This is a genomic window from Gracilimonas tropica DSM 19535, assembly GCF_000375425.1.
Lineage (GTDB): Bacteria > Bacteroidota > Rhodothermia > Balneolales > Balneolaceae > Gracilimonas > Gracilimonas tropica.
In genome coordinates this window covers 1-115,343 of the sequence record NZ_AQXG01000010.1, presented here as the reverse complement: position 1 = coordinate 115,343, position 115,343 = coordinate 1, and the positions used below count along the sequence as shown (strand labels likewise).

93 protein-coding genes, 2 tRNA genes and 2 pseudogenes are annotated in these 115,343 nt (G+C 44.2%); 41 read left to right on the top strand and 56 right to left on the bottom strand.

Annotated elements, in window-relative coordinates; genetic code table 11:
* Positions 1-111: 111 nt before the first annotated feature.
* From B151_RS0114005 to B151_RS0113995, 3 genes are all read right to left on the bottom strand, one after another.
* Complete coding sequence (locus B151_RS0114005; RefSeq protein ID WP_020404280.1) at positions 112-624, bottom strand: SixA phosphatase family protein; 513 nt, start codon at positions 622-624, stop codon at positions 112-114.
* Positions 621-1,541, bottom strand: a complete 921-nt coding sequence (locus B151_RS0114000) for a YihY/virulence factor BrkB family protein (protein WP_020404279.1) — start codon at positions 1,539-1,541, stop codon at positions 621-623. The genes B151_RS0114005 and B151_RS0114000 overlap by 4 nt, the downstream gene beginning before the upstream one ends.
* A gap of 76 nt (positions 1,542-1,617) precedes the next feature.
* On the bottom strand, positions 1,618-2,916 hold the full coding sequence (locus B151_RS0113995; RefSeq protein ID WP_020404278.1) for an MATE family efflux transporter: 1,299 nt from the start codon (positions 2,914-2,916) through the stop codon (positions 1,618-1,620).
* Between the two features lie 174 nt (positions 2,917-3,090).
* Between B151_RS0113995 and B151_RS0113985 the strand changes: the two genes are divergently transcribed.
* The 5 genes and pseudogenes from B151_RS0113985 (at position 3,091) to B151_RS0113965 (ending at position 6,938) form a co-directional block, all read left to right on the top strand.
* Positions 3,091-3,561 carry a hypothetical protein gene (locus B151_RS0113985; protein WP_020404276.1) on the top strand — a complete coding sequence of 157 codons (471 nt, stop codon included), beginning with the start codon at positions 3,091-3,093 and terminating at the stop codon, positions 3,559-3,561.
* A complete protein-coding gene (locus B151_RS0113980; RefSeq protein ID WP_020404275.1) occupies positions 3,561-4,421 on the top strand; it encodes a hypothetical protein in 861 nt (286 codons plus the stop codon). The genes B151_RS0113985 and B151_RS0113980 overlap by 1 nt, the downstream gene beginning before the upstream one ends.
* A gap of 87 nt (positions 4,422-4,508) precedes the next feature.
* Positions 4,509-5,072 (top strand): annotated as a pseudogene (gene rsmD, locus B151_RS0113975) (16S rRNA (guanine(966)-N(2))-methyltransferase RsmD); the annotation flags it as partial.
* 10 nt (positions 5,073-5,082) lie between these two features.
* The gene (gene coaD, locus B151_RS0113970) at positions 5,083-5,583 is read left to right on the top strand and encodes a pantetheine-phosphate adenylyltransferase (protein ID WP_020404273.1); all 501 of its coding nucleotides are present in this window, start codon (positions 5,083-5,085) and stop codon (positions 5,581-5,583) included.
* A 161-nt stretch (positions 5,584-5,744) separates the two neighbouring features.
* Positions 5,745-6,938: a pyridoxal phosphate-dependent aminotransferase gene (locus B151_RS0113965; protein ID WP_020404272.1), complete on the top strand. Its 1,194-nt coding sequence runs from the start codon at positions 5,745-5,747 to the stop codon at positions 6,936-6,938.
* A 246-nt stretch (positions 6,939-7,184) separates the two neighbouring features.
* On the opposite strand, the gene B151_RS0113955 is transcribed toward B151_RS0113965, so the two are convergent.
* Positions 7,185-7,258 (bottom strand) — tRNA-Arg (locus tag B151_RS0113955).
* 64 nt (positions 7,259-7,322) lie between these two features.
* Positions 7,323-8,525 carry a murein transglycosylase domain-containing protein gene (locus B151_RS19690; protein ID WP_020404270.1) on the bottom strand — a complete coding sequence of 401 codons (1,203 nt, stop codon included), beginning with the start codon at positions 8,523-8,525 and terminating at the stop codon, positions 7,323-7,325.
* A gap of 194 nt (positions 8,526-8,719) precedes the next feature.
* Here B151_RS19690 and B151_RS0113945 point away from each other — a divergent pair, with 194 nt between their 5' ends.
* Positions 8,720-11,317: a zinc-dependent metalloprotease gene (locus B151_RS0113945; protein WP_020404269.1), complete on the top strand. Its 2,598-nt coding sequence runs from the start codon at positions 8,720-8,722 to the stop codon at positions 11,315-11,317.
* 168 nt (positions 11,318-11,485) lie between these two features.
* Here the strand turns inward: B151_RS0113945 and B151_RS0113940 are convergent.
* Both B151_RS0113940 and B151_RS19685 read right to left on the bottom strand, forming a co-directional pair.
* Positions 11,486-11,561 (bottom strand) — tRNA-Lys (locus B151_RS0113940).
* A gap of 58 nt (positions 11,562-11,619) precedes the next feature.
* Positions 11,620-12,123, bottom strand: a complete 504-nt coding sequence (locus tag B151_RS19685) for a peroxiredoxin family protein (protein WP_157471025.1) — start codon at positions 12,121-12,123, stop codon at positions 11,620-11,622.
* Between the two features lie 59 nt (positions 12,124-12,182).
* Here B151_RS19685 and B151_RS0113930 point away from each other — a divergent pair, with 59 nt between their 5' ends.
* From B151_RS0113930 to B151_RS0113905, 6 genes are all read left to right on the top strand, one after another.
* The gene (locus B151_RS0113930) at positions 12,183-12,581 is read left to right on the top strand and encodes an HIT family protein (protein WP_020404267.1); all 399 of its coding nucleotides are present in this window, start codon (positions 12,183-12,185) and stop codon (positions 12,579-12,581) included.
* On the top strand, positions 12,578-13,009 hold the full coding sequence (locus B151_RS0113925) for a type II 3-dehydroquinate dehydratase (RefSeq protein ID WP_020404266.1): 432 nt from the start codon (positions 12,578-12,580) through the stop codon (positions 13,007-13,009). Before B151_RS0113930 ends, B151_RS0113925 begins: the two co-directional genes overlap by 4 nt.
* A 2-nt stretch (positions 13,010-13,011) precedes the next feature.
* Complete coding sequence (locus tag B151_RS0113920) at positions 13,012-14,493, top strand: lipopolysaccharide biosynthesis protein (protein ID WP_020404265.1); 1,482 nt, start codon at positions 13,012-13,014, stop codon at positions 14,491-14,493.
* Positions 14,494-14,658: 165 nt separating this feature from the next.
* Positions 14,659-15,474 carry an NYN domain-containing protein gene (locus B151_RS0113915; protein ID WP_020404264.1) on the top strand — a complete coding sequence of 272 codons (816 nt, stop codon included), beginning with the start codon at positions 14,659-14,661 and terminating at the stop codon, positions 15,472-15,474.
* 70 nt (positions 15,475-15,544) lie between these two features.
* Positions 15,545-16,111, top strand: coding sequence for an AraC family transcriptional regulator (locus B151_RS0113910; RefSeq protein ID WP_020404263.1), 567 nt, complete (start codon positions 15,545-15,547; stop codon positions 16,109-16,111).
* Positions 16,112-16,194: 83 nt separating this feature from the next.
* The gene (locus B151_RS0113905; RefSeq protein ID WP_020404262.1) at positions 16,195-18,144 is read left to right on the top strand and encodes a heavy metal translocating P-type ATPase; all 1,950 of its coding nucleotides are present in this window, start codon (positions 16,195-16,197) and stop codon (positions 18,142-18,144) included.
* Here the strand turns inward: B151_RS0113905 and B151_RS0113900 are convergent, their stop codons facing one another.
* The 6 genes from B151_RS0113900 to dinB all read right to left on the bottom strand — a co-directional run bounded on the left by B151_RS0113900 (position 18,145) and on the right by dinB (position 22,705).
* On the bottom strand, positions 18,145-18,597 hold the full coding sequence (locus tag B151_RS0113900; protein WP_020404261.1) for a methyltransferase family protein: 453 nt from the start codon (positions 18,595-18,597) through the stop codon (positions 18,145-18,147).
* Entirely contained in the window at positions 18,597-19,169 is a 573-nt protein-coding gene (locus tag B151_RS0113895) for an AraC family transcriptional regulator (protein ID WP_020404260.1), read from the bottom strand. The genes B151_RS0113900 and B151_RS0113895 overlap by 1 nt, the downstream gene beginning before the upstream one ends.
* Before the next feature lie 85 nt (positions 19,170-19,254).
* Entirely contained in the window at positions 19,255-19,851 is a 597-nt protein-coding gene (ruvA, locus tag B151_RS0113890; protein WP_020404259.1) for a Holliday junction branch migration protein RuvA, read from the bottom strand.
* 188 nt (positions 19,852-20,039) lie between these two features.
* Positions 20,040-20,615: a crossover junction endodeoxyribonuclease RuvC gene (ruvC, locus tag B151_RS0113885; protein ID WP_020404258.1), complete on the bottom strand. Its 576-nt coding sequence runs from the start codon at positions 20,613-20,615 to the stop codon at positions 20,040-20,042.
* Between the two features lie 15 nt (positions 20,616-20,630).
* Entirely contained in the window at positions 20,631-21,464 is an 834-nt protein-coding gene (locus B151_RS0113880; protein ID WP_020404257.1) for an enoyl-ACP reductase FabI, read from the bottom strand.
* Positions 21,465-21,619: 155 nt separating this feature from the next.
* Positions 21,620-22,705, bottom strand: coding sequence for a DNA polymerase IV (gene dinB, locus B151_RS0113875; protein WP_026166680.1), 1,086 nt, complete (start codon positions 22,703-22,705; stop codon positions 21,620-21,622).
* Between the two features lie 117 nt (positions 22,706-22,822).
* On the opposite strand from dinB, the gene B151_RS0113870 reads away from it, so the two are divergent.
* Positions 22,823-23,614, top strand: coding sequence for a hypothetical protein (locus B151_RS0113870; protein ID WP_020404255.1), 792 nt, complete (start codon positions 22,823-22,825; stop codon positions 23,612-23,614).
* A 38-nt stretch (positions 23,615-23,652) separates the two neighbouring features.
* Here B151_RS0113870 and B151_RS0113865 read toward each other — a convergent pair whose 3' ends face one another.
* The gene (locus B151_RS0113865) at positions 23,653-25,182 is read right to left on the bottom strand and encodes a SulP family inorganic anion transporter (RefSeq protein ID WP_020404254.1); all 1,530 of its coding nucleotides are present in this window, start codon (positions 25,180-25,182) and stop codon (positions 23,653-23,655) included.
* Positions 25,183-25,521: 339 nt separating this feature from the next.
* Positions 25,522-27,129 carry a peptide chain release factor 3 gene (locus tag B151_RS0113860; protein ID WP_020404253.1) on the bottom strand — a complete coding sequence of 536 codons (1,608 nt, stop codon included), beginning with the start codon at positions 27,127-27,129 and terminating at the stop codon, positions 25,522-25,524.
* Positions 27,130-27,379: 250 nt separating this feature from the next.
* On the opposite strand from B151_RS0113860, the gene B151_RS0113855 reads away from it, so the two are divergent.
* Complete coding sequence (locus tag B151_RS0113855; RefSeq protein WP_020404252.1) at positions 27,380-27,916, top strand: REP-associated tyrosine transposase; 537 nt, start codon at positions 27,380-27,382, stop codon at positions 27,914-27,916.
* A gap of 250 nt (positions 27,917-28,166) precedes the next feature.
* On the opposite strand, the gene B151_RS0113850 is transcribed toward B151_RS0113855, so the two are convergent.
* A complete protein-coding gene (locus B151_RS0113850) occupies positions 28,167-28,931 on the bottom strand; it encodes a hypothetical protein (protein WP_020404251.1) in 765 nt (254 codons plus the stop codon).
* A 105-nt stretch (positions 28,932-29,036) separates the two neighbouring features.
* Entirely contained in the window at positions 29,037-30,899 is a 1,863-nt protein-coding gene (locus B151_RS0113845; RefSeq protein WP_020404250.1) for a glycoside hydrolase family 13 protein, read from the bottom strand.
* A 460-nt stretch (positions 30,900-31,359) separates the two neighbouring features.
* On the opposite strand from B151_RS0113845, the gene B151_RS0113840 reads away from it, so the two are divergent.
* Positions 31,360-32,136, top strand: coding sequence for a DUF432 domain-containing protein (locus B151_RS0113840; protein ID WP_020404249.1), 777 nt, complete (start codon positions 31,360-31,362; stop codon positions 32,134-32,136).
* A 15-nt stretch (positions 32,137-32,151) separates the two neighbouring features.
* Positions 32,152-33,075 carry a mechanosensitive ion channel family protein gene (locus B151_RS0113835; RefSeq protein WP_020404248.1) on the top strand — a complete coding sequence of 308 codons (924 nt, stop codon included), beginning with the start codon at positions 32,152-32,154 and terminating at the stop codon, positions 33,073-33,075.
* Positions 33,076-33,269: 194 nt separating this feature from the next.
* Here the strand turns inward: B151_RS0113835 and B151_RS0113830 are convergent, their stop codons facing one another.
* The 3 genes from B151_RS0113830 to B151_RS0113820 are packed head-to-tail and all read right to left on the bottom strand — an operon-like array spanning position 33,270 to position 36,267.
* Positions 33,270-34,550, bottom strand: a complete 1,281-nt coding sequence (locus B151_RS0113830) for an amidohydrolase (RefSeq protein WP_020404247.1) — start codon at positions 34,548-34,550, stop codon at positions 33,270-33,272.
* A gap of 49 nt (positions 34,551-34,599) precedes the next feature.
* On the bottom strand, positions 34,600-35,247 hold the full coding sequence (locus B151_RS0113825; RefSeq protein ID WP_020404246.1) for an NAD(P)H-binding protein: 648 nt from the start codon (positions 35,245-35,247) through the stop codon (positions 34,600-34,602).
* A gap of 3 nt (positions 35,248-35,250) precedes the next feature.
* Positions 35,251-36,267 carry an RluA family pseudouridine synthase gene (locus B151_RS0113820; protein ID WP_020404245.1) on the bottom strand — a complete coding sequence of 339 codons (1,017 nt, stop codon included), beginning with the start codon at positions 36,265-36,267 and terminating at the stop codon, positions 35,251-35,253.
* Between the two features lie 479 nt (positions 36,268-36,746).
* Here B151_RS0113820 and tnpA point away from each other — a divergent pair.
* Both tnpA and recN read left to right on the top strand, forming a co-directional pair.
* Positions 36,747-37,196, top strand: a pseudogene (gene tnpA, locus B151_RS18855) (IS200/IS605 family transposase); the annotation flags it as partial.
* 338 nt (positions 37,197-37,534) lie between these two features.
* A complete protein-coding gene (gene recN / locus B151_RS0113810) occupies positions 37,535-39,241 on the top strand; it encodes a DNA repair protein RecN (protein WP_020404243.1) in 1,707 nt (568 codons plus the stop codon).
* A gap of 88 nt (positions 39,242-39,329) precedes the next feature.
* Here the strand turns inward: recN and B151_RS0113805 are convergent, their stop codons facing one another.
* Positions 39,330-41,108 carry a hypothetical protein gene (locus B151_RS0113805; RefSeq protein WP_020404242.1) on the bottom strand — a complete coding sequence of 593 codons (1,779 nt, stop codon included), beginning with the start codon at positions 41,106-41,108 and terminating at the stop codon, positions 39,330-39,332.
* A 279-nt stretch (positions 41,109-41,387) separates the two neighbouring features.
* Positions 41,388-44,234 carry an FAD-binding and (Fe-S)-binding domain-containing protein gene (locus tag B151_RS0113795; protein ID WP_245550418.1) on the bottom strand — a complete coding sequence of 949 codons (2,847 nt, stop codon included), beginning with the start codon at positions 44,232-44,234 and terminating at the stop codon, positions 41,388-41,390.
* A 201-nt stretch (positions 44,235-44,435) separates the two neighbouring features.
* On the opposite strand from B151_RS0113795, the gene B151_RS0113790 reads away from it, so the two are divergent.
* On the top strand, positions 44,436-44,774 hold the full coding sequence (locus B151_RS0113790; RefSeq protein ID WP_020404239.1) for an energy transducer TonB: 339 nt from the start codon (positions 44,436-44,438) through the stop codon (positions 44,772-44,774).
* A 10-nt stretch (positions 44,775-44,784) separates the two neighbouring features.
* Here the strand turns inward: B151_RS0113790 and recQ are convergent, their stop codons facing one another.
* The 5 genes from recQ to carA form a co-directional block, all read right to left on the bottom strand.
* On the bottom strand, positions 44,785-46,974 hold the full coding sequence (gene recQ, locus B151_RS0113785; RefSeq protein ID WP_020404238.1) for a DNA helicase RecQ: 2,190 nt from the start codon (positions 46,972-46,974) through the stop codon (positions 44,785-44,787).
* A 176-nt stretch (positions 46,975-47,150) separates the two neighbouring features.
* A complete protein-coding gene (locus B151_RS0113780) occupies positions 47,151-48,065 on the bottom strand; it encodes a hypothetical protein (RefSeq protein ID WP_020404237.1) in 915 nt (304 codons plus the stop codon).
* 48 nt (positions 48,066-48,113) lie between these two features.
* Complete coding sequence (locus B151_RS0113775; RefSeq protein WP_020404236.1) at positions 48,114-48,599, bottom strand: hypothetical protein; 486 nt, start codon at positions 48,597-48,599, stop codon at positions 48,114-48,116.
* Between the two features lie 232 nt (positions 48,600-48,831).
* Positions 48,832-51,660 (bottom strand): carbamoyl-phosphate synthase large subunit, encoded by a 2,829-nt coding sequence (gene carB / locus B151_RS0113770; protein WP_020404235.1) that lies wholly within the window; start codon positions 51,658-51,660, stop codon positions 48,832-48,834.
* Positions 51,661-51,890: 230 nt separating this feature from the next.
* Positions 51,891-52,988 carry a glutamine-hydrolyzing carbamoyl-phosphate synthase small subunit gene (carA, locus tag B151_RS0113765; RefSeq protein WP_020404234.1) on the bottom strand — a complete coding sequence of 366 codons (1,098 nt, stop codon included), beginning with the start codon at positions 52,986-52,988 and terminating at the stop codon, positions 51,891-51,893.
* Positions 52,989-53,532: 544 nt separating this feature from the next.
* Here carA and B151_RS0113760 point away from each other — a divergent pair.
* Complete coding sequence (locus B151_RS0113760) at positions 53,533-55,029, top strand: hypothetical protein (RefSeq protein ID WP_026166678.1); 1,497 nt, start codon at positions 53,533-53,535, stop codon at positions 55,027-55,029.
* Between the two features lie 141 nt (positions 55,030-55,170).
* Positions 55,171-55,560 carry a GxxExxY protein gene (locus tag B151_RS0113755; RefSeq protein WP_020404231.1) on the top strand — a complete coding sequence of 130 codons (390 nt, stop codon included), beginning with the start codon at positions 55,171-55,173 and terminating at the stop codon, positions 55,558-55,560.
* 79 nt (positions 55,561-55,639) lie between these two features.
* Here the strand turns inward: B151_RS0113755 and B151_RS0113750 are convergent, their stop codons facing one another.
* Positions 55,640-55,987 carry a hypothetical protein gene (locus B151_RS0113750; protein WP_020404230.1) on the bottom strand — a complete coding sequence of 116 codons (348 nt, stop codon included), beginning with the start codon at positions 55,985-55,987 and terminating at the stop codon, positions 55,640-55,642.
* A 133-nt stretch (positions 55,988-56,120) separates the two neighbouring features.
* Between B151_RS0113750 and B151_RS0113745 the strand changes: the two genes are divergently transcribed.
* The 4 genes from B151_RS0113745 to B151_RS0113730 all read left to right on the top strand — a co-directional run bounded on the left by B151_RS0113745 (position 56,121) and on the right by B151_RS0113730 (position 63,774).
* Positions 56,121-57,335, top strand: coding sequence for a serine hydrolase domain-containing protein (locus tag B151_RS0113745; RefSeq protein ID WP_020404229.1), 1,215 nt, complete (start codon positions 56,121-56,123; stop codon positions 57,333-57,335).
* Positions 57,336-57,395: 60 nt separating this feature from the next.
* Positions 57,396-58,463 (top strand): CNNM domain-containing protein, encoded by a 1,068-nt coding sequence (locus B151_RS0113740; protein WP_020404228.1) that lies wholly within the window; start codon positions 57,396-57,398, stop codon positions 58,461-58,463.
* 90 nt (positions 58,464-58,553) lie between these two features.
* A complete protein-coding gene (locus B151_RS0113735) occupies positions 58,554-61,802 on the top strand; it encodes a S41 family peptidase (RefSeq protein WP_020404227.1) in 3,249 nt (1,082 codons plus the stop codon).
* Positions 61,803-62,217: 415 nt separating this feature from the next.
* Positions 62,218-63,774 carry an NAD(P)/FAD-dependent oxidoreductase gene (locus tag B151_RS0113730; protein WP_020404226.1) on the top strand — a complete coding sequence of 519 codons (1,557 nt, stop codon included), beginning with the start codon at positions 62,218-62,220 and terminating at the stop codon, positions 63,772-63,774.
* Between the two features lie 312 nt (positions 63,775-64,086).
* Here the strand turns inward: B151_RS0113730 and B151_RS0113725 are convergent, their stop codons facing one another.
* Both B151_RS0113725 and B151_RS0113720 read right to left on the bottom strand, forming a co-directional pair.
* Positions 64,087-66,306 carry a DUF5916 domain-containing protein gene (locus tag B151_RS0113725; protein WP_020404225.1) on the bottom strand — a complete coding sequence of 740 codons (2,220 nt, stop codon included), beginning with the start codon at positions 66,304-66,306 and terminating at the stop codon, positions 64,087-64,089.
* A 153-nt stretch (positions 66,307-66,459) separates the two neighbouring features.
* Positions 66,460-68,688: a carbohydrate binding family 9 domain-containing protein gene (locus tag B151_RS0113720; protein WP_020404224.1), complete on the bottom strand. Its 2,229-nt coding sequence runs from the start codon at positions 68,686-68,688 to the stop codon at positions 66,460-66,462.
* Positions 68,689-69,029: 341 nt separating this feature from the next.
* Here B151_RS0113720 and B151_RS0113715 point away from each other — a divergent pair, with 341 nt between their 5' ends.
* Positions 69,030-70,541 (top strand): hypothetical protein, encoded by a 1,512-nt coding sequence (locus tag B151_RS0113715; protein ID WP_157471023.1) that lies wholly within the window; start codon positions 69,030-69,032, stop codon positions 70,539-70,541.
* Positions 70,542-70,563: 22 nt separating this feature from the next.
* Here the strand turns inward: B151_RS0113715 and B151_RS0113710 are convergent, their stop codons facing one another.
* From B151_RS0113710 to nadC, 7 genes are all read right to left on the bottom strand, one after another.
* Positions 70,564-71,718, bottom strand: coding sequence for an NAD(P)-dependent malic enzyme (locus B151_RS0113710; protein WP_020404222.1), 1,155 nt, complete (start codon positions 71,716-71,718; stop codon positions 70,564-70,566).
* 110 nt (positions 71,719-71,828) lie between these two features.
* Positions 71,829-73,709 (bottom strand): M1 family metallopeptidase, encoded by a 1,881-nt coding sequence (locus B151_RS0113705; RefSeq protein ID WP_020404221.1) that lies wholly within the window; start codon positions 73,707-73,709, stop codon positions 71,829-71,831.
* Between the two features lie 53 nt (positions 73,710-73,762).
* Positions 73,763-74,140, bottom strand: coding sequence for a GxxExxY protein (locus B151_RS0113700; protein WP_020404220.1), 378 nt, complete (start codon positions 74,138-74,140; stop codon positions 73,763-73,765).
* 115 nt (positions 74,141-74,255) lie between these two features.
* Positions 74,256-74,858: a recombination mediator RecR gene (gene recR / locus B151_RS0113695; protein WP_020404219.1), complete on the bottom strand. Its 603-nt coding sequence runs from the start codon at positions 74,856-74,858 to the stop codon at positions 74,256-74,258.
* An 80-nt stretch (positions 74,859-74,938) separates the two neighbouring features.
* Positions 74,939-75,286 carry a YbaB/EbfC family nucleoid-associated protein gene (locus B151_RS0113690; protein ID WP_020404218.1) on the bottom strand — a complete coding sequence of 116 codons (348 nt, stop codon included), beginning with the start codon at positions 75,284-75,286 and terminating at the stop codon, positions 74,939-74,941.
* A 94-nt stretch (positions 75,287-75,380) separates the two neighbouring features.
* Positions 75,381-77,225, bottom strand: coding sequence for a DNA polymerase III subunit gamma/tau (gene dnaX / locus B151_RS0113685; RefSeq protein ID WP_020404217.1), 1,845 nt, complete (start codon positions 77,223-77,225; stop codon positions 75,381-75,383).
* An 81-nt stretch (positions 77,226-77,306) separates the two neighbouring features.
* On the bottom strand, positions 77,307-78,137 hold the full coding sequence (gene nadC / locus B151_RS0113680) for a carboxylating nicotinate-nucleotide diphosphorylase (protein ID WP_020404216.1): 831 nt from the start codon (positions 78,135-78,137) through the stop codon (positions 77,307-77,309).
* Positions 78,138-78,406: 269 nt separating this feature from the next.
* Here nadC and B151_RS0113675 point away from each other — a divergent pair, with 269 nt between their 5' ends.
* The 3 genes from B151_RS0113675 to argS all read left to right on the top strand — a co-directional run bounded on the left by B151_RS0113675 (position 78,407) and on the right by argS (position 82,011).
* On the top strand, positions 78,407-79,567 hold the full coding sequence (locus B151_RS0113675) for an IscS subfamily cysteine desulfurase (protein WP_020404215.1): 1,161 nt from the start codon (positions 78,407-78,409) through the stop codon (positions 79,565-79,567).
* A gap of 2 nt (positions 79,568-79,569) precedes the next feature.
* A complete protein-coding gene (locus tag B151_RS0113670) occupies positions 79,570-80,136 on the top strand; it encodes a DsbA family protein (RefSeq protein ID WP_020404214.1) in 567 nt (188 codons plus the stop codon).
* Between the two features lie 246 nt (positions 80,137-80,382).
* The gene (gene argS, locus B151_RS0113665) at positions 80,383-82,011 is read left to right on the top strand and encodes an arginine--tRNA ligase (RefSeq protein WP_020404213.1); all 1,629 of its coding nucleotides are present in this window, start codon (positions 80,383-80,385) and stop codon (positions 82,009-82,011) included.
* Between the two features lie 31 nt (positions 82,012-82,042).
* Here argS and B151_RS0113660 read toward each other — a convergent pair whose 3' ends face one another.
* The 3 genes from B151_RS0113660 to dnaN form a co-directional block, all read right to left on the bottom strand.
* The gene (locus tag B151_RS0113660) at positions 82,043-82,849 is read right to left on the bottom strand and encodes a class I SAM-dependent methyltransferase (RefSeq protein WP_020404212.1); all 807 of its coding nucleotides are present in this window, start codon (positions 82,847-82,849) and stop codon (positions 82,043-82,045) included.
* Positions 82,850-83,025: 176 nt separating this feature from the next.
* On the bottom strand, positions 83,026-83,814 hold the full coding sequence (locus tag B151_RS0113655) for an SAM hydrolase/SAM-dependent halogenase family protein (RefSeq protein WP_020404211.1): 789 nt from the start codon (positions 83,812-83,814) through the stop codon (positions 83,026-83,028).
* The gene (dnaN, locus tag B151_RS0113650) at positions 83,814-84,929 is read right to left on the bottom strand and encodes a DNA polymerase III subunit beta (RefSeq protein WP_020404210.1); all 1,116 of its coding nucleotides are present in this window, start codon (positions 84,927-84,929) and stop codon (positions 83,814-83,816) included. The genes B151_RS0113655 and dnaN overlap by 1 nt, the downstream gene beginning before the upstream one ends.
* A gap of 184 nt (positions 84,930-85,113) precedes the next feature.
* On the opposite strand from dnaN, the gene B151_RS0113645 reads away from it, so the two are divergent.
* From B151_RS0113645 to B151_RS0113615, 7 genes are all read left to right on the top strand, one after another.
* Positions 85,114-86,187: a PorV/PorQ family protein gene (locus B151_RS0113645; protein ID WP_020404209.1), complete on the top strand. Its 1,074-nt coding sequence runs from the start codon at positions 85,114-85,116 to the stop codon at positions 86,185-86,187.
* A 99-nt stretch (positions 86,188-86,286) separates the two neighbouring features.
* Entirely contained in the window at positions 86,287-87,192 is a 906-nt protein-coding gene (gene miaA, locus B151_RS0113640; RefSeq protein WP_020404208.1) for a tRNA (adenosine(37)-N6)-dimethylallyltransferase MiaA, read from the top strand.
* Positions 87,193-87,335: 143 nt separating this feature from the next.
* Positions 87,336-87,581 carry a phosphoribosylformylglycinamidine synthase subunit PurS gene (gene purS / locus B151_RS0113635; protein WP_020404207.1) on the top strand — a complete coding sequence of 82 codons (246 nt, stop codon included), beginning with the start codon at positions 87,336-87,338 and terminating at the stop codon, positions 87,579-87,581.
* A 3-nt stretch (positions 87,582-87,584) separates the two neighbouring features.
* Complete coding sequence (locus B151_RS0113630) at positions 87,585-87,914, top strand: ATP-dependent Clp protease adaptor ClpS (protein WP_020404206.1); 330 nt, start codon at positions 87,585-87,587, stop codon at positions 87,912-87,914.
* A 4-nt stretch (positions 87,915-87,918) separates the two neighbouring features.
* Positions 87,919-88,617 carry a phosphoribosylformylglycinamidine synthase subunit PurQ gene (gene purQ / locus B151_RS0113625; RefSeq protein WP_020404205.1) on the top strand — a complete coding sequence of 233 codons (699 nt, stop codon included), beginning with the start codon at positions 87,919-87,921 and terminating at the stop codon, positions 88,615-88,617.
* 7 nt (positions 88,618-88,624) lie between these two features.
* Entirely contained in the window at positions 88,625-89,383 is a 759-nt protein-coding gene (gene lptB, locus B151_RS0113620; RefSeq protein WP_020404204.1) for an LPS export ABC transporter ATP-binding protein, read from the top strand.
* Between the two features lie 8 nt (positions 89,384-89,391).
* Positions 89,392-89,712 carry a rhodanese-like domain-containing protein gene (locus B151_RS0113615; RefSeq protein WP_020404203.1) on the top strand — a complete coding sequence of 107 codons (321 nt, stop codon included), beginning with the start codon at positions 89,392-89,394 and terminating at the stop codon, positions 89,710-89,712.
* A 76-nt stretch (positions 89,713-89,788) separates the two neighbouring features.
* Here B151_RS0113615 and rho read toward each other — a convergent pair whose 3' ends face one another.
* From rho to glgB, 8 genes are all read right to left on the bottom strand, one after another.
* Positions 89,789-90,994 (bottom strand): transcription termination factor Rho, encoded by a 1,206-nt coding sequence (gene rho, locus B151_RS0113610; protein WP_020404202.1) that lies wholly within the window; start codon positions 90,992-90,994, stop codon positions 89,789-89,791.
* Positions 90,995-91,164: 170 nt separating this feature from the next.
* Positions 91,165-92,496: a tetratricopeptide repeat protein gene (locus B151_RS0113605; RefSeq protein ID WP_071594709.1), complete on the bottom strand. Its 1,332-nt coding sequence runs from the start codon at positions 92,494-92,496 to the stop codon at positions 91,165-91,167.
* A 75-nt stretch (positions 92,497-92,571) separates the two neighbouring features.
* Positions 92,572-93,873, bottom strand: coding sequence for a hypothetical protein (locus tag B151_RS0113600; protein WP_020404200.1), 1,302 nt, complete (start codon positions 93,871-93,873; stop codon positions 92,572-92,574).
* 5 nt (positions 93,874-93,878) lie between these two features.
* A complete protein-coding gene (locus B151_RS0113595; protein ID WP_020404199.1) occupies positions 93,879-95,090 on the bottom strand; it encodes a hypothetical protein in 1,212 nt (403 codons plus the stop codon).
* A 30-nt stretch (positions 95,091-95,120) separates the two neighbouring features.
* A complete protein-coding gene (locus B151_RS0113590; protein WP_020404198.1) occupies positions 95,121-95,924 on the bottom strand; it encodes a glycogen/starch synthase in 804 nt (267 codons plus the stop codon).
* Positions 95,925-95,946: 22 nt separating this feature from the next.
* Entirely contained in the window at positions 95,947-96,771 is an 825-nt protein-coding gene (locus B151_RS0113585) for a phosphosulfolactate synthase (protein ID WP_020404197.1), read from the bottom strand.
* A gap of 79 nt (positions 96,772-96,850) precedes the next feature.
* Positions 96,851-98,347 carry a 4-alpha-glucanotransferase gene (malQ, locus tag B151_RS0113580; protein WP_026166675.1) on the bottom strand — a complete coding sequence of 499 codons (1,497 nt, stop codon included), beginning with the start codon at positions 98,345-98,347 and terminating at the stop codon, positions 96,851-96,853.
* Between the two features lie 7 nt (positions 98,348-98,354).
* Positions 98,355-100,556, bottom strand: a complete 2,202-nt coding sequence (gene glgB / locus B151_RS0113575) for a 1,4-alpha-glucan branching protein GlgB (RefSeq protein WP_020404195.1) — start codon at positions 100,554-100,556, stop codon at positions 98,355-98,357.
* Positions 100,557-100,638: 82 nt separating this feature from the next.
* Here glgB and B151_RS0113570 point away from each other — a divergent pair, with 82 nt between their 5' ends.
* Positions 100,639-101,886: an FtsX-like permease family protein gene (locus B151_RS0113570; protein WP_020404194.1), complete on the top strand. Its 1,248-nt coding sequence runs from the start codon at positions 100,639-100,641 to the stop codon at positions 101,884-101,886.
* 74 nt (positions 101,887-101,960) lie between these two features.
* Complete coding sequence (locus B151_RS0113565; RefSeq protein WP_020404193.1) at positions 101,961-102,881, top strand: DUF58 domain-containing protein; 921 nt, start codon at positions 101,961-101,963, stop codon at positions 102,879-102,881.
* Positions 102,882-102,910: 29 nt separating this feature from the next.
* Here B151_RS0113565 and B151_RS0113560 read toward each other — a convergent pair whose 3' ends face one another.
* From B151_RS0113560 to B151_RS0113535, 6 genes are all read right to left on the bottom strand, one after another.
* Complete coding sequence (locus B151_RS0113560) at positions 102,911-104,185, bottom strand: serine hydrolase domain-containing protein (protein ID WP_169332220.1); 1,275 nt, start codon at positions 104,183-104,185, stop codon at positions 102,911-102,913.
* Positions 104,186-104,323: 138 nt separating this feature from the next.
* On the bottom strand, positions 104,324-106,186 hold the full coding sequence (locus tag B151_RS0113555; RefSeq protein ID WP_020404191.1) for a S9 family peptidase: 1,863 nt from the start codon (positions 106,184-106,186) through the stop codon (positions 104,324-104,326).
* A 5-nt stretch (positions 106,187-106,191) separates the two neighbouring features.
* Positions 106,192-107,316 (bottom strand): peroxiredoxin family protein, encoded by a 1,125-nt coding sequence (locus B151_RS18850; protein WP_020404190.1) that lies wholly within the window; start codon positions 107,314-107,316, stop codon positions 106,192-106,194.
* A 91-nt stretch (positions 107,317-107,407) separates the two neighbouring features.
* The gene (locus B151_RS0113545; RefSeq protein ID WP_169332219.1) at positions 107,408-108,670 is read right to left on the bottom strand and encodes a pepsin/retropepsin-like aspartic protease family protein; all 1,263 of its coding nucleotides are present in this window, start codon (positions 108,668-108,670) and stop codon (positions 107,408-107,410) included.
* Positions 108,671-108,704: 34 nt separating this feature from the next.
* A complete protein-coding gene (locus B151_RS0113540) occupies positions 108,705-109,814 on the bottom strand; it encodes a TlpA family protein disulfide reductase (protein WP_020404188.1) in 1,110 nt (369 codons plus the stop codon).
* Complete coding sequence (locus B151_RS0113535; RefSeq protein WP_020404187.1) at positions 109,814-110,632, bottom strand: hypothetical protein; 819 nt, start codon at positions 110,630-110,632, stop codon at positions 109,814-109,816. The genes B151_RS0113540 and B151_RS0113535 overlap by 1 nt, the downstream gene beginning before the upstream one ends.
* Positions 110,633-110,849: 217 nt before the next feature.
* On the opposite strand from B151_RS0113535, the gene B151_RS19680 reads away from it, so the two are divergent.
* Positions 110,850-112,091: a sensor histidine kinase gene (locus B151_RS19680; protein ID WP_020404186.1), complete on the top strand. Its 1,242-nt coding sequence runs from the start codon at positions 110,850-110,852 to the stop codon at positions 112,089-112,091.
* Positions 112,088-112,792 (top strand): LytR/AlgR family response regulator transcription factor, encoded by a 705-nt coding sequence (locus B151_RS0113525; protein WP_020404185.1) that lies wholly within the window; start codon positions 112,088-112,090, stop codon positions 112,790-112,792. The genes B151_RS19680 and B151_RS0113525 overlap by 4 nt, the downstream gene beginning before the upstream one ends.
* A gap of 106 nt (positions 112,793-112,898) precedes the next feature.
* Here the strand turns inward: B151_RS0113525 and B151_RS0113520 are convergent, their stop codons facing one another.
* Positions 112,899-113,963 carry an AI-2E family transporter gene (locus tag B151_RS0113520; protein ID WP_020404184.1) on the bottom strand — a complete coding sequence of 355 codons (1,065 nt, stop codon included), beginning with the start codon at positions 113,961-113,963 and terminating at the stop codon, positions 112,899-112,901.
* A gap of 428 nt (positions 113,964-114,391) precedes the next feature.
* Complete coding sequence (locus B151_RS0113515) at positions 114,392-114,631, bottom strand: helix-turn-helix domain-containing protein (RefSeq protein WP_020404183.1); 240 nt, start codon at positions 114,629-114,631, stop codon at positions 114,392-114,394.
* Positions 114,632-114,751: 120 nt separating this feature from the next.
* On the opposite strand from B151_RS0113515, the gene B151_RS18840 reads away from it, so the two are divergent.
* Positions 114,752-115,343 (top strand): BspA family leucine-rich repeat surface protein (locus tag B151_RS18840; protein ID WP_020404182.1); only part of this gene is annotated, 592 nt, incomplete at its 3' end.

Sequence of the window (115,343 nt, the reverse complement as noted above, 5' to 3'; positions counted from 1 at the left end):
TTGGGTTGAATTTATTTGCTGGGTGAATATAACAAATCATGCACCAAATGTGCGATTGCCAGGAGCAAGTTTTAAGGCACATGGTTCAAGAAAACTATTTGCAGCTTGTCACTAAATAATCTCTTTCAGCACTTTGGGGATCATCATCCATTTTATCTGACACGTGCCCGGAGCGATATCGTCCCATTTTTCAGCAAAACTTTCGAGGCAAACCAACGCGGCCGTTGGCATCCGAACGGAGGTCTTATGCTCTGATCCCGCCAATATCCCTGCCGTGTTTTCGATCAGCGGATTGTGCCCGACCAACAGTATTCGCTCCAGGTTTTTATCAGCCGACTGTATGGCCGCAATGTAATCTCGCATATTGCCAAAGTAGAGTTCTTCATTCCATCGAATGAGATTCGGATCTACTTCGGCAGCCGCCATGCTTAAACGGGTAGTCTCCTGTGCGCGTTTGGCAGGAGATGAAATAACTTCCCCCGGCTTATAACCAATATCCCGGATGAATTTGCCCATCATCGGCGCGTCTTCTTTGCCGCGGCCGTTCAGCGGGCGATCAAAATCCTTTAGAGACCCATCTTCCCAACTCGACTTAGCATGACGCATCAATAATATTTGTTTCATTCTTTTGAACTCCTCTTTTGTTCCGGTATTTCAACCAGTTTTAATTTTTGCGTGTATTTTCCGGCCTTGATCTCTCCGGGCCACATTTCCGCCAGGGTCTTCACCAATTCTATGCCAAAAAAGATAATAATACTGGAATAGTACACCCACAACATCAAAATGATAACGGACGATGAAGCACCGGTAAGTTGATTTAAGGAGCTGTTACCGATGATCATTCCTACCCCGAATTTGCCGATCACCAATAAAATAGTTGTGAGAGCCGTACCCGTCACCAGCGCTTTGCGCCTGATCTTTACATCCGGCAAAAAATAGAACATGGTGAGTACCGCCAGAAAAATAAGCAGAAGTGTTAGCAAATTATTTCCAATCCCGATCAAAAGCAGCTCTGCGGATTCATAATTGGAAAGAAACAGATGAGACAGTCCGGCAAGAATTGAGTCGAGAAATAAAGAGACCATCAAAGCAAGGCCAAGCAGCAATATCATTCCAAAGCCCGCTAACCGGTCCATTAACATCTTCAGATAGTTGTATTCTTGCCGTGGTTTAACGCTAAAGATCCGGTTGAAAGCATTCCGGAATTGCACAAATACCGTGGTGGCAGAGATGATCAAAAACCCAACACTGATCACTAAAAATAAAACATTTTGAGTATCTGCCTGTATGGTTTCGATAAGCAACATAACGGCCTGAGTACTTTCTGAGCCGATGGTATTGGTCAAAAACCGGGCAACTTCGCTTAGAACACTTTCGCTTGCTACAAATAAACCGCTCACATATACCGCGATCATAACAATGGGAGCCAGCGAAAAGAGGGTATAAAAGGATACGGCCGCACTGTAAAGAAAGCCATTATCCTCAGTAAAGTTATTGAGAGTTGTTAATACAACCTTAAAAACACGTTTTAGATAGGGCATACTATCCCGTTGAATTGATTGCTGAAAAAACTACTTAGATAAAACAAGAAAATAACTGCCTTCATTTGCTCTCACTTCAGCCTTTGCCAAAGATGCGAGATGGCGCATAAATAGATAGTACAACTCCTCTGGCCACCATGAAAGCTGTCATGGCCATCCAAAGCGCATGGATACCGGCATAGGGTGCACTCAAATAATACACCGGAATGAAAACCAGGACCGTAGCAATAAGCATGGAATTCCGCATGGCTCCCGTTGCCGTCGCCCCGATGTACACTCCATCCCAAATAAAACAGACACTGTTGACAAAAGGAGCTGCGATCAACCATATCACTACTGTCATAGCCATGGCTATCACATTTTGTTTGTCTGTAAAAAGGGAAAGGATCTCGGCATCAAACACTGCATAGGTAATGGTTCCCAAGAGCCCGAGTCCAAGTCCCCATACCATATTAGCAGCTACGGCTTTTTTCAGGCTTCCCTCGTCGCCGGCTCCTTTAAATTTCCCAACCAGGCTTTCCGCAGCATAGGCAAATCCGTCGGTTCCGTAAGAACTGATGTACCACATTTGCAGCAGAATGGTATTTGCGGCTAATACTACATTTCCCATCTCTGCAGATTTAGCTGTAAAAAAGGCGTAAGAAAAGATCAGGCAGAGCGTCCGTATGACAATATCCCGGTTCACAGAAAAGAATTTCTTGAGTTCTTCAGCTTCAATAAGCTCGCTCCAATTGATGTTCCATTGCTCACCGCCATATTTATAGCGGTAAAGCAGAAAGGCCAGCCCAAGTGCTAAAAAGCTGGCGATCAAACTTCCGGCGGCAATACCATCTACGGTCATTCCAAACCGAATCACAAATAACAGGTTCAACCCGATGTTTAAAAGATTAAGGAAAATGGTCACGATCATAGGGTAGGTTGAATTTTGCATCCCGAGGAACCATCCGTTTATACCGAACAAACACAGAGTAGCCGGAGCCGCAAAAATGCGAATATGATAGTAGATCCTTGTGTACTGCTCTACTTCCGGGGTAGCATTTACCAGGTACAAAGAAACCTCGATCAAAGGAACCTGAATCAACAGTATAACTACACTGCTTGCAAAGGCTACGGTGAGTACTCTTGCCAAAAGAACCCGGGTTTGCCGTTCATTTTGTGCACCATATGCCTGCGCTACCAATCCTGTTGTGCCCATGCGCAAGAACCCAAATCCCCAAAAAATAAAATCAAAAATGATGCTGCCTACTGCTATAGCCCCGAGGTAATAAACATGATCGAGCCGGCCCACCACAGCGGTATCTACTACCCCAAGCAGCGGTACCGATAAATTGCTAATGATGTTTGGGATCGCAAGACGAAGGATTTGCCGGTTCAAAAAAAGAAATATTTCGGGTTAAAAAGGTCGGCTGAAAATACAACCTGTAAAAGTTTTATGAATTCATATTTTTCAACAGCCTGTAAAGTTGCATATCTATGGGTGTGCGTGTATTTTCTTTTTCCGAATTTTATGGGATTCAAAATCTTAAATAATTAACTCACTGCTTTTTTCATGGACATTGAAACGCGTAATAAAATTTTGACCATCGTTTTAGGAATCATCATCATTGGCCTTGCTTACTGGCTTTATGATTCTCTGATCACCCCGTACCAGGAAGTTAAGGAACGGGAAGCCATGACCGAGAAGGTTCGCCAGCGCCTTGTTGATACCAAAGATGCACTGATTCAGTATGAAACCAGAAATGAGACTTTCCCTCCCACCGACGGCGGATTAGATACTCTTATCAGTTTTTTGAAATCCGACTCCCTGATGATCGCGATGGGCGATTCTCTGTTCGGAGGCACCATGGATGTGTATAATCCGGATTCCCTTATTTATTCTCCGCGTACCGGAAATCGTTTTGAGTACACGCTCAATGACACCCTGCGCCCTCAGATCTATTTACTCAAGGATCCTGATTCTGATGATGCCGTCGGAAGCCTTGAGCGCACAACGATGCGTAATGCTCCAAACTGGAATTAATGGGTGACGCTTCTGCTAACTTAGGTGTTTGTTTTTTCTCGGATCGGCTTTTCTATTCTATTAACGATCCGGAACAAGACAAACACCTTTTTCGTATTGGCTCTTTCGACTTCAACTTTGATGTGATTGATGCCATTACCCGTCAGCATGAAGACCACTTCCCTCACGTCCTATCCACTTTTGAGCGGTTCAGAACCCGCCATAATATTAAGTCGGTACGGGCGCTTACCCATCCATCCCACGAATGCTGGACGGTTTTCCCAAAAGTAGTTTACGATAACGCTGACGAGCGCGAAGACCATCTTGCCATTCTAATGAAAGGAGTGGAGCGCGAATATATTGAGCCTACCTGGCACGCCCTCCATAATAATGAGTATAAATTCCTTTGCGTGCGCCGGCGTAACCTTATGTCCGGTTTCGATGAACTTACCACCCAGGTGGCTACCACAGATTTCAGCAGTGACTTTGAAATGGCTCAGAAATGGTCTGCTTTTGCCAGGCCCGGCGGCTCCTTTATGATGATCGGATGTCACGAGAATGTGATCTCTGTTACTTCTTTTTTGTTAGGCAAATTCAGGGCTGCCACGTATATCACATTCGACCAGCCCGAAGACCTTCCTTACCATTGGCTGCAACAGGCAAAAAACTCCGGCTGGATGAAAGGCCTGCATGAAACGATCTACTTATTCGGGCACCAAACCCATGAGATCGAAAATGCATTGCAGGGTTTTTGGGATGATTCAGCAGAGATCACCAGGCTCAATTCACTCGAAAACATCGGTGTTCATGCAGAAGAAGAAACCTACGGATTTGACCTTGCTGCGGCTTTTCCTGCCATTCTGCTTAGTCTGGATTTTTAATGATCCTGAAATTCAAAATGCTCAATTTTAAATGTTAAATTAAGCCCAATCTCATTTAACATTTGAAACTTAAAATCAGAGTATTCCGCTATGCGGATCATTACAGGAAAACTTAAAGGCAGGCATTTCACCATTCCCAAAGGATTGGATGTACGTCCAACTACCGATCGCACCAAAGAAAGCATCTTTAATCTGATCGAAGCACGGGTGTTTATGGAAGGCACCATCATTCTGGATCTGTTTGCAGGTTCTGGAAGTCTGGGTTTTGAAGCTATCTCCCGCGGAGCCAAACATGTAACTGCGGTAGAGGTAGATCCCCAAAATGCGAAACAAATTGAGAAAACCGCCCAAGAATTCGGCATCGAAAAACAAATGCGTGTAGTTTGTGCTGATGTGATGAAATTTTTGGATGGAATGGCCACACCCAATCATTTTATATTCTGTGATCCGCCCTATGATTACCCGTTCATGGAGGAGATCATTGATAAAATACTTACCGAAAACTGGCTGACTGAGGAAGGCTGGTTTTTCCTGGAGCACGACAAGTACAAAGATTTTTCGGATCACCCAAATTGCACATTTACCAAAGCCTACGGGCGCACTATCGTAAGCATCTTCCAGAAAAACCCGGAAGAATCAGAGCTCAAATAAATCATTTCCTATGAAAACCATTGCCCTTTACCCCGGTTCTTTTGACCCAATCACCAATGGCCATCTCGATATTTTGGAACGAGCTACACGGTTATTCAATACGGTGATCGTGACCGTAGCCGTAAATAATAAAAAGGATGCTGTGTTTACCGGAGAGGAACGGGTTGAATTGATCAAGGAGTGTATCCATGACAAAGAGTGGGCAAAACAAGTGGAAGTAAATCAGTTTACCGGTTTACTGGTTGATCACGCTCAAAAGATGAAAGCCGACACCCTGGTCCGCGGCGTTCGACAGATCTCTGACTTTGAATACGAATTTCGGATGGCTCTTACCAACAAACGACTGGCCCCGGAGGTAGACACTATTTTCCTGATGCCGGATGAAGAATTCACTTTTATATCCGCCTCTATCGTAAAAGAAGTTGCCTATTGGGGAGGCGACCTGAGTTCTTTTGTGCCTTCAAATGTAGCCAAAGCCCTTAAAGATAAGTTTCAGGATAAAACCGAATAGTATTCTAAACCTGTGTACCATTTTCATCTTGCAGAGTTTCGGGATTAGCCCTGCCCAGTTGAAAGCAAACTCTTAAATAATTATCGGCTACCTTTCTTACAACAAGGCTTTTATATTCCAACTCGCTTACACACTCACTCTCACTTTTTATTTGAAGATTTATGATCTCACAACGCGCTCAAAACCTGCAACCATCAGCAACGCTTAAAGTAACCGGACGAGCCAAAGAGCTTAAAAGGCAAGGGAAGTCCATTGTCTCATTAAGTGCCGGTGAGCCCGATTTTAAAACACCAAAACATATTTGTGATGCGGCCATCAAAGCCATTCAGGATGGATTTCACGGATACACTATGAATCCCGGAACTCCGGAATTACGCGAAGCCATTTGTGCGAAACTCAAACGCGACAACAATCTTGATTTTGACCCTTCGCAAATCATTTGCTCGAATGGTGCCAAGCAATCGGTAGGGTTTTCCATTTTAGCTTTGGTTGACCCGGGTGATGAAGTCATTATTCCCGCTCCCTATTGGGTTTCTTATCCGGAGATGGTGCGTCTGGCGGAAGGAAAATCCGTGACTGTTCGAACTTCCTTTGAGAATAATTTCAAACTGACTGCCGAACAGCTCGAAAAGGCCATCACTCCAAAAACCAAAGCGTTGATCCTTTGCTCGCCATCCAACCCAACCGGTGCACAATATTCTGCAGAGGAGTTGGAAGGACTTGCTGAGGTACTCCGAAAGCATCCGGAAGTGTATGTGATTTCTGATGAGATTTATGAATACATCGTTTTTGAAGAAGAGCATGTAGGCATTCTGAATGTGGCACCAGACCTGAAAGATCGTGTGGTGTTGATCAACGGGTTCTCCAAAGGCTTTGCCATGACCGGCTGGAGATTAGGCTATCTGGCGGCTTCCAATGAAATTGTGAGTGCGGTTTCCAAGATCCAGAGTCAGGAGACATCAGCTCCTTCTTCAATCTCGCAAAAAGCAGGAGAAGCAGCCTATAAAGGCAGCTTGGATGAAGTGAAGGCCATGCGCGAACAATTCAAAAAACGCCGCGATTATTTAGTACAAACCCTAAATTCTATTGAAGGCGTAAGTTGCTTTACACCCGGGGGTGCCTTTTACGTATTCCCGGACATTTCGCACTATCTTGGCAGCAAAAAGCCGGACGGTTCAGCCATTGAATCTTCTACAGATCTGTGTTTATACCTGTTGGATGAATTCGGATTGGCCCTCGTTCCCGGAGATGCTTTCGGAGAACCGAATGGCGTTCGCCTAAGTTATGCCGCATCGATGGACGATCTTGAAGAAGCAATGAACCGATTTAAGAAAGGGCTTGGGAGTTTGAGTTAACATTCACACTCTCGATCCCATTTTGGGAAACCCGCTCACTGACATCGCGCCAACTTGAATTGGGTTTGGACCGTTGCTTTATGAACCCATTCTTTAAAGTACCGGAGACAGGGAAAAATTTTTTTTTTGATAGCAAAACCCATTTCTAAAAAAGGAAACTGATTGAGCATCTCATTTTGTTTCCAAAAAACTAAAAAAGCGACTCAAAGAGCTTTATTTAATGCTCTATAAGTCGCTTTTAATAAGTACGCACGGGAGGATTCGAACCCCCGACCTTCTGATCCGTAGTCAGACGCTCTATCCAGCTGAGCTACGTGCGCAGAAAATTTGAGAGCATCAAAGATAAGAAGAACCTGACAGCAGGGCAATTATTTCTGCAACAAATTATTCCTCGCTACTTTCTTCCCCACCCGACAGCCACTGCTGATATTGAGCTCTTCGCTCAGTTACTTTTTTGAGATAATCTTTGGTTTCATCCCAGGGGAGGTTTGCCATTAGGTGATCGTAATTTTCCTGCGGACTCATCCCGTTGATCTCATCACGTGCACTGTTAAAGTTGGTGGAATTGATGTAAGCGCGGGCTACATTTCCGGCTCCGGTGTTGTAAGCACAGATCACTAAATACTCATGTACCGTCTTATCATCAACGCCTCTCAAATACCGGTTCATCAGAATATCAAGATAGGTGGCCCCAAAGAGAACGTTTTGATCGGGCTGAAAAAGGAAATCAGCGGAAGGGATCGCATCTTTCCCGTTTAAAATGCGATACACATCCCGGCCGGCTGTTCGTGGAACGATCTGCATCAACCCAAGCGCATTGGCATGAGACTTTGCCATTGGATTAAAGAACGACTCGGTGTGGATAATGGCAAGTACCAGCGTAGGATCCAGTTCATATTGTTTGGAGTAGGTTTGTACCTCTTCCCTGAACTTTTCGGCCCGGGTTCTTAAATGATCCGGAACCAGTTCTAAATTCAATACGGCCACTTTGCGTACTTTTCCATCTTCTCCCCGAACATCTTTTATTTCAATATTATCGGATAGCTCTTTCGCATATTCCTGAGTATCCAGGTCTTCAGGGATGTCGATCTGATCTGTTAACACCGGCTCGGGAAGCACGTTTTCTTGCTCGTCTGCTTCTTCGTCCGGCATCTCCGTTTCTGATCCCCGGCTGGATATCAGTGCTAAAACTGCCTCTTCAATTTCTTTCTTTAGGCTTTCATCATTTGCCTCTTCATCGGCCAGAACTTCGACGGTTCCTTTTCCCTGCTCAAAATCAACATCCCATCTTACCTTTCCTCCCTTTTTATATTCTACCCAATTCTTTTTGGTTCGTTCTTTAAAATCTCCCCATTGACGTTCCATCTCGTCCCGAAACTGCTGATATTCCATTTCATGCTGAAATACAAAGGCTTCATACTCGGCTTCGCTCGCAAATAATGCAGAATCCTGTACAGCTTGAAATTGACTTAACTGCTCTTCTCTTTGCTGCCTGTATTCTTCCCAGCTAAGGTCCTGTGCTATCAGATCAAACTGACAAAAAATGATGATGAATAGGAACGCAAATAGAATATTATTCGAAGCCATTGTACCCTGATCGTTTTTATTAATCTTATGTAAGCATCTATTCTCGCTTAAAGTAACATGTAATATGCAAAACCAAAACCATCACATGGTACCTCATCTTGTTTTTATGATGTGAAACTTTGTTTTAGCTGTTGCTTATACAGCAAATATTGCCTAATTCTTTCATACCAAACTTAAATTAATCGACTGTTATTATGAAGAAACTATTCCTGTTTCTCGGCATTGTATTGCTTGTTCCTTCATTGGGTTTTTCTCAAAAAGGAAATAAAGATGCTGATGAAAAAGATAAATTCACTGAACTGACTGAAAATGCAGAATACATCGAGGGGTACTTCGATTTCTACAGAACCGATGATGCACTCTACATGGCCTTAACCAAAGAGCAGCTCAATAACGATTTTATTATGAATATTGAGATCTCCCGGGGTATTGGGTCTTCTTTTATCTTTGGAGGGTTGATGCTTAACCGCAAAGCCCTGCTTCTTTCACTCGAAGAAAGGGAAGGAAAGATCTTCCTGGTACAAAAACCTTATCAATATACGGCTAAAGAAGGCACACCCGAAGCCAAAGCCGTTGAGCTGACTTTTGGAAATTCTGTTTTGGAGACAGCCGGAATTGAAGCCACCAATAAAGACAGTGTTATGCTAATCGATGTTTATGATTGGTTTGTTTCTGATTTTTCCGGGATCGGCCAGTCGGTAGAGGCTGCCGTTTCAGAACGACCGGGACAACCGGGAAGAGCTTCTTTTGACAAATCCAGAAGTTATCTGAACCTTGTTAAGTCTTATCCGGAGAACAGCAATATCGAAGCCAGCCTTACCTTTAAAAATGGAGGAAATTCGGCTCCGCGTACAGTAGCCGACAATCGCTACATTCCCGTTTCTATTTTTTACAGTATGACGGCCTTACCTGAAATTCCCATGGAGCCAAGAATGGCCGATGACCGTGCCGGTTATTTCCTTACTGTTCACAAAGATTTTACGGTTGAAGACGAGACCTTCTTCAAACGATATGCTAACCGCTGGAGATTAGAATGTGCCGGAGAACCCGGAGCAGATGGATTATGCGATCCTGTACAACCAATTACCTATTATATCGACCATACCGTACCTGTTGAATACCGACAAGCTATGATGGAAGGTGTTGAAGCCTGGTCAGATGCTTTTGAAGCAGCAGGTTTCAGGAATGCCGTGCAAGCCGAAATGTTGCCGGAAGGAGCTGAAGCGGGAGATATTCGCTATCCAACACTGCGCTGGAATGTATCAGACCAAGCCGGTTATGGTGCTATTGGTCCTTCTGTAGTAGATCCAAGAACCGGAGAAATTCTGGACGCGGATATTCTTTTCGAAGCGAACATGATCTTAGGCACCAAAGATGATTACCGAGAACTCGTGGAACCCCGTGCAGCCCTGGATCAGATCTTTGATGTATCACAGGAAGAACTAAACCATTTGAGTTTAGGCGGAGAATCAGCTGATTTCTATACCGAGCTGAACATGCAGATGCAACTTGCAAAAGGCATCATGATGGCCAGGGGTAAAATGGCTCCCGGCAGTCCGGTTCCCGATGATTTTGTGAATGAGTTTTTCCGTTGGGTAACCATGCATGAAGTAGGACATACGCTCGGCCTTCGTCACAATTTCCGTTCTTCTGTGGACACACCCCTGGATAAACTTTATGACAAAGAATGGGGTAAAGAACGTGGTGTTTTCAGTTCTGCCATGGAATATCCAACCGTCAATATTTCCCCCGAAGGTATGGAAGATGACGGGTATTACTATAACCCCGGTGTTGGTTCCTACGACCGCTGGGTAATCAGCTACGGCTATACCCCGGATGCTGAAAAAGCCAAAGAGATTGCACGACAAGCGGCGCAACCGGGACACGCCTATGGAACCGATGGTGACGCCCGTGGTTCAGCAGCTGTAGACCCACATGTAAATGTATTCGACCTTGGGGAAGATCCGCTGGGATGGGGGAAGAACCGTGCGATGCTTATAAAAAAATTGATCCCGGAACTGCCGGAAGTAGCCCTGGCAGATAACGTTCCTTATTACGAAGCCACTGATCTTTTCAATACGTACTTTTTCCAATACACCCGTGCTTTAGCGCCTGCCGTGAAATATATCGGTGGTCAATATCAGTACCGTGACCACGTGGGAGATCCCAACGGCCGGATGCCTTTTGTAGCTATTGAAAAAGAGGAGCAGGAAGAAGCCCTGAATATGATCATTGACTATGCTTTTGATGAAGATGCCTTTGAACTCCCAAGAGAAGTTTATCAGCAGTTTGGAGCAAACCGATGGAGCCACTGGGGGAATTCAATGACCTACCGCGGAAGAATCGACTACCCGCTGCATGATTACCTGATCGGAATTCAGTCTTCTCTTTTGAGTCAGCTTATGGATGGCACCAGGCTTGCTCGCATTCGTGATACAGAGGTGAAATTTGGCCAGGAGAACACCGTCACCATCCCGGAACTCATGAGTTCACTGACCAATGCGATCTGGAATGAAGTATGGACGGCTCCGGGAACCAATATCACCAGCAACCGTCGCGATCTCCAGCGTGCTTATTTAGATGAAATGATCGGGATCGTGACCGATGCTCCGAATGATATGCCGGCCGACGCCCGCTCCGTAGCACGGGCTCAGCTTTCAGAAATCAATCAACGTATCTCAAGAAGATTGACGCCTCCCTATAACTTTGATGCATACACTGAAGCACATCTTAGGGAAGTTCAAACACGCATCGAAAAAGCATTGGATGCAGGCCTTAGTTTAGAGAACTGATTCACACAATCCACGGATAATAAAAAAGCCGTTTCTATATGTTTAGAAACGGCTTTTTTTATGAAATACCATTAAGAAAAACAGACTCCCTAATAAAAAACCCCATCCGAGATCAATCGTATGGGGCTGGTCAAGAGAGAGTCATTATGAAAACTTATCAATAAAAACTGGTGAATCGGGAGGGGCTCGAACCCTCGACCCACGGCTTAAAAGGCCGTTGCTCTACCAACTGAGCTACCGATTCTTAAGAGATTCCAAAGATAAGGCATTTATCAATTAGAGTGCAAAGAAAAAATCAAAAATCAGTCAATTTTTTCCGCCTTCTTCAGAATCTCAACAAATGCGAGCTCAATCGGCTTCTGTGGTTTTTCTTCGATACGTCCTAATTCGGAATCGCCGTTTAAAACCACGACGCTGGGAATATATTTTATATTAAACTTTTTTAAAAATTTCCCGGGAAATTTTTTTTGAGCGTCCACTCCAATGTATTCAACTTCAATATTTTCAGGAGCGGCGGTTCTCATTAATTTCATAAAACCGGGTATATATTTCTTCGAATCACGGCACCAGGTTCCAAAAAAAATAATCACATTAACCGGTTCTTTCCAGTTTTTGACATATTCTACCGCAGAAGAATCCGGACGGTAACGATCAACATAAATCTCAAAGATCCGATCTACACTAAAAATTTCACTTTCTGAAACGGGCCCCACCAGTTCCGAAGATTGAGCCCCGGCCTCCCTTATTCCATAAATACAAATCAGGCCAATGATGAGCAAGAATCTCGATATGCTTGCAGAGTTCATAAGGATTTCTGTTTTTTGGATAGTATCTTCAATCAAATTACCATCTTTTATCTTCAACTATGGCAAGCATTTTTACTAAGATCATCAACCGCGAAATCCCAAGTTTTACGGTTGCAGAGGATGATAAACATTATGCATTTCTTGACATCAATCCGGCTGCACGGGGGCATACACTCTGCATCCCAAAAAAGGAAGTCGATTACCTGTTTGATCTTTCTGCGGAGGAACTGAGCGAACTCACCCAATTTTCCCAGAAAGTAGCCAAAGGCTTAGACCTTGCACTTGAGCCGATCCGCACGGGAGTGATCGTAGAAGGTATGGAAGTTCCGCATGCTCACATTCATTTGATCCCCATTTACACCCCCACCCAAAACTTCAGCCTGGGAAAGAAAATCAGTATGGATGAAGGAGAAATGGCCGAACTAGCAGAAACAATTAGCAAGGAGATCCGCTTATGAAGATCCTTATCATCAATGGCCCTAACCTTAACTTGTTGGGCAAACGCAATCCGGGGATGTATGGAACCGGCAGCCTGCAAGACCTGGAGAATTTTCTGCGGGATGAATTTCCCGAACATGAACTTTCCTTTTATCAGAGTAATGTGGAAGGTGAGCTCATTAATAAAGTACAGGAGGCAATGGAAGATGGCACCGAAGGACTCGTTATCAATCCCGGCGGATATTCACACACCTCAGTAGCGCTGCGCGATGGACTGGAACCTCTGGAAATCCCCAAAGTTGAAGTGCATATTTCAAACATTCACGGCCGGGAAGATTTCCGGGAGAAATCGGTAACAGGCGGAGTCATGAACGGCATCATCACCGGTTTTGGAAAATACAGTTACGCTCTCGGCATTCGCGCCCTTGAACAATTAGCCAGCCACTAAGTTTGACCAAACTCAAAGAACTTTTTTCGGATACCCTTATCTATGGCATCAGCAGCGTGCTGGCGCGTTTTATAGGCTACCTTTTGGTTCCGCTCCATACCGCTGTTTTTGCTGAAGGTCAGTACGGTGTGATCACACTCATATTTGCCGCCATTGCTTTATTCAATGTCGTATTTCAAATGGGCATGGAATCGGCGTACATCCGGTATGGAAAAGACCGGGATAAGGCGCAGTCTTTTTTTACCACCATTCAACTTTTTCTGCTCATTAGTTCGGGCTTGCTGGTATTAGCGGTCTGGCTGGCACAGCCTGCTATTGCACCCATATTGGGCCTTCAGGTAGGAGACTCCATCCTTTGGATGATGCTCGGCATTCTCTTTTTTGATACCCTCGCTATTGTACCTTTCGCTGAACTGCGACTGGAGCGTAAATCCATTTCTTTTGCCGTCATCAAAACCGGAAATGTGGTTGTTAATCTTGGGCTGAATTTCTACCTGATCCTTGGCCTCAATTATGGTATCGAGGGGGTTTTCATCAGTAACCTTATCGCTTCCACACTTACAGCGTTAGCTACCACTTTATACACCCTTCCTTTGCTAAAAGGCAGCTGGAACACAGATTTTCTAAAAAAGGCCCTGATATTCGGACTACCCTTCATTCCCGCCGGCTTTGGGCATGCCATCAACGAATTGATAGACCGTTTCTTTCTAAAGTCTATGGATCCTGCCACGGTTCAACAACTATACGGACCGGATTACACCTCTGATGACATCGTAGGTATTTACGGAGCCTGCTACAAACTGGCGGTATTCATGCTCTTGATCGTGCAGATGTTTCGCATGGCCTGGCAACCTTTCTTTATGCGTCAATCCGAAGAAAGATCCGCGCCCAAAACGTTCTCACAAACATTCAGTTTTTTCAATCTCGCAGCTGCAGGTATCTTTTTGTCCGTTGCCCTTTTTACCGAACAGATCGTATCCATTAAGATCCCGATCCTGAATTTTTACCTGGTTGATGCAAAATTCTGGGAAGGACTCAACATTGTCCCGGTGCTGCTCATGGCTTACTGGTTCCAGGGCTGGTATATAAACTTTTCGGCAGGGATCTTCATCAGCGAGACCACCAAACGGCTTCCCCAGATCACCCTTTTTGGCGCTGGCATTACCATCATAGCTAACCTTACGCTTATTCCTTTTTTCGGAATGATGGGGTCGGCCACAGCCACTCTTATCAGCTATGGCGCCATGGCCATGCTCATCTATTATTATTCTACTAACGCATTTCGTGTACCTTACAAGCTTGTATCCGGCTTTGGGGTGATGTTGACCGCCACCGCAACTTTTTATCTCAAACCATATATTATGGGCTATGGGTATAATGAATGGTTGGTTTCAGGAACCTTGCTAATACTTGGCATGCTTATCATCCTTGGGATCACCTACCGCTCTGTAAAATCTATTCCCGATACCGCCTCCGCCTCCTGATTTTCAAGTTATAGCATCAGTTCTTTTCAGGCTTTTTATTTTAATATTAAATAAATTGATTCTATGCTATTTTTTTGTGTTAATTCATTGCTAGAGATGAAGTTATGAAAAAACGACATCCCACTTCGATACTATTATTAATACTTACTATGCAGGAATATCATTATGAATACTCAAGAACGAGTTGGAATATTTGTTGATGCAGTCAATGTAACCATGAATGGAGGCTATGGCCTTCGCTATGATGTTTTGCGGATGTTTGCGTGCAGGGGAGGAGGAATCGCATCCAGGCTGAATGTTTACCTTTGTTATGATGAAGAACGGCTCAAGGAAGACGCCGAATATCGCCATAAGACCCAACGATTTTGTGAAGTACTCAGGGATTTTGAATACAAAGTGATCGAAAAACCGATCCAAACCTATACCAATCACGAAACCGGGGAAACCATCTCGAAGTCGACCATAGATATGGATATGGCGGTAGACCTGCTTACCCAATCCGAAAAGCTCGACAAGATCGTCCTTCTTTCCAGCAGCGGAAGTTATGTAAGTGTGGTCAATGCACTTCAGGACAAGGGATGCCGGGTGGAACTGGTTGGCTTCGACAATGTATCTACCGCTCTTAAAAAAGCCGTGGATTCCTCCATTTCCGGATATCTGATTCCCGGCCTTTTACCGATCGATTCTCCATACAGCTGGGGAGAGACCGGATCGCGCGTTCGCGGAGTGTGCTACGATTTTACACAAGATGAAGGCTATGGTTTTCTCCGGTTCCTTACGCGGAAGGAAGACTGCTTGTGGATCACAGATTCCCGGGACAAGAAGTCTCCCTACAAAACGGTATTTGCACATATCTCTCAATTCGAAGATGACTTTGATACCGGCTACCTTCCCAGCCGCGATCTCATTTTTGAGTTTGATGTTACCGAAAATGACAAGGGATTAATAGCCGAAAATATTGTTTTGGTTAGTGCACCTTAGGATTACCCATATCTTCAAGGGGCATTCCTTCTTTCTTTGAATGCATCCATTCCCTTGGTATTTTTGAGGCATGAATGAACAGCATTTTCATATCAAGAATATGGTATGCAGCCATTGCGCCATCGTTTTAGAGGAGAAACTTGAGGAAGCGGGTTTTGAGGTACGCAATCTCGAGCTCGGCAAACTCACCCTTCAGGAACCGGTTGACCCTGAAAAGTATAAGCACCTTGAACAGGTTGTCCGCACCAATGGTTTTGATATCATCAACGACAAGGGAAGCCGGCTTGTAGAACAGGTCAAACACCTCATTATACAACTCATTCGCACCGACAAGGTGCTGGAGGGCAATCTTTCCGATCACCTTTCAAAACAAATCAACAGAGATTATCAGTACTTGTCGCGGCTGTTCTCGAACGTGGAAGGCAAATCCATTGAACGGTATTATATCCTGCAAAAGATAGAACGCGCCAAAGAGCTGATCGTTTATGGGGAACAAAACCTGACGGAGATCGCCTATGAGCTGGGCTACAGCAGCCAGCAACACTTCTCCCGTCAGTTCAAAAAAGAAACCGGGTTATCTCCTTCCCATTTTAAGGACGTAAAGGAAAACAAGCGCATCTACATCGATAAGCTATAACACAATCGTACAAAAGAATTACACAATTCTGCAATTCAGGCAATATTGGCTTCATTATTTTTGGGTGAATTCGAAAAGACCCTATGCTCTCATTCATCAAAAAATATAAAGAAGTCGCACTCAGTTCGGCTTTCCTGATCGCTGCATTATTGTTTCAGCATGTGTTCCACTTTACCGGCCATCAATATTTCTATCTCTCATTGTATGGGATTTCTTACCTGTTCGTTGGCGGACCGGTTTGGGTTAAAGCCATAGATTCCATCAAAAAGGGGACTGTTTTCAGTGAATTTCTATTAATGGGCATTGCCACGGTAGGTGCGTTTATACTTGGCGAATATGCGGAAGGAGTTGCGGTCATGCTTTTTTATATGATCGGTGAATATGCCCAGGGAAATGCCGTACAGAGAGCACGTCACTCTATTCAAACTCTCATAAACCAGCAGCCGGATACCGCCGTTGTTGAACAAGGCCATGAAGTAAAAGAAGTAGACGCAGCACGTGTTGAGACGGGAGCCATCATCCAGGTGAAACCCGGACAAAAGGTTCCGCTGGATGGCATATTATTATCTCCCAACGCCTCATTGAATACGGCCGCATTAACCGGAGAATCCAAAGCCAGGAGCTACAAGGAAGGAGATGAGGTTTGGGCCGGATCCATTAATGAGGTCGTTCCCATAAGAATAAAAGTGACGTCAACATTCAAGGATACAAAACTGGCAAACATCCTGAATATGGTTCAGGAAGCCACTCAGCGAAAGGCGCCGGTCCAGCGATTTATGACCCGGTTTGCAAAAGTCTATACCCCCATCGTGGTTTGGCTGGCTATTGGTGTCACGTTCCTTCCTTACTTCTTCACTGATCCCTATGTATTTCATGATTGGTTTTATAAAGCCCTTATCTTTTTGGTGATCTCCTGTCCTTGCGGGTTGGTCATCTCAATTCCACTGGGGTATTTTGGTGGAATTGGAGCGGCCTCTGCGAATGGCATTTTATTGAAAGGCTCTGACTATCTGGATCAGCTCCGCAAGATGAATGTACTATATCTCGACAAGACCGGCACGCTCACTGAAGGTGCCTTTGAGGTTCAGAGTGTCACTGTTTATAATGGACTCAGCCAAGAGGAAGTCGTTTCTTATGCCGCATCGCTGGAACAGCATTCTACCCATCCCATCGGCAAAGCCATTCTCTCCTTCAAAAATGGTCAAGCGTTTTACGAGGTGAAAGATCAGGTCGAGATCTCCGGAAAAGGAGTGAAGGGTTCGGTTCAACAAAAACGGGTATTAGTAGGCAATGTACAGCTACTGAACGATCATGGAGTAAGTTTATCCACAGGCGACTTTACGAAACCGAACACCTACGTTCACATCGCAGTGGAAGATCAACATGCAGGTACGATCACGATTTCAGATTCCCTGAAGGAAGACAGTGAACAGACCATCCGGGCTTTAAAAGAAAATGGGGTGAAAAGAATCGTCATGCTTTCCGGAGACAATCAACAAGTGGCCTCCTATGTGGCTGATCAATTGGGCATTGATGAAGCATATGGCAACTTACTTCCCGAAGATAAATACCGGTTTGTGGAACAGTCGCTGGGTAATGGGAATACCGTTGGGTTCGCGGGCGATGGAGTGAACGACGCACCGGTTATTACGCTGGCCGATGTGGGTATAGCCATGGGCGGGGTGGGTTCCGATGCTACCATCGAAACGGCGGATGTAGTCATTCAAAATGATCAACCTTCAAAAATCTTGACCGGAATCGATATCAGCCGCTACACACAGAAGATCGTCTGGCAGAACATCGGGTTTGCTTTGGGCATCAAAATATTAGTCATGGTGCTTGCTACTGCAGGATTGGCTACCATGTGGGAGGCCATTTTTGCGGATGTGGGCGTGGCACTCATCGCGATTGCAAATGCCATTCGCATTCAATACAAATTCTCGGAAGGCCTCACTTTTCGGAGTATGTTCAGCGGATCCCAAACTGATTCTCAGAATAATGTGCCGGCGGCGTGTTGTGATACTTGCTGTTGATCAGATCCACCGTCTCGTACAATTCATATAGCGGATAAAATTCTGACCAAATTTTTCCTCCATTACCTCTTCCTCCGGCTTGATCTGGAACACATTCATGTACCATACAAAGACCGGCAAAAGCAGCATTGAGCTTACATTTCCCAGTCGGATGGCTACAGCCACCAAGCCAATCAACAATCCCAAATACATCGGGTTTCGGGAGATTTGATAAATCCCGGAAGTAACCAACTCGCTCGTATTTTCGGGTTTGTGAGGATTTACCGTAGTTGATCTTCGCCGGAACTCAAACACTCCAAGAAGCCCTATGATCACCCCAACTCCAAATACAATATATGCAACCATTTGTTGATAGGGAGAAGCTATTATCTCGAAGGAAAAGAGCTGATCAGTGACACGCATGATCAGTACAAAAACAATGAAGAGCAGCGCCGGTGGAACTTTTAGCTTCATCAGATCTTATCCAATGACTTGCGCTCGGGATCTTGTAATTTCTGATACTCACTCATGCTCATCCCAGTTATTTGCTTGAACTGTCGGGAAAGATGCTGAAGGTTCTTATATCCCAACTGGTACGCGATCTCACTGAAGCTCAGGTTTCCATATTCCACTAATTCCTTAGCTTTTTCGATCTTCAGGCGAATAAAATATTTTTCGATCGTGATCTCTTCTTTTCTTGAAAAAACCCTCGATATGGTTGCATAACTTTTGGCAAGCTTTTTTGCCAGGTGATCAGATAAGGAAATATCATCCGTTTCTAAATCTCCCGAATCGATCCATTCGATCAATGTGGTCTTTACCTTTTCGGCTAAAATAGATTCCTCATCTTTGATCAGCCCAAAATTAAAGCGTTCCAGTTCCTTTTCGATCTCGTGAATCGTGGGTTTACCGCCATTTCGGGTTACTTCGGCTTTGCCCAACTGCACGTGATTTACTTCCAGTCCCAAAGCAGTCAGGGCCGTTTCGATCACCATTTCACAGCGGTCACAAACCATATTTTTGATATGCAGCGTAAGTTTTTCCATAGCACTAATTTAACACAACTAAAAGAAACTGCATTCATAACAAATCTGCATTATACAATTCCGCCGAATGTTTACCGAATTCCCTTTACTTATTTAAACTAGCCAGCGCTTTTTTGATAATGACCGAAGCATCTTCACCATCCGTTTCTCTCAAAGCTTTCATTACGGCTTGCTCCGATTCTTTTTTCTTGAATCCGAGTGCTTCGAGCGCAGAAATAGCTTCTCCGGTGATGCTTGATTCTGAAGAGCTCGTCGGCGTTACGCCGGCTGAGGCTGCATATTCCGCCAGCTTATCTTTTAGCTCCACGATAATGCGCTGCGCCGTTTTCTTACCAATTCCGGGTACTTTGGAGAGCGTCGCTTCTTCTCCATTGGTAATGGCTCCGATAAGCTGATTGGCAGGAAGTCCGGATAAAATAGTAAGTCCTAATTTTGGCCCCACACCTTTTACCGTGATGAGCTTTTCGAAGAGCGCTTTTTCATCGGTCGAAAAGAATCCGAATAATCGCTGGTCGCTGTCGGTGATGTGATGATAAATGAGCAGCTTCACTTCCGAGCCGGCACTTTCCAGTTGCTCTTGCGTGATGGAGGAGATTTCCACCGAATAGCCCACGCCGCTAACATCTAAAACGACTTCACCTTCTCGTTTCTCTTCGATATATCCTTTTAAAAATGCGATCATTTTTTAACCATCTTGTTCGTTGTTGAGCAATTAGATTCCCGCTTTCGCAGGAATGACCGGGTGAAATTTTTGCACTATTATGCGGAAATAAAACCCTCGTTCCGCTGCTCTGCTTCGGAATGCATAATTGAGGCTCTGCCTCAAACTTTTAACCGAATCAAACTTGTTCAAGCGACCGCTTGGACAAACTACATTCCCTTCACACGATCCGGATTATCGGCCACAAAACTGGCCCAGTCTCCTTTGGCGTTATTCTGGTGGGTTTTCTTTTTGGTTGACCCGGGAATTCCTTTGCCTTTCATCAAATGACACCAGGCTACAGCCAAGGCATCGGTAGCATCATTCGAGAGTTTTTCATCCGGCAGTTTCACCATTTTATTCAGCATAAAAGCCACCTGCTCTTTGCTGGCATTTCCGTTTCCGGTGATGGATTTCTTCACCACTTTTGGGAAATATTCCACCGCCTGAAGTCCGTTGTTGGTAATGGCCAGCATAGCAGCGGCCTGAGCACGACCCAACTTCAACATAGCCATGGGATCAACCCCATAAACCGGCGTTTCAACTGCACACGCTGTGGGTTTATTGGAACGAATGACGCCTGAGATTTTCTCAAAAATCACCTGTAATCGCTCGGCATGATCATCTATATCGGCCATACGGATTACATCACACCGCAAGGCGATCAGCTTTCCATTTTCTTCCGTCAGCAGGGCATAGCCTGTATTTCGGGAACCGGGATCAATGCCGAGGATAACATCAGGCATAGTGCAAATTTGAGATTAGTCTTCGTCAGAATACAGTTTGGCAAGGTCGTCGATCATTTCCTCAGAAATTCCTGCCGTTACAAATCCGCCGTCGTGGTAGAGATTCTGCATGGTGACTTTACGAGTCAGATCAGAGAATAATGTCACGCAGTAATCTGCACATTCATCCGCAGATGGATTTCCCATTGGAGCAATTTTGTCGGCAAAAGTGTACATGCCATCAAAACCTTTGATTCCGGTTCCAGCCGAAGTTTTAGTTGGGGCCTGAGAAACCGTATTCACCCGAATGCCTCGTTTTGCCAGGCGACTTCCGTAATTTCGGGCGATGCTTTCCAGCAGTGCTTTGGCATCATTCATATCCGAATATTTGGAGAAAATCCGTTGTGCCCCGATATAGGAAAGCGCCACCACGCTACCGCCATCATTCAGCATATCCATTTCATCGGCATGGTGAAGAACCCGATGCAATGAGATCGCTGAGATATCGAGTGTTTGTTGTAACCAATTATAATTCAGGTCGGTGTATTCTTTTTTCTTGCGAACATTTGGAGACATTCCCACTGCGTGTAAAATAAAATCAACGCCGCCACCCAGGTGTTCTTTGGTTTGATTCATCAAGTCCTGGATCTCATCGTCTTTGGTTACATCACAGGGGATGATAGGGGCGCCTGTTTCTTCTCCTAATGCATCCAGGGCTCCCAGACGAAGGGCAACCGGGGCGTTTGTTAATACAAAATCTGCGCCTTCCCGTTTACAAGCCAGAGCAATTCGCCAGGCGATACTTCGCTCATCCAAAGCACCAAAAATAATTCCTTTTTTTCCTTTTAATAATCCGTAACCGTCACTCATTTTTTGTCAGTTTCTTATTGTTGAATGGTACGCGGGGAAATTCACGATAATCTCGGTAAAATGATAGTGCAGAAAGTGCGATGGTGTTTAAGCGTTTCGGAGTTACAGTGATAGATTTCAACGCTGTAACTCCGAAACACATTAGTACCTATGTACTAAAAAGAAAATTCGAGCTGCTCCCAAACAGTTTCCTCATTTAGGTTTAGATTGGATAGCGTGATTCCCAACAAACGCACCGGCCGGCTTCCCACTTCGGTTTCCTCCAGTAACTTCCGAACTACATCCGTGATATCCCGATAGCGGTTGGTGTGATGCGGAAGCGAATAACTTCGGGTTATGGTATCAAAATCATCATAACGTACTTTCAGGGTGATGGTCTTTCCGGCTGCATTGATCTTCTTCATGCCTTCAGCTATCGTCTGCGCTAATTCATCCAGAAAATTATGGATCCACTCCAGGCTGTCGATGTCTTCCGAAAAAGTGCGCTCTTTGCCATATGATTTCCGCACCCGATGCGGCTTCACCTCCCGATGGTCAATACCCCGAACAATCCGATAATAAAACCGTCCCGATTTCCCGAAGGCTTTCACCAGGTCAATTTCCGTCCACTCTTTAAGGTCTGCCCCGGATTTAATTCCCACGGCATGCATTTTTTTCTGCGTTGCTTTTCCTACTCCAAAGAAGTCCTCGATGGGCAGTTCTTCCAAAAAAGCCTCTGCTTTTTCCGGGGTGATGAGTGTGAGTCCATTGGGTTTGTTTACATCTGAAGCCACTTTTGCCAGGAATTTATTGTGAGCAACTCCTGCTGAAGCCGTCAATTTAGTAACCTCGTAGATCTTCTCTTTGATCTCTTTTGCTATGAGCGTAGCAGATGGAAGTCCTTTGTGATTTTCAGTGACATCCAAAAAAGCTTCATCCAGAGAAAGTGGTTCCACCAGATCGGTGTATTCAAAAAAGATCTCCCGTATTTGCTGTGAGGCTTTTTTATAGGCATCAAAACGGGCTTTCACGAAAATTCCATGTGGACAAAGACGTACTGCTTTTGAGGCCGGCATAGCTGAATGCACTCCAAACTTTCTGGCTTCATAACTGGCTGTAGCCACCACTCCCCGTCCACTTGGGGAACCGCCCACAATTACCGGCTTTCCTCGCAATTCGGGATGATCCCGCTGCTCAACGGCGGCATAAAAAGCATCCATATCTACATGGATGATTTTGCGTATGGGGAAAGCTGAATTCATAACATAAATTACACATATCTAACCATATTAGAAAGAATTTCTCTATCTCATTTATGGAACAATAAGTCGCTGAAAGGCATTTAATTACAATGAATAATCAAAAAAAGAATACGTTCAATGAAGTCCTTGATACGCTTATATATTCTCCCCACACTTTTACTGTTTACGTTAAGTTTTACCGGTTGTCTTGACAACACCGGGCCCGACCCCGATGAGGATGACCCTATAACTTATCCTCACACCCAAAACCCGGGGTTATCAGCAAATGATTTTTTATCGGATGAATCCTTTACCAAGCTCGAAGTTGAAATTGATTACATGCCGGGTGTTGCTCCTGATGAAGATGCCCTCACCAATCTCAAATCTTTTTTGGAACTGCGGCTCAACAAAACTTCTGTTTCTTTGATGGAGCCAACGCAAATACCTTCATCGGATCAATCCACATACACCGCCAATGAGATCAGAGAGCTGGAAGGTCAGTACCGGGATCATTTTACCCAAGAAGATGACAGTACTCTCCGGGCTTATATGATCATCGTGGATGGTTCTTATGAGGATGGCAGTGTATTGGGAATTGCTTATTACAACACCTCTGCTGCCTTTTTCGGGGGCACTTATGAGCAGGTGAGCGGACCGGCATTAAACCAACCGTCCAGGTCGCTGACAGAATCCGTTTCTTTTCGGCATGAATTTGGACACCTTTTTGGGTTGGTGAATATCTCCGGATCGGGTACGGATATGCAGACCGACCACCAGGATGACGAACACGGAAACCACTGCACCAACGACAACTGCCTGATGTATTACGCCATGGAAAACTCCGGATTATTTGACCAGTTTCTTGGTGAAGAGATCCCTTCTTTGGATGAAAATTGTGTAGCCGACCTTCAGGCCAACGGTGGAAAGTAAAAGAAGGAAGAGGCTCACACCAAGCCTCTTAAATAGGCTTAAACTCTATCCAAAGCCACTTTGTAACTTGGATCTTCCATTACGTTTACATCGATAATGGCATCCGCATTTTGAAGAAGATGCCGGCAATCTTTGCTTAGATGTTTTAGGTGAACCGTTTTTCCTACTTTGCTGTAGCGCTCGGTGATCTTGTTCAAGGCTTCAATAGCCGACATATCCACCACGCGACTTTCTTTAAAATCGATGATGATCTCATTGGGATCATTCATCACATCAAACTTGGAATTGAATACGGTGATGGAACCAAAGAAAAGCGGCCCGTAGATTTCGTAGTGTTTGATTCCGTCCTCATCAATGTGTTTGCGGGCACGGATTCTCTTGGCGTTATCCCAGGCAAAAACCAGTGCGGCAATAATCACCCCAACCAAAACCGCCAGTGCCAGGTTATGAAGTACGGCTGTAACTAAAGTCACCGTTACCATCACAAAAATATCGGAAACCGGCATTTTGTTGAAGGTTTTCAAGCTGGCCCATTCAAAAGTTCCGATTGCCACCATAATCATCAAACCGGTGAGTGCGGCCATAGGCAGCAGTTCCACCAAACCGGAACCAAACATGATAAATACCAGCAACATCACCGCTGCTACAATTCCGGAAATTCGAGTTCGTGCTCCTGATGAAACGTTGATCAAACTCTGCCCGATCATAGCGCAACCGCCCATTCCGGAAAAAAATCCTGAAAAGATATTCGCTGTTCCCTGTGCAATGGCTTCCTGATTTCCATTTCCACGGGTTTCGGTAATTTCATCAATAATATTCAGAGTAAGCAAACTTTCGATCAACCCAACTCCGGCTATGATTGCGGAATAGGGGAGAATCACCATAAAAGCTTCCCAGGTAAATGGAATTTGAGGAATGTGAAACGGAGGAAATCCGCCCTGAATGGAAGCAATATCACCCACGGTTTTGGTTTCAATTCCAAAGACTACCACTACCGCAAAGATGGTTAAAATTGCGACCAGGGAAGCGGGGATTTTCTTGCTGAATTTGGGAAGTCCCCAAATAATGGCCATGGTTAAAACCACCAATCCAAGCAACACATAGAGCGATTGGCCAGTCATCCATTCACCGGATGGCGTTTTAAACTGATCGAGCTGCGACATAAATATGATGACGGCCAAACCGTTCACAAATCCAAAAATTACGGGATGAGGAACGAGGCGCATCAGCTTTCCAAGCTTCAGCATTCCGGCACCCACCTGAATCAATCCTGCTAATACAACGGCCGCAAAAATGTATTCCGGTCCGTGTGAAATGGCCAATGATACCAAAACCACGGCTACCGCTCCTGTTGCCCCGGAAATCATGCCCGGGCGCCCGCCAATAACAGACGTTACCAAACCCATCATAAAAGCAGCGTACAAACCCGTAAGAGGAGAAAGTCCGGCAATCATGGCAAATGCCACAGCTTCCGGGATAAGCGCCATGGATACGGTTAAACCTGCTAAAACTTCTGTTTTGTAATCAATTTTATCATTAAGACCAAAGAGGTCTAAGTACTTCTTCATGGAATGTAGTCGTCGTAAGTTGTTGAATTATTTTCAAAGGATTCTGTGTTTTAGATGAGCCGAATGGAGAAAAGGTAATCAGAACCGCTTGTATTATACCCTCTAAAATTAAGCAACTTAACAGCCGGTTTGTATAGGTCAGATGAATTTTTTGTGTTATGAAATCATGAACTTAGTTGCATCTCTGCAAATTAAAATTGGAAGCGGTTTTCCAAAGAAATAGTCGAGAAGATATTTTTCCCGCGTTTGTGATTTGATATAAGAAGGCCTCTCAATCTGGGAAAAAGGAGAGGTTTTAAAATTTTTTCTTAAAAATTTTTACTGATTTCTGTGCGAAAATTAACCTTGCTTAAACTTAAACAGGTTCTCCGCTCCCACTTTCTCTTCGGCCTGACTCAACGCATATTGCGAATCAAACAACACGATGGGGTTCTCTTCCATGTCTTTGGTCACGTGGGTTGAATAGCTCGCTTCAAGCTTCTCGATCACATCATCTCGCCCGTTTGGAAGCCACCGCGCACAGAAATAGGAAACCGGCGTTTTGATGAGCTCTACACCATATTCTGCCAACATGCGATGCTCTACAACTTCAAACTGAAGTACACCTACGGTTCCCAGCAACAACTCATTTCCGACGCCATTGGGCACTTCAAATACGTGAACCACCCCTTCCTCAGAAAGCTGCTTCAGTCCTTCACGTAACTGTTTTCGTTTGAAAGGATCTTTGGTCGCCACTTTCTGAAAATGCTCGGGCGTAAACAATGGAATCACATCGAACTTCACTTCATTGGATTCATAGATCGTACTGCCAATACGGAATGAACCGGGATTGAAGATCGAAACGATATCGCCGGGATAGGCTTCTTCCATAAGTTGCCTGTCGTCGCCCATCAGCGTATGCGGGGTCGACATTTTAACTTTCTTGTTGATACCTGCGACCGTCACCTGTTGGCCACGTTCAAACTTCCCGGAAGCAACACGAATAAAGGCCGCACAATCCCGGTGATCAGGATTCATGTTGGCCTGCATTTTAAAGATGAAACCGGAAAAACCGTCATTCAGGTCACGAACAACTCCATCAGGCGTTTTGTACTGCTGCGGATGGGGAGCCAGCTGATGGAAGTAATTCAGGAATACATCCAATCCAAAGTTATGCAGGGCTGAACCGAAGAAAACCGGAGTTACTTTTCCGGTGGCGTAGGCTTCGCGATCCATGCTTTCGTACATATCGTCAATAAGCATTACCTCTTCTTCAAAGGCTTCTTTTTCAACATCCGACATGGAGGATTTTGCCAGTGCATCCTCCAGATCCAATATTTCCGTGACCGCTTTTTTTGCACCATGCTCTGTTTTTTGATACATGTGCACTTTCTTCTCGATCACATCGTAGATGCCCTGAAATTTTTGCCCATAGCCCATCGGCCAACTTGCCGGCACGGCTTCAATCCCCAGCTTATTCTCGATATTACTGAGCACTTCCAGCGGCTCCATACCGGGGCGGTCACATTTATTCACAAAAGTGATCACCGGCACTTCACGCAGCTTACAAACTTCAAACAACTTCTCGGTTTGCTCCTCAACGCCTTTGGCAACGTCAATCACCATCAAACCACTGTCTGCGGCAACCAGCGTACGAAGCGTATCTTCAGAAAAGTCTTTGTGGCCGGGTGTATCCAACAGGTTGTATTTGATATCGTCTTTCTCAAAACGAAGTACGGAGGAAGTCACCGAAATCCCACGCTCCTGCTCTATCGACATCCAGTCGGAAGCAGCGTGGCGACTTGCTTTTCGGGCACGGATGGAACCGGCCTCGTGCAGGGCTCCACCATACAGCAACAGCTTTTCGGTGAGGGTAGTTTTCCCGGCATCGGGGTGTGATATGATGGCGAAGGTGCGTCGTTTTTTCGCCTCTTTTGTAATTTGGGATTCGGCAGTGGCCGTGCTCATAATGTCTCGTTCAGCTTGATTCAAGCCTTAAAGATACGGCCTTTTCGGTGAAGTTTGTAGTATAGTGATATAGGGATTTGGTGATATAGTGAAACAAACAAACTCTCCCTTGAGCCCTGTACCTGAGGCTCTTTGTCGACAGGAGCTCAAGCTCGTTCCCAACCACCCGGTTGGGAATGCATTGATGGACCACCTGGTCCAAAAAAGTTTGTAAGGAATACGCATCTCATCGCTCTTACTAAGTAAAAACATGGGAAGAAGCCGCTACAAATTTCACGAATCATACTATCCATATTTCATCACAAGTACGATTCTTGAAGAATTACCAATACTTTGTAAACCTCAGGTTGCACAAATCCTGTTGGATCAATTCGTTTTTATGCAACAAAACAAAAACGTGATCCTCTATTCATATGTAATTATGCCCAATCATTTTCATGCTATTGTAAAGAGTGATGATCTTTCTAACAGTCTCAGGCTTACTAAGTCTTATGCAGCACGGAGAATCCTTACTTATCTAAAAGACAATGGACATTCTCGCTGGCTAACGAAATTGAAATTCAATAAGCGCAATCACAAAGTGGGCAGAACGTATCAAGTTTGGGAGGAAGGGCTACATCCAAAACAACTCATTTCTAATAAAATGGTGGCTCAAAAAATGGAATACGTTCATTTCAATCCAGTTAAGAGTGGGTTTGTCGACAAGCCTGAAGATTGGAGGTATTCTTCAGCCCGTGATTACTCAGGGATGGATGGGCTGATACCGGTTACCTTATTTGAAGGATAATATTTCAGTGTTATTTCTGCATTGGGACCGGGTGGTCCCGACTTGCGTTCCCCACCGGGTGGTTGGGAACGAGGTTAAGAGCGATAAAGTGGTCAGGATTCAAAAAGGTTATTTGCAATACTTTCACCCTCGTTCCGCTGCTCCGCTCCGGAATACCCTATTGAGGCTCCACCTCATCCTAAAGCCTCGTGCCTGAGACTCTGCGTCGAGCACTAATTTACGCTCGCTTCCAAACTGCTTGGCAAGGATCCTATTCGAAATATTCTTTAGTATTGAGAATGAATGTTTTTCCGAATATTCGGCGGCCGGGTTGTACTTCAACATAGCCATAATAAAATGGATAGAGGGAATCGGGATTGAAGGAATAATCATTCTCATATTCACGCTCTGTTTCTAATGAAATATCCATAAGTATTAGTGAATCTAAATCCCGGACTGGATAGAGTGCCCACTGAGTTTGAACATTTCCTGCTGTATATTCCGGCGAGAAATCTGCTGTGAATCTCAACGCTTTATTTTCCATATCTACTTCGGTAACACGAATACTATCAATCCTTCTCGTAGAAGAATAAGTAGCCCGCTGCCTAAGCGGACTTCCTGGATCGGTTCCCACTTCAATGTTAAAAGTCATGGGAATGACTTCGGTTCTTTTTTTATGGTCTCTTATCAGTTCGGCTGAACCAATGATTGTTGCTGAAAATGTTCCTGTTTTTTGTCCTATAATGAACACATTGTTTTCCTGACGATGAAGCTCGACCTCCCTTGAATCAGCAATAAAGCTATTTAATTGAGGATCGTCGAAATACTCGTTGCAATCAGATTCATAATCCCAATATTCATTAATGTTTAAAAACAAGGTATCCCCCAATGCAACATATTGATCAGGAATATGACTTGTAGTATAAGATCCCTCTCTTCTGGGATAATCAATAAAGCCACAATCGAATCCCGGATCAAAAATACAACCTGATATTATGAATGACAGTGCTATTACTAAAGTGATTATCTTTGACATAGACCCCTCTCTTTTTGTGATAAGTTAAATAGAGAAGTCGAACTTAATAATCAAGTTGGCTTTTCAACTCGATCCAACCCGGTGGTTGGGAACGAGGGCTTTGGATTACTTCAACTCCCAAACCCCGGCCGTTTTTTCTGCCACTTCAAAGTCGTCTGATACGGAAACTTGATTCCCGGAAATCACATCAACCCCAGCTTCAAAATCATCCAGAATTTCAGCAAAACGGTCTCTATTTAGGGTAATGGATTCTTCACCGGCGTTCATCACTACCATCACGGTTTGTTCTTCGTGGATGCGGAAATAGACATAAACATTGTTTTCGGGGACGAAATGCACCAGCTTTCCTTCATGAATGGCCACCGCATCTTTTCGCCATTCCGTAAGTTTAGTGATCCAATTCAGGATCTCATTTTCTTTGTCAGTGCGCCCTTCTTCGGTGAACACGCTTCTTTCGTCATCGAGCCAGCCACCGGGCATAGTTTGTCGCCAGCCTTCGTCATCGCCGCCACGGTTTTCGTGGGCCATCATCAGTTCGGTACCGTAATAGACCTGGGGAATTCCGCGGGTGGTCATCAGAAATGCATAGGCCATTTTAAAGTAGTCTTCGTCCTTGCCGACCGTTTCAAAAATGCGTCCCATATCGTGGTTATCCAGAAAAATGACATTCAGCATAGGATCGGCATACACAAAATCCTGTGAGAGAACGTAGTATAATTTACTGAGTCCGTTGAGCCAGCCAAAATCTTCGGTAAACGCTTGTCTTGCGGCATTGGCGATCTGGAAATCGGTAACACTCGGTAAATGGGAATCATAGCCATCTTCCACGCCGGGCTCATCATATTGCCAATAGGCTTCGGCCGGAACGGTATTCACCCACGATTCTCCCACAATATTGAAATTGGGATAGGCCTCAAGCACTTCCTTCGCCCATCGTGCCATATAATCCTGATCGGGATACACGTAGGTGTCCATGCGAATGCCATCAATACCGGAATACTCGATCCACCAAATGGTATTTTGGATGAGGTAATCGGCCAGCAGTTCATTTTTCTGATTCAGATCGGGCATTTGGGGCACGAACCAGCCGTTCATGAGTTTGTCAGAATCGTACTCAGAGGCATATGGATCAGAGCCTACTGCGCCGCGAAAATTAGTGGTTCCATATTTTTCGATATCGTGCACCCAGTCGGCCGTGGGCAGATCGTTCATCCACCAGTGCTGATCGCCAATGTGATTGTGGATCATATCCATGATCACTTTCATGTCTTTTTCGTGCGCTTTTTCGATGAGCGCTTTGTATTCCTCATTACTTCCATAGCGCCGGTCCACGCGATAAAGATCCGTGGCCGCATAACCGTGATACGCTCCATATTCCGGTTTCATATCGTTCTCAATAATTGGGGTGAACCAAATGGCGGTCATACCCAAATCTTTGATGTAATCCAGATGATCCATCACGCCCTGAATATCGCCACCTTGACGTCGTTCGGGATTGGAGCGATCCGCCGCTTCCAGCATGCCTTCGATGGAATCATTAGAAGGATCTCCGTTGGCAAACCGATCGGGCATCATCAAATAAATCACATCAGAAGGATCAAAACCCTGATGCCGGCCTTCGGTAGATTCGCGGGTTTTGAGCTCGTAATTCAGGGTTAACTCGTCATCACCCCGAGAAAGAACGATCTCCATTTCTCCGGCTTTGGCTTTGTCTGAAATCTCAAAATAGAGGAAAAGGTAGTTGGGGGAATCGACAGCCAGTTGTCGCCTCAATTTCACCCCGGGATAATCCACAGAGGCGCGGTAGTGGCCCAGCTCATCTCCATACAGTTGAATTTGAAGTTCATTAACGGGCATTTGTACCCACCAGAAAGGAGGGTCTACTATTTCAATTTCATCCGACCATTGGGCCATCGCCGGAATATTGACCGTAAAAAACAGGAGCGCTAAGGAAAAAACTTTCTTCATGAATATAAATTTTAGTTGTGCTGCGCTATGATAATAAGCTTGGCAACCATTTTCTTATGTAAATGCTTTCATGGTTGGCAAACAAGACTCAACCATTCATCCTTTATGCTCTTACTTTTGGCTTGACCCAAAAGTAACAAAAGCTCAAGGTGGGTGTTCCTGACTGATTTTGAGGGGTGTTAGAGCTATGGATATTTTTGTCTGATTCGACTTAGAATCAAAATTCGGAGAAACATAATCAGATTAAGCAATTTTGGCCTGGGCGCCAACAGCCTCCGCCAGACTTCGCATGCGCTCAGTCCGGTACCTCCCTCAAGGGAGGACTTTACCCTGAGTCTCCGGGGTAAAATCAGATGATGTCAAATTTCGATAAATATCCATCACCAAATATTCTCGTTTTGGCAAGTCGGGAAATTTGTACATTTTATTTTCAAATAAACCACCGGATAATCATTTGTCTATGTCATCTTCGATCTGGAAGAATTATGCTGCCAATGAGGGAGAAGAACCTCTTCATCTGAATATTGATTCGCTACACGTATGGATCAAAAGAAAAAATGAGGAGTTCTGGATCTCCTACGCCTATGCAGATGATACCAAGAAACCTCCCAGAATAGATGAAAAAACAGAATGGGAGCGATGGGCTCCAAAAGCCGATGAGAGTGACATCCAAGTTCGCCCTGTTTTCCCGGACCTTCCGGTGATTGTAAGTTCAGAATACCCCTTAAAATTGACGCCCGGAGCCAAGATCGAAGTCTATTGTCGCATTCCCGCCTGGATGGAGATCAGCCTTGCAAAGTCAAAATATGTGCTCCATGAAATTCCCATTAATAAACTGTCCCGAACCTGGTTCGGCGATACCATGGAAGGCGAACTTTGTTATTGGTTAACGAGTAAGGCGCGCAGAAATCTGGCTGAGGTCGAAAGTAAACCTTTTCTGATTAACTGCCCTATTCAGATCACCAATAAATCCAATACCGAGCTTAATTTTGAACGTTTTTGCTATCGCGTAGAACGTCTTAGCATTTACAATGTCAAAAATGAGCTTTGGGCGGATGAAACCAGGATCGTGTACCAGGGCGAAGAACAACACAGCGACGTGACTATGACCGGCAAACTGCCGGCTCATTTAGGCAAGGGCGAACAGATCACAAAACCCCGCCACCCCATTTCCAGAAGTTTTGCCACCCGCACCTTCAAGATGCTGTTTGACGACACTTTAATTTCTGCCCGATAATCCTGAAACCGAAACATGCAACAAGATACTACTTCAACCCTCATCGACTCTACTTCAGCTCTTTCAGACCTGAACCTGGAAGCTTTTATCTCTCAAGAATTCCTGACCACTCTACTGCAGCTTGCCGTTATTTTTGTTATTGGCATTCCATTATTATTCATATTGAGACGATGGGCACGTTCGTTCTTCACTAAAAAATATGCAAGCCATTACGGAATGCTGGCCGGCAAGGTAGTTTTTTATACCGGTATTGTAATCATGATTGTAATGGTGATGGGACAGTTGGGTTTCAGCCTTGCTCCACTATTAGGAGCTGCCGGTATTTTGGGAGTGGCCCTGGGGTTTGCCTCTCAGACCAGTGTTTCCAACATCATTTCCGGTTTATTCCTGATCGCGGAACAGCCGTTTAAAGTAGATGATATCATCATGATCAACCAAACTACCGGCACCGTTCTTTCCATTGATATGCTTTCGGTGAAACTCCGCACTTTTGATAATCGTTTTGTGCGCATTCCCAACGAAATGATCATCAAGCAAGAAGTAACAAATCTCACCAAATTCCCTATTCGCCGGTTCAATGCAACAATATCGGTGGCCTACAAAGAAGATATTTCCCAAGTCCGAGATATCTTATTGGATGTAGCCGAAAACAACGAATACTGTCTTTCCGAACCTAAACCGCAGGTTATTTTTGATATGTTTGGGCAATCTTCTATCGATTTGCTCTTATTAGTATGGGCACCTAAAGATGAATTTATTCTGTTAAAAAACAGCATCAACGAAGAAGTGAAAGCACGATTCGACGAAGAGAATATCGAAATTCCATTCCCGCATGTTTCCATCTATTCCGGCGAAGCGAGTAAATCCATTCCAATTGAATTAATTGGTGGGAAATTGGATGAGTTCAAGCCGGAGGATGAAGAGGAAGGGAAGAAGTAGAGCTATCGAAATCGACCTGATTTCGTAGTATGAGGCAGAGCCTCGATTGGGCATTCCGTAGCAGAGCTACGGAACGAGAACAACATTGAATATTGAACAGAAGAGGGCAAGTTTTTATAGTATGAGGCGGAGCCTCTGCAAGGCGTGACATAGCAAGCTACGTCACGAGATCCAAAGTTCAAAGTTGGATGTTCTTACCGGTTCATATAGTCCACCACCAAATAACTCATAGCACGAACGCCCAATTTCATCCCGCTTTCATCAATATAAAAATCCGGAGTATGGTGACCGGCGGCTTCACGGTTCGGCGCCTTTCCACCTACAAAGAAATACAACCCGGGAATCTCTTTTTGGAAGAAGGAGAAATCTTCAGCTCCGGTTATGGCATCCATAATGACCGCATTTCCTTCTGCCACTTCTTCTAAGGTTGGCGCCATCATTTCTGTGAGTTGCGGATCATTATAGGTGATCGGGTATCCATCGTGGATGGTCAAGGTGGCTTCTGCTCCGTTGCTTTCAGCCGTGTTTTGGATGATGGTTTCCAGTCGTTTGAAAATGAGTTGTCGCATATCTTCATCCAGTGCTCGAATAGTTCCTTCCATTTTCACGGATTCAGGGATGATGTTATGCCGAACCCCGCCTTCGATCACCCCGAACGTAACCACAGCCGCTTGCTTGGTCAGTTCCATATTTCGACTCACAATGGTTTGTGCATTGTTGATGATCTGTGCGGCCGTTACGATCGGATCCACTCCATTCCACGGAGCCGAACCATGCGCCTGTTTTCCTTTGATCTCCACACTAAAACTGTTCACGCTCGCCATGATGCCTTCTGAACGATAGCGTAAGGTACCCACGGGCGTGGCATCATTGATGTGCAATCCGAAGATCACATCCACATCAGGATTTTGAAGCACGCCTTCTTTCACCATGAGTTCCGCTCCGCCTTCCTCACCCTGCGGCGCGCCTTCCTCAGCCGGTTGAAAGATGAACTTGATGGTGCCTTTGATCTGATCTTTGTTTTCGGTCAAGATCTTGGCTACGCCCATCAGCATAGCGATGTGGGTATCATGTCCACACGCGTGCATCACTCCAACTTCTTTGCCCTGATACATTCCTGTGGCTTCGGATTTGAAAGGGACATCGGTGCGTTCGGTGACGGGAAGTCCGTCGATATCAGCGCGCAAACCAATCACCGGGCCGGGCTGACCGCCTTCCAGCAGCGCCACTACTCCGGTATGAGCCACTTCGGTTTCCACTTCCAGCCCCAGTTCATTCAGATATTCTGCAATATATGCCGCCGTTTCAAATTCGCGATTGGAGAGCTCCGGATTTTCGTGGAAATGACGGCGCCACTCGATCACTTGTTCTTCAATTTCATCGGCCCGTTCATCAATGATCTGTTTGAGTTGATCCTGGGCAAAGGCAGGATAAGTAAAAACGGAAATCAGGAAAAGCAGCAGAATCTTTTTCATAGGTAATATCGGTTTGGGAAAAGTTGAATCCGATATTAACTAAACCGGCTCACAAATGAAAAATCTCGTCGAGTTCAAAAATATGATAGCCCGGCGGACATTTGTGCAGCGAGTTGATCATCCCCTGAGCCACCGTTCGTCCCGGAATAGGACGGTATTTTTTCAGGCCCGAAATTTTGGTAAAAATGCGGGCTAAGAACATACCAATGGCTTCTCCCGGCCGACTTTCATTTCGCTCTCCAGCTAAAATGGATGGCCGCATGACCGTGATCAATTCAAACGGAAGTTTCTTAACGGCTTCGTCTAATTCACCCTTTAACCGAGAATAAAACACTTTGGATTGTGGATCTGCTCCGGCAGATGAAACCAAGCTGTACTTCTTTACGCCATTTTCAGCAGCAGCTTTGGCCGTTTCAAATTGATAGGTATAGTCGATGGTGTATTGCCGCTCCTGACTCCTCGCTTTTTTGATGGTGGTACCAAGGGCAGAATACAATTCATCTCCTTTTATCTGGCTTTTCCATTCATCGATCTCATCAAAATCAATGATATGTTCTTCCAGTTTGGGATGTTGAAGCCCCGTGCTTCTCCGATGAAATACTTTGACCAGCGAATAACGATCATCGTCCAAAAGCAGATTCACAATTTGTGAACCGACTAAACCGGTAGCTCCTATGACGATTCCCGTTTTCCCCATCGGTCAATATTCCTGTTTACAATTCTCCCGGAGCATCGTAAGTACATGCTGAAAGTCGTCCGGTAATTCAGAATCGAACCGAACCATTTCTCCGGTGGAAGGGTGCTCAAATCCCAGGGTTTTAGCGTGAAGGGCTTGTCGCCCAAGTCCGGTGATCAAATTATGGAACATGGCTTTTCGGGAGCCGGTGTTGGGACCATAACGAACTGATGTTCCACCGTAAGTCGGATCTCCAAAAACATGGTGACCGATATGTGCAAAATGAACACGAATTTGATGCGTTCGGCCGGTTTCGAGCTTCACTTCCACCAGGCTCAGATAATCAAAATATTCAAGGACTTTATAGTGAGTGACGGCGTGCTTCCCATTTCCGGGGGCTTTTACTGTCATCAGTTTTCGGTCTCTTTTGGAGCGACCAATATCTCCTTCGATCGTGCCTTCCGCATCCGGAGTTCCCCAAACGATAGCCCAGTACGTTCGCTCTACATCTTTTTCCTGAAAAAGTCCGCTGAGTGTGGCAAGCGTTTCATCATTCTTGGCCACTACCAATAATCCGCTGGTGTCTTTGTCGAGCCGGTGCACGATGCCGGGACGTAAATTCTCATCTTCTTCATCACCCGCCAGCTCATCCACGTGATACATCAAGCCGTTCACCAGCGTGCCCGTCCAGTTTCCATAAGCGGGATGGACTACCATATCAGCTTCTTTATTTACAATAATGATGTCATCATCTTCATACACAATATCCAGCTCCATTTCTTCAGGCTTAGCTTCAGGTGGAGGAGGTTTGGGAATTTCGATGAAGATCTCATCGCCCGGCTGCATGATGTATGAGGATTTTTCCTTCTTCCCGTTTACGGTCACATATCCATCCTTGATTGCCTCCTGAACTTTTGTCCGCGAAGCATTCTCCACAAACGAAGTGATGTATTTATCCAGGCGAATATCGCTATGCTGCCCTTCAGGAACGGTATGTTCGTATATCGTAGATTGTCGGTCTTTTCCAGCTTTCTTTTCCATGAACTAAAGGTACGCAGTTTTGGGCTTTGTTTTACACTTGGATTACGCTCCTTTGGAGCTTTATGCTTACGTTGGTTGTTACATATGGCGCTGCCCTATGTTGGTGATGTTCGTTTCTTCGGAGCTTTTACCATTAAGTATAGACGACACAATTCCCAGTAAAAATTAGTGTTTAGCATGAGTTTCAGTTTTGGGAGAGTTTATAAAATATCTGTCACTCCTGAACAAAGCATACCGGGAACTTCGTAAGTCACCTCAATTCAAGTCTTTAATAATATCTGGAAAGAATCCCTGATGTTGGATAATTCGATTATAGCCCCAACGGGGCCAAATCACTAACACAGGGCAACGCCCTGTGGACAAGCAAGTGGAAAATACTCGCCCTGAAAGGGCGAAACGAAGAAGTTGAAAAAAATTTGTAAGGAATTGAACTAGAACCCCTCTAACTATATAAACAGAAACAACACGGGTATAAAACAATGCCACAATCATTATCAAAAATATATATGCACATTGTTTTTGGGACTAAACACAGAAAGCATTTCATAGATGATAAAATTGAAACTCATCTTCATAACTATCTAGGTGGAATTTGTAAGAATTGGGAATGTAATCCGGTTCAGGTAGGAGGATTCACAAACCATGTGCATATACTTTCTCAGATATCAAGAAAAATTGCCCCAATGAAACTGATTCAGGAGTTGAAGCAAAGCTCTTCGAAGTGGATCAAAACAAAAGGAGGTAAATACCAAACCTTTTATTGGCAGGATGGATATGGCGCTTTTTCAGTATCCCAATCACAAGTCGAGAATGTTGTTGAGTATATCAGGGATCAGCACGAGCATCACCTTAAGATTACTTTCAAAGAGGAGTTCGTAATGCTGTTGAAAAAGCATAAAGTTGAATATGATGAACGGTATTTATGGGATTATCCAACGGCTTCCGCCCCGTTGGGGCTTACTGATAGAGCTCGTTGCTTGCATAGGGCGTTGCCCTATGTTGGTCATTCCGCTCCTTCGGAGCTCAATAAGGATATCAATTTGACAAAGTTTAAATTCAATACTACATAGACATTAAGTGGCAGCAGAAATGAAAGAACATCACTAACACAGGTCAACGCCCTGTGGGAAATCTATATAAATCGTAATCCTGAAAGGGCGAAACCAAGGAATGTATGACATGTCCAAAATCATTAATATCTTTGCATTCATATAGAAGAAACCTGCTTTGCCATAGCCATTAATCTTGAATCTTTAATTTCAATTTCATGATCAAATCACTCTATATAAAAGACTTCGCTCTTATTGATGAGCTGGAAGTTGCGTTTGAAGAGGGGTTGAATATTTTGACCGGACAGACGGGCGCCGGGAAGTCGATCATTATTGGAGCGCTGAATATGATTTTGGGTGAACGGGCTGATACGGATGTTATTCGCCGCGGAGCCGATAAAGCGATTGCAGAGGTAACCATTCGGGTTGGGGAAGAAGAGGAGTTGAAGCAGCTGTTTGAAGAAAATGAAGTAGAGTTTAGCGAATATGTGATCCTTCGGCGGGAAATCAGGGGAACCGGCAGCCGGGCTTTTATCAATGATACACCCGTAAATATTAGCGTACTAAAAGCCGCCGGAGATCTGTTAGTGGATTTGCATGGGCAGCATGATCATCAACTCTTATTGAAAGAAGAGAATCACCTTGGTGTGATCGATGGGTTTGGGGAGATCGAGCCGATCTTAAAAAGCTATCAGGCTGAATATAGGAAGATGCAGGAGCTGCAGAAAGAGCTTCGGTCACTGAAGAAACGCGAACATGAGCTTCAGGAGAAAACCGAGCTTTATCGTTTTCAGCTTCAGGAATTGGAAGAAGCTCGTTTGGCGGATATTGATCTGGAGCAGTTGGAATCCGAGATGAACCTGCTGGATAATGCCGAAGTACTCGATCAAAAAGCCGCTGCGATTTCAGAGATGGCGGATTCTGACGATGGCAATATCATTCAGCTTCTGAACTTCCTGAAATTGAATCTGGAAGATCTTTCCCGCATTGAACCGGAATTCAAGAATTACCTGGAGGAAATTAACGCAGCGCGAGTAAGCGTAAATGAAGCGATTGCTTTTGCCGAGCGCTATCGAAACAGCATTGAGTTCAACCCTAAGCGGCTGGAAGAATTGCGGCAGCGTCAATCTGAGTTGAACCGTTTACAGAAAAAATATCAGCGCGATCTTCCGGACCTCATCAAGTATATGCACGAGATTCAGCGCGAGCTCTCTATTGCTGATAACTTTGATCTGGAGATCGAAAAGCTGGAAAATGCTATTTCAACCCAAGCTGAAGTACTCAGAGAACACGCTGTTTCCCTTCACAAAACAAGAAAAAAAGTCGGTGCAAAACTGGGTGAATTGATACAAAAAGAACTCGCTAAAGTGGGCATTCCTCATTCCAAGCTGGATGTCCGCGTAGACTGGCTGCTTTCCAACAACGGCTGGATCGAAGTGGACGGCAAAACCATCGACTGCACCGAAACCGGTTGCGATGACGTTCGGCTCTACATTTCTACCAACAAAGGCGAAGAGCCCAAACCACTGGCGAAGATCGCTTCCGGAGGGGAGATCAGTCGCGTGATGCTTGCGCTGAAATCCATTCTCGCCAAAGAACACAGTCTTCCGGTGATGATCTTTGATGAAATTGATACGGGCATCAGTGGGGAGATCTCTGAGAAAGTGGGAGCATCCATGCGAAAGCTTTCAGAGTATTGCCAAATCATCGCGATCACGCATCAGCCGCAGATTGCGAGTCAGGCGCACAAGCATTACAAAGTGGCCAAAGCGGAGGAAGGCGAACGAACCGTTTCCCGCATCATTCCGCTTTCCGAAGAAGAACACATCCGCGAGATCGCCAGCCTGATGAGCGGTTCACAAATTACCGATTCGGCCCTCACCAGCGCCCGTGAATTAATCGAGAAGAATACGTTTAAGAATTAACTTCAAAACCACAGGGATACATTAATTTTTTTGGATTCATTTTATCCTTCTAAACTATGTATTTATAGTTGTTTATTAACTTGTTTTTTCAAAACCTTAGTTCGGTACTCACTTTAAACCCAATGTCATTTTGAGAAAGGCTCGGGCTAATAACTCTTTTGTTGGTAAAACCTGTTATCCCTAACTTTACTTTATTTGATGGAGAAAACGATATCATTAAAAATCCGTTGAAATAAGCAGGATTTTCAAAGTAAGTATTAGAATTTTCATTACTGTTTGAGTCCTCTAATAAAGACTCCATTCCATTATCATTTATATAAATTTCGAAGGCTGAGTTAACGTTTCTCTTCTCTGTTATTTCTGTTTCCTGAAAAATATACAGTGCCCCTAACTGAATATTGGTTTTAGCCCAGAGTTGTCTATCTATAATTAATGGGATATAAAGTGAAAATTGATTTAACGTGCTTTCATCAATGAATTCTGTAATACTTTCTGATCTTCGGAAACGGCTATGCTCCACTACACCATCAATAGTTTCTTCATCTGTACTTGTCTGAATTCCTCTATCGGTAGTTTGTACATTTTTGTCGTTAATATTAAAAACCACCTGAATACCACTACTAATTCTTGTCTCTGATGAAAGCCATCTTCTGAAATTAAAGGAGAACAAATGACTTACTTCTGAAATACTTCCTTGTCCGAAAGTATTCCTCATGCTTTCAGAATTTGAAACCTCTCTATTTATTTCATTTATATTAGGGTCTTGAATAGTAAGATTCATCCATACATTATTAGTATTCAAACCATAATTAAGGTCTTGATTCCCCATCCAGATTCTATAATTGATAAAAAAATCAAGATCATTGGAGGGTGAGTATTGTCCATCTATACCAAATTTCCAGAGGTCACCGGTCTTAATAAAATCTGCTCTATATTCATTATTAGCGTAATATTTATATCGGAATGTTTCATCTACATTAATATTTTCGCGTCCCCAATTTTCATTTCCAACTTGATCAAAATCCCCGTTCAAGTACCCTCCATCTATTCCCAAATTGAAGTGATCTGAAAAGTTATAATTTAGCGCCAAGGTATATTCCCAGTGATCATAAACCGAGTTTCTATTTCTATTACTGCTTAACCCCGAATTTGGGTCAATATCATCAACATAATTAACATTCTTGCCATCAACTAATTGGCCACCTGTTACCTTATAGTTTGCATAGTTTATTTTCAGCCCTGCATAAAGCCTGTCCCCAATTGGAATTCCAGCATAAAGGGAGGGAAAATGTGCTCTGGTTTGCAGATTATCGTAATCATCAAAAACAGCTCGTGACGAAGATAAATTATATGAAACGTCTGAAGTGACATGAGGTTGGTCTTCATTATAAGTTGGCCGCGCAAGGACATAATAGTTTTGCCCATTGCCTAAGTACTGATATGTAATGCCAAGCTTAATTCTTTTATTCGTAAAAGGGCTGACTATGAGCGCACTATTAAAAGCTGGTTTTTGAATAGAAGACAAAAGAACGTCAGGATTATTTCTCCTCGTGTAACAAGCAAAACAGGAGTATTCTTTCATTTCATACGTTGCCGAATTGTACGATCCATAGGCATACACATCTTCTTTGAAAGAAATAATGTTGGATGGGTTAACAACTAATGATGACAAAGGATCAGGAGAATACCTTGCCCAAATATTCTCAAAAACGCTATTCTGCATTTCTGAAAATTCAATAGGCTTAAAGAAATACGATTGTTCATCAGGTTGAAAGGCATAATAATTCGGGGTGATATAGCTTTGCCCGAAAATTTCCGTAGTCCCTACTGCAAAAAAAATTATTAAAAAAATGACCCGATAATTCATAGATACAACTCCCTATTATATTAACATTTAGTATGCCTTTTTGTACCATATTAATTCTTTATTTCGACAATTTCCAAATCCCTTTAATTTTAAAGAAGAACACATCCATAAAATCGCCAGCCTGATCAGCGGTTCACAAATTACCGATTCGGCCCTCACCAGCGCCCGTGAATTGATCGAGAAGAATACGTTTAAGAATTAAATTAACCACAGAGAACGCAGAGATACGTGGTGTTTTTTAGTTTCTAATTCTCCATGAAACTCTGTGCCCTCTGTGGTTTACAAAATAGCGCGGGCGATCAACGAGGCCGGATGTTCTGCTTTACGATCTACGCCGTCTTTAATTTGATGGCGGCAAGAAAATCCCGGAGCACAAACTTCATCTTCCTGATTATTTCGAAGTGCCGGAAATAAAACCAACTCGCCAATTTCCTGGGAGACATCGAAGTGATCTTTCTCGTAGCCAAAACTACCGGCCATTCCGCAGCAACCGGTTTCCAAAATTTCTACTTCATAACCGGCTGATTCCAAAGCTTCCACGGTCGGTTCATTTCCGACTAATGCCTTAGCGTGGCAGTGACCATGCAGCATCACTTTTCGGGGTGAACCGGAAGCCGGAATTCGGTCTTTGTGATTCGCTATAAATTCCTCAAAAGTGAAAGATTGCTGAGCAAGCTTATTGGCCAATGGAAGCTGCTCAGATTCACAAAGCTCCAGGAATTCATCCCGTAACGTCAGGATTTCAGAAGGCTCTAATCCAACGACCGGAATGCCTGCATTCACAAATTCCTCAAATTCGTTCAATACGTTTTTGGTGATGGATTTCGCTTCCTTCAAAAAGCCTTTGGAAAGCTGGGGCCGGCCCGACTCCATCGCTTTTGGGATGATCACCTCAAAACCCATTTTCTCCAGCACATGTACCGCATTCATCCCAATTTCCGGATCGTTGTAATTGGTGAAAAGGTCTACAAACAACACCACTTTCTCATTGGACCTGACCGCTCCATTCCTCTGATGTTTTTTGAAATGTGAGCGGAATGTTTTTGGAGCAAATTCCGGAAGATCCCGCCGTGCATCAATCCCAAACACATTCTCAAACACCCATTTTCCCGGTTTTGTAGATACAACTTTATTAGCCAAATTCGGGGTAATGGATGCCAAAGGAAACAGTTTTCCGGCATCAGCAAAGAATCTCTCTTTCAGTTTGGAGCCGTTTTTCTCATGCCAGCCATTCATGAACTCCGCTTTCATTTTGGCCATATCCACATTGGCGGGACATTCACTCTTACAGGCCTTGCAGCTCAGGCACAGATCCAATGCTTCCCGCAACTCTTCCGATTCATATCCGCGCGGATCTTCTCCTGCAAAAACCTGTCGGAATACATTGGCACGACCACGAGTTGAATCTTTTTCATCTTTGGTAGCCATATAGGACGGACACATCGTGCCGCCGCTTTCAGCCAGCTTGCGACACACGCCTGCGCCATTGCATAATTCCATAGCGCTGCCAAATTCGCCTTCCTTTCGCCAAGCGAAAACAGTTTCCGGTTTAGGCCTTTTATAGGAAGGAGAGAACCGAAGGTCTTCATCAATGGGCTTGGGGTTGACGATCTTTCCGGGATTGAAAACGTATTCGGGATCCCAAATTTCCTTCACCTGTCGCAGAACCGGAAGCATTTCTTCTCCCAGTATCTTTTTGATATAGGGCGCACGAACACGGCCATCGCCATGTTCACCGGAAAGTGAGCCGTTGTATTTAGTAACAAGATCAGCGATCTCATCGGCCATCACTTTCATTTTCTGAAGTCCCGCCTCGGTCATGATGTCGATTTGAGGCCGCAGGTGCAGTTCTCCCACCGAAGCGTGCGCATAAAACACACATTGCGTGTTGTGTCGCTCCAATATCTGCTCAAATTCTTTCACATATTCCGGAAGATCCTGAACGCGAACGGCGGTGTCTTCACAAAAAGAAGGAGAACGCCCGTCTTCACCAAGTCCCATCAACAGGCCAAGACCTGCTTTTCTGAGGTCCCAGGTTCGTTTCATTTTATTCGGCTCAGATATGATGGGGTAAGCGTAACCAAGTTCCTTTTCTTTCAGAACCGATGCCAGCTTTTCCGCTTTCTGCTGAAGAACATCCGGGTCACTTCCCTCAAATTGAGTGATCAAAATGTAGCGTGGCTCTCCTTCTAAAAAGAACCGGTTCTTACGCTGCTCAATATTTCCTTTGGTTGCATCCAAAATAACGTGATCAACCAATTCAACTGCAGCCGGCTCAAATTTTACGATCTCCACCGCTGACCGCATGGCTTCATCCAGCGTTTTGAATTGAGGAACGATCACCAACTTATGTTCATCAAGGGGACTCAAGTCGAGCTTTGCGGATGCCGTCATTGCCAGCGTACCTTCACTTCCGCAGAGCAGTTCACAAAGATTGAACTTCCGGCCGTTTGGATTGAAAGGCTGCATCTCCAGCAACTTATCAAGCGCATAGCCGGTGTTTCGGCGAATGATATCTTTGTGCGGGTAACTTGTTTCGATCAGCGCACGGTTTCGCTCCAATAATTTTAGCATGGAGCGGTAAATATGCCCTTCAAGATTGTCAAACTTTTTCTTGGCTTCCAGTTCTTCAGGAGTCAAAGGCTTGAACACCGCTTTAGAGCCATCACTTAAAACAGCTTCGATCTCTAACGTATGATCGCGTGTAGTCAGATATTTAATGGAAAAGGAACCGGATGAATTATTCCCGATCATTCCGCCGATCATACAGCGGTTGGTGGTGGCAGTATCAGGGCCAAATAAGAGCTGAGATTTGGCGGCTTCCCGATTCAGCGTATCACGAATCACTCCGGGTTGAACATGAGCGATCTTAGAGTTCTCGTCGATTGTCAAAATCCGGTTCATAAAACGAGAGACATCCATGACAACGCCTCCGCCGGTAGTTTGTCCGGCCAGGCTGGTGCCTGCACTTCGGGCTGTGATCGTAAAGCCTTCCAGGTTGGCTTGTTTCACCAGCGCCTGAATATCATCGATGGATGTTGGAAAGGAAACACCTTCGGGCATCTCTTGGTAGAGCGAGGCGTCTTGAGCGTATAATTTTCGTGTGAGTGAGTCGCGTTGGATCAAAATTTCTCCTATTACATAAAGGCTGTAGTTTGAGGCAAATTCAGGATAATTTCAACGTGAATTTGAACATTTATAGTAGTTTACATGAGAATTTCATAGTATGAAATTCGGAGTAAATTTAGTTGATTGTTGCTTATGAAACTTTTTCTTCTTTTAGTCTTTTTGATACTTTTTCAATCATGTAAAACCTCTCGAGAGATCATGGCTGAAAAGAAAAAAGAGTTTGGAGTAGTCTCACCTGAACAATGCTTTGAAGACTATCAATTACCTATTTATCAAAACAAAAATCAGGTTTTAAAAAAAATCGGATACCCTCCCGAATTAAGAAGGGAGGGCGTTCAAGGGTCCGTCTCTTTTTCACTCATTATTGACAAACAAGGTAACATTGATTATGCCCACCTGATACATTCTTCGGATTCAAGGCTAACGGAACTCGTCCGCTCTGGTTTTCGATATTTAGAAATTGTACCGGGATCCTGTAATGGCAAGCCTGCAACAATGATGAATGACCTCAACATGCATTTTAGGTTATCCCCGTAGGCTTAGATTTCTATGCAGATTTCTCTGCCGCTTCGTTTGCCATAAAATACAATTGCATAATGCGAATTTGGTCGTAACCGATCTTCTTATTCATGCGGTCGTACACTACTTTCAGCATATGTGAGCCTTTTTCGTCAAAGATCTTGATGATCTCATCCTGCTGGCGAAGCGATAGCGAAGTAGCTTCCGTGATGCCATCCAATCGCAGGTCGTTGCCTTCTTTAAGGTAATCTTTCAGGTGATTCAGAATAGTAACTTCTTTCACACCGTGCTCTTCGGCCAGATGCTCAATGGACTGCCCCTTATTGAAAGCCTTCCCTATCTGCTGATGAAGCTCCGTGTTCTCTAATTCTTCCGCTTTTTCCTGAAGCGATTCTTCCTTCGATTCGATGCCATGCTCGGCCGTATATTTTTTGATCACTCCTATAAATGCAGAACCATATTTCTTGGCTTTCACTTCACCAACCCCATACAATGGCAGCAGGTGCTCTTTATCTTTGGGATAATAATAGGCCATTTCCATAAGCGTGGTGTCCGGAAAGATGGTGTAGGGAGGAATGCCTTTTTCATCAGCCAGGCTTTTGCGTTCTTTGCGCAGGATCTCGAAAAGATCTTCGTCGTATTCTGCTTCCACTTCGTTCGCTACGCGAGAAGCTTCCTCGGTGGTCATAGCTGTAGCGGTGCGGTCAAGGGTTCCAAATACGTTCTCATCTCCGCTGAGTACGGACCGGCCTTTATCTTTTATAGTCAGCTCTTTATGCTCGCCCTTGGCAAGATAATCCTGACGCAGCAACATCCGCGATAATTGCTCCCACTGATTCTTGGACCATTCCTTTCCTGAACCGTGAGATTCCAACTTATCGTGACCTTCGTCCAGCACTTTTTGTGCTTTGGAACCTCGCAATACATTAATGACCTGGGTTTTCCCAAAGCTTTCTTCCAGTTCTGAAATGCATTTCAGCATCTTCTGAGCCTGCAGGGTGAAATCCTCCACATCCTCATCTTTAGACAGGCAATTGTCGCACATGCCGCATTCATCTTTAGGGTACTCTTCCCCAAAATATTTCATCAATGGAATACGACGGCACTTCTTGGTTTCGATAAACCTGACGAGATCATCCAGGTGTTTTTCGGCGATCTCTTTTTCCTGTCCCTCTTTTTTATTGATGAAGTATTTGATCTTATGGCGATCGTTATAGCTGAACAACATCACACAATCGGATCGAAGCCCATCGCGACCGGCGCGGCCAATTTGCTGATAATACTGCTCGATATTTTGCGGCATATCGTAGTGCATCACAAAACGCACATTCGGCTTATTGATTCCCATCCCGAACGCAATGGTTGCCACGATGATCTGTACATCATCCCGAATAAACTGCCGCTGGTTGATGGCCCGATCCCGATCCGAGAGTCCGGCGTGGTACGGTTTCACCGAATAGCCTTCATCTTCCAGTTCCTGATACAATTCATCCACCTGACGGCGGGAGATACAATAAATGATCCCCGACTGATTTTTACGGGTGTAAAGAAAATCAAGCACCTGATTGGTGGCATCATCCTTATCCGCAATTTTCAAAAACAGGTTTGGGCGATCGAAACTGGCTACGAACTCTGCAGATTCACCGAATTCCAGCGTCTTCATAATATCTTCCCGAACACGGGGAGTCGCTGTTGCCGTCAGCGCCATACAAGTGGCATTGGGAAATAGTTCTTTCCGAACCGTTGCCAATTCACGGTAATCCGGGCGAAAATCGTGCCCCCATTCCGAGATACAGTGCGCTTCATCCACGGCAAAAAGATCAACCTGAATATCCTGAAGCAGTTCCCTGGTCTTGTCCATTAGTAAAGTTTCAGGGGCTATATACAACAGTTTTGCTTTACCCTGCAGCACCTGCCGGCGATTATAGCCATAGGCTTCCGGAGAAAGCGAGCTGTTCAGGTGAACTGCGTTGATATCGAATTCCCGAAGCTGTTCTACCTGATCCTTCATCAGGGAAATGAGCGGTGAAACCACCACCGTTAAGCCGTCAAATAATAACGCCGGTATTTGATAGCAAAGGGATTTCCCCCCGCCGGTGGGCATAATTACAAGTGCATCTTTTTTCTTGAGTACCTGGCTGATGATATCTTCCTGCAGGGGACGAAAAGAATCATAGCCAAACGTTTCTTTTAGGGTAGTTTTTGCTTCTTTGATCACAGACTAATGAATATTTGGAGACCTCTCAGGATGTTATTGAATGAATCGGTTCAGATCTCCTGTGCCGTTAATATTTTTATTCTTTATAAAAGATAAGGCTTTTACAGCGCTCTGTTAAATGAAAACCTGTAAGAATTTTATTGATCTTCGATCCGTGCAATAGAATGCACTTGCGGCTATAGTTTAATGCTCCAGCCCACCCCTACCGATACATCTGCTGAAGATTCGCTCATCCCCATTGAGATGGTGGAGTTAAGTGTGGCTCTTTCAGAGGCGATAAAGCCTAAGCCTGCGCCAAAATCCAAAGGAGGATCGTAATCATTAATAATTTCGGTGTATCCGGTAAGCGTACTGTTAATGAACCATTTTCCTCCACCGATCCAATGGCTCACCCCAAAGGTATATGAGATAGGATCTTTCAGCTCCAGATCCGGAAGGTCTCCAAACCACCACTTTGTCAGGTCTGCGAAAAAGAAAAAATCTTCCAGTCGGTGTGAAACCGATGCTCCCAGGCCTATATCCCATTCTCCGGTTCCGAACCCGGTATTCGGATCGGCGACAGGCACTTTCAGGCTGGTATTCAGCTGAATATTGGTATCTCCATGAGGCGAGGTGAACAACTTCACATTTGCAAACAGCGTTGGGTCTCCAAAACTGGATTCTGTATAAGAAGCCGTATCCGGTATTATGATAGGCGGGTCATCAGAGGCAATCTTTCTTGCTGTAAAATCCGAGGTATTTCCTCCGCCATCGCCATCGCCTTTTCCCGGCCGGCGACCTGTTGAATCCTGAAGAAATTTATGTTGAGGACCTCCGGTGGGGAGAAAGCCCGCTGCGCCATATGAGATCCAGGGAGAATTTTGCACGATATATGGTACCGAGAATGAAATACTCATCCGTTCGCCGTTGATTCCAAGGCCATTCGAGAATGAAAAGGTTTCCGTCGTTTTATCAAAAAAATACGTGCCGGAGGTGTATTGCATACTTCCCGAATAAGAAACCTGCTGAGCCTGCACACCGGAAGAACCGATAACCCACAAGCTCAGCATCACCACCACATATAACCCTACATTCGATCTGATGGCACTCATCGCCAACTCCCGATAAGATTAATTGTATTTATACTTTCGTTAAAATAACTACTCAGACTCTGATCGAGCGGTTTGCTCCTGTTCCTGTAGTCTCAGCCGGATTTGATCCATAGCGGTAAGTGCTTCTTCGGCCTTGCCGGTCATATCATTCAGGTGAAGGCGTAAGCGCTCCATTTCTTGTCTCATTTCACGGTCTTGCAACATTTCCTGATCCTGAAGCATAAGGTTGCAACGCTCAGCGGCATTTTTCATGGTTCCAATCGTCAGGGCAAGCTGCTCTCCAAACCGGTACATGTTTTGGTATTGATTTCGCAACTGCTCATTTTGAGTCTGCTCCATCTTTTTGTTCATCTCCTGATTCATTTTCTGAGCTCGTTCCTGAAGCTGATTCATCTTTTGCATCATTTGTTGAGCTTGTTGCATCTGCTGCTGCATTTGTTGCTGCTGTTGTTGGCCCTTTTGTTGCCCAAATGCATTCACACTCAAAAATAAGATCATCAGAAACACAGAGGTTATCTTTGATATTGTTTTCATTGTTCTCTCCTAAATTTATTGTCACAATGATTGTTATTGTGAAAAACAGTTTATGCAAAGCTCATTTTTAAGTTGAACTGTATATCCCCAACCGCATGTAGTGATTTCCCTATATGCGATTTACAAAAAAAGGCTCCTTCAAAAAGGAGCCTTTAATGATGCTGAGCTACTGTTGTTTAAAGTCCCTAAAAATACTTAGGATACGAGGGAAGCTGCTGATTCAAGGTTTATATTATTTGGATAAATACAAGCTCTTGAACTCGTAAGGTTTCTTGAAGTGCTCATCGTTGAAATCCTTGGCAAAGTAAATGCTTTCCCCTGTTGATTTCATTTCCGGACCGAGCTCCTTCTTCACTTCCGGGAATTTATCGAATGGGAACACCGGCTCTTTGATGGCCCAATTTTCCAGCTTCGATTCCAGGTCGAATTCCTTGAGCTTGGCGCCGAGCATCACCTTCACACCAATGGCTGCTTCCGGACGCTGGGTGGCTTTGGCCAGAAATGGAATGGTTCGCGTGGTACGAGGATTGGCTTCCAGCACGTACACCTTCTCATCCTTCACCGCGTACTGCACATTCAGGAATCCAAGGATCTCCATATTCTCCGCGATCTTCTCCTGATATTCCTCAATGGTCTTGATGACTTCATCACTAAGCGAATAGGGTGGAATGACCGCCGTGGAATCTCCGGAATGAACTCCGGCGGGCTCGATGTGCTGCATGATTCCGGCAATATGAAGCTGACCGCCATCATACACCGAATCCACATCTACCTCGATCGCCTGCTCCAGGTATTTATCGATCAGGAAGGCATTTTCGGGATGGGTTTTCAGGATGTTGGCTACATATTTTCGCAGTTCTTCCTCTTTCACGGCGATCCGCATGCCCTGTCCTCCAAGCACGTAACTTGGGCGAATCAGCACGGGATAGCCAATTTTGTTGGCGATTTTTACAGCATCTTCCACTTCAAAGGCCGTTCCATATTCAGGAAACGGGATGTCAAGTTTTTGCAGGAATTTGGAGAACTCGCCGCGGTCTTCGGCAAAGTCGATCATGGCAAAATCGGTCCCAAAGATCTTGATGCCTTCTTCCACAAACCGTTTTCCGAGCTTGAGCGCCGTTTGTCCACCCACCTGCAGGATGACTCCTTCGGGTTTTTCGTGGTCGATGATATCCAGCACGCGCTCCCAATACACCGGCTCAAAGTAGAGCTTGTCCGCAAAATCGAAGTCGGTGGAAACGGTCTCGGGATTACAATTCACCATAATGGCTTCGTAGCCCATTTCTTTGGCAGCCAGAACCGCATGCGTGCAAGAGTAATCAAACTCGATACCCTGTCCAATTCGGTTCGGGCCGCTACCCAGGATCAACACTTTTTTCTTGTCGGTGACTTCGCTTTCATTCTCCCCTTCGTAAGCAGAATAGTAGTATGGGGTTTGAGCTGGGAATTCAGCCGCACAAGTATCTACCATTTTGAAGGATGGGGTGAGTCCTAATTCTTTTCGGCGATCACGGACTTTCTTGTCGTCCACTTTTTCACCGCTTTTGCTAAGCAGATACGCGATTTGTGAATCAGAGAATCCGGCTTGTTTCAGCTCAAAGAAATCGTCTTTCGTAATATCTTTAAGCGCCTGCCCTTCGGTGCGATTCTCCAGAGTAACCATATACCGAATCTGCTGCAGGAACCACGGATCTACTTTGGTAATATCCGCAATTTCTTCTACCGAAGCACCCAACTTGAAAGCATTTCGGATTTGCATGGAGCGATCCCAGTAGGGTTTCAGGAGACGCTCGCGAACGGTTTTTCGATCAAATTCTTCGTAGCCGTCTGCGCCCAATCCATCGCGACCAACTTCCAGTGATTGCCAGGCTTTGTTTAGTGCTTCCGGAAAATTTCGCCCGATCGACATCACTTCACCCACAGCTTTCATTTGTGTGGTCAGCTCTTCATCCACACCGGGGAATTTATCGAAGTTGAATCGTGGGATCTTGCACACCACATAATCAATACTTGGCTCAAAACAAGCTGAAGTGGTGCCCGTGATCTGATTTTTGAGCTCGTCCAGTGTATAACCAACGGCCAGCTTAGTGGCTACTTTCGCGATCGGATACCCCGTTGCTTTCGAAGCGAGTGCCGAAGAACGACTTACCCTTGGATTGATCTCGATCGCAACCAACCGGTCACTTCCCGGCTCCATCGCAAACTGCACGTTACACCCGCCGGCGAAGGTTCCGATACTGCGCATCATCTTGATGGCCGAATCGCGCATGTGTTGCAGCTGCTTGTCGGTAAGGGTTTGGGTTGGAGCCACCGTAACAGAATCTCCGGTGTGAACGCCCATTGGATCCATGTTTTCGATGGAGCAGATGATGATCACATTATCGTTGGCATCCCGTAAAAGCTCCAACTCATATTCCTTCCACCCAAAAATAGATTCCTCGATCAGCACCTGGTGCACCGGACTCATTTCCAGTCCGCGCAGCACCTTTCGCTCAAACTCATCTTCATTCCACACGATTCCGCCACCGGCTCCACCCATGGTAAACGAAGGGCGGATCACGATCGGCAGGCCTCCCAATTCTTCTTTGATCTCTTTGGCATCAAGGAGAGATTGAGCTGTTCTACTTTTACACTGTTCGATACCGATCTCTTCCATCTTATCGCGGAATAATTGGCGATCTTCAGTAAGCTCGACCGCATCAATATCTACCCCGATGATCTTCACATTATTATCTTTCCAGAAATTCTCTTTTTCCAGGTCCCGGCAGAGGTTCAAGCCGGTTTGACCGCCCATGGTAGGGAGTACCGCATCGGGTTTTTCCTTGGCTACAATTTCCCGGATGGAATCAGTGGTCATCGGCAGCATATACACGGCATCAGCCATGATCGGATCCGTCATAATGGTGGCCGGATTTGAGTTGATAAGCACAATTTCGTATCCCTCTTCTTGAAGAGAGCGGCAGGCTTGAGAACCCGAGTAGTCAAATTCGCAAGCCTGACCAATTACAATAGGTCCTGAACCAATGATCAAAATTTTGTGGATGTCGTCGCGTCTGGGCATGTTTTTTTGAGTGGTTAGTTTTGTGGTAAAGTGAGTTCAATGTTGGTTCTCGTTACGTAGCTCTGCTGCGTAACGCTTGATAGAGGCTCTGCCTCCTGTATGGGAAAAGTGCAAAGCCACTGGCTACTTACACCCTTCGCCCGACTTCGCATTCGCTCAGTCCGACACCTCCCTCCAGGGAGGATTTTTCTTCTTCTTTATTTCAGTTTTAGCTGTTCATTCTTCAATGTTCACTTCCGCATCATATCTATAAACTGATCGAACAGGTACGCTGAGTCATGTGGTCCGGGTGAGGCTTCGGGGTGATACTGCACCGAAAATCCCGGGAAGTTTTTGAACTTCAGCCCTTCAATGGTATTGTCGTTTAGGTTGATGTGGGTGACTTCCGCAATGTTCTCATCCAGCGAATCTTCATCGACGGCAAAACCGTGGTTCTGGGTTGAAATTTCTACCAAACCGGTTGACAGGTTTTTCACGGGTTGATTGGCTCCTCGGTGACCCACAAACATCTTGGTGGTTTTGAGTCCCTCGCTAAGGGCCATCAATTGATGTCCGAGACAAATTCCAAAAACAGGTTTGCCGGTGCTTTTTGCGTAATTCACAGCTTCAAGAGCATACTCGGCGGTGGCCTGAGGATCCCCGGGTCCGTTACTGAAAAAGTAGCCATCGGCTTCCCATTCTTTGATCTCTTCGACTGAAGTCTTTGCCGGAAAGATCCGCAGCGTACAACCACGCTTATTCAAATTGTTGATAATATTCTGTTTGATCCCGTAATCAAAAGCTGCTACGCGGAAATCGTCTTTTCCATTGACGGTCTGAGCTTCAGATCGGGTGACTTTCGTTGCCAGCTCCAGTCCTTCCATATCATCCCAGTCTTTGGCCATTTGAACGAGTTTGTCTTCGTCCATTTCCGTACTGGAGATCACGGCATTCATCACGCCTTTTTCGCGGATATGACGAACCAGCATCCGGGTATCAACGCCTGAAATTCCGGTGATCTCATTATCCTCAAGATATTCCTGTAGACTCCGGTCGGCCATTCCGTTGCTATATTCATGAGAAAAGGCCCTACAGATAACTCCCGCCACCATCACTTTGCGGGCTTCATCATCCCGGGGCATGGTACCATAGTTTCCGATATGTGGATAGGTCATCATCATGAGCTGACCGTAGTAACTGGGATCGGTGAAGATCTCCTGGTAGCCGGTCATGCTGGTATTAAAACACAGCTCGCCACCGGTAATACCATCGTGACCGATAGCTTCTCCGTGAACCACGGTTCCGTCGCTGAGTGCAAGTTTGGCTTTTTTTCGTTCTTTTAGAGACATGGGTTAGATGTAGTTCTGGTTTGGTGAAATTGAAGTTGAGTGAAGGATTGTCACAAGCAAAATGCTTGCAGCCGATATCAATCGGACAGAATGAGGACTAAATTGGTTACGACGCGGAGCATCGTAACCAGTTGGTAATAAATTTCTCGCACTCCAAACACTAAGTATTGGTGCAAATGAAAGTTTTGCCTCGCTCCATACGCTTTGCGTTGGAGCGAATGGAAATTTTAGGTCAAAAAAAATCCGACTACGGAAACCGCGTCGGATTTGGGAAATAATATGAATAGGTAAAAAAAATACCATCACGACTGCGACCTCCTTTTTTTGAGGCTTCGCCGTTGTGATACATTTAAACTATGGATTGCTAAATCGTTAATTAGAGTGAGTGCTTCATTTGAAGTTTCACTAAGATAAGGAGAGGGAATTTTTGTTTCAATTAAGATTAGAGGTTTTTTGAGGCCCGGGAAATGAAATACTCTGTTTTAAATCTGAATTTTAGAAAATAAATACAGACTTTTGGTTCCCATTCACAGAAAAAAATCTTTTGATGAAATTAAAATTCCCTTCTCCTTACACCGTATTGATGCTCGTGATTGCACTGGCTGCCGTTGCGACCTGGCTACTGCCAGCCGGAACGTATCATACCATAAACTATAATGCGGGTGAAGAAATATTTGAGCTGAATTCACCGGATGGAATCCAAAAACTGGAGGCCACCGAACAGACGCTTCAGGATCTAAACATCAACATAGAGCTGGAGAAATTTAAAAGTGGCGCAATCACACGATCGGTATCTGTACCGGGCACATACGAAACCATCGAGTCTGATCCGCAGGGAATTATCGATGTGTTCATGGCCCCCATTTTGGGAATGTACGATGTGATTGACATCATACTGCTGGTGCTCATGATCGGTGGATTCATCGGGGTTTTTAATCATTCCGGAGCGCTGGATGAGGGCATTGCCTTCCTCGCCGGAAAGCTGGAAGAAAGAGAAGTCATTCTCATTATTATAGTGGCGGTTTTGATGGCAATCGGTGGCTCAACCTATGGGATGGCTGAGGAGACCCTCGCTTTTTATCCGCTTTTAGTGCCCGTTTTTCTGGCGGCGGGATACGATCGGTTGGTTCCCTTGGCCGTCATTGTGATCGGCTCCCACTTGGGTGTGATGGCCAGCACTACGAATCCTTTTTCAACCATCATCGCTTCCGATATTGCCGGCATCGACTGGACGGTAGGATTGAGCAGCCGCCTTGGGATGTTATTTATAGGAATTACAGCCTCCCTGATCTACATAAACCGATACGCAAAAAAAGTAAAATCCAATGCTTCATTTTCCCTGTTGAAAGGAGATTCCGAAAACGATAATCCATTTTCAGTTGTCAAGATTGATCGGTCTATCTCAACTTTGCCTTTGAAAACAATCCTGCTGCTCACCTTATTTGGCGGCACTTTTGGGGTGATGATCTATGGTGTGGCCATTCTGGGCTGGTGGCTGGCTGAAATGACGACCTTATTTCTCATCTCCTCCATTTTGATGGGTTTTCTGTTGCGGATCAACGAACGGGATTTCATTCGGGAATTCGTGGATGGGGCCAAAGACCTGCTGGGTGTTTGTTTCATTATTGGGATTGCACGAGGAGTAACCGTGATCATGAACGCAGGTAGTATTTCCGATACCATTTTATTTAATGCTGTAGAATTGGTGGAAGGCACCTCCGGATTTGTATTCTTACCGGCACTTTTACTCGTCTATTTTGTGCTGGGATTTTTCATTTCCTCCACTTCCGGGTTAGCGGTGGTTTCCATGCCTATCATGAGCTCCCTTTCCCAAATGATTGGCGTGCCCATTGAAGAGATCATAAATGCCTACCAGTTTGGAATGGGTTTAATGCTTTTTGTGTCTCCTACCGCGCTCATATTACCCTCTCTTGCCATGGTTAATGTGAATTACAATACCTGGCTAAAATTCATCTGGCCACTGATGTTGATACTCGCCGGTATTGCCATTGGCATTCTCTGGCTGGGACTGATGTTTTAGGGGTGAAAGTTGTTGAATCGCGGATTAGGTGGATTACGAGATGGACAAGGATTTTTAGAATCAATGAAATCCGCCAAATCCGTGATTCCAATCATTTTGCTATATTTCTGAGCAAATATTTCGGGAATAAACAGGGGAACAATGGAATCAGATCTAAAACACCATGATCTAACAGGAAAAATAATCGGGGCTTCATATCGGGTTCATCAATTTTTAGGAAATGGATTTCAGGAAGTCATTTATCAGCGAGCACTCGTTTATGAATTTGAAAAAGCTGAATTAACATTTGAGCGGGAAATAGATCAACAAATATTCTACAGGGACCTTGAGTATCCAATAGGAACAAGAAGAGCAGATTTTGTGGTAGATGGAAGAGTGCTTGTGGAGATAAAGGCCGTATCAGAACTGGAAGATGTTCATATGGCCCAAGCATTGAATTATCTAAAAGCGTATAAATTAGAAGTAGGTTTGCTGATTAACTTTGGGTCAAAAAGTATGGAGTTTAAGCGGTTGATACTTTCAAGGCGGTAGAATCGCGGATTTAGGGATTTCACGGATTACTTTGAAATCCGTGTTGATCCTGTAATCCGCCAAATCCGCGATTCAAAAGCTATGAACTAAACCTCCTGGGCGTCTCCTTCACCAAAGAGCCCGTCAGGGTCGCCAATCCACTCACTAACCCTCCGATAATTCCAGTAATCAGCACAACCAAAAGTGGAGAGCCAACAGAAAGCATTTCCGCAATTCGTGTAGATAGAATAGCATCATTCGCAAAGTGAATATAGAGGGCTTGTCCACCCCAGAGCAGGAAAACGGCTAAAAATCCCCAGCCAAAAGAAGGAACTGCTTTTTTGTTGAAAAGATAGCCAAAAACAAGTCCCGGAATGGCAATGCACCACCAGGGCAAGAACAGGTTTAGCAGAAATGCAGTAATTAAAATAGCAGCAGCAAGCAGCATATATAAGGCATTAAGTTGAAATGAAGATGGAGTGTAGCAATTATTTTTAAAAGCTGTAACTGATTTATGTCAATTTTGGATTTCTGTACTTTTGGAATGAAATTCAGTTTTAAAATCAATTCATTTTATCATTATGAAAAACCAATTCCTTGTTGCAGCACTACTTTTCATTTTACCTGCTACTCTGTTTGGGCAGGATGTGTACTATCCCGAAGCCTGGGGCAATTGGGAGAAAAAATCCCCGGCAGAAGTGGGGTTGAATGCAGAAAAGATTCAGGAAGCCATCCAGTTTGCCCAAGACAATGAAACGGATAATCCCCGCAGCATGGAGGAAAATCACTATGGCACTTTTGGGCGTGAACCGTTTGGAGATGGCATCGGACCGTTCAAGGACCGAGGCGAGCAAACAGGCATTATCATTAAAAACGGATATATTGTTGCAGAATGGGGAGAGCCATTTCGGGTAGACATGACTCATAGCGTGACCAAGAGTTTCTTAACGACCACCATTGGAATTGCCTACGACCGCGGACTCATTCGAGATGTAAACGATAAAGTAGATGCATACATGGCACCCATTATGGTGATGGAATGGGATAACAATCAAAACAAAGCCGATGCTTTTAAAGAAGCCAAATTTATGGAGCCGTTCAAAGGTGCGCATAATTCCAAGATCACCTGGAACCACCTCCTGCGGCAAACTTCGGATTGGGAAGGCACGCTTTGGGGGAAACCGGATTGGGCCGATCGTCCCTCCGGAGACCGTTCTGAGTGGATGACCCGCAAGCGACACGAGCCCGGAACCGAATGGGAATACAATGATGTGCGTGTAAATCTTCTCGCTCTTGCTGCTATGAATGTTTTGCGTGAACCGCTCCCGAAAGTTCTTCGCGAAGCAGTGATGGACAAAATAGGAGCTTCCCCAACCTGGCGCTGGATGGGGTACGAAAACTCCTGGGTCATCATCGATGGGCAGCAAATGCAGGCCGTTAGCGGTGGAGGTCACTGGGGCGGTGGCATGTTCATCAGCGCAAGAGATCAGGCTCGTTTTGGGTTACTAACCCTCCGAAATGGAAAGTGGAAAGACGATCAGATCATCTCCGAAGAGTGGAACAAAATGGCTCAGACTCCCACCGAAGCAAATACCAATTACGGGTTCATGAATTGGTTCCTGAATGTCAACAAAGATCGACTTCCAAGCGCCCCGGAGTCAGCCTTTTTCCATTTAGGATCCGGAGTGAACATGGTATATGTGGATCAGGAGAACGATCTTGTTATAGTGGCCCGATGGATCAAGAATGATGCCATGGACGGAATTGTTAAACGCGTTCTGGAATCTATTGAATGATCATCTCATTTCCTTAAAACACATTCCAAAAGAAACCTTTTTTTCTATTACCTTACTCACATGGGATTACTTTTATTTTATTTACTTTTGGCCATCGGCGTATCTTTTCTTTGCTCTATTCTGGAGGCCGTTCTTTTATCTATTTCTCCATCTTTTGTGGCAGTCCTTGAACGGGAGGGACATAAAAGCGGTAAAATTCTCAGAGACCTGAAAAAAGATATAGATCGCCCTCTATCTGCCATTCTCAGCCTGAATACCATTGCCCATACGGTGGGCGCGGCCGGTGTAGGGGCGCAAGCACAGGTTGTTTTCGGCAATACTTATGTAAGCCTTACGTCAGCACTTTTAACCTTAGCTATTTTGATCTTTTCCGAGATCATCCCAAAAACCCTGGGGGCTACATACTGGAAAAAACTATCCGGATTTGCCGCTCGGACCACTAAGTTCCTGATCATCATAACCTATCCGCTGGTGGTGCTTTCCCAGTGGATCACCAAGTGGCTTTCCAGCGAAGACAAACAACCCACCGTTAGCCGGGAAGAATTCAGCGCTATGGCAGAGCTGGGATTTGAAGAAGGTGTGTTCGAAGAAGGAGAGTCCAATATTTTTAAGAATCTGATTCGTTTTCGATCCCTCAAAGTGAAGGATATCATGACCCCTCGCATTGTGGTAGTGAAATTTCAGGAAGACAGAACCATTAAGGAAATCCTCCAGAAAAAAGAGGAACTTCGGGTTTCTCGGATGCCTGTTTTTGGAGAAAATGAAGAAGATATCACCGGATACATTCTCAAGAACGACCTCTATTACAATCTTTCGGAAGGAAACGGAGAAATGCCGTTAAGAGAGATCAAACGGGAAGTACTCATTTTGCCGGAAACCATTTCTTTAAAAACCCTCTTTGAGCGCCTCCTCGAAAAACAAGAACACATTGCAGTGGTTGTAGACGAGTACGGCGGGTTTTCCGGAGTGGTCACCATGGAAGATGTCGTCGAAACCCTGCTGGGCATGGAAATCGTGGATGAAATCGATGCTATCGAAGATATGCAGAAACTGGCTCGTGAAAAGTGGAGAGAGCGGGCCAAGCGACTGGGTATTGTGATGCCGGAGAAGGTTAAAAAGTCTGAATAAAAGACCCCTTTTGTAAAGACTTTTCAACCTACTTTTTCAACTCATTCATTTCATTATATTCCCGAAGCACATCAACTAAAACGGGATATTATGAAACGCTTATTCGGATACATTCTTACCACACTTCTCTTACTAACTTTTACGGCTGAACTTTTTGCACAAGGCACTCAACTGCTTCGAGAACCAACCATTTCGGACAACAGCATTGTGTTTGTACATGCGAACGATCTTTGGAAAGTGGATAAATCAGGTGGTGATGCCATACGACTTACTTCCAACATCGGTGGCGAGGGTAACCCACACTTTTCGCCGGATGGAAGTATGATCGCTTTTACCGGTCAGTATGATGGAAATGCAGATGTATTTGTGATTCCGGCTGAAGGAGGTTCGCCCCAACGACTCACCTGGCACCCCGGTACCGATGAAGTCACGGGATGGACGCCCGGTGGCGAGATCTTATTTCGATCTACAAGAACGGCTCGTCCCACCCAAATGAATCGTATCTGGAAAGTGAACACCGAGGGTGGAATGCCTGAACCTCTGCCGGTTGAGCGCGCTGCTCGCGGGGAGATGTCGGAAGATGGGAAATATCTCGCCTACAACCCGATCACTTTCTGGGATCCGGAATGGAGAAACTATCGCGGTGGACAGGCTCAACCGATCTGGATCGTAAATCTGGAGAATTATGATCTTATTCAAACACCTCGCACCGATAATGAAAGACATACTGACCCTGTTTGGATGGATGGAACCGTATACTATTTATCGGAACGGGATTTCGCGAATAATATCTGGTCTTTCAATCCTGAAACTGAAGAAGAACAACAGCTCACCTTTCATTCCGATTTTGATGTGAAAAGCCTGGATGCGGGCTTCGGGATGATCGTCTACGAACAGGGTGGATACCTGCACCTGCTGAATCCTGAAAACGGCGAAACCGAACAGCTCGAAATTCACGTGGCCGGCGACATGAACTGGGGCCGCCCCCGCTGGGAAGAACCCAATGCCTTTAGTTTGAACAATGCCGCCATTTCCCCAACGGGTAAGCGTGCAATTTTCCAATTTAGGGGTGAAATTATTACGGTACCAAAAGAGAACGGAACCTGGAGAAATCTCACTAATTCTTCCGGAAATGCAGATCGATATCCGATTTGGTCACCCGATGGAAGTCAGGTTGCCTGGTTTTCAGATGCTTCCGGCGAATACACCCTGATGATCGGGGATCAATATGGAATTGAAGAGCCCAAAATGATCGAGCTTCCCAATCCTACGTTTTATTTCCGCCCCGATTGGTCGCCCGATGGCAAATACATCGCATATACAGACACCGACTACAACCTATGGTATGTGAACGTGGAATCCGGTGATGCCAAGAAAGTGGACACCGACGGATATGCACATCCAAACCGAACGCTGAATCCCGTTTGGTCTCCGGATAGCAAATGGATCGCGTATGTTAAACTGCTCGATAATCAGTTCAAAGCAGTTCATGTACATAACATAGAAAGTGGAGAAACACATCAACTAACGGATGGCATGTCGGATGCCATCACGCCGGTTTGGAGCGAAGATGGCAATTACCTCTATTTCCTTGCCAGCACCGATTATGGCCTCAACACCGGCTGGCTGGACATGAGCTCCTACAATATGCCGGTGACCCGCGCGCTGTATATGATCGTATTGAATGATGATGATCCTTCACCGCTTCTTCCAAAAAGCGATGATGAAGAGGAAAAAGTCGAAAACGAGGAATCGTCCGAGAATGGAGATGAAAAAGTTGAAGTAGTGATCGACCTCGACGGAATTGCTCAAAGAACGCTTGCCGTGGATATCCCACAACGCAATTATACCGGTTTGATGCCCGGCCCCGGAGGTGATGTATTTTATATGGAATCCGTGGAAAATGAAGGAACGAGGTTGCACAAATTTGATCTCGCTAAACGAGAAGGCAGCTTATTCATGAGCAATTTCAATGAAGGAGCAGTTTCACAGGATCGCAAAAATATGCTCTATCGCAGCGGTGGAAGCTGGGACATTGTGGGAACTGAAACCGGTGAGAAAAAAGCCGGTGATGGCAGCCTCAATATCTCAGGTATTAAAATAAAAGTAGACCCACAGGAAGAATTTCATCAGATATTCCGCGATGGCTGGCGCTTTATGCGCGATTTCCTGTATGTGGATAACATGCATGGCGCCCCCTGGCAGGAAGTGTACAAGTGGTACGCTCCCTGGATTGATCACGCCAAGCATCGCACCGACCTGAATTATGTGTTGGATATCATGAGCGGTGAAGTGGCTGTTGGACACTCGTATGTGGGTGGAGGTGATTTCCCGGATCTGGAAGATGTTCAAGCCGGATTATTAGGAGCAGATATCTCCCTGCAAAATGGAGCCTATCGCATCGATAAAATATATACCGGCGAAAGTTGGAATCCTGATCTTCGAGCTCCACTTTCAGGTCCCGGCATTGAGGTAGAAGAAGGCGATTACATCCTGGCTGTGAATGGTAAAGAAATCAGTGCAGAAGAAAATTTCTATACACACTTTGAAGGAACCGTAGATCGACAAGTTCAGCTTTTGGTAAATGATGAACCAAATACCGATGGGGCCGAATTGGTGACCGTCGTTCCAATCTCCAGCGAGTATGGACTGCGAACTCGTGATTGGGTGGAAGGGAATCGCCGCATGGTAGATGAAATGTCCGACGGCCAACTTGCTTACGTTTGGGTTCCAAATACCGGAACGGGCGGCTACGAATATTTTAATCGCTATTACTTTGCCCAACAGGATAAAAAAGGGGCCGTAATTGATGAACGCAATAACGGCGGAGGTTCTGCGGCAGATTACATGGTGGATATTATGGCGCGTGAACTCCACGGCTTCTTCAACAGCAAAGCCGGTGACCGGAAACCGTTTACTACTCCAGGTGCGGGTATCTGGGGACCTAAAGTGATGGTCATCAACGAGCGCGCCGGTTCCGGTGGCGACTTATTGCCGTTTTTATTCCGTAAGATGGAAATCGGTCCACTGGTAGGCGCTAAAACCTGGGGTGGTTTGGTGGGAACCTGGGACACTCCTCCTTTTATTGATGGAGGCTATTTCGTTGCCCCGCGCGGTGGATTCTACAATCTCGATGGGGAATGGGATGTGGAAGGTGAAGGCATTGATCCCGATATCGAAGTGATGCAAACACCGAAAGAAGTCATCGACGGCCACGATCCACAATTAGAAGCGGCTGTGGAAGAGGCCCTGCGCTTACTGCAAAATTACGAAGACCCGATCATCCCAACTCCCGAAGATCCTGTACGCTGGAAACGACCGGATCGTAATGATAATTGATTTCGGTTCTTACCTTTAGCGAGACTCTATTAAACCTCCGCTCATAACACCGGCGGAGGTTTTTTGTTTCAGTTCTGTAAGAGGAAAATGCATTCTAACGAATTTCGAAAACACAGGGAATAACGGAAACCACCTTAGGTAAGCCATCAATGAATAAAGTATTGGGATCTCTGTCATCTTGTGTTTTCTTAATTTTTGGGTTCGTTTTGGAACCTGTCCGACCACCGGCGGATCAAGCCAAAATGAACAAGTTTTGCACTGAATGCGAACGAGTCCGATTTCAACACAGCACAAGCAAGACGCTTGCACTAGTGCACGAATTCTAAACTTCACTCTTGAATATTCCTTGCTCGATATTCAATATTCCCTTACAGATCATATTCGTTAAAACCCACCAATTCCGTATTTTTGAGACATGCAGAAAGAATTACAGATCCGCGTGTTACCCGAAGTGGCAGGAGAACCTCAACTACTTGAAGAAACCCTTATTCAAAAAGAGGGATTAGCAGCAGAAGATCTTCGCCACATCGAAATCCTCCGCAGCTCCATCGATGCCCGGGCCAAGCAGGCGTATTACAACCTGAAAGTTCGGCTTTATATCAATGAGGGATACGAGCCCGAAAAGATTTCCTTGCCGAATTACCCCAATGTCAGCAATGCTGAGGAAGTGATCGTGATCGGTGCCGGTCCCGCCGGACTATTTGCTGCTCTCGAACTCATGGAAAATGGATTGAAGCCCGTGATCATTGAACGGGGCAAAAATGCCAAGGATCGCATTCAGGACCTGAAAGGAATCAACGTAAAACACATCGTAAACGAGGATTCGAATTATTGTTTTGGGGAAGGCGGAGCCGGAACTTATTCGGATGGAAAGCTTTATACAAGATCCAAAAAACGCGGTGATGTCCAAAAAGTGCTTGAGTTGCTGGTAGGCTTCGGAGCGGTGAAACAAATTCTGGTAGATTCACATCCGCACATCGGAACCAATAAGCTGCCGAAGATCATCGCCAATATGCGGAAATGTATTTTGCAGAACGGCGGTGAAATTCACTTTAACACTCGGGTCACGGATCTTATTACGGATTCATCTTCTATCAAAGGCGTAGTAGCTCAGGATGGAACCAAATTTCATGCAAAAAATGTGATCCTCGCTACCGGACATTCCGCCCGTGATATTTTTGAATTGCTTTACCGAAAAGGCATTGAGATCGAACTTAAACCGCTGGCCATTGGTGTTCGGGTCGAGCATCCGCAATCGCTGATTGATACCATTCAGTATAGTTGTGAATCGCGTGGAGATTATCTGCCTCCGGCAGCTTACAGTATTGTAAAGCAAGTGGGTGATCGGGGGGTGTACTCGTTTTGTATGTGTCCGGGCGGAGTGATCGCGCCCTGTGCAACAGCTCCGGGTGAAATTGTAACTAACGGTTGGTCTTCCTCCCGACGCGCTCGTTCCACAGCTAATTCCGGAATTGTAGTTGAACTGAAACCCGAAGATTTCAAGCCATTCGAAAAATACGGACCGCTGGCAGCCATGGAATTTCAGCGATCCATCGAGCAAAAAGCGTGGGTTGAAGGCGGTAAAACGCAGACGGCTCCGGCGCAGCGCCTGCGGGATTTTATTAAAGGAGACGTTTCAGCAGATTTACCAAATACCTCTTATGCACCGGGCATCACTTCTGTGGAATTGGGCTCGGTTCTTCCTGATTTCATCCACAAAAACCTTAAAGAAGGATTTCTGAAATTTGACCAAAGCATGCGTGGTTATCTAACCAATGATGCCGTAGTTCATGCCCCTGAAACCCGTACTTCCAGTCCGGTTAAAATTCCCAGAGACCATGAAACTCTGCAACACGTACAGATCAGCGGACTTTATCCTTGTGGAGAAGGCGCCGGCTATGCAGGTGGAATTGTATCTGCAGCTATGGACGGAATGAAGTGTGCGAAGCGGATTAGGGTTTCAACCAAATAAATTTATAAAGCCTCTTATATCGCCATCCTGAGCGCTTATATAATAGTTCGGGGCTAAACTTTTTAACGCGAAGGATCTCAAACTTTGACACCTCCGAGTGATTTAACCTTTGAGACCCTTCGCGATAACCATCCTCTGATAATTTTAACTTCTGGAAGCTCAGAGTGACAACCGGTGGATAATTTTTCCACATTATCTCATAATTAGACTCTAATGAGTGAAAGTGAAACCTGTTTACAACCGAATTCAACCTCATAAGCCTCAATCAACGATCAGACCGGTTATCGGTCAAGGTCGAGTGCGGTGTTTTGATCAAAGCATGATCAAATAAGTCAGCTTCACTACGGCTGCCTGACTGTTCATGATGATATCTTTACGGGGATCGAACAATACTTCATTGTCTCCCGTCAGATGATAGGAAGTGTTGAATACAACAAATAGATCACTACCCGGAGTATGAATCCAGTCGATACGGATATTGGCTTGAATGTCCCGTGAAAAATTGTCGTATTGCAGAAGTGCCTTTGCGAATAGTTTTCGGCTTATAGCTCCCAGAATGGAAGTGGAAACCGTAGTTGCATCAAATTCACCGTTGGGTATGGGCAGATCTATGATGGAATGTTCCAGACTGCCCTCGATGTGCAAATGCTTCGATTGCCGAAACCCAAAACTACCACTTAGGTCGGTTCGATTTCCATTAAAAAACTCACCTATATTAAATCCGGCTGTGCCAAAAAGGCGTTTACTTTCATCAGAGCGGGCGTGTATTCCAAACAAAGTAAATGTGTAATCTCCGGAGGGTATCATCGCATTTTCACGGATCTCAAAAGGGCTAAACAAACGTTCAAACTGATGTTCAAATCCAACTTCAATACTCTGGCGGCTTTTAAATTCTGCTCGCGCAATTCCATTCAGAAAAGTTGTTTGCTTGACTCCATCCTGACCTTCGATGTAATCATAAGAAGTCCTGAAATTAAAGCGACCAAGTGAGGGGAGGTTTGAAAAATTCACGGTAGGATTATAGCTCAGATTCCCGGAATACTGCCTCATGTTTCGTCTCCTTACAAAACCCAGCGCCGGGTTATAGTTTTCACCCACACTGGTGTAAGAGAAGCCGGCTGCATAGGTATCATTTTGGAGCTGAAGACTGCCATGACCTGCTGCGTCATTCAGGGCATCCACATCATCCCAAACCTTTGTGTACCAGGCATTGAATTCGCTGGAGCTCCAGAATCGGTATTTTGCGTCAAAACCAAGTGCCCGATTGTACCCATTCACCTCTTCAACATTGGTGATGATGGAACCGACCGTAGCCCGTGGAAAGATGTTGGTTCGTACCCGGGCAACCGTATTGTTTACGGATTGACTCCCAAAAACCTGCTTCATGTTATCACCCGTCTCAATATTCAGTGCACCAATGGAAAACTTCCCAACCTGCCCGGTCATACGAGCCCCGGTAAGAATCTGATCGGTGAGTCCAATTCTTCTCGAGAAAAAAGTTTGGGTAGATCGGTTATTCCCATGCTCAAACAAGCCGGCTCGTTCCAGAAAAAACTCGCGCTTTTCAGGGAAGAATAAGCTGAAACGGGATAAGTTCAACTGCACATTGTCCGATTCAACCTGTGCAAAATCGGTATTAACGGTCATATCAAGAGTGAGGTTGGAAGTAATCCCCCATTTCAGGTCTCCGCCAATATCGTAGGTATAATCTATTTCTGTGTTTTCATTCTGAAGGTCGGGTCGTATTTCCTGGGCTCCGGAGATCACATAAGGTTTGATCTCAATATTATGGCCACGACGGATATTCTTAATTCCTTTTACCACTCCATACTGGGAAGCGGCGGCAAGCACGCCAAAACTTCCGCCATATTCCATGCCAATTGCCGGCCAAAGTACGCGTTCGTTTTTTCGATTGATCATACGGGAAAGCATCAGCCCGAATTCCAATTCTTCTCCTTCCGGGAAACGCAGCTGCCTGAAGGGGATAGCCACTTCCAGCGTCCAGCCTTCCTCATCAATGGTCGTTTCGCTAAGGAATACGGCGTTCCATGAAAAGCTGTCGTAAGTGATGGTTTCATCGGTGATCAGGGCATCGTCCTGAGTACCCAGTGCATTCATCTCAAAAAGGTACGCATTTCGGCCTTCCTTGAACGTGTCGATGCCGATGTATGCATGGTCGTCCCGATTATTTCTTCCACCGCGTTCCAGATTTTTGGCACGGATGAGCTCCGGATTGTCATCATAGAAACGAAAGGCGAAATACAGGTTATCCCGATCGTAAGCAATGCGCACTTCTGTATCTTCAGTAGCAGGGGCTCCATCGTTCGGCCAAACTTGGGTAAACGTGGTAATGGGGGTAATTTCATCCCAAACCGGATCATCCAAATTTCCATCTATATAGGGAGCTGATTCAGCAAAAACAGCCTCAACTTCAAAAGCAGAAGATAATCTTTCGTTATCAGAATTTTGAGCTTCTGCATTAAAGCCAGAGCACAATGCTAAAAACAGGAATGTAGATAAATGACGCTTCATCAATAAGTTAGGGAATCAGGTTTGTTTACGGAAAGCTCAATATTACTCAATATATAAACCTAGGGATTGTAAAAAAGTTTAAACAGATATGCTATTCGAGCTTTGTGAGGCTGTGCAAAACCCCTGCGCGTTAAGCCCTCCCAAAAGCAGTTTTTACAACATGATCAAATAGGTCAGCTTAACAATCCCAGCCTGATTATTCAAGATCAGATCTTTTCTGGGATCAAACAAAGGCTCATTATCTCCGGTTATATGATGCGATGTATTGAAGACGAGGAAAAGATCGCTGCCCGGTGTATGAATCCAATTGATACGCAGGTAGGTTTGAATATCCCGTGAAAAGTTGTCGTATTGGATAAGCGCTTTTGCATATAACTGTCGGCTTATGGCCCCGAATATTGAAGTTGAAACGGTGGTGGCATCAAACGTACCGTTCGCAATGGGAAGATCGATCATGGAGTGATTCACGCCACCGTCGATGCTTAAATGTTTGTTATACCGGAAGCCCATATCAATCCCAAAATCTGTTCGGTTTCCGTTGTAAAAGCTTCCAAAGATAATACCGGCCGACCCATAAATACGCTGACTGTCATCGCTGCGGGCGTTTAAGCTAACTCGTTCAAAAGTATAATCTCCGGCAGGGATCACGGCATCTTCCCTGATGTTGAAAGGCACAAATAAGCGCTCAAACTGTTGATTAGCATTGATTCTCAAGCTTTTACTGCTGGTGAATTCCAACCCGAATGATCCTGAAACTTGAGAAGACTGCTTCACGCCGTCTTGCCCTTCAATAAAATCGTAGCTGCTGCCAAAATTCAGGCGAGCAAGGTTTGGCAAAAAAGATATTTGAACCTGTGGATCATATCCCAGATTACCGGAATACTGTCGCATATCTCGCCTGCGGACAAACCCTAAAGCCGGATTATAATTCCGCCCCACGTGAGTAAAGGAGAAACCGGCCGCATAGGTGTCGTTATCAAGTCTGAGACTCACGTGGCCGGCGTTATCGTTCAGAGTTTGCTCATCATCCCACACATTAGTGAACCAGGCATTAAAACTACTGGCATTCCAAAATCGATAGTTAGTATCAAAACCCAAGGCACGGTTGTACCCTCCATCAATTTGTTCCACATTTGTAGCGATGGCCCCTACGGTAGCACGGGGCATTACTTCAGCCTGAAGTCGCGCTACGGTGTTATTTGCAGAATTGCTGCCAAACAAATCGCCCATTTTGGTTCCCGTTTCGATGTTCATGGCTCCATATGAAAATCGCCCGGCCTGACCGGTAACCCGGGCTCCGGTTAAAATCTGATTGGTGAGGCCAATTCTTCGGGAGAAAAAGGTTTGGGTTGATCGTGAATTTCCGTGCTCAAATAATCCGGCTCGTTCTAAAAAGAACTCTCTTTTTTCAGGAAAGAAAAGGCTGAATCGGGATAAATTCACTTGCACGTTATCAGATTCTACCTGGGCAAAATCGGTATTCACAGTCAGGTCAAGCGTGAGGTTAGAAGTGATCCCCCATTTCATATCTCCGCCAATATCGTAGGTGGTTTTGGTTGAAGTAGTCTCCGTTTGCAGGTTGGGACGCGTTTCCTGAACCCCAGAGATCACATACGGTTTCAACTCAATGTTATTTCCACGCCGGATATTTTTGATCCCTTTCAAAACCCCGTACTGTGAAACCGCCGACCGAACCCCGTTATATCCACCATATTCCTGTCCTATGGCCGGCCAAAGCACACGCTCATTTTTTCGGATGATGGTCCGGGACAACATCAAGCCAAACTCCAACTCCTCCTCATCCGGAAAACGAAGCTGCCGAAAAGGGATGGCGACTTCCAAAGTCCAGCCTTCATCATCAATTTTGGTTTCAGTGATGAAAACCGCATCCCATGAAAATCCACTGTAGTCGAGATTTTCATCGGTGATAAGAGCATCATCTTGGGTGCCAAGAGCATTGGCTTCAAACAAATATGCATTACGACCATCCATGTAGGTATCCAGCCCTATGTAGGCGTGATCATCTCGACTATTGCGTCCGCCCCGCTCCAAATTACGTGCTTTGATCAGCTCGGGATCATCATCGTAAAATCGAAAAGCGAAGTACAGGTTGTCGCGGTCATAGGCAATTCGGACTTCGGTATCTTCGGTTGAGGGGGCACCATCATTCGGCCAAACCTGTGTAAATTGGGTGATCGGTGGGATATTTTGCCAGGCCACATCGTCCAGATTTCCATCAATGTAGGGAGCTTCTTCAACGAAAGTCGCCGTTGCTTCGAAGGCGGTTGGCCTGGGGGTAAGTTCAGCGGGTTGAGCCGTTGCCGGTTGAAAAAATCCTATATAAAAACATGCCAAACATGCGATGAGTAAAGATGACCTCATTCCTAAAATTGGTTTTTAGTGTGACTCCAATGAAGCATCAAAATTAGGGATATTTGGGAAGGCGGGGGTGTTAAAAGATGTGAGTTAATTTTGGTGACTTTAACTAACTGTTACTCCATGCAACTTGTTTTTTGAGAAGAGAGTTTATCAAAATAGAATAGTAAAGCTCTAAATTATAAAGAACTAACATGCGCATGTGATATATTATGTAGTAACTAATATATAGTGTAGGTTATAATTTGCATTCGATTGTAGAAATTTCAACCTATTGGAAATTTTAAAAAAGAAGAAAACCGGGTTATAATCTTTAAGAAAAAATAGAAATGTATTCGAATTCAAAATTGGGTTTAGGCTTTTTTTTGTTTATTCCACTTGTTCTTTCAATGCTTGGAATCAAACCCGAATCTTCAGCTAATGAAAAACTTCCGGAGGAAAAGCCTGCCCTTAAGACAGAACAAATAAAAAATGATCCGGATACCCTTTTTAGTGCTCTGAAAGTCCTTGAAATTGATGGCAAAGTTGTACAGTTAGAAACAACAAAATCCTTTCTTTTAGTATCCATAAAATCCATTTTTGATGAGCAAACAACCATACTGGCTTATCGTTACGATGGAGAACTAATCTGGGAAAAGAAATTCGATTCTAAAAATCCACGGGTAGCCGTTTCTAAGTATTCTGATGTCATAGTTATTAAAGAGCCTATTGTAAAAGAAGATCCTTATGATACTTCACTAAGAGATTGTAAGTATTCCGTTTTCGATAAATCCGGAAAAGAACTTTCAACATTTCAAAATCCTTGCTACTCGGTATTTCCAATGGGCAATTACGGCTATTTGGTAATTAATTCGGAAGGTCCGCATGCAAATATGTCTATCTATGATTTCAGGAGCAACGAATTTTATGATTACGTTGAACCGATTCATTATTCAACACCCATCGATACAAACAGGTTGATCACTTTTGACTGGGAACAGGAATTGAAGAACCCACAAGCTGTCGACTCCCTGCAAAATGTTTATAATGAAAACCGCAAAGAGATATACAACCGGAGAGCTGAGTTAAGAGAATTAACCACCGCGGAGAATAGAGATTCTGTAAACTCTTTAATAAACCAATTAAAGGATCAAGATCGAAATATTAGAAAAGAAACTACGGAGCAGATTAATAAAGTAAGTCAACGTAGAATTACCTCTTTGAAAATGGTCGATTTGACCCTTAGAGATGGAAAAGTATTCAGAAAAAGCACTCCATTACAAAAAACTTCTGAAGAGTTGAATTTCGGCATAAGGCTAAATATAAGACAGATTGCGTATGAACCAGGTTCTGGCAGCATTGGCTTTGTCGCAAATTTTTTGATGCAAGAAAATCCGGTTCAATTGAGTGAAAGAAAAATACTATTCCTTAATGATGACGGAAGCGTTTTAAATACTTTAAGTATCCCAGGCAGCATTCAGCAATTTGAATTTGTGAATGAATCAACGGTCTTGGTACTCACAGGAACAAGTTCAAAACTACCCACCGATTACAGTTTGTTGCTGTATGACTTCAGAAAAAGTCAGGTAATTTGGAAGAAAGACAATATCCCTTTTGGAGCACATGAATTTAGCCTGTTATTTCCGGGTGACAATTCTGATACTGTCATTATTCATACTAAAATTGCTCCCGAAAATCCCTGCAAGACTGACATTCTGGTCCTTGAAATTGAATCCGCAGAGCTACGTTGTCCTATGGTTTTCGATAATCATGAAATGCTTTATCATCCATCATTGATACAAAACCCAGCAAACCTCAAAGAATTCGCATTGCTAAACGCAAAAGAGAATAAAGTGATTTTTGCAGTATCAAATAGATAATTAATGTGACCTAAAGATGCACCTACTCCGCACTCTCCTTAATTGCATCTGCCACTCTTTGTGGAACCCGCTCATCAAAGGGACTTGGAATGATCTTATCTACCGACAGGTCTTCCACTGAATTGGCGATGGCTCTGGCCGCAGTGATGAACATCTTGGTGGTGAGGCGGGTCAGGCGTGCGTCCAGCGCTCCACGGAATAATCCCGGAAAAGCGAGTACATTATTGATCTGGTTCGGATAATCAGATCGTCCCGTAGCCACAACGGCAGCGCCGGCTTCTTTGGCGTCTTCAGGTAGAATTTCTGGGTCGGGATTGGACATGGCAAAGATGAACGGATCATCATTCATGGATTTCACCATTTCTTTGGACAGCACATTCGGCACGGAAACACCAATAAACACATCCATTCCTTTTACGGCTTCTTCCAGGCTTCCCTTACGCATTTGCTTGTTGGTGATATCCGCCATTCTATCTTTGGTGGAATTGAGATCCCCACGGTCTTTGTAGATGATTCCGCGGCTGTCGCACATAATCACATCTTTCACGCCCGCTGCAAACAATAATTTCACAATGGCTACTCCGGCGGCTCCGGCTCCGTTTACCACCACTTGCAAGTCTTCCATTTTCTTGTCGGTGAGCTTCAGGGCGTTATACATTCCGGCCAGAGTCACAATCGCCGTTCCATGTTGGTCATCATGAAACACAGGGACGTTCAATTCTTCTTTCAGTCGTCGTTCGATTTCAAAACAACGCGGAGCTGAAATGTCTTCAAGGTTGATCCCTCCAAAGCCGGGCGCTATGTTTTTCACAGTACGGATGATCTCTTCGGTATCTTGCGTATCAAGCACAATGGGAAAAGCATCTACAGAGGCAAATTTCTTAAATAACACGGCTTTTCCTTCCATTACCGGAAGGGCTGCTTCCGGGCCGATGTTTCCTAAGCCAAGCACGGCTGAACCATCACTCACAATAGCTACCATATTCCCTTTAGTAGTGTAGGTATAGGCTTTTTCTTTATCATCGGCGATAACCTGACAGGGGCGGGCAACGCCGGGCGTATAGGCCACACTTAGATCATCTTTCGTCTCTAACGGCATTTTTAACTCTACAGAGATCTTGCCTTTATACTTTTCGTGTGCTTCCAGTGCGAGTTTATCGTAATCTTTTTTTGACATCTTTCTGAACCGACCTTCTCTTATCAGTTTTTTCCTAATGAGTATTCGTTTCAACAAAAAAGGCGTTGCAATAATGCAACGCCTCAATTGAATCGCTTAAAGATAAGCATTTATTCATTTAACATAGAAGGCACATCAAAAGAATTATTTTCAGGATCGATATCAGCCATTCGCTCGGTTGGATCTATGATTACTCTTTGAATCTCCGAAACAGGCCGATCGATCGTAAAGCTGTATTCGGGCTGTACCCAGGGCCAGTCTTCCAGAACAGATCGCGGCATGTCAAACTCCATTGGTTTTTCTCCGCGCATCATGCGTAAAGGAATATAATATTGCTCGCTGCTGCCATCCTGATATTCTACAACAATATCCAGCGGCATAGGCATCAAGCCAATTTTTTCGAGATCAATAACTGTCTCATTGCCATTGCCGGCAACCGCTTTTATACCATAATCAATTGTTTTAGTGGTTTGAACAAAGTATTCATAATACCAATCCAGTATCATCCCCGATTCTTTTTCCATCAGATGGACAAAATCGAGATCGGTGGGATGCTTCATTTTCCACTCTTTGTGGTATTTAAGCATGCCATTGCGAAAATCTTCTCTTCCAATTATGTATTCAAGCTGATTAAGAAAGATCGCTCCCTTGGAATAGGCTGCAATACCGTATGCCTGATTTGTGTTATAATGATCGGCATGCGTTACCATGGGTTCCTCTTTACCGCTTTCAACAATAAAACGATACCCTCGATAGGACCCGGAATGTGGGTTGCCGTCACGGTCAAAGAGATGCGCCATCGTTTCTGAAGAAGCAAAGCTGGTGAAACCTTCATCCATCCACTCATACAGGCTTTCGTTGGTGGCCAGCACATTTTGATACCAGCTGTGATACATTTCATGAACCGTAACTCCAACTAAGCTACCAAGACTTCTGCCTCCGGTGATAAGGGTTCCCATCGGATACTCCATGCCTCCGTCTCCACCCTGAATGGTAGAAAACTGAGGATATGGATACACTCCAAAATGTTCATTTGCGTATTCAAAAGCACCAATTGTGTAATCTACCAGTTCTTCCCAGTTTTTTGTGTATTGCGCATTTTCTTCTTCAGAAGCGCCTTCCACAACGGCTGGCTGCTGATATAGAAAATGTAATTTGGGTCCGTTTGGAACCTGAGCAGTTACATGTTTGAAATCGGGATCAGCTCCCCAGAAAAAATCGATCACGTTTTCAGCTTTGAAATGCCAGGTCATTTTATCTCCGAAAGGCCGTTTTACCTTGGCTCCTTCGTCTTCATAGCCATACCCAATTTCATTTGGGTTTTGAAGGATTCCGGTCCCACCCAGCACATAGTCCTGATCGATGGTGATCTTCACGTCAAAATTACCAAAAGGAGCATGAAATTCACGTCCCACATACTCATTGGGATGCCATCCGCGAACGTCATACTCGGCCAGTTTCGGATACCATTGACTCATCGAAAATTCCACCCCTTCTGCATTATTCCATCCGGAACGACGAATTTGTAAAGGAACCTGGGCATCCCATTCCATCTTAAAAGTAGAAGTTCCACCGGGCTCAATGGGCTTGTTCAACTCCACCACCAACACAGTTCCATCAACAGTGTACTCAACTATTTCGCCATCCTGCGTGAGGGATTTCACTTTTTGATATCCAATTTCATCTTCTTCAAGGTGATAAATGCGGTCGCCCACTCGTCGGTCGGGATCGGCGATGGTTCGGGAGCGCACATCCATCATACTTCCCGGCTGGAATGCATTGAAGTAGAGGTGGTAGTACACCCGGTCCAGTGTTTCGGGTGAGTTGTTCGTGTACACCAAGGTTTGCTTTCCGGCATATTGATGATTCTCAACATCCACATCAATTTCCATGGTGTAATCCACTTCCTGCTGCCAATAGTCCTTGTTTTGAGCTTGAAGTGTACTAACTGCAAAAAATGTTATTAAAAGAAAACTTAGTAGCTGTTTCATACTTGATTAATTAACCGCAAAGAGCGCTATGATTGCGCAAAGCACGCGGAGAGTTAGAGGTTATTTACGACGCGACGAAAACCGTCTTTTAATAGTTTAGAATTAAAATTTATCAACAGACCTAATTTACAATCTGATAATTTTAAATAAGTTAAAACTTGTGCTAAATGAATGTCATTAAGGGCATCAACGGATTTAATTTCAATAATAACTTTTCGGTTCACAAAAATATCCACCCGATACCCAACTTCCATCTCTACATTTCTATAAACTAATGGAAGTCCTCGTTCAACTTCTATGTTCAGTCCTTGCTGCTCAAGTTCGTAAGCCAAACATTTCTGATAAGCAGACTCAAGCAAACCCGGACCCAAAGATCGGTGCACCTGAATAGCAGAATCTAAAATTATTCTCGAAAGCTCATTTTCAGTCATAGCAAATATATCTTTGCGTTCCTTGCGATTCCTTAGCGCTCTTTGCGGTTATCCTAACATTTATTTTTACCGCAAAGGACGCAAAGATTCCGCAGAGCTCGCTAAGGTTCAATTATTAAAAAGAATTTCGGCTGGCGAAAGCGCGGCTTAAAGTAGCCTCGTCAATAAATTCGAGCTCGGTTCCCATAGGGATTCCGTAAGCGATGCGGGTCACTTTCACCTCATAATTCTTCAACAGCTTATTGATGTAGTAGGAAGTCGCCTCTCCTTCCGCATCAGGATTCAACGCCAGGATCACTTCCGTAATCTGATCATCTTCCCCAATTCGTTTAAGCAATTCCTGAATGCGCAGCTTATCGGGACCGATATTATCCATAGGAGAAATCACCCCGCCCAACACATGATACCGACCGCGAAATTCATTCGATTTCTCTATGATATAGACGTCATTAAATTCCTCAACCACACAAATAGCAGACGGATCCCGTTTAGGGTTATCACAAATTTTACAAGGATCGGAGTCGCTCACATTCCCACAAACCGAGCAGCGGGTTACTTTTTCTTTGAGGTCGACAATAGCCTGAGCAAGATTTTTGGCGTAATCATCATTTTGCTTGAGTAAGTGAATAGCGATTCGTTGCGCCGATTTCCGTCCCGTTCCGGGAAGCTTGGCGAGCTGCTCAATAGCCCGCTCTAAATATTCTGAGGTTATCTGCATGTATTGAGTTACGAGGTGTTAGGTTTTAGGTGTTAGTTGGATGTATTCTAAAACCTAAAACCTTGTGGCTAAAACCTGATTTATAGTCCAAATTTTGACATATCCATTCCGGGAATTCCACCACCCGGAATCATGCCTTTATACATTTCCTGCATTTTTTCTTTGGAAGCTTCCTCGGCTTTTTCCAATGCTTTGTTTACGCCCGCTACAATCAGATCTTCCAGCATTTCTTTGTCTTGAGGATCGACTACATCTTTATCCATCTCTATAGAAACGATCTGCTTGTTTCCGTTGGCTTTCACTTTCACCATGCCGCCGCCTGCTTCCGCTTCAACGATCACATCGTTCAAACCCTCCTGGGCTTCCTGCATTTTAGATTGCATTTCCTGAATCTTGCCGAACATATCGGCCATATTAAAATTGCTCATAATTCTCTTTTAGATTACATATTTCATTGAATATCTGTGGGTGATTAAAAACCCCACAGCGTTAATTATTTTTTTAAGCTATCAGCATTCAGACTTAATACTCCAACTCCGCGCCAAAAATCTCTACTATATCACGGATGATGGGGTCCTTTTGTTGTATTTGCTTGAAACGCTCGTACACACTCATGGGCTTATCCGACGGATCAGGTGTTCCAACGGAAATATTAAAACGCAGCATACTGCCTACACATTCCTTCAATTTTTTCTGAAGATCCATGGCCTGTTCATCTACCATTTTTTTAGCAAACTGATTGTCGCATTCCAAATACAATTCACCGCCCTTCAGTTTCAGCAATTTCACCCGTTCCATTTGCAGGTGCAACAACATGGGGAAATCCCCTTTCAGTGATTCGAGATATACCGGCCACTGCTCTTGAATGAACTCGAGCGTCAGCTTTTCGGGTACTTTTATTTCTTCTTTTTGGGGTGAACCTGAAGGCTTTTCCTGGCTTCCATTCGTAAACGACTTCATCTGAGCAGCCCGACTTTTCTTCGTCAGACTGGTGGTTAGCGCCGGGGCTCCGATATCGAAATCATCTTCTTCTTCCTCAAAATCTTCCTCTTCATAACCGGCCTCTTCGGGCTCAAATTCCTCTTCCGGTTCGGGATCTTCAATTTCTTGGGCTGAATTTTCTACCGAAGCTTTGGTCTTTTCTGGTTCGTCTGATCTTTCTTGAATCTGACCCTTTTCCGACTCAGCAACCGTTTCTTGTTGCTCAGTCTTCCGGGTTGAACCGTTCCGGGAAGCGTTTACGAAGTTACCGGAGTTTTTTTTTAACTCCTGCAAACCGGCCAATAGTTCTGAAAGTTGCTCGCTGCGCTCCATATGGATGAGCTTCAGCAGCGTAATTTCAAACTGAATGCGAGGTTGAGAAGCATCCTTCAGCTTGATCTGTGCCTCACTGATGATATGCAGCATGCGCATCAGGTCATCCCGCGAAAAATCCTTAGCGGTCTGTTGATAGCGTTTTTTGGTTTCTTCAGAAGCCTCCACTAAATAGAGCTTCGAGGTCTCGTGAGCGATGTACAAATTCCGAAGATGCTCAGTCAGCCCGATCAAATATTCCTGGATATCATAGCCTTCCTGTAGCAGCGTGTTGATGAGTTCCAATCCACGATCGGCATCGTGTTCTTTCACACAATCCATGAACTCAAACAAGCGGTCGGTTCCCACCACATTCAGCGCCTGCAGCAACTCGTTATGCGTGATGGTATCACCACAAAATGCAATCGCCTGATCCATCAATCCAAGAGCATCACGCAGTGCTCCATCGGCTTTTTTGGCAATTACATGCAAAGACTCTTCATCAATGGAAATATCTTCATCTATGGCAATTTTTCGAAGTCGCTGTACGATTTCATCTACCGAAATCCGCTTGAAATCAAAACGTTGTACACGGGAGAGAATGGTGGGTAAAACCTTATGCGGCTCCGTCGTTGCAAAAATAAAAATGGCGTGCTCCGGCGGTTCCTCAAGTGTTTTCAGCAGAGCATTGAAAGCCGCCTTACTGAGCATGTGCACCTCATCCACGATAAAAACTTTGTAGCGGCCATTTTGCGGAGGAATTCGAACGCTTTCCCGCAAGTGATGCACATCATCCACCTTGTTGTTGGAGGCGGCATCCATTTCCACAATGTTCAGCGTCTGATTCAGCGACTCGCCGTCAATACTGGTATCAATTTCGTTGATGGTTCGGGCAAGCACGCGCGCCATGGTCGTTTTACCCACGCCACGCGGACCGCAAAACATATAAGCATGAGACAGCCGGTTCTGTTTAATGGCGTTCTTAATGGTATTGCTCACATGGTCTTGCGAGACAATATCATCGAAGGACGTCGGCCGGTATTTTCGTGTAAGTGCGCGGTAGGTGTTTGACATCAATAAACTCGTTTTTCAATCAAAACAATGTACAAAATGTGCGATAAAAATTTGGATAGAAAGAGAGATTTAAAAATCCTTTCATTCCAAATTAAAGCTGATATCCAGCGCCTTCACCGAATGCGTGAGCCAGCCCAGCGAGATCACATCGGCCCCACAGCCTTTATACCCGGCAATATTCTCCGGGGTGATGCCTCCCGAAACCTCAACAATGACCTCATCAGGAATCAAGCCCACAAATTCTTTCACTTCTTCGGGAGAGCGATTGTCTAACATGATCACATCAGCACCAATTTTAACCGCTTCCAAAACCTGCTCTTTGGTTTCCGTTTCCACTTCCACTTTCACCATATGACCAATTTCATACCGTACTTTTTCCACCGCTTTCGTGATGCTTCCCGCAGCTTTAATGTGATTGTCTTTGATCATCACGCCGTCATCTAATCTAAAACGATGGTTTTTACCACCTCCGCAACGCACCGCGTATTTTTGGAGGGAACGCAATCCCGGAAGCGTTTTTCGGGTATCGGTGATCGTGATGTTTTCATCATCCAGTAGCTGAATCACCTCCTGAGTCGCCGTAGCAATTCCACCCAAATGCTGTATCAAATTCAGGATCACCCGCTCGCCGGTTAATAACGCCCCAACAGATGCCTTCACTTCAGCAATGCGTTCTCCCTTTTTCACCGAATCACCATCTTTTTTGTGAAAGGTGATTTCTGCCGAAGGGTCCATCAATTGATATCCGGTCTCGATGATGGACAGTCCGGCTGCCACGCCATCAGCTTTTGCCGTATAGATTCCTTTGCCAAGCTGATGTTCAGGAAAAATGGATTCGGTGGTAAGGTCGCCCATGCCAATATCTTCGGCAAAAGCGTTTTTCAAGATCTCGGTTAACTCAAGCTGATTCATAAGATGATTGGCGGTGATTATTTGTCTATTTTTGGCATGGATTGATTTCCAGTAATGGAAGCTGTCATCCTGAGCGCACCTTCTGCAAAACTTGAGAAATTTGTATTTCGCGAAGGATCTCAAACTTTTCTCATTTGGGATGTATCAAAATTTGAGACTCTTCGCGTTAAGCAAAAGAGTTCAATATAAATTTACTATCGCTCAGAGTGACAACTAACAGAACGGAAATAAAGATACCCTTTTTAACTCTTATTTATGAGCACTTTTAGATGATCTATCTTGACCACGCCGCCACTACGCCCATCAGCGATAAAGCTCTGGAAGTGTACTTGAATGTAGCCAAGCATTATTTCGGAAACGCCAGCAGCATGCATGATGAGGGTTCGTCCGCCAAGCAAATCCTGGAGGCTTCTACAAAAACTGTCGCTGTAACGCTAAATGCTCGCCCCAAAGATGTCTATTTCACTTCGGGAGCATCAGAATCTAATTTCCTTGCGATCTATTCTTTGTTGAAAGCGCGGGAAGGAAAGCACCTTATAACCACTGCGATCGAACATTCTTCAGTTCGCAATATCTTTTTAAAACTAAAGCAAGAAGGCTACGAAGTTTCTACCGCTTCGGTCGATCAATTTGGTCGCGTTGATATGGATGAATTGAAATCGCTGGTTCGGGATGATACTGCTCTGGCTTCCATTCAGCATGTAAATTCTGAGATCGGAACCATTCAGGATCTTGAGACGATTGGAGCATTCCTTCATTCCAAAAATATCTTGCTCCACAGCGATTGCGTGCAAAGTTATGGTCGTATTCCCCTCGATGTGAACACCATGAATGTGGATGCGATCTCCATTTCCGGACATAAGATCTATGGCCCTAAAGGGGTGGGTGCTGTTTGGATGAACCCAAAAGTAAACTGGAAACCCGTTTTTCCCGATTCCGACCATCAAAGTAAATTCAAGCCTGGAACTTCGGATGTTCCATCCATTGCTGCTTTTGCAACGGCTGCAAAACAGATCACTCAAAACGCTCCCAAAGAGCAGGAACGAATCGGCTCATTCCGCAAGAAAATAATTACTGAATTAAAGGCTCTCTCGTTTCAGGTTGAAGTTATTGAACACCCTGAATTCACGGTTCCAAACATTTTGGGATTGAGATTTCCCGGAATGGAAGGACAATTTCTCATGCTGGAATGCAATCAGGCAGGCCTGGCCATTTCAACGGGCAGTGCCTGTCAGGTCGGATCCGAAAAACCGAACAAAACCATGACAGCCATTGGAAAAAATGAGCAAGAAGCACGGGAGTTTGTACGTTTATCTTTTGGAAAAGAAAACTCTGAGGATCAAATTTCGCAGATAATTCAAAAAATGAATGTTATTTTGAACAGACACTCTCAAAAAGTAAATCATCACAAATCGAAGGAAGGATCTTAACCATGAAACGCGGATTATTTTTATTAACGGCTTTTGCCATATTGTTGACAGCGCCTTTATTGGCGCAAGAGTCTGAAACTGAAACAGCGCCTATACAAATTGTAAAGTACAGTGACTATCAGTGTCCTGCCTGTAAATATTATGTTTCTTTTGAAGAACAACTTAAAAAAGATCTTGGCGACCGGGTCACCATTACTGTAAAGCACTTCCCATTAAACATGCACGAACATGCCCAATTGGCAGCCCGTGCCGCTGAAGCAGCTCGCCAACAAGGAAAATACAAGGAGATGCACGACATGATTTTTGCCGGACAAGAGCAATGGGCCCGCGGTAATGCCGAAGCAATGTTCATTGGCTATGCCCGGAGCCTGGACCTGGATGTGGAAAAATTCCGCCAAGACATGAACTCGGCAGACATGCAACGAATTGTGATGGCTGATAAAAGAGAGGGATTAAACCTGGATGTAAACTCTACTCCCACTTTTTTCATCAACGGACAAAAACTGGAGCAGAATCCCAGAACTTATGCTCAGTTCAAATCTTTGATTGAAAGTATGGCGAAGCAGTAAAACCGTTATGGGCATTTTGGTTCCAACGCAATGCGTAGGAACCAGCCCAATGGGTTAACTTTAGCCTCAAAAAATCCGGGCTGGCCTTAATTCAAACATATCAAATCTCGATCCACACGCACTGCGCTTGCCTTAGTCGGCAGACAGGTTGGAGCGTTTTTATTTGCTCAAAATTCCTTAGATGATATTCCCAATTCGACGTTCTTTTCCCTTATCTTTGGGCTGAATTTGAAAACCCATTTTTCCATGAAACAGTATTTAGTTGAAATCATTGGTAAATCGCTCCAACAATTTGATTTAGAAGAGCAACCAGACATTCATATCGAAGAGCCAAATCAACCCGAACACGGAGATGCTTCTTGTAATATTGCTATGATGCTGGCGCGGCCGCTGAAGAATAATCCGCGAGCTATCGCTCAGCAGATCGTGGATGGATTGGAATATGATGAACAGAAGATCTCAGCTGTAGAGATCGCCGGTCCCGGATTTATCAACTTTAGGTTTGCTGATAATTATTTGTTTGATGAATTGGGAACAATCCTGAAAACCGGTGCTGATTATGGAAAAACAGATACCAATGAAGGAAAGCGTGTATTGGTTGAATTTGTGAGTGCCAATCCCACCGGACCGTTAACCGTAGGGCACGGGCGTAATGCTGTTTTGGGAGATACCGTTGCCCGACTTTTTGAGTGGACCGGCGCCGATGTGGAGCGCGAATATTACTTCAACGATGCCGGCCGACAAATGCGCGTTTTGGGTGAGAGTGTACAAGCCCGCTATCTCGAATTACTGGGAAAAGATGGTGAATTCCCGGAAGGCGGATATGAAGGGGAATACATCCGCGATATCGCCCAATCTCTGGTTGATGAAAAAGGGGAGGAGTTGGTTGAATCCAAAGATGAAAAGCCGTTCAAAGAAAAAGCAGAAGAGGAGATCTTTGCAGATATCAGCGCAACCTTAGAGCGCATGAATATTAAAATGGATTCTTACTTCAATGAGCATAGTTTGTATGAAGATGGCAAAATTGAAGAAACCATCGAAAAGCTGCGCGACCAAGGATTGGTTTACGATAAAGACGGAGCCGTTTGGTTTAAGACCACGGAATTCGGCAAAGACAAAGACACCGTTCTGGTAAAAAGCTCCGGCGAACCCACCTACCGACTCCCTGATATTGCTTACCATGCCAACAAACTGGATCGCGGCTTTGATCTTTGTGTGGATGTGTTTGGCGCCGACCACATTGCCACTTATCCGGATGTAATGAATGGTATCAAATCGCTGGGTTACGATTCCGAAAAAGTAGATGTAGTGGTGTATCAGTTTGTTACGTTGGTTAAAGACGGAAAGCCCTTCAAAATGAGTACACGAAAAGCCAATTTCGTCACACTGGATGAATTGATGGATGAGGTTGGCGCAGACGTAACCCGTTTCTTTTTCCTGATGCGCTCGCCGAATACACACCTGGAATTTGATATTGGTCAGGCCAAAGAAGCCGGTGAAAAGAATCCGGTTTTTTACCTTCAATATGCCCATGCGCGCATCTCAAGTATCCTTCGAAAAGTGGAGGATGAGTACGATTTCTCCGGAGAAACGGATCTTAGTTTGTTAACGCATCCAAGTGAGATCACCCTTATTAAAACCATGCTGAAGTTTCCAGAAACCATAGCGAATGCAGCGCGGCTTCGGGAACCGCATCACGTGATCACCTTCCTGAATCAACTTGCATCAGATTTCACCTCCTTCTACCACGATTGCCGTATCTTGGGAGAAGATGAAAAGCTGGCTCAAGCACGCATGGAGTTGGCTAAGGCTGTGGCGCAGGTGCTAAGAAATGGATTGGGAATCCTGGGGATTTCGGCTCCTGAGCAAATGTAGAAGAAATTTGAAATGTTGAATTCTACATTCACTAATCAAAACTAAGTTTTGTAAAGCAAACAATTCCTTTAACCAATTGCTCTTCCACTTTAAATCCGGCTTGGTTAAATAGTTTATTGCTTTCATCCACCGTCCAGAATTTGATGCCTCCAATTCCCACCGATTCCTGAAGCAATCTCCCGTACCACGCATCCGATTTTATGAGATGCATCATGAAAAATACGCCGTCATCTTTTAAAACTCGCTTAGCTTCATATAGCACTTTCAACTCTTCGGTGAGCTCGTTAAGCGTACCGCCCATTACGACGCCATCAAAGGTTTTGGAAAAGAATGGGAGTTCGCGTCCATCAGCACGGATAAAGTACATATCGGTTTGATCAGCCTCTGCCTTCAGCCGGGCTTCTTCCAGCATTTGAGACGAAAAATCGAGCGCTACAATATTGGCTTTTTTCTGTGCGGCTTTGAGTGCTCTTCCATATAAAGCGGTTGAACAACCAAGATCCAGATACCAGCCATCTTCTTTGGGAGCCGTCCAGTCGATGAGTAATTCATGTTCTTTCTCGATCGGGAATTCTTCGCCGGAAAGAAGCGATAAAGAGCGCTTTCGCCAGATATCCTCATAAATGGCTGCGGTAATTTTCCAATGATTGGTGCTTTGAGCAATAGAAGTAAATCCCGGTTCTTTCCCTAACAGATCAATAATGTTGTTCTTAACCTGATATTCGTCACCTTCTTTGGAGCCAACGGTACCGTTGAATGGTTTTGAGAGTCGGGCAGCTTCGTCAGGAACGTGGATTCCGGCTCGCTCATCTACCGGGGAACGTAATTCTAATTTCATAATGATCCATTTTTAAGAGGAATACGCTAAGCATTGCGATGTGTTACAGGAGTTTGGACTGAATTCGTTGCACTTCCTTGGGTCTTTCACAAGATCATGGAAATATCGTCCTGTGTTGGTGATTCTTACCCTTTCAGAACTTTATTATCTGCTTCTTTCACAAAAAAGCACATAGCTCACTTCTGCAACACGATCGATATTTGTGCGCCTTTATCAACACTTAGCATACGGGCAGCATTTCCTTTGTTGATCCCAATCTCAAGATTTCCGGAACTTCCAATGAATGCAGCCGGCTCGCCTTCTTCTACATCTCCAAAAGTATTCACGATCTTATTTAGCATCGTATTCCCCACATAGATCTTTACGCTTTTCTTTTTCAAATGATCTTCGATAAGATCTTTTGTAAGGTTAGTAACCAGGTTTCCAAAACGGTCGATGTGCAACACCCAGCCTTGTAATCCATCTTTATCGGCGATAGGAACGGCCCAGTGATACGTCACGAGATCTTCTATCGGTTCCCCAATTTCCTTTAGTGAAACTCCATTACTAAGGTGAGCAGAAACCGGTGCAAACACATCCCGACCATGAAAAGTATTGGATACTGCTTTTTGCCAGAATTCAGGATTATTTAACTTCCAGGCCTCATATTTAAACTCATTAAAAAAAAGCGAAAAGATTCCGTTATCGGGGCCAACGAAGTATTGATCTTTGATCTTCAGGGCGATGGGGTTCCGGGAGGTTCCAACACCCGGATCTACTACCACCAAGTGCACCGTTCCCGGCGGATACAGAAAAGCCGTATTTCGAATCACCCAAGCTCCCGCCATGATATCCTGGGGAGGAATTTCGTGCGAAACATCCACAAAACGGACATCCGGAGCTATACCCAGCATCACCGCCTTCATGGCGCTCACGTAATAATCCTGGGTACCAAAATCAGTTGTAAGAGTGATTATCTGACTCATCAGGCATAGCTGTTGAGCATAACCGGCATCACCAGCATCAGAATATCTTCGTTTTCGTTTTCTTCAGATGGCTTCACAATTCCGGCTCGATTTGGTGAAGAGAATTCGAAGGTGACTTCATCATCGTCAATATTACTGAGAACATCGCCCAGGTACTTAGCATTAAAACCGATCTCCATTTCTTCGTTCGAATATTCGCATTCGATGGTCTCTTTCGCTTCGCTGCTCATATCGAGGTCTTCAGCGCGGATAGTAAGCTTATCGGAGCCAAGCTGAAGGCGAATTTGTCGTGTGGTGGTACTCGAGAAAATAGCCACACGCTTCACAGTTGAAAGCATCTGATCTTTGCTGATCGTCAGGAACTTATCATTATCACGAGGAATCACGGAATCGTAATTTGGATACTGCTCATTGATCAGACGCGTAATTACGATCGTATTTCCACTCTTAAACCGGGCATGATCTTCCGTTACCGTCAGGTCACAATCATCACCTTCAATGGTTTTTTGAATGAGGCTGAGCGCTTTATCCGGCACAATGAAATTCACGTCGTTATCGGCTTTGATCTCGCGGCTGGTGTATTTCACTAAACGATGTCCATCAGTAGCTACAAACTTGCTTTCATCGGTTCCGATCTGGAAATAAACCCCCATCATCGCAGGACGAAGGTCATCACTTGAAACGGCAAAAAGAGTTTTGTGAATGGCTTTATGCATTAGATCTGCCGTAGTGTTGATCGTAGTTCCCTCATCAAGATTTGGAACTTCGGGAAACTCATCTGCATCGTCACCCACCAGCTTATACGTACCTTTATCGGTGCGGAAATTGATGTTCTTGCGGTCATCAACTTCAAAGAAAACTGGAATGTTAGGAAGCTGCCGGAGCGTTTCGAGTAAACGTCGGGCAGGGATAGCAACCGCACCATCTTCTTCTATGTCTGCATTGATATACTCGATGATAGAAATTTCGAGATCGGTGGCGGTTAATTTCAATTTACCATCTTCACTTTCAAATAAAATGGTTTCAAGAATTGGCAGCGTTGCCTTGGAAGGGACGGCTCCAATAACGGCCGAAAGTCCTTTGTTCAGTTCATTACTCGATACAGAAAATTTCATATACGCAAGATTTAAAATGATTTAAGGGCAATTTTAAAGCCACAGTTGCCCTTTCGTTTGAGTGTGCTTATACTAAGAAATACTGTGTCTCTCTGCAACCGCAGAAACCGCAATTTTCAATCAAACAAGTCTCTGATTTTATCGTTTTAGCGCTACAGTAATTTTCAATTTATCACTGTTTAAGATGATCCGCTTTTCCTTAGCGCTTACGATTTTTATCCTGATTCCAATGCTTTCGCTGGCCCAATCTGCACAGGCCAAATACGGGAATGATTTTCTTTCAACGGGAAGCGGTGCGCGAGCACTTGGAATGGGAGGCGCTCACGTTGCGCTCACCAATGATGTAACTGCAGCTTACTGGAATGTGGCTGGACTCACCGAACTCCAATCACCCCAAATTATGTACATGCACTCCGAACGCTTCAGCGGCATTGTGGGATATGATTACGGAGCGGCCGCTATGCCTTTGAAGGATGATAAAGGAGCGGTTGCCATTAGCTTTTTCAGGCAAGGCGTGGACAATATTGCGAATACTTTGAATGCCTGGGATCGAGAGCGAGATCAACCCAAGGGAAATGTGGAAGATTATATTACCCGATTTAGCGCAGCGGATATGGCCGTCTTTTTCTCCTATGCCACGCAACGAACAGAACGACTTTCCTACGGAGCTTCTGCCAAGATCATTCATCATAAATTGGGGCCTTTTGCTCAGGCCTGGGGCTACAGTTTGGATGTAGGTGCGAAATACAAAACCGATTTCGCCAACTTTGGAGTTTCCGTTCGGGATCTTACCACCATGCAAAAAATGTGGGATGTGGATGAAGCTGCCTTTGGAGATTACGAAGCTCAGTTTGATAGTCTTGGAGCCACATTACCCACCGGACAAAATGAATATGTATTGCCTTCATTAAAAGTTGGCGCTTCTAAATTATTTCCGGTTGGAGAAGATTTCTTAGTTACAGCTGCCGCAGATTTTGATCTGCTTTTTGAAAACCGCCAAGCCTATTACATTAACGTGGGCAGAATGAGTGTGGAACCACACATTGGAGGAGAGGTTTCTTACAAACAAGTAATTGCATTACGAGCGGGTTTAACTGATTTCATTACCGACCCCGTTTCCGGCTTTTCGGTTTCACCTACCTTAGGAATGGGATTAAATATCTCCTCTTTCGTTCTTGATTACGGCTTCGCCAGTTTTGCCGGAGCTTCCAGTGATCTTGGTTTTACGCATCGAATTTCTCTTCGCTTTGATTTTTAGAATTGGTGTTTTTGTGTGATGGTGTTACCGTGTTATGGTATATTGCAAATCGTAATACCATCACACTAAAACACTCTCGCACCTTAACACCCTCTTATTTTGCGCATCATCATCTTAGGCCCCACAGCATCTGGTAAAACCGAGCTTTCCATTCAGCTTGCTGAGGAGTTGAGGACTTCTATCATTTCAGCCGATTCCCGTCAATGTTACAAGCATATCAATATTGGAACGGCCAAACCTTCTGAAGAGGAGCTACAGAGAGTTCCTCACTACAATATTTCCCTTCTGGATCCGGATGAAGAAGACTCGGCCATGGATTTCCAAAAACGTGCAGACCAATGGGAAAAAGGAATTCTACAGGAATCTGACCATGTGATTTACGCAGGAGGAAGTACACTTCATATCCAAAGCCTGATTCAACCTTTCAACGAAATGCCGGAGGCAAAGGAGGAAAATATCGCTGAGCTGGAAGCACAAATTAAGCTTGAAGGATTAGAATCGCTGTATAAGAAGTTGGAGAGGGTCGACCCGGAATACGCCAGCAAAATGGATGGCTTGAACCGTCAACGTATTATACGTGCGCTGGATGTGTGGATGCAAACCGGGCAGCCTTTTAGCAGTTTTCACAACAATGATCCGGTTCAACCCGATGAAAACACCCTCGTTTTTGGGTTGAAATGGCCTCGTCAGAAATTATATGATCGCATCAATCAGCGAGTTGATAATATGATTAAGGCCGGATTGGTTGAGGAAGTAAAGTCAATCTTAAAAGATCACCCTAAGGATCTTCAGTCGCTAAATACAGTAGGATATCAGGAGATCATCAAATATCTGGATGGCGAATGGACCCTGGACAAAGCCATCGAGAAGATAAAAACAAGTACACGTCGTTATGCCAAACGGCAGATTACCTGGTATAAACGGTGGGATTTTGTGCATTGGCTGGAGGCGGATGAGATGAATGTCATGGAGATGAAAGAAGAGATTTTGAATAGGTTGAGCTGAATAGATAGTTATAAATAGGAAATCAGAACTCAGGATTCAGTACTCAGAAAGGATGAGTTTTGACTCCTGTATTCTCAAAAGACAAGTTAGCAGCTAAGTTGCAGAAAGGTTAACTTTGGCACTCACTTAAACGAAGCCCAATTATGTACAAAGCGAAAGTTAATGTAACGCTACGTCCATCCATTTTGGACCCTAAAGGAAAAGCCGCTCATCATGCCCTGCAAAACCTCGGACTGAAGGAAGTTCAGCAAGTACGCATTGGCAAATTTATTGAGCTTGATGTGGATGCTAAAGATGAAGCTGCCGCCAAAGAAATTGTAGAATCGGCTTGCACTCAGTTGCTGGCAAACGAAGTAATGGAAGATTTCGAAATTACGATCGAATCGTAAAATATGCGTTCCCTCTCTCAACATATCGACGTTCTCGAATTGTCGGAGGCGGATACTGAAGAAATCACCAAGGAAAAAACAAAAGAGGAAGTCCAGGATTCGGTAAACACGCCGTGGCGTCTTATCCTCTATGATGACGATATTCACACCTTCGAGGAAGTCATTTCGCAGCTCATGAAAGCAACCGGATGCAGTCTTTCCAAAGCGGAAGACATGACCTGGAAAGTACACAACGAAGGCAAAGCAACGGTGCATGAAGGCGAATTTGAAGAATGCCTTCGCATCGACAGTGTTCTAAAAGAAATTCAACTTGTTACCGAAATAAAAGGATAAAACCATGGCCACTTTTGGCGTACTTGTATTCCCCGGCTCTAATTGCGATCACGATGCCTATCATGCCCTGAAGCACGTGATGAATTCTGATGTGAAATTCCTCTGGCACAAAGATACCGACCTTTCCGGCATCGACTTTTTGATTGTGCCCGGCGGGTTTTCTTATGGTGATTATCTCCGCTCAGGAGCTATCGCTCGTTTTTCTCCCGTGATGCAGGAAGTGGTGAAATTCGCCGAAAAAGGTGGTCCGGTGATGGGTATCTGTAATGGATTCCAAATCTTGCTGGAAGCCGGACTCATTCCGGGAGCCATGATGCACAACGAGAAGCTGAAGTTTGTGTGTAAGAACGTATATATCAGAACCGAGTCAACGGATAGTATTTTCACCTCTGGTTTGGAAAAAGGACAAGTGCTGGATATTCCTGTTTCTCATGGCGAAGGAAATTACTTCATCGAAGAGGATGGATTGAAATCATTACAAGACAACGATCAGATCTTATTTCGTTATTGTGATGCACAGGGTGAACTTACAAAAGAAGCCAACTTTAACGGTTCTGTAGATCATATTGCCGGAATTTGCAACAAAGGCCGTAACGTTTTGGGCATGATGCCTCACCCTGAACGAGCCATGGAGAAACTGCTTGGCTCTGAAGATGGAAAGCCGATCTTCGAGTCTATTCTCAACTCTCTTTCAGTAGCTTAAAAAACTTATGAGTACTGAACCCCAACCGGAATTGTTGCTGCATAGCGAGGGCTTGGTAAAGCGCTATCGCAAACGCACGGTTGTGGATGATGTCTCCATTAATGTTAAGCAGGGAGAAGTCGTTGGCTTGCTCGGGCCTAACGGAGCCGGGAAAACCACCACTTTTTATATGATGGTGGGACTTGTAAAGCCCAATGCAGGTAAGATCTTCCTCAATGAAAAAAACCTGACCCGTGAGCCTATGTATAAACGAGCACGAATGGGTATTGGCTATCTTGCTCAGGAAGCAAGTGTTTTTCGCAATTTAACCGTTCGTGAGAATCTGGAATCCGTATTGCAATTTTTGTCGGTTCCTAAAAAAGAGATCGACTTAAAGGTAAATAAGCTCATAGAGGAATTTGGGCTTCATAAAGTTGTAGACAGTAAAGGGTATAGTTTATCTGGCGGGGAACGCCGGCGTTGTGAAATTGCCCGGGCTTTAGTTACCGATCCCAAATTTATACTGCTTGATGAACCGTTCGCTGGTGTTGATCCGATTGCGGTGGAGGATATCCAAAAGATTGTTTCAGGACTGCGCCATCAAAACATTGGTATTTTGATCACCGACCACAACGTACATGAAACTTTGGCCATTACCGACCGTGCTTACCTGATGTTTGAGGGTAAGATCCTGATGGAGGGCTCTGCTGATGTGTTGGCAGAAGATGAGAAAGCCAAAAAATTGTATCTTGGCGAACAATTCAAATTAGACCGTTATACTTCTTAATTAAGCCTATGGAATTTTTAACTGTTCAGGAATTAAAGGAAAAAAAAGAAAACGGAGATTCTTTTTTCCTCTTGGATGTCCGCGATTATCATGAGTATTTAGTATCTAATATTGACGGCCATCATATCCCATACCATGAGTTAGAAACTCGCCTTAGTGAGATCGAAGATCATAAAAACTCCGAAGTAATTGTGATGTGCCGTTCCGGAAATACGAGTATGGATGCCTGCAAGATCTTGTCCAATTCCGGCTTTGAGAATGTCTTCAGCCTTGAAGGAGGCATGAAACGTTGGGTCAAAGAGATCGACCCTTCTCTTCCCGTGGTATGATTTCAATGCTTCTGTAAATCGACTGTTCAAAGTCGATTCATAAAATGGCGCCTCTGGAGAGTCGCCTAAAAACTCATTAAGCCAGTGCAGCAATTTGATTAAGCAACTCTTGATTGCTGTCCGTATTCTTCAGCACTTTTAACAGTCCCAGCATGGATTCTTTTGGTGATTTCTTCAGCAAATAGCGTCTTACCATGTTACGTTCTTCCAAAGAGTCGGTAATGAATTTATGTTCATTCCGGGTTCCTGAAGCCTGAATGTTTATGGCAGGGAAAATGCGGTCGTTTGCCAGTTCTCTATCTAAAACAAGCTCCATATTTCCGGTACCTTTAAATTCTTCAAAGATAAGGTCATCCATTCGTGAATTAGTTTCGATCAGGCAGGTAGCAATAATGGTCAGAGAACCGCCTCCTTCAATTTTTCGGGCTGAACCGAAGATCTTTTTAGGAATTTCTAAAGCACGAATATCCAATCCCCCTGAAAGTGTTCTTCCACTGTTGGTCTGAATGGCATTATATGCGCGGCCAAGACGGGTTAATGAGTCGATCAGCAGCACTGCATCTTCTCCCATCTCCGCTTTTCTTTTGGCATAGCCTAAAGCCATTTCTGTAATGCGAATATGGCTTTGAGTGTTCTTATCATTAGAAGAAGCAAATACTTCAGCGTTGGTTGTTCTGATGAAATCGGTAACCTCTTCCGGGCGTTCATCCACTAATAGCACACTTACATGAATGTCATCATAATTATCATTCAGCGATTTTGCGATCTTTTTGAGCAGTACAGTTTTCCCGGTTCTTGGAGGGGCTACAATAAGGGCACGCTGACCTTTACCAATAGGAGCAACAAGGTCGATCACCCGCATTTCTACATCATCCGCATTATATCCCAGCTTAATCCAGTCTACCGGCATAATGGGGGTTTGCCTTTCAAAGCGGCTCGATTTTGTCCACGCTTCCACCGGTTTTCCGTTCACATAATCAACGGAAGCCACATGCTTATGGCCTTGATTATCCTCTTCGAACTCTCCCTCTAATACAAGCCCGGGACGCAGATCAAGTTCTTTGACTTCATCCGGCTTCAAAAAAGGATCTTTGGGATTGTAGGAGAACTCATAATCCAGTTTGCGAATAAAGCCCCAGCCTTTGGAGTTGATCTCCAGCACGCCGGCATATTGGCCTGCTATACCCTGATTATTTTTCCAATGAAATTTTGGAATAAATACATTTCCGCCTTGATTGCGGTTATTTCGCTTTTTATTGCGTTTGTTTTTTCTACGTGCCATGTAATGTTTTGTGCGTTTTCATATAAAGCCTTCTCCCGATATCGAAAAGTAGCGTAGTAAAATGTGAGATTACTAAGAGGAAGGCAGAAAAAAGAGGTGCGGATAATTTAGCTCCGCACCATCAAATTTTGTGGATAAGAAAAGATACAAATGTTTTGGTTGATACCAAACTACCGTACAGTAGTAGTTTCATTTATAAAGCTGTAACAGTCCATCAAAGAACCATCAATTCTTACTGTTTGCCCGTCTTCAAGGTCAAGGGTAAAGAATTTGTCTTCTGAATTTGGAGTTACATCCTGATATGTGGATAGCTGATTATTTACTGTATTTGCTACCGACGGATCAACACTCTTTGCCTTATTCAAATAGTCGATCACCAACCAATATACTACCTTATCTTCAGCTTGTAGCTTTCTGTCTTCAGTACATTGTGTAACTGCAGATCCGTAAACAGTAGCCATTTTAATGTAAGCATTCCCATTGTTTGGCTCTAAATTAATCGCTTCCTGAACGTAGTTTTTAGCCTGAGCAAGTCGTTCCATACTGATGTTGGCATCTGCCAGGTCAAGGTAAATCTCAACTTTTAAATCATCATTCTCGGCACGGGATAATGCTTCTTTGAAATATTTATCAGCTTCTGCATAGTTAGCATTGCTTTGTGCTAATTCAGCTAAGTCAAGAGCGCTATCAAAAGATTGCTCGAGTTCATTGATCTTAACACGAGCCTGCTTGAGTTTTGCACGCTCACCTAAGTCATCATAAGCTTCGGCAAGGGCTTTCCAGGCATCAAGGTCTTGTGGGTTTTCTTTAACAACAGGCTCAAAGTAAGCCACTTGTTCTTCCGGTGATCCGAGCAATTCTTGTTGCTGCTCTTCAATAAAGCTTAACGTTTCTCCTTCAGCATAAGGTTTGGCAGCATCAATCAATGCTTGGGCTCTTTCCTTTTCACCTTTACTCACCAAATTACTAAGAGCCTGGCGAAGGTAATATCCATCACCCATGGTTGTTGCCCGTTCAGGATTAAGATCAAAAAGCTTTTCGTAATCCTGATATGCTTTTTGAAGGCCATCTTCGATATAATTGTAATTGGTTTGATAAAAACGGCCTCGCTTAAAAATAATATCGAATTCATTTTGTGGCGTGTTACCGAACAATTCTAATTGCTCGTTTAACAACGTCAATGCGGTATCAATGTAAGCAGTACGCTCTTCGTCATTGTCTTTGGAACGGCCGATCTCCGTGTAAATCTTAACGAGTCGGTCGTATTGAGTTTCTAATTTGTATTGTGGATTTCCTTCGAGCTTCTCCATTTTTGAGCAAATGATCCATTTGCCATACTTAAGAGCAAACTCGTAGTCTCCATTTTTATAGTTGGAATGGAACAAAGAGTATGCAGCCAACGGAGATAATCCATCAGGTGGGGTTTCATTACAATTTGCTTGTGCATGAGATAGGGAAGAGCTAACAAAAAGTATCCCTATTAGAAGTGTTAAATGCTTCATCGATCTTGATCTTGTTTATACCATTAATTACTAAACTACTTCAATAGTTTAAATATTATAAAGGGAGTTAATTTATTATTGTAATTTTCTTCGAACAAACATTAATTCAGATAAATTAACAGACAAATTGAAAGACCATATTTCTTCTCTGATAAGGTCCTGATTTGTCGTGCCTCTCAAGCCATAGCGTACACTTAAGGCTACGGAAGAATTAGAGCGGGGAGAAATTATTCCTAAACCGGCAGAAAACCAAAGAGTGTTAATATTTTCTCCCTCCACTTTTAAATGACCGGTGTCATAACTAATACCCCCACTGTACCTAAAATTAGACAAAAATGAACCTGAATTCGTTCTATATGGGTGATATTCTGCTCCCAGACCTGCTTTAAACCGGTCTTTCAGTTCTGCAGCGTCAAGATTTTGATCGAAATCGGAACTGTATTCGCTCCATTGCTCGAACAAACCTTCAGCCGAAACATTCACGAGGTTGCTTGGATAATAGGTTAAACCGGCTTTTACATCCAAAGGCAATGAGATCTCTCCCTCTAAAGGTTCACGAAGTTCTACCTCTTGGTCTACACCGCTCACCATTTTTGTTACTATTCTTGTTTCTTTGGCATCAATTGTGACCGGCAGTGTAGCTGCGGCACCAAAACTGATTCGGTCTCTTGAGTTAAAAATCCTTTGAAAATTAAGCAGTGTTCCGAATCGATGGCTAATGGCATTGCCTGTAATTCTCGCATCCAGAAAGCTACTGTTATAGCCAGACTGATTAAAGAAAACGTCTTGAGAGTTATTTTGAGAAATAAAGGTAAATGCGGGAGCATATCCAATCGAAATGTTTGGAGAAATATTCCATCCCAGGCCAAACTCTAACTTATTAATGCCACCGGTCCCCCTGATATCAGAAGCATACCCAATGGTATTTCCGGGAGAGCTCTCGGTTGAATCAACGGTTACAAAACGATAATTGGTCCTTGTTACAGAATACATGGAGGCAGACAGGCCTAACTTCTCACGATATAAGGGAAGGGTGACTTGAAAATATCCCGGCTCTAACATCGCATTTACATTTTCCACGTCTCCGGTGTTTGCCTGGAATTGCGACAGATTAAAACCGGAAGATGCTGTGGTAAAAGCATTGGTTCCCCAAATAGCGGGATTTTGAAGAGAGTTAGATTGCGAATTATACAATGAAACGCCAATGATTCCCATGCCTGCTTCTCTGGCATTATTGTAATCAGTAGGGTATCCGGCTCCAAACAGTGAATAAAAAGAACCACTGCTGCTCATACTTGATTCTTCAACTTGTGCAAACCCACTTTGACCGGCACAGAACAGTAGAATTCCTAAAAAAAGTATTTTATAAAATTTCATGCAGATCAATCTTCTAATGAGGTGATAATTATTTTGGGCCGTACATCTTCTGACGCTGTGGTTCCGTAGAAAAGAGAGGATCGAATAGCCCCGGAAGCAGAACCGGCTCCCAATATCAGTTCTTCTCTTTCTTCAGAACCGTAGAGTACGTTATTTACATAATTAGTAATGTTAATGGTAAATGAGTTACCATCTTCATTGGGTCCGCCTCTGAAATCAACCTGCCCGAATTGGTATTCATATTCAGGGTCCAGCGTTTCTATTACATCGAGATTAAGCACGCTCAAGCCCAGCCTTTGATGATTAGCAGGAAGTGTATTCTCTAACTCATCTGAAACTTCATAAACTATCACATCTGCTTTGATAATATTACTCGTCTGGATCTCTTGGCGAAGCAGGTCAACCGGCATGGTAAGCTTATACATGCCCTCCAGAGTTGTATGAATCGGGAATGTATTAGGTGAGTTAACCGCTCCTCCCCTGTCCATCACAAAGCCATAATCTTGCAAAGAGACTCCGATCGTATCCGTGGTATCCGACTGTACGCCATTGATCATAATGAAACTGGATCCATCTGATCGGGCAAATGATATTCGAGAGTTGGCCTGATCCGAAACCAAGGCTAACCCTTTAAATTCATAATTGTATAGAGAATCCGGATCGCTGGCATCACTGTAATACCAGCTCTTGTATTCATCAACCCATGTTTCTGCAAGGTCAATGGTAACCTCCCGTTGCCCGGGAGCCAAAGAAAACTGCCCTACCTGCTCACCTACTGTAATCTCATCATCTATTGTGAGTGCATTACCACGCCAGTTAGATGTAATTTCATGCACGGTAAAATCAGCTGTGGATAAAGTGTCTCCATAAACCTCCAGACTGTCGATGTTCAGCTTCAATTTTAAGGCGAAGCTTTCGTCTAAATCTACTGAATCTGGAATAGGAGGGGTACGATTGGGTTTAAAAAGCCCTTTGGTTACAATATCACCAAACAGTGCATCGGAATACTGGCCAATGGGAATAAAGCCAAGCCGACCGGAGTAAGAATTATAGCTGAGTGCTTCAGCCTGTTCGATGTTAAGTGTATCGAAAGTTAGCTTTGGCTTGTTTACATACTCACTGCCCACACTTCCCGGATTTTCACATCCTATTATCAATAAAGTAAAGACAATAAGTGCGGTGCATAAGGAAAACAGTCCCTTATTATATATGGTCATTAAATGAATTATTTTAAAGTTCTCTATCTGTTATTCTGCGTCGGAAATTGTTCGATAGTATTCGGCAAATTTATCAGAAACGTCCTCGGGAGAACCCTGAATCTTGGTTGGTTCTATGCCCAATTCTTTAAATACATCGTCAAATTCGTCTTTAAGGTAGTTACCTGTTACAACGTGATCACTGTATTTAAGACCAAGTTTCAGAAGATCTACTTTGCCTTCTTCTGTTAAGTTGTCGATATCGGTGTCGGCCGGTAAACCAAGTAATTCCAAAACTCGTGATGAATCTGAATCACCTTCATTAATGGGGTGGTGCAGGTTATAAACGATCTTGGTGTTTTGGAAGATCTTCTCATCCTTATACAGGGTTCTCACCAAAAGTGGTGTTAACCCGGCAGGCCAATCATGGCAATGAATGATATCAGGTTCCCAACCGAGTTTCATAACTGTCTCGAGTACGCCTTTATTGTAGAATGCAAGGCGCTCATCGTTATCCTCATAAAATTCTTCAGAGTCGGGCTTTCTGAAGAGTCCTTTTCTCTTGAAGTATGTATCATTATCTAAGAAGTAGACCTGTAGTTTCGCATTGGGAATGCTGGCTACTTTGATCTTCATACTCTCTGTTTTTTCTCCCACTTCAACTTCAATACCGGAAAGCCGAATTACTTCGTGAAGCCGGTTTCGCCGGTCATTGATGGTACCGTATTTGGGAAGCAGAATTCGTATTTCGAAGCCCTTGTCCTGTAAAGAAGCCGGCAAAAACCGAAGAAGATCGGCCGTGTAGGTCATTCTTGCAAAAGGGGAGATTTCTGCTGCAACGTAAAGAATTTTCATAAATATATGCTCTCAGTGATTACTATTTTTCTGTGTTTGAAATGGAGTTATTGTCGTTCATTACTTTATTCAAGTCCTCATCATCGTCCAGGGAATAAAAGTCAAGCAACGTATCTCCTCGCAAGCCTAAACGCAGAGTCTCAACCGAAATTACATCTGCCGGCTGAATGTTACCCAGGTTTACATTGCTTCCAAATTTTCGGATGAACCAAACCTGTTGTTCTTTCTGAGGAGCTTCAAAGATCAATTTCTCTTCAGGGATCTGGTCGGTAATTTCTTCAATAAGACCTGACCGTACTTCACCATTTGGGCGGAAAACCCCTACAGTGCCGCTTTCGCGAGCTTCGCAAATCACCTTCTCTGCTCCGGCTGCAAGTTCTTTTTCAATGATCTTTACCCATTTATAAGGAGGGATGATGTCATTAGGATTTTTGCTTCCAACCTCAGAGTAAACGGTAAATTCCTGGCTAAGTTCTTTAATGATTGCCTGCTTTCTTTCATCAGATAACCAAATGGTGCCATTAGATACTTCTACCTGACTGATGTTGTAATTCTTCATCAACTCAACATAAGCATCCAACTGATCGCGGAGCACGTAAGCTTCAAAAAGGGTTCCTCCAAAATAAACCGGAATGCCTGCTTTTTGATAGGCTTCTATTTTCTCAGAAAGGTTTTGAGTTACGTATGATGTACCCCAACCCAATTTTACGACGTCAATGTAATTTGAACAAGCCTCGACAAAATCTTCGGCTTGCCGAACGCTGTATCCTTTATCTAAAACAAGGGTAATTCCTTTGGTTCGGGGTTTGTCTGTTCTTTTGGGTAAGTGATTTAGTGAAAACGACATATGTATTTTTTGAAATATCTAAGCCTGAAATATACAAAAACACGGTTTCTATATAAAATCAGGCATTTTGTTTAAAAATTCAGGTTCCTTCGCGGTTACTAAGCTCTATAAGTTGCCTGATCTGTTCTTGATCGACAGCTTCTAACATGTTCTTTGTGTATCTCCATAACCAGTTGCCGGAGGAGGTTCCCGGCACATTCATGCGGTGAGTACTATCAAGGCCCATATAGTCCTGAAGCGGGAAAATAGCTTGGTCAGACACCGATAACATTCCCAGCCTAATGAACTCCCAATTTATATTTTCGCCGCTTGAGCGGGTATAGATTCGGGCCCGATGGCGCTCTTCATCATTGGTTGTATTATACCAGCCAATAGCCGTGTCATTATCATGAGTTCCGGAATAGGCAACGCTATTCTGAGAATAATTATGCGGCAAAAAACTATTCTTTGAGTCCGAATCGAATGCAAATTGAATGATCTTCATGCCCGGGAAATTATATTTGTCTCGCAGCTTTCGAACGCCTTCTGTCATAAATCCCAGGTCTTCGGCAATGATGGGAAGCTCACCGCATTTCTCCAGAATGGTATCGAACAAATTTTCACCGGGGCCGTCCACCCATTTTCCTACTTCTGCGGTTTTCTGGCCGGCTTCCACTTCCCAATAAGCATCGAAGCCCCGAAAATGGTCTACGCGTATGGCGTCACAAAGATCAAACATGTGTTTGAAGCGGTCGACCCACCAGGAGTAGCCGTCTTTTTCAAGTTCATCCCATTTATACAGAGGATTTCCCCAAAGCTGCCCTGTTTTGCTGAAATAATCAGGGGGTACACCGGCTACCAGGGTTCGATTTCCAGCTTTATCAACTTCAAAATATTTGGGATTGGCCCATACATCTGCACTGTTATGATCTACAAAGATGGGAATGTCACCAATAACCCGGACGCCACGCTCATTCGCATACTCCTTCAGCGCCATCCATTGGTTGTAAAATTCAAACTGCAGCCAGTATTGGAGATCGATCTCATCACTAAACCGTTCCCGATACGCTTTCAGTGCTTTGGGTTTTCTTTTAGTGAGATCTTCATCCCATGTGTTCCAGGGCTGCTTGTCGTAATGAAGCAAACAAGCCATAAACAACACATAGTCATCCAGCCAGTGCTTATTTTGCTTTTTGAACGCATTAAAGGCCCGTTCTTCCTCTTTTTTCATTTTTTTATAAAACCGGGAAGCAGCCAGTTTGAATACCTTATCCTTATTTTCAAAAGAAGCTTCATAATCGGCACTTACACCGGATGGCAACTGAATATTTTTGATCTCTTTTTCGGTCAGTAATCCTTTTTTGTGAAGGATATCGGGACTGATCAAATACACATTTCCGGCAAAAGCTGAATAACTGGCATAAGGAGAATTCCCATAACCGGTAGGAGTAAGAGGCAGAATTTGCCAAATAGTTTGATGTGTGCGTTCTAAAAAATCGATAAAAGTGCGGGCTTCAAATCCAAAATCCCCCATTCCATATTTACCTGGAAATGATGTTGGGTGTGCTAAGCATCCGCTCGAACGTGGAAACCTCATTTAAAATCTACTTCTTTGGTTTTAATATTACCCCTGCCAAAGGAGGGATGGTTAGTGAAATATTTGCTTTCTGATTGTGCCATTCTCCCCATTCGGCATGTAAGGCATTATCACCGGCATTGCTTCCGCCATAATATTCTGAGTCACTATTGATCAAAATTTCGTACTCGCCGGCATGGGGAACCCCAACTTTGTAACCATAATGAACAGTTGGTGTAAAATTAAGGATAACAACAATAAAATCTTCCGGATCTTTGGCACGACGTATAAAAGAAATAATGCTGTTATCAGCATCGCTGATATCGATCCACTCAAAACCGCGCCAATCAAAATCTACCTGGTGCAATGCTTTTTGTTCCTTGTTGATGCGGTTCAGGTCTTTTATTAAAAGCTGGAGTCCCTGATGCTTTTCCCATTCCAACAAGTGCCAATCAAGGGAGCGGGATTCGCTCCACTCTGACCACTGGCCAAATTCACTGCCCATAAACAGAAGATTCTTGCCCGGATGAGCATACATATACAAATACAGCAACCTGAGGTTTGCAAACTTCTGCCAGTCGTCGCCGGGCATTTTTGACAACATCGCCTGTTTCATGTGTACGACTTCATCGTGCGAAAAAGGCAGTATGAAATGCTCTGAAAAAGCATAGATCAACGAAAATGTTAGCTGATCCTGATGATATTTGCGAAAAAGAGGATCTTTCTCAATGTATTTCAGGGTGTCGTTCATCCAACCCATATTCCATTTGAAATCGAAGCCCAAGCCGCCGGTTTCGGTAGGCCGGGAAACACCACCCCAGGAGGTTGATTCTTCTGCAAACGTAATAACGCCGGGAAAGTGATGGTGAACTGAATCATTAAATGCTCTTAGAAAGTCGATGGCCTCAATATTTTCTCTTCCGCCGTATTTATTGGGAACCCATTCTCCTTCTTTTCGGGAATAGTCGAGATACAGCATAGAAGCCACGGCATCTACACGAAGTCCGTCAATGTGATATTTATCGCACCAAAAAATAGCATTCGAGATCAGGAAGTTTTTGACTTCGGTACGCCCATAGTTGAAAATACAAGTTCCCCAATCGGTATGTTCTCCTTTTCGGGGATCGTCGTGCTCGAACAGGCCGGTTCCATCAAAACGCCGCAGGCCGTGTTCATCTTTTGCAAAGTGAGCCGGCACCCAATCCAGGATAACACCAATATCATTTTGGTGACATTTATCTACAAAGTACATGAAGTCTTCCGGGGTCCCGAACCGGCTTGTTACCGCATAATACCCCGTGATCTGATATCCCCAGGATGGATCATAAGGATGTTCAGCCACCGGCATCAATTCTACATGAGTATAACCAAGGTCTTTCAGATAGGGCACCAGCTGATCCGCCGTTTCCCGATAGTTCAGGAAGCCGGGATCTTCTCCCACTTTACGGCGCCACGATCCCAAGTGCATTTCATATATGGAAACAGGTTGCTCATATGCCTGTTTACTATTTCTCTTCGTCAGCCATTCTTCATCATTCCATTCATAATCATCAACATTTTGAACGATGGAGGCTGTATCAGGCCTTAACTCAGCATAAAAAGCAAAAGGATCCGATTTTTTGAGCGGGGGATCCTGTACCGGGCTCTTGATCTCATACTTATAGATATCGCCTTCGGTTACCTGCGGGATGAATAACTCCCAAAGTCCCTGATCGTGAAATTTTCGCATCCGGTGTATGCGTCCGTCCCAATTATTGAAATTTCCGATCACACTCACGCGGGTTGCACTGGGGGCTGTCACTACAAAGTGCGTTCCTTTCACGCCGTCAACCTCGCGTATGTGCGCACCCATGAACTCATACGCCTGGTGGTGATTTCCCTCTCCCCAAAGCTGCAGGTCAAAATCACTCAAAAGAGAATCAAACTGATAGGCATCTACTACCGTGAAGGTATTTCCATCATGTGGAGTAATTTCAAGCTCGTAGCTGAATCTCTTTTTCCTGCGTGCAAAAATACGCTCAAACAATCCTTCGTCCGAAATTCGCTGCAGTTCGTAACTCTTCTTTCCTATTCGTGCCTTAATGGTTTTGACTTCCGGACGGAACACCCGAAGAATCAATTTTTCTTTCCCGTCTACGTTTTCTTTGTGAAGCCCAAGCACAGAAAATGGATCCCCGTGAGATCCATCTGATATTGAAGCTATTATTTCCTTTGAAAGTGTAGAACCCATCACCTTTTTTAAATTATTTAGGGCATTTAAGATACTAAAACTTTAACAAAACTCTGTGCTCATTTAAAGTGCTTTCAATCGCTTGATTCTATATTTTGATGCTATGAAGAATTCCGGATTTATTGCCAGGCGCTACCTCTTTTCGCGCAAACACATCTCCCTGATCTCCACACTTACCTTTATCAGTATAACCGGCATAACCATCGGTACGGCCCTGTTGATCGTGGTTTTATCGGTATTGAATGGATTTTTTGATGTCATAAAAGGTTTTCTGCTTTCCCAGGATCCGGATATTCGGATTGAGGCTGCGGCTTCCCCAACCTTCGCACAAAATGAGGAAGTGATGAACAAAATCCGGGCTCTTCCCGAAGTGCGGATCATTTCTCCCTATGTGGAAGGGAAAGCCCTGATGGCCATCGACCATGCTGAAAATCAGGTGGTAGAAGTAAAAGGGGTGAACCGGGATGTTTTTTTCCAGCTCGTAGATATTGAACACAGCATCACCGATGGGGTGTTCGATGTTTCGGTGAAGAACCGAACTCCGGGATTGATCATCCACCAAGACCTTCGCAACCGTACACAACTGCAGCTTAAAGATGAAGTAGCTCTTTTAAGTGCAGCCGGGATGAAAAATGCCCTTACCCAGATCACGGTTCCTCAAACTTATCGGTTCGAACTTAGGGGCACTTATTTTCTTCAGCAAATTGCCGGTAATCCCAAAGTATTTATTGACCTCGAAGCGGCAAAGCGCCTGTTCCGATCCCGTAATTCCATTTCCGGGATCGACATCAAACTCACGAATAATGAGGATGCCGAAAAGGTTAAAGAAAAACTGTCAGCGGCCTTGGGCTCCGGTTACAAGATCTCAACCTGGTACGACCTTCAGAAACCACTGTATGATGTGATGTATCTTGAAAAATGGGGATCTTTTGTCATCCTGATCCTCATTGTGATCGTAGCGGTACTCAATATTATCGGTTCTTTGACCATGATAGTCATCCAGAAACAGCGCGATATAGGCATTCTGATGTCCATGGGATACACCAGGAAGGGCATCAAGGATATCTTCAGAAAGCAAGGACTTTACATTGGACTGATTGGCTGTGGCTTGGGCGGAACCCTGGGATTTTTGCTTAGCTGGGCTCAAAAAGAATATGGACTCGTTAAGTTGTCTTCTGCTTTTATCATAGATGCATACCCGATCTTGATCAGTCCGGTTGATGTAACTATAATTTTGATCTCCAGTTTACTTTTGTGTTTATTAGCCAGCTGGTATCCGGCACACCGGGCTGCCCAGGTGCAACCCGCCGATGCGGTCCGCTATGAATAACCGGTTCCGAAACGTTGGCTTAAATTCATACCTTGTTACATTCCCGTTACTACTTATTTCATAAATAACAGCCTTTGATCCTTCAGCCCGACATACTTTCCAAACTTTCCTCGCTGGAACTGCGCGCCAAGAAAATTGTGGAGGGATTTATTTCCGGATTGCACAAAAGTCCCTTTCACGGATTTAGTGTAGAGTTTGCAGAACACAGGCCGTATAACCCCGGCGATGATTTCAAACACATCGACTGGAAAGTATATGCCAAGAAGGAGCGTTTTTATGTGAAGCAGTACGAGGAAGAAACCAACCTGCGGGCTTATGTGATGCTGGATACCAGTTCTTCCATGCTATTCAAACATTTCGCCGAGTGGAGCAAACTGCGATACGGCATTCACTTTGCTGCTTCGCTCATGTATATGATGCATCGCCAGCGGGATGCCTGCGGACTCATCCCCTTCAATTCCAAGATCGATTCTTTTATTCCGGCAAAATCTACTTACGCTCATCTCCGGCAGATTTATACCGAACTGGAACGGGAGCTTAACCGGGAAGAAAGCGGTGATAAGGAGCGCCGGAAAACAGCCTCGGCTGAAGCCATCCATGAAGTGGCCGAACGACTCAACCATCGCAGCCTGGTGATCATTATTACTGATCTATTTGAAAATGCCGGTGAACACGATGAGCTGATCTCAGCCCTCAAACATTTGCGGCATCGCAAGCACGAAGTTCTGCTATTCAATGTACTGGAAAAGAAAAGTGAACGCGACCTCGACTTTGCCGACCGCCGGTTTGTATTTGAGGATATGGAACTTGGAGATGAGGTAGAAGTACTCCCGGCTCAAGTCAGGGAAGACTACCGGCAAAAAGTGGAAGAATACACCAAGAAATTCCGCATGGCCTGCAGCGAATTCGAAATCGATTTCGAGCAAATGGATACGCAAGGTGCTTTTGATCAGTCGCTATTGGCTTATTTAACGAAGAGGCGTAGGTTGGGATAAAGGGTAATAACCTTTAACCTATTGACCTGCTATTTCTGCACTAATGTTCCTGTTAGTTGGTTTTCATTTATTTCAAGGATCATCTTATCACCTTTAAAATATATCCGTACTTCATTGGTATAAGTCAGACCCAGTACTCCGTTTTCTTTCTGGGCCAGCAGTTCATCATCCATAAATAACTTCCCGTCAATCTCCCGCACTACGATCCGGTTATTCTCTTTCTGCAGGTACGTTCTCATCTTTTCGGGATCAAAAACATAAGTACCAAAATGCGCAGAATACTTATCCGGATCGGCTAGCATTTCAGAAGTCGGAGGATCGATCGCCTGTCCTTTCACAGTCAGATAAAGGTCTCTCAGAATATCCAGAACCGGCGTATTTCCCCAGTTCGACAGTATTCCAATAAATAATCCCGAAACCGGATCACGGATGATCACGCTTTTGGTTCCATAGCCACTCCCGGCTGCCATTCTGATCTGATCGGGGCCAAACTGTTTCAGTGACCAGGCGTACCCTTCAAATTCCCCTTCTGATAGCTGCATATGTTTCTCAAATAACAGTTCTTGGGAATCCTCGTTCAATAATTCCTCCGTTTCTAATGCTACAACAAACCGGTAAAGATCATCCAGGGTCGAATACAAACCTCCACCGGCACTTTCCCCAATGATCTTTGTCCGCTGAGCCTCCTCAACCCCATAGGGCCCGATCTTGTAGGGCACTGCCTGATTTTTCACCATCGCATTGCCCTCATACACTCCGGTGTTATTTAATCCCAGAGGTTCAATGATACCCTCATTCATCATATCCCGATACTCTCTGTCACTAACTTCCTCAATAATAGCTCCCAGTAAAATAAATCCCGCATTTGAATACTGATATCTCTCACCGGGTTCAAACAACAAAGTAAGCTCATTCACCAACCTGACCTGTTCCTGAAAATCCAACTCATCCGAAGCCTTCATCCCTGCTTCGCGTGGCAAACCTGATGAGTGCGTCAACAAATGATGGATTGTGACTGAATCAGCCCAATCCGCACTTAATGTGGGAAGCCAGGTCGATATCGGCACATCCAGTTTTAGCTGACCCATTTCTGTCATCTTCAGGATCAATGCTGCAGTAAACGTCTTGGATATGGAATTGATCGAGTTCCGGGTGGCCGGCGTATTTGGGATCTCAAAACTTCGATTGGCCAGCCCGTAACTATCCTGCCAGATCTCATTATCATCCAATACCACTTTCACGGTTCCGGAAAATCCATAGACCTCATGGTAGGCTTGAGTGATGGTTTCTAACTTTTGGACCATTTCATTTTGTTGAGCAACTGCAAACTGCGGAAGAAACCATACAGCAACTAGTAAAAATATTGTTTTTAACATCGATCTTTGTCCATTCAGAAAGTTCAATAGGTGTAGTTTTAAATTTAATCTTTTGTGTCTTATAAATCAGAGATGAGCCCCAATAAATTTCAGTACTCTTTCCCAAAATTCACGCTGATTTTCTTCTTTTTCGATCAAATGCCCTTCATCCTCGAAATACAGGAGCTTTGAGGTTTTACCCGCACCCTCTAATCTATTGTGGAATTCCTCCGCATGAACAGGAGGTATTTGTCCGTCACCTTCGCCGGCCACTAACAGCAACGGAGTCGAGATCCGGTCGATATTTTCCATGGGAGAATATGAGTCATATTTTTCGGGCAGTTCATTCGGCATCCCTCCCATGCCATAGGGGAATCCATACATCCTTCCCGGAAATTCGTTGGCTTGCATGATCCAGTCATAGGCCCCGTTGATCCCAACGGCTACATCAAACCGATCGGAATGTGATATAAAATAGCTCACCATTGTGGCTCCATGGCTATGCCCGATTAAGGCAACATTTGAAGTATCTACCCGAGGGTGATTTCCCACCGCATCCAGAAACCCGAGCGCATCCCTCAGTTCACGAGGGCCATATTCCTTATCCCGACGCCTTTGGTTGGTCCCCCCGCTGTTGTTGGCAAGGGCTACCGCATACCCCTGTGAGGTCAACAGAAAAATGCCCTTTTCAAGAAAGTAATCCATATTCGGAAAGCGGTTCAGGTAAGCATTGGCATAGGGTATGAGGATCAGCGGGGCCCTCCCTTTTACCTGTGCCGGAAGAAACAGCTGTGCGTCCAAAGAAACAGGATCCTGATCCCAGCTTATGATCTCGGCATCGGGTAGAAGTTTACCTGCAAAGGCCTCAGTGCTGTTATGCAAAAACTCTTCGTTCATCAGGCTATCCCCATTTTCACTGATCTCAGCCCGGAAAATACTTTTCGGTAAAGTTCCTGATTCGCGGGTGTAGTACACATAGTCCTTTCCGGCATGACTCCTAACCTGCTTTGGTAATATGGTACCCATCTCAGAATTGATTTTTTTATAAGAGGAGGAATCAATGTGAGCCTTAAACGGAAGGTAATCCATTCCCACCTTATGCTGCCCCAACAGCCAGATGCCATCCGTCGACCAGGCGGTGTAATAGGCCCTTGGTAATTCGTTTTCATAATCCCTGAAAGTGCCTGACTGATCCCTTTTGAAGAGGTAAGGCGTAAAGCTTGATGAGTTGGCAAACACCATCCCGGTCTTTGGATTATACTTGATCTCATTGAATATGCTTTCATCCGCATAAGCGATGACCGTGATAATACCTGTTGAGATCTCCATCAATTTAACAGCGCCATCACTTCCTGAAAAACCACCCATTCCATAGACCAGGTGATCCTTATCGATCCAGTCGTGGCTCACGATCATATGGTCCTCAATGGTCTTGGGGTTCAGGGTTTTCCGCTCCCTATCATAGAACCATAGCTGCGCCGTGCTTTGAATAGCGTGAGGCTGTGCCGGAAAGGTAATGTAGCGGTCATTCGGCGACCATTTAGGTCCCTCCATATAGAAATTTTGCAGGGTCACTAACTTTGTCTGTCCCTCTGCGCCGGCTATGGAGAATTGTTCTGCCCCGTCAAATGTACTGACTACGATCTCATCCGCATTCCTTCTGAACACTAAGCGATGGCTGTCATTTGACCAGGCGAGAAAGGTATTGGCATAGGTTGCTTCTTCAGTCATACCACCGGAGATCGTCCGGGTCCTGGAAGGATCACTGAGTATTTTCACAAACAATGAATCACCAACAGCATAAGCCATTTTATCTCCATCCGGAGACACTGCAAAGAAGGAAGGGGTTTCAAGGGATTTCAGATCTTCAAAAGTGATCGGTGTCTTCTGGCCGGTAATTTTACACGAGCACAGAAAAAGGACGATTATAATGAGTAGGCTGTATTTCATATTTCCTAACTTTTTATGCTCTCCTGAAAAGCGGGATCATATCCAGTAATTACTTTTTCGATAATACCCTCTTCATCAATCAGATAGAATAAGGGATAGGATAGCACGCCGTAAAGTTCGGCAATTTCTGCCGGGTTAGAATAAGCTACCGGAAACGGAATGTTGAGTTCCTTATCAAATGAAGTTATTTCATTTTTAGTGTCGATAGGGTTGATATAAATAGGTACAACAGTATCCGACATCTGATAATCCTCCCTATTGAAATGCTCCAGGGATTGCAAGCAGTATCCGCATCTTATGATGGAGAAATTTAACAGCACTTTTTTACCGCGATAATCGGAAAGTCTGATCAGGTTGTTCTGCTCATCTCGTGTAACAAATTCAGGAGCTTTTTGCCCAATCGGTAACAGATCTTTGTAGGGAGAAATACCCTTAGGTGCTGACTGATACTCTGACGGGTAATCGTATGTCAACTCCGGGGAGTCATTTCGTTGCACGAAGTCTTTATATTCGTAGACTATAACTTGCCTAAGTCGGCCATTCAGGTGATTCCTTCGCTCGAATCGTTCAATTAACTTTGTGGAAGCATTTATGAAAATATGCTGTTCCGTTAAAACGGTGTCCCCGTTTTCATTAACCCTGTCATTCTCAATTCTCAGGTAATTTTTAAGTGGGCGGTCATTAATGAGGGTGTCTTTATTAAATACCCAGTCTGTCTGATCAAGAAAACGCACCATGGAGAACCGAACAGGCAACGCATTCAGGATATTCCCCTTCTCCTCTAAGGAATCTTCAGCAGGATAAAATTTTACGAGTTTATTCTGATGATCTACATCCCTGTAAACGTTGTTTATATACACCTGGTCCTTGTTCGCAAAATCATTCCTATATTCAATCACGTAATCATATCCGAGCAGGCTTTTTTCTGATGGTTTAAATGACTTATTAAAGATCATCGTGTCCACTCCTCCCATAGGATTCGGTGTAATGGCCAAAGCAGTGTAATCAAACCCTGCTGATTCTGAGATAGTTTCTCTCGCAGCGTTTAAAAGATCTTCCGGTGTTTGGTATTGAGAGCATCCGATAATGAATGAGATAATGGCAATCAGTAATATTCTGGAAGAATGCATGTCGTTGTTAATTTTAGTTTCGAGTGGCCTGTTACGGCAGATTTTCATAAATGTTTAGATTATAATAGCGGACTCACATTCACTTCACACGTTATCGAAAGAGATATATCTTATGCTGTGAATATGAGACCATGGTTACCTGTCGGCTTAAAATTTCATATCCCGCCAGTCCGTCCAGCTCTTTGCCATAAGCTTGCTTGAGGTTTGAGACATCTTTGAAGGCCGTTGGCGTTGTATCGAAGTCAACCTCCGCGATTGTTAGTTTATCCAATGTTCCTTTCATTACTATTTCTTTCCTCCCATCCGCACCGGTCAGGTCCGTTTCTCTGATACTTGATAATGAACCACTCAACTCTTCATACCGGTCTTCAGAAAGCAGGTTCGTGGAGGCCCCACTGTCTAACCCAAAGGTCATTGTTTGCCCCGATACCGAAGCTTCAAAAAGTGGTATATGCTGCCTGAGCTCAAAGGGAATGGACGACATTGACAATTGTGCACTCATAGCCGTTACAAAAGTTTGGGTTTGGTCCGGCTGAATGAATCGCAGCGTTTGGGTAGAATAATTGAACAAAAGATCGTAGCCTTCAAAGACCTCATAGCCGATCAAACCTGCGATCGGTATTTCCAAAATGACCTCTAAATGAGACAGGTCTGCTGCCAGCACTTTTTGGTCATTCATTTTAATTCCATAGAAATTCAACTCTGAAAGGGTGAGAATATCCAGGCTGTTGATGTTACCGTGCACGCCTTCCAAAGAGCTGTATTTCGTTTCTTCTGAGGAACCCGGCTCTCCATAGTGCCCCTGATTGAGAATGAGTCGGGGTGACCCGGAATCGAATATGAAGTTCTTTTTTTCCCCATTAATAGTGGCCTCAACCAACATCAGGTTTTCTTTTACCTGAAAAGGTATCTCAATGACTTTCTTTGCCGGTTTCATCACTTTTGACGGCTCTTCCAGCGTCTTGACGGTCATTTTGACCAACTCCAATTCGGTGATCTTTCCCTGTTCATTCACACTAAAAGACACTTCACGCTCCCCCAAACCGCTATAGCTGAAATGAAAGAAATGAGTTTGCGTACTATCTGAATTTGACTCCGTATTCTTCCAGTAATATTCCTCAACCTGCTCATTGAGCTGACTCACCAGCTGCTCCAGAATTTTGATCGATATCGGAGGAACCCTTCCCGAAATTTGAAAATCATCAGATAAGTGAGGTTTTAACTCATCGATGTTTTGTTGATTGATACTTGCTGCAATGGTCTTAACCAATTCTTCCTTAGATACCTTGTCCTGAGTCATGGCATTTTCAATACCAACTAAAACCAACAAAACCGCTATACCTAATCCTTTCATCCTGTTCAAAAACATCATTTGTTGCATATTCTAATTATGAACCGGCTTTCAAGCTGTTCAAAAATTCCTTATCGAAACCTTCGGCCACCTTTTCGATATTCCCTTTTTCATCGATGAGGATAAAAGTTGGAGTACCTGAAACGCCGTACATCTCACTGACCTCTTCCGTATCCAGGATAACCGTGAGCGGGCCATTTATCTGTTTAAAATATTCGACTACATCTTCCTTCCGGTCCCAAATAGATAGAAACAATGGCGTAATATTCCCGGCAAGCTGAAAGCCTTCCTTATCCATATATCGTAGGGCATCCTGGCTGTGTGGGCACCCAATACTGGAAAAATTTAAGAGAACCTTTTTACCACGATAGTCTTCCAGATCAATTGAACTACCCTGAAGGTCGCTCCCGGAAAAGACCGGGGCTTCCTGACCTGCTTTAAGCATCCGGCTGTCTTTAGCCTTTCCGTATAATTCAGACCGATAGTTTGAAGGGAGTTCGTAGCTGAGCGAAGCACCTGAGTTGGACAAACTGTAATCCCAGTAGGTGTATACCACCTTTTGAAGGCTTCCATTATAGTAGTTCCGCCTTTCCCAGCGCTCAAGTCGTTTCGAATCGGGGTTTAAAAAGATATGCTGTTCGGTGTAGATCGTGTTGCCATCTCTGGTTTCATCTGTTACAACCCGAAAGTATTCTTTGAGCTCCTGCCCACCTATTAGCGTATCGCTGACAAACTCCCAATCTGACCGGTTTAGTAAGGTCACCGGTGAATATTCAACATCAGGAAGGGTTTCGATCAAATACATCAATTCACCAGGATCGTTTTCAGGATAAAAAACTATGGTTTCATCTCTGTTCTTAACCGAACGAAAGCGGCCGTCAATATAAACGACATCACTGTTAAAAAAATCCTTCTCAATTATAAAATCATACTTCAGCAAGCTGCTTTTACTTTTTTGGAAATTCGCCGTTACGTTTACCGTATCAATTCTTCCAACCGGATTGGGATAAAAGGCCTTCTGCTTGTAACTCACTCGTTCGTACTTATCGATTTCTTCTTGTGCCAGCCTTAGCAGATCCTGCCCATTTGCAGTGTAATTAGCGACAAGAATACATGTGATAATAAATAGTGATTTGTACTCCTTCATTAATCCACTTCCTCCAATTTGAATGTTATTTCAGAACCATCAATGTTGACGAAGTTCATTTCCAAAAAACCCAGGCTATAATTGAATACGGCTCTCATGGAGGTCTTGCCCAATTCGTTAACCGCTTCTGCCGTTATAATCCAGGTTTCCAATTTGCCCCAGGGTGTATCCATTATCTTATGATCTGTAACCTCGTAAGTCGTTTTCCCTGTGATAATGCCTTCCCAGGTTGCCCAGCGTTTATCAGCAAAACTATTCCCGATCTGCACAGACCATTCCCATTTATTCCCTTTTTCAAGTGGATATGCCACAAATGGAAACGGATTTAATTGCATGATCTTGAAAAGCCCCTCTCTCGGCGGATGCAACCACAAATTAGCTTCATTTTCGATCAAGCCGGTCAACTCATAACTCTCTTTATTCGAAAGCTGATATGTGAATACCGTTTGATTGTAATCCGGATACCAATCACTGAAAGGCTTAAGTCCCGATCTCACACTGAGCGTTATTTTATTCACTACCTCTGCAGTGGGTTCTACAAATTCCCAGCCGTTTTCGATAAACCGAAAATTCATCGGCTCTCCATCCGATTTATAATATTGATACGAATAGGTGTAGGAAGCCCCGACAGGATAAATGATATTATTATCATTAAAGCGGTTTTCATCAGTTACAGCAGAGTCAAATTGCTCTACTTTTAGATCCCCGGAATAGGTTACGAGTTCATAACTCAATTCCTTTTGTGTGGTTGAGCAACCTGATACGATGCAACATAAAGCAATAACCTGAAGATATTTCACCGGTTCTGATCTCAGCATTTTTGATAACGTTTTAGCGGAACGCACCAATAATAGATACCCCCGTGACCCTCTGAAAATTTATTCCATGAATAGATAGATATAACATCCAAACGGCCACCTGCTGTATTTAAAGGAATCTCATTTCCATTCACATGATGAAAAGCTCCGTTCGCAGACTAAACGGGTTCATTTACTCATTCATCCCTATATTCAGCCTGCTTTAAATGAAAAAAGTATGAACCCAAAGATCCCCAAAGCAGTTGAAATATTCGTTCATATACTTGCAGTTGCTGTGATTGTAATTCTGGGTGTCAGAAGTTATGAACTGATAAATTTTATGGTAGTCGAGGGATATACCATCTCTTCAAAAGCTCCATCTGATACCTTCGCATCAGAAACCTTAACCCTAAAGGGTTTCTCCGCAGCTGTAGATTCCACTGATCGGGATGTAGCTACTTCTGCTAAACCGGTATCAGAAGATTCAGCCACTTCAAATGTCATAACCATTGAAGGCAAGCGATACAATGTCAATTCTGCACCCTCTAACCAGGTGATATGGCATGTTATCGTTTATGGACTATACATTATCGGCTGGTTCGTAGCTTATTTTTTGTTTTTCAAACGATTTCATCATTCACTCAAAAAGAAGCTGATTGCACTTTCATCCGGCTGGTTGGCCTTTACTATCCTTCACATGGGCATTGTGATAACCGTAACTGTACTGCTAAATGCCCAACCGGTTAATCAGCCAGCTGCTACGGTATTAAGCTTTGGCACCTTCAGCTCCATCACCGAATCTCCGTTTGCCTTCTATTTTTTGATCGTATTCATGGCGTTTCTTGCACAAACAACGGTTCAGTTCCTTTATCGGTACCAGGAGCTGGAACAGGCCGATCATATGCAATCTGAGCTTGCGTTGATCCGGTCTCAATTACGTCCTCATTTCTTCTTCAACACACTGAATAACCTTTATTCCATGGCGCTTGAAACCAAGAATGAACTCCTGGCTGATGGCATCCAAAATCTGACGGGAATGATGCGCTACTCACTAAAGCATAGCACCAAAGAGTTGGTCCCGTTAAAGGAAGAATGGGCATACATTGAAAAATATATTGAACTGCAGAAACTGAGGATCAATCAGGATTCTGTTGAAATCAACATGGAGGTTAAAGGGCGATTAAATTATGCTCAGGTGGCCCCGATGATCCTCATCAATTTTGTGGAAAATGCCTTCAAGCATGGCATCAGTTATGAGAAAGCCTCATTTGTGAACATCAAGCTGGAGATTACCGATGAGTTTGTGATTCTGGATGTTCGAAACAGTAATCATCCCTCCAAACAAGACACCGGAACTTCGGGCATCGGGACGGCTCAAACCAAAAAGCTACTGAAACTGTATTATGAAAGTGACTTTGATCTGGATATCCGTTCTGCCTCCGGCGAACATACCGTCGTCTTAAAACTACCCATCCGATGATTTTGAAAGCCATTTCCATCGACGACGAGCCGCGGGCGCATCACGTGATCGAACATTATGCCGCCAAGATCGAACAGCTTGAACTGGTGAAATCCTTTACTTCACCCCTCAAAGCCGCCACCTATTTAAAAGAAAACCCAGTCGATATTCTTTTTCTGGATATCAATATGCCGGATATGGATGGGATGTCGTTATTGAAGACACTGAAAGATCCTCCAACCGTCATTTTTACGACCGCTTATGATGAGTATGCAGTGGAAAGCTACGATCACGAGGCGGCCGGTTATTTGCTGAAACCCATTGAATTTCCGAAATTTTATAAAGCCGTGATGCGGGTAGTGGAGGTAATGCATAAACCGGTCGTTTCAAAGCACGAACCTGCTCCCAAATCAAATGCATTTTTGCTAAAAAGCGGAACCAAGATGATTAGGTTTGATCCGGATGAGATTCGATATATCGAGGCATCAGGCAACTATGCGGAAATAGTTTTGGAAGATCACAAAGTGATGGTAGATCATACACTGAGCGAATTAATGGAGCAGTATGTACCCTCAAATTTCCTCCGTATTCACCGTTCCTACAGCATTAACAAAGATTATTTACAGGAATTTGAATCTCACCGGGTTAAAGTCGCCGATAAGGCCCTGGCCATTGGAAAGACTTATCGCAAGGAAGTAAGGGCTATTTTAGTGAAGAGCTAAATAACTATTCGGGCTTCTTAAGCTTACGCCTATATTCGGACCCGGAGGTCCGGGTATGCATTCCCAACTGAGTAGTTGGGTACGAGGTTAAGCGACGGATTAAAAATCAGTCACCGCTCTCATGCTTTAGTTTACCGTCCCTTGATAATAGGAGCGCAACCCAGCGAGTTTGCTCAAAATTATACATGATCAGAATGGCTACCATTGTTATTGGAATACTCAGAAACATGCCCGGAATGCCCCAAAGCACACCCCATGCCACCAGAGAGATAATAATCACAAGCGGGCTGATATTGAGTGACCTGCCCATCATAGCCGGCTCCATTACATTGCCAATCAGAAACTGAACCGTTCCAATCCCAATGAGGATTATAAAAAACGGAGTAACAGTTTCGAACTGCACCAGCGCCATGATGCCCGGAAGGATGGTAGCGATGATAGACCCGAGATTAGGAATAAAATTCAAAACGAAAATCATAAGAGCCCAGAAACCGGCGAATTCCAGTCCTGTCAGCCACATAATTACCCACGAAATTACGCTTGTAAGCAGGCTTACAAATGTCTTTACTCCTAAATAGGCTTGTACATCATGGTCAATTTCTTTGAGCAGTTTTGACAATCTATTCAGCTGCTTCTCCGTGGGAGAGACTGAAGCCAGTTTTCCTGATATATACCGCTGCTCCATGAAAAGGAAGAACATATAGATGGCGATCAAACCTATGTTTACCAGAAAATTTCCGAACTCGGCAGCCGCATTCTGCACCAACCCATCAATATTTGTTTCTGTAATCGGATTAAGTGGCAGTGCCATCGCAATAAATCGGGGCCACCCTTCCAACTCTGTAATCATCTTGATCAGTTTCTCCTGGTAAGATGGTGCCGCTTCAATCATCGCACTGATGCTGCCGGTCAGGACATTTAAGATGAGAATCACTATCAGTAGTATGACAAACCCTGAAAGCAGGAACTGCAGCCAGGCCGGCAGCGTCCACCTGCCAACACGGAGTTCCCCAAAGCGTTTGGCTAACATGTTCACCAGATACCATAAAAACAATGCAAGCACCAGCGGAATCAGGAACTTCTCAGCAATGGCCAGTACATACCCGGTCATAAAGATGATCATAAACCAAAGTGTGATACTGAGCAACCTGTTATGAGAAAACGATTCCATGGTTACAGTATAGAATTTACCTGTCTGGATTATGAAATATATCTAAGATTTCATCAATTTTTTTCAAAAATGATGGGTATTTGCTTTAATCGGAGAATAGACTTGTAACCGGTCTTGGTATGTGTTCCCAAAGGGTATTTTGGAAGGAGGTAAACAAAGGTATTTGCTTTACCAAAATTTCACTTTTAAAATAAAAAGCCTCATAAATCAATGACTTATGAGGCTTAAAAGTACGCCCGGAAGTAGTATAATATTGTTATTTACTTCCATTTATTTCCACTTAATACAAGGCATTTAGTATTTGTGATAACTCAAAGTTGAAACGTAATGAAATGGGTGGAAAGATGTGACGAAATATATTGTACAAAATCTTGTACAAGCACAGAGTTTGAAAAAAATTATTTCAATATCTAAATAAAACTTTTGCCCTATCTGTCCATTTCTTGCTCAATTTTAGCGATTATCTCAGATGCTTTAATGTTTAAAGCCCCAGCGATTTTGAGTATGACTGGTAAAGAAGGAAGGCGTTTTCTTCTTTCAATTTTGTCGATCATACTTCTTGATAGGTCGGCCTCAGCTGCTAAATGCTCTTGACTATACTTTTTTTGCTCCCTCAGTTTCCTGACTACAACCGCAACTGAATGTAATAATCGCGCATCTGATTCCATAAAAAAAGATGCGGTTATTCTGTATTTGCATTTGCGTACTTATGTGTGCAAATTTAATTGTAACTTAACCTAAGTATTTAAAATAGCTTTGATAGTAAAACATTTAATCAGGGGGAAACAATGTTGAAAAAAATTACATTTTTGGGGCTTTTGCTTTCCGTAATGTTAACAACCATATCCAATGGACAAGTATTTACAATTGATGATAATGGTATAGTGAAGTGCGAGGGAGTCGAACCAGGTGATACTGGAACGATTTTTGGGGATACATACACTGCCGTTGATAGAAATATGCTGATTGCAATGATTGGGAATAATGAGGATGTAGCATTAGTCTGTACATCTTTAATTACAGATATGAGAGATTTATTTAAGTCTAGGTCTTCATTTAACACCGATATTGGCTCTTGGGACGTCTCTTCAGTAACTAATATGGATCACATGTTTTCTGATGCTTATGTATTTAATCAGGATATAAGTTCTTGGGATGTCTCATCAGTAACAAGTATGGTACGAATGTTTTGGAATGCGGATGACTTTAATCAAGATTTGAGTAATTGGGATGTGTCTTCAGTAACTAATATGACGTATATGTTTGGTGGGACCGATGAATTTAATAGCGATATAGGTATGTGGGATGTATCGTCTGTTACCAATATGGACTATATGTTTTATGTTGCTATAGGCTTTAATAAGGCTCTCAATACTTGGG

Coding starts and splice junctions, on each gene's coding strand:
- B151_RS0114005 (WP_020404280.1), bottom strand. CDS start 624: ATGAAACAAATATTATTGATGCGTCATGCTAAGTCGAGTTGGGAAGAT.
- B151_RS0114000 (WP_020404279.1), bottom strand. CDS start 1,541: ATGCCCTATCTAAAACGTGTTTTTAAGGTTGTATTAACAACTCTCAAT.
- B151_RS0113985 (WP_020404276.1), top strand. CDS start 3,091: ATGGACATTGAAACGCGTAATAAAATTTTGACCATCGTTTTAGGAATC.
- B151_RS0113980 (WP_020404275.1), top strand. CDS start 3,561: ATGGGTGACGCTTCTGCTAACTTAGGTGTTTGTTTTTTCTCGGATCGG.
- coaD (WP_020404273.1), top strand. CDS start 5,083: ATGAAAACCATTGCCCTTTACCCCGGTTCTTTTGACCCAATCACCAAT.
- B151_RS0113965 (WP_020404272.1), top strand. CDS start 5,745: ATGATCTCACAACGCGCTCAAAACCTGCAACCATCAGCAACGCTTAAA.
- B151_RS19690 (WP_020404270.1), bottom strand. CDS start 8,525: ATGGCTTCGAATAATATTCTATTTGCGTTCCTATTCATCATCATTTTT.
- B151_RS0113945 (WP_020404269.1), top strand. CDS start 8,720: ATGAAGAAACTATTCCTGTTTCTCGGCATTGTATTGCTTGTTCCTTCA.
- B151_RS19685 (WP_157471025.1), bottom strand. CDS start 12,123: ATGAACTCTGCAAGCATATCGAGATTCTTGCTCATCATTGGCCTGATT.
- B151_RS0113930 (WP_020404267.1), top strand. CDS start 12,183: ATGGCAAGCATTTTTACTAAGATCATCAACCGCGAAATCCCAAGTTTT.
- B151_RS0113925 (WP_020404266.1), top strand. CDS start 12,578: ATGAAGATCCTTATCATCAATGGCCCTAACCTTAACTTGTTGGGCAAA.
- B151_RS0113915 (WP_020404264.1), top strand. CDS start 14,659: ATGAATACTCAAGAACGAGTTGGAATATTTGTTGATGCAGTCAATGTA.
- B151_RS0113910 (WP_020404263.1), top strand. CDS start 15,545: ATGAATGAACAGCATTTTCATATCAAGAATATGGTATGCAGCCATTGC.
- B151_RS0113905 (WP_020404262.1), top strand. CDS start 16,195: ATGCTCTCATTCATCAAAAAATATAAAGAAGTCGCACTCAGTTCGGCT.
- B151_RS0113900 (WP_020404261.1), bottom strand. CDS start 18,597: ATGAAGCTAAAAGTTCCACCGGCGCTGCTCTTCATTGTTTTTGTACTG.
- B151_RS0113895 (WP_020404260.1), bottom strand. CDS start 19,169: ATGGAAAAACTTACGCTGCATATCAAAAATATGGTTTGTGACCGCTGT.
- ruvA (WP_020404259.1), bottom strand. CDS start 19,851: ATGATCGCATTTTTAAAAGGATATATCGAAGAGAAACGAGAAGGTGAA.
- ruvC (WP_020404258.1), bottom strand. CDS start 20,615: ATGCCTGATGTTATCCTCGGCATTGATCCCGGTTCCCGAAATACAGGC.
- B151_RS0113880 (WP_020404257.1), bottom strand. CDS start 21,464: ATGAGTGACGGTTACGGATTATTAAAAGGAAAAAAAGGAATTATTTTT.
- dinB (WP_026166680.1), bottom strand. CDS start 22,705: ATGAATTCAGCTTTCCCCATACGCAAAATCATCCATGTAGATATGGAT.
- B151_RS0113870 (WP_020404255.1), top strand. CDS start 22,823: ATGAAGTCCTTGATACGCTTATATATTCTCCCCACACTTTTACTGTTT.
- B151_RS0113865 (WP_020404254.1), bottom strand. CDS start 25,182: ATGAAGAAGTACTTAGACCTCTTTGGTCTTAATGATAAAATTGATTAC.
- B151_RS0113860 (WP_020404253.1), bottom strand. CDS start 27,129: ATGAGCACGGCCACTGCCGAATCCCAAATTACAAAAGAGGCGAAAAAA.
- B151_RS0113855 (WP_020404252.1), top strand. CDS start 27,380: ATGGGAAGAAGCCGCTACAAATTTCACGAATCATACTATCCATATTTC.
- B151_RS0113850 (WP_020404251.1), bottom strand. CDS start 28,931: ATGTCAAAGATAATCACTTTAGTAATAGCACTGTCATTCATAATATCA.
- B151_RS0113845 (WP_020404250.1), bottom strand. CDS start 30,899: ATGAAGAAAGTTTTTTCCTTAGCGCTCCTGTTTTTTACGGTCAATATT.
- B151_RS0113840 (WP_020404249.1), top strand. CDS start 31,360: ATGTCATCTTCGATCTGGAAGAATTATGCTGCCAATGAGGGAGAAGAA.
- B151_RS0113835 (WP_020404248.1), top strand. CDS start 32,152: ATGCAACAAGATACTACTTCAACCCTCATCGACTCTACTTCAGCTCTT.
- B151_RS0113830 (WP_020404247.1), bottom strand. CDS start 34,550: ATGAAAAAGATTCTGCTGCTTTTCCTGATTTCCGTTTTTACTTATCCT.
- B151_RS0113825 (WP_020404246.1), bottom strand. CDS start 35,247: ATGGGGAAAACGGGAATCGTCATAGGAGCTACCGGTTTAGTCGGTTCA.
- B151_RS0113820 (WP_020404245.1), bottom strand. CDS start 36,267: ATGGAAAAGAAAGCTGGAAAAGACCGACAATCTACGATATACGAACAT.
- recN (WP_020404243.1), top strand. CDS start 37,535: ATGATCAAATCACTCTATATAAAAGACTTCGCTCTTATTGATGAGCTG.
- B151_RS0113805 (WP_020404242.1), bottom strand. CDS start 41,108: ATGAATTATCGGGTCATTTTTTTAATAATTTTTTTTGCAGTAGGGACT.
- B151_RS0113790 (WP_020404239.1), top strand. CDS start 44,436: ATGGCTGAAAAGAAAAAAGAGTTTGGAGTAGTCTCACCTGAACAATGC.
- B151_RS0113780 (WP_020404237.1), bottom strand. CDS start 48,065: ATGAGTGCCATCAGATCGAATGTAGGGTTATATGTGGTGGTGATGCTG.
- B151_RS0113775 (WP_020404236.1), bottom strand. CDS start 48,599: ATGAAAACAATATCAAAGATAACCTCTGTGTTTCTGATGATCTTATTT.
- carB (WP_020404235.1), bottom strand. CDS start 51,660: ATGCCCAGACGCGACGACATCCACAAAATTTTGATCATTGGTTCAGGA.
- carA (WP_020404234.1), bottom strand. CDS start 52,988: ATGTCTCTAAAAGAACGAAAAAAAGCCAAACTTGCACTCAGCGACGGA.
- B151_RS0113755 (WP_020404231.1), top strand. CDS start 55,171: ATGGAATCAGATCTAAAACACCATGATCTAACAGGAAAAATAATCGGG.
- B151_RS0113750 (WP_020404230.1), bottom strand. CDS start 55,987: ATGCTGCTTGCTGCTGCTATTTTAATTACTGCATTTCTGCTAAACCTG.
- B151_RS0113745 (WP_020404229.1), top strand. CDS start 56,121: ATGAAAAACCAATTCCTTGTTGCAGCACTACTTTTCATTTTACCTGCT.
- B151_RS0113740 (WP_020404228.1), top strand. CDS start 57,396: ATGGGATTACTTTTATTTTATTTACTTTTGGCCATCGGCGTATCTTTT.
- B151_RS0113735 (WP_020404227.1), top strand. CDS start 58,554: ATGAAACGCTTATTCGGATACATTCTTACCACACTTCTCTTACTAACT.
- B151_RS0113730 (WP_020404226.1), top strand. CDS start 62,218: ATGCAGAAAGAATTACAGATCCGCGTGTTACCCGAAGTGGCAGGAGAA.
- B151_RS0113725 (WP_020404225.1), bottom strand. CDS start 66,306: ATGAAGCGTCATTTATCTACATTCCTGTTTTTAGCATTGTGCTCTGGC.
- B151_RS0113720 (WP_020404224.1), bottom strand. CDS start 68,688: ATGAGGTCATCTTTACTCATCGCATGTTTGGCATGTTTTTATATAGGA.
- B151_RS0113710 (WP_020404222.1), bottom strand. CDS start 71,718: ATGTCAAAAAAAGATTACGATAAACTCGCACTGGAAGCACACGAAAAG.
- B151_RS0113705 (WP_020404221.1), bottom strand. CDS start 73,709: ATGAAACAGCTACTAAGTTTTCTTTTAATAACATTTTTTGCAGTTAGT.
- B151_RS0113700 (WP_020404220.1), bottom strand. CDS start 74,140: ATGACTGAAAATGAGCTTTCGAGAATAATTTTAGATTCTGCTATTCAG.
- recR (WP_020404219.1), bottom strand. CDS start 74,858: ATGCAGATAACCTCAGAATATTTAGAGCGGGCTATTGAGCAGCTCGCC.
- B151_RS0113690 (WP_020404218.1), bottom strand. CDS start 75,286: ATGAGCAATTTTAATATGGCCGATATGTTCGGCAAGATTCAGGAAATG.
- dnaX (WP_020404217.1), bottom strand. CDS start 77,225: ATGTCAAACACCTACCGCGCACTTACACGAAAATACCGGCCGACGTCC.
- nadC (WP_020404216.1), bottom strand. CDS start 78,137: ATGAATCAGCTTGAGTTAACCGAGATCTTGAAAAACGCTTTTGCCGAA.
- B151_RS0113675 (WP_020404215.1), top strand. CDS start 78,407: ATGATCTATCTTGACCACGCCGCCACTACGCCCATCAGCGATAAAGCT.
- B151_RS0113670 (WP_020404214.1), top strand. CDS start 79,570: ATGAAACGCGGATTATTTTTATTAACGGCTTTTGCCATATTGTTGACA.
- argS (WP_020404213.1), top strand. CDS start 80,383: ATGAAACAGTATTTAGTTGAAATCATTGGTAAATCGCTCCAACAATTT.
- B151_RS0113660 (WP_020404212.1), bottom strand. CDS start 82,849: ATGAAATTAGAATTACGTTCCCCGGTAGATGAGCGAGCCGGAATCCAC.
- B151_RS0113655 (WP_020404211.1), bottom strand. CDS start 83,814: ATGAGTCAGATAATCACTCTTACAACTGATTTTGGTACCCAGGATTAT.
- dnaN (WP_020404210.1), bottom strand. CDS start 84,929: ATGAAATTTTCTGTATCGAGTAATGAACTGAACAAAGGACTTTCGGCC.
- B151_RS0113645 (WP_020404209.1), top strand. CDS start 85,114: ATGATCCGCTTTTCCTTAGCGCTTACGATTTTTATCCTGATTCCAATG.
- purS (WP_020404207.1), top strand. CDS start 87,336: ATGTACAAAGCGAAAGTTAATGTAACGCTACGTCCATCCATTTTGGAC.
- B151_RS0113630 (WP_020404206.1), top strand. CDS start 87,585: ATGCGTTCCCTCTCTCAACATATCGACGTTCTCGAATTGTCGGAGGCG.
- purQ (WP_020404205.1), top strand. CDS start 87,919: ATGGCCACTTTTGGCGTACTTGTATTCCCCGGCTCTAATTGCGATCAC.
- lptB (WP_020404204.1), top strand. CDS start 88,625: ATGAGTACTGAACCCCAACCGGAATTGTTGCTGCATAGCGAGGGCTTG.
- B151_RS0113615 (WP_020404203.1), top strand. CDS start 89,392: ATGGAATTTTTAACTGTTCAGGAATTAAAGGAAAAAAAAGAAAACGGA.
- rho (WP_020404202.1), bottom strand. CDS start 90,994: ATGGCACGTAGAAAAAACAAACGCAATAAAAAGCGAAATAACCGCAAT.
- B151_RS0113605 (WP_071594709.1), bottom strand. CDS start 92,496: ATGAAGCATTTAACACTTCTAATAGGGATACTTTTTGTTAGCTCTTCC.
- B151_RS0113600 (WP_020404200.1), bottom strand. CDS start 93,873: ATGAAATTTTATAAAATACTTTTTTTAGGAATTCTACTGTTCTGTGCC.
- B151_RS0113595 (WP_020404199.1), bottom strand. CDS start 95,090: ATGACCATATATAATAAGGGACTGTTTTCCTTATGCACCGCACTTATT.
- B151_RS0113590 (WP_020404198.1), bottom strand. CDS start 95,924: ATGAAAATTCTTTACGTTGCAGCAGAAATCTCCCCTTTTGCAAGAATG.
- B151_RS0113585 (WP_020404197.1), bottom strand. CDS start 96,771: ATGTCGTTTTCACTAAATCACTTACCCAAAAGAACAGACAAACCCCGA.
- malQ (WP_026166675.1), bottom strand. CDS start 98,347: ATGAGGTTTCCACGTTCGAGCGGATGCTTAGCACACCCAACATCATTT.
- glgB (WP_020404195.1), bottom strand. CDS start 100,556: ATGGGTTCTACACTTTCAAAGGAAATAATAGCTTCAATATCAGATGGA.
- B151_RS0113560 (WP_169332220.1), bottom strand. CDS start 104,185: ATGGTCCAAAAGTTAGAAACCATCACTCAAGCCTACCATGAGGTCTAT.
- B151_RS0113555 (WP_020404191.1), bottom strand. CDS start 106,186: ATGAAATACAGCCTACTCATTATAATCGTCCTTTTTCTGTGCTCGTGT.
- B151_RS18850 (WP_020404190.1), bottom strand. CDS start 107,316: ATGCATTCTTCCAGAATATTACTGATTGCCATTATCTCATTCATTATC.
- B151_RS0113545 (WP_169332219.1), bottom strand. CDS start 108,670: ATGAAAGGATTAGGTATAGCGGTTTTGTTGGTTTTAGTTGGTATTGAA.
- B151_RS0113540 (WP_020404188.1), bottom strand. CDS start 109,814: ATGAAGGAGTACAAATCACTATTTATTATCACATGTATTCTTGTCGCT.
- B151_RS0113535 (WP_020404187.1), bottom strand. CDS start 110,632: ATGCTGAGATCAGAACCGGTGAAATATCTTCAGGTTATTGCTTTATGT.
- B151_RS19680 (WP_020404186.1), top strand. CDS start 110,850: ATGAACCCAAAGATCCCCAAAGCAGTTGAAATATTCGTTCATATACTT.
- B151_RS0113525 (WP_020404185.1), top strand. CDS start 112,088: ATGATTTTGAAAGCCATTTCCATCGACGACGAGCCGCGGGCGCATCAC.
- B151_RS0113520 (WP_020404184.1), bottom strand. CDS start 113,963: ATGGAATCGTTTTCTCATAACAGGTTGCTCAGTATCACACTTTGGTTT.
- B151_RS0113515 (WP_020404183.1), bottom strand. CDS start 114,631: ATGGAATCAGATGCGCGATTATTACATTCAGTTGCGGTTGTAGTCAGG.